Source organism: Clostridium sp. Marseille-Q7071 (assembly GCF_965112025.1).
On sequence record NZ_CBCOPR010000001.1, the window covers coordinates 2,169,931 to 2,285,273 of the forward strand.

The window sequence follows — 115,343 nt, forward strand, 5'->3', positions numbered from 1 at the left end:
AACCGACAGTGATAAAAATATCAATACAACTAATGGTGATATTCAAAGCTATCAATAGCAAATTAAAGAAAATAGGAACTTAATTATCACTAATAGTTATAATAGAACTTGTTCTATATCACTAATGGTTGTAAAATGTAGATATAGAATTTAGAAGACGGAAAAAGAGTAATAAACATATTGTGAACAATATTACAATATTAAAAAAGAAGCTGGATTTAATACAGCTAAAGAAGCAGCTAGAAATTTAAATATAAGTAACAGCATGATGTATCAATTATAAGGAGAATATAAAAATTAAGTTATTCATGAGCTTTTAAAATGTCAAATGAATTTAATTGTAGCATGAAAGATATTTTTTTATTCTATATTACAACTAATAGTGATAAGAATGAGATGTAAAGATAGAAAAATTTATTTTAGTTAAAACTATATATGAAAGATGGAGCTAGATGAAAATTTTATAAGCAGATATTTCAAAGAGTGTATTATAAGTCCCTGTAAAAGTGTACAAGTTATAATGTTTCATCCTAAGTATATTGTAAAACTTTAAGGTGGAGATTTAGAAAAATTTTCATTCTTAGAAAAATGTTTAGAGAGAGAAAATGAAGTGCTTAAAAGAGAAAATAAACGGCTAAAAGAAATTTTAAGCAATATTTTTCAGAAGAAAGTTCTAAATTTATTAGTTTATAAGTTTAGATTGATACTCAATTAATAGAAAAACACCTAATATAGGAAAATAATCTGATGGCATAATCCATTATTAGAATATATTAAATCAATATATCAAGAAGATATCAAGACGTCAAAATAAAGAAAGTGAAGGTGGATATATGATAGAGAGATACAGAAAAGCTCTTGAAGAGGTATTAAGTAATTTAAGATCGATAGAAGCCCCCAATCCTGGAGATAATTATATAGATGATTCTATAAAAATAATATACGGATTATTGGAGGAAATCACTAATGAAAACAATAGTATTAATTAATTTTCAAAGTTATATAAAATAATATGGAGCTAGTAAGGTAGCATACTTAAAAAAAGATCAAAAAAGAAGGTGCTTAAGGATTAATATAAAATCAAAAAGAATAGAAACAAAAATTACAACTTGTAAAGTATGTCTATTATATATAAGTTCATTTAAGTTATACACAATAAAAAGAAATAATGTGAAATATAGCATAACTGCAATAATTCCAGAAATATTAAGGCGCATTGAAGAGGCTGTTATTTCTTAAATACAAATTCTAAAAATAAGCCTATCATTATTATTGCACATAAAAATGTACAACCTATAAATTATTTAAATCATTAATACTACAAAATTAATTATAAATGAATAAGCATGAGCATTAAAAAATTAAGAAGGTGATATTATTGAATAGTGAAGTTAATATAGACGAAATAATAAATAAAGCTGTAAAAGAAGCTATAAGAGAATATGATAAAGAAAAAATGGTTGAAAGAAAAGATAAAAGATTTCATAATACTAGATTATTATTAAAACACTATAATGATTTAAAAAATCATATTAAGAACGCCATAGATGATATTAATCAAATAAGAGATGAGAGTGATTATCTTGATATATTAGATGACGTAGATGAACTATATATACTTAGTATAAAAAGAAGTAAAACAAAAACTTTAATAATGCTATCTCATATTGATATGGCTCTAGAAATGCTTAAGAATAAGCAAGAAAAATTATGCTCCTTAGAAAAGTATTTAGCTTTAGAAAAATATTATAAAGATGAAAAGAGTTATGAAGATGTAGCAGAAGAATTGAATTGTAGTGTAATAACAGCTAAAAGATGGGTAAAGGAGATGACTAATGAATTAAGTATATTTCTATTTGGAATAGAGGGTATCAAATTTGATATGATACAATAGTGATATTTTCTTGATATTTTAAAGATATTAGCAACGTGATAATATGATAGTATAGAAAATTATGTTTAAGAGCACCTACTTATGTAGGTGCTTTTTTAGTAGGTGTAAAAATATAAATGTTACTATATTAGAAATGGTAAAAATAACATCACTAAAAAGCTTATGTATTGTAGATAGAAAATAGTATAAAATTCAATATGATACAATAGTGATATTTTCTTGATATTTTAAAGATATCAATAACATGATAATATGATAGTATAGAAAATTATGTTTAAGAGCATCTACTTATGTAGGTGCTTTCTTAGCACTTATAAAAATATAAGTGTTAATTGAAATAATCCATATAGATATCATATTAGAGGTGGTAGAAATGATATGACTGAAAAGTTTATATATTGTAGCTGGATAATAGTATAGAATCCGATGTGATACAATAGTGATATTTTCTTGATATTTTAAAGATATTAGCAACATGATAATATGATATTATGAAAAAATATATTAAGGCATCTTCAAAAAATAATATGCCAGTATATTAGTTTATTATTTTCCTTTACATGTCTTAAGAGCACCTACTTATGTAGGTGCTTTCTTAGCACTTATAAAAATATAAGTGTTATTTGAAATATCATATTAGAGATGGTAGAAATGATATGACTGAAAAGTTTATATATTGTATATGGAGAATAATATCAAATTTGATATGATACAATAGTGATATTTTCTTGATATTTTAAAGATATTAGTAACATGATAATATGATAGTATGGAAAAATATATTAAGGCATCTTCAAAAAATAATATGCCAGTATATTATTTTATTATTTTCCTTTACATGTCTTAAGAGCATCTACTTATGTAGGTGCCTTTTTAACACTTATAAAAATATAAGTGCTATTTGGAATAATCCATATAAATGTCGTATTGGAGGTGATGAAAATGACATGACAGAAAAGTTTATATATTGTAGATGGAGAATAGTATAGAATTCAACATGATACAATAATGATATTTTCTTGATATTTTAAAGATATTAGCAGCATGATAATATGATAGTATGGAAAATTATATTAAGTATCTACTTATATAAGTGTTACTTGAAGTAATTAATATAAATATCATATTGGAGGTGATAAAAATGACATGACTAAAAAGTATTAAAGAGTTCACATATTACTGAAGTAAATCAAATAAAACTAAAAAGCTTTCAGGTATGCCCTTAGAATGTGATTCTAAGGATTTTTTATTGGAATTTTTACTTGAAAATATAAAGTAAATAATAAAGACCATATAACTAAAGAAAAATTAAGCTTTACTCAAATATATCTACCAAATATGTAAAATATCAGTATATTATACCCATCAAGAATTGATATTAAGTAAAGAGGAGAAATCATAATGGCTAGACTTGCAAACTTGGATTGTAGTCATTTTAAGAAGCTATCTAAGAGATTTCAAAAAGCTCTTGATGAAAGAGTAATTGAAAGATGGATAAAGGAATTTTTACTTGAAATGGCACTTAGAGCTAAAGAAAAGATTAAGGATAGAACTCCAGTAGATGCTTATCCTAACAAGACTAAAGGAGAGTTAAAGGAAAACTGGAAAATAGGAAATGTAGCTAAACATGGCAATAGTTATATAGTAGAGATATTTAATGATTTAGAATATGCTTCTCGTGTGGAGTATGGATATGTAACTGAAGATGGTAAAGCATGGGTAGAAGGAAAGTTTATGGCAACTATTTCTATGGAAGAAATAGAAAAAGAGCTGCCTAAGTTTCTAGAGCAAAAACAAGTTCAATTATTAAAACAAATACTTTATGGTAGATCTTAAGGGAGGTGATAATATATCAACTATAAATGATTTAAGAGTAGGAGTTAACCAAAAGCTGAATAAAGTGTTTCCTAACATAAATATATATGATGAAGAAGTAAAGCAGGGTTTTGAAGGACCTTGTTTTTTTATTAAAGTTTTAAAATCAGGACAAAGTAAAGAACTTAATATTAGGTATAAAAAAAGTATATATTTTGACGTGAGTTATTTTACTGATAAAGAGGAGATTAATTTAGATTGCTTAGAGGTTGCTAATAAACTCTATGAAGTTCTTGAATATGTGCCTATAGATAAAGATTTATATAGAGCTAGTAATATGGAACATGAAATTATAGATGGAGTCTTGCACTTTTTTTTGCAATTTAATTATAAAGTAATGAGGGAAGTAGAAGAAGTGACTAAAATGAAAGTGTTAAATAAGGAGGTCGAATTGAAAAATGACTAAAAAAGAAATTGAACAAATTAAATTTAATAAAGAGCAAATTGTTAATTCTAATAAATTTACACAAATAGAAAGAGATATTTTAAAGGCTTTACTTGATGATAAGGAGTACTCATTAGAGGAAGCTAAAAATATTATAGATGAATTTAAAAAGAGAGAGGTGAAATAGATGGCTGGAGGAACATGGACATCACAAAATAAAATAAGACCAGGAGCATATATAAACTTTAAATCTAAAAAGAATGTAATAACATCAATAGGAGAAAGAGGAATTGCAACATTACCTTTAACTCTGCCTTGGGGACCTGAAAAAGAAATTATTACTATACATGCTGATGATGATTTATCAAAAGTATTGGGAATCAATATATCAGATAATAGTGCTTTATTAATTAGAGAAGTATTTAAGAGAGCTAAGACACTTTTGCTATATAGACTTAATGAGGGTAGTAAAGCTACTGCAACATTAGAAGGATTAACTATAAATGCTAAGTATAGTGGTATAAAGGGAAATAACATTACTGTAATAATTCAAAATGATATAGATGACGCAAGTAAATTCGAGGTTATAACTACTTTTGAAGGTAACAAAGTTGATAAACAATTAGTCAAAACTATAGATGATTTGAAACCAAATGTTTATGTTGAGTTCAAAGGAACTGGAGAGTTAAAAACTACATCAGGACTACCATTAAAAGGCGGTGAGGATGGAACTGTTACTAATGAAAATTATACTGATTATTTATCAGCCATTGAAGCACATGAGTTCCATACTATAGGAATACCAACCAAGGAATCTGATATAAAAGCTGTAGCTACTGATTTTATAAAGAGACTAAAAGAAGATGGCAGACAAGTACAATTAGTTCTAGAAAATTATGCTGAAGCTGATAGCGAAAATGTTATTAGTGTTAAAAATGGAGTTATCTTAGGGGATGGAACCAAAATAACATCTGATAAGGCAGTTGCATTTGTTACTGGAGCTACAGCAGGAGCAAATGTAAATCAATCTAACACATATCTTCAATATGAGGGTGCTATTGATGTAGATATTAAATATACAAATAAGGAAATAGTAGATGCTTTAAATAATGGGGAAATAGTGTTTACTATTAATAATAGAAAAGTAGTCATAGAACAAGATATTAATACTCTTAAAACATTTACTGAAGATAAAGATAAAGACTATAGAAAAAATAGATTGATAAGAACTTTATATGAAATAAATAATGGAATTAAATTATTATGGGAAACTAATTACATTGGTAAAATTGCTAATAGCGTAGATGGTAGAATTCTTTTTAAAAAGGATGTAATTAAATTTTTAGAGCAGCTTCAAGAGATAGATGCCCTTGAAAATGTTGTTCCAGAAGATATTGAAATTGAAAAAGGAAAAGACAAAGACTCTGTGTTAGTAAAGGTTGAAGTACAACCAATAGATAGTATGGAAAAATTATACATGAATGTGGAGGTATGTTAGATGGGATCTTTAAAGCTTAGTGATACTATTAGTGGTGCTGAGGCACGAGCATATATAACTGTAAATGGTAGAAATGAAGAATTATTTTATGCAAAGAAGTTAGAATCAAAAGTTGAAAAACAAAAAACAGAAGGGAAAACCTTAGGGAATAGGGCTACTCAAAATAGGGCGACAGGTTGGAAAGGTACAGGTACACTTACTGTGTATTATGCAACTTCTCTTTTTAGAGAGTTAATGCTTAGCTATATAAAAGAAGGTAGAGATGTTTACTTTGATATTACTGTAACCAATGAGGATCCAACAAGTAGCTTAGGAGGACAAACAGTAGTATTAAAAAACTGTAATCTTGATGAGGTAAGCATGGCTGCTTTTGATGTAGAAAGTGAAGTTTTAGAAGAAGATATGGCATTTACTTTCGAAGATGTAGATATATTAAATAAATTTAATAAACCAACATTAGGATAATTAGGAGGAAATATAATGAATAAATTTGAAGACTTTTTAATGGATTCCTTTGAAGAAGTGGAAGAAATAGAAAGAGAAATAACTATAGGCGGAAAAAAAAGAAAAATGAGGTTCAAACCTATAGCATCAACTATAGGTGATGAAATAAGAAAAAAATGCAGAAAAGTTAGTTTTGTAAAAGGTCAAAAAGTAATAGAAACAGATAATGATAAATATTTAGCTAAACTTATAATAGAAACTACAACCTATCCAGATTTAAAAAATTCAGAACTTCAATCAGCATGGCAAGTTATGGGTGATGAAGAATTGCTTAAAGCTATGAAAAGTAAGATGAGTGATGGAGAATACTCAGAATGGTCAAGTGTAGTAAGTGAAGTAAATGGATACGATAGAAGCATGCAGGAACTAGTTGAAGAAGCAAAAAACTAATAAATGGGGGGGATGCTGAGGCTAATTATGCACATTATGCCCTCCATAAACTTAAAATTCTTCCAAGCACATTTAAAAATATACCTAGGAATGAAAAAGCTTTTATATATGCTAGTATAGATATTTATGTAGAAAGTGAAAAAAGATCTTTAAATAAAGCTAAGAAAAAATAGAGTTAAATAATATTATAGTTCTATAAAAACAAATTTTTTGAGTTAAAAGCACTCTTTAGTAGGGGTGCTTTTATTATCTCTAAAGGGAGGTGATATTATGGCAACAGTATCAACTAGCTTAAAAATGTTTGATGAAATGACAAAACCACTTCAACAAATTACTCAAGCTTTAAATTTAACTATTTCGGCTATGGATAGTTTATCAAGCTCATCTGGCAGAGATATAGGAATTACTAATACTTTAAATGCGGCTAGAGGAAGTGCCAATAGAGCTTCAGCGGCATTGCAGCAATTAGCGATTTCTCAAAATAGAGCGACAAATGAACAGGAGAAGTTAAACGATTCTACTGATAAAAGTCCAAATTTTATAGAAAAATTACAGGATAAAATTAAATCCTTTAAAGAAGAGAATTTTACTATTGAAAAAGCTTTTGATTCGACAATAGGTGGCGCTGCAAGATTAGAACAACAAATTAATACTGTTTCTAGTGCTCTAGGTAACAAAGGTGCAGGAAAACAATTCTTTAAAGGACTAACTGATCATGCTAATCAAAGTGCTTATAGTTTAGAAGAATTTACAGGAATAAGCATGGATTTTATGAAAGTAACTAAAGACACAGATAAACTTATGAATTTAAATAAGAGTGCTGAAAAGTTATCTCTTGTTGATCCAACCCAAGGGTTGGAAGGCTCCGCATCTGCAATTAAAGAAGCACTAGCTGGTGACTATGGAGCTTTAATGGACAATTTTGCCTTTGAGGGTGCAGATCAAGAATTTCTTGAGAGTAGTTCAGGTATAGATGATTTTATAAATAAATTTGATGAAATATTAAATGCAAAGGGAGCTACAGAGCAAGCATTAGAAGAAGTTAATAACTCAGCAATAGCACAATTAGACAATTTAAAATCAAATATACAAACCTCTTTTGCAGAAGCTGGCTATGGTGCTTTGGAGATTTTAAAACCTATTTTAAGTACTCTTAATGAAGGGTTTCAACAAGGCCGATTTCAACCTTTCTTCGATGTCATATCTAACGGATTGCTTATCATATCTACCATAGCCAAAGGAGTAGCAGATGTTTTTGGCTGGATAGGTGAAGTAGTTTCAAATAATTGGGAGTTTATTGGACCTTTAGTATGGGGAATAGTGGCAGCATTAATTGCTTATAATATAGCAATGGGAATTGCTTGGCTTGCAACAATAAAAACTACAATAGCTAAAGGGATACATGCTATTGCATCTGGTATAGAAACATTTGCAATTGTTGCTTTGATAATTGCACAGGACGGATTAAATGCAGCTTTAGCAGCATGTCCTATTACATGGATTATCATAGCAATAATTATGTTAATTGCAGTATTTTACGCGGTAGTAGGAGCAATTAATCATTTTGCTGGTACATCATTAAGTGCAACAGGTATGATTGCAGGAGCTTTTATGACAGTACTTGCTTTTATAGGTAACTTATTTGTAGGGGTTATAAATTTTGTAATTCAAATGGGAGTTGTACTTTGGAATAATATATTAACCTTTGCTGAATTTTTTGCCAATATATTTAACGACCCAATAGGTTCAATTGTAAGGCTATTTGGAGGAATGGCAGATTCAATTTTAGGAATTTTAGAAGGTATAGCATCAGCTATAGATGCTGTTTTTGGATCTAATCTTGCTGAGGCAGTCAATGGTTGGAGAGGTGGACTTAAAGGACTAGTTAAGGATTTAGTAGGTGAGGCCGAAATTAAGTTTGATAGAAAAGATGCTAATGCTCTTAAATTGGACAGATTTGAATACGGGGAAGCATTTGATTTAGGTGATAAGTTTGGAAGAAATATTGAGGATAAATTTGATATAGGAAATTTGTTTGGTAGTATGGAAAAAGTTCCTTATGGTCCACCAGAACCACCAACAAATATTATGGACAACTTGAACAACAATAAAGTTGGTAACCTTGAAGGTGTAGGAGGATTAGGAAGCTCAGGAAATTTAGGAGATTTAGGTAAAGGTATTACAGGAGCTAATGATCATCTTAAAAATATCGACGATAAAATGGATGTAAGTAATGAGCATGTAGAAATGCTTAGAGATTTAGCAGAACAGGAGAGCGTACAAAATTTTGTTACACTAACTCCTACAGTGCAGGTTACAACTGGAGATATTAAAGAAGAGGCAGATATTAATACAATAATCTCTAGAATAGAAACTTACATGGAAAATGAGCTAGTTAATAGTGCAGAGGGGGTATATGCTTAATGTACAAAATGTATCTAGGAATAAATGACGGTGAAGAAGGATTTATTCTTCCAGTACTCCCAGAAAAAATAGAGATAAATGAAGATGGGGACAATGAAACTTTTAATGTTATTAACTTAGGAGAAGTTAATACAATAAATAAACCTAAGTTAAGTGAGATAAGTTTTGAAAGTTATTTTCCATTAAATAGAGGACCCTATGTAAGCTCGGAGGAATTATTTTCTCCGAGCTTTTATATTAGTAAAATTAGAGAGTGGAGAGATAAGAAACAAAAAATAAGATTTATATTTACTGGTGGGAGTCCTTTAGAGCTGAATGACTTATTTATTATAGAAGGTTTTAAACTAAGTGAAAAAGGTGGAGAAGTTGGAGATATATATTACTCTATAGAACTCAAGAGATATAAGCCTTATGCAGCTAAAAAAGTAGTTATAGTAACTAAACAAAATATTAAAAATAAAACTGCAGCTGTAAAAGCTAAACCACCAAGGCCAGTAGAAAAATCAAAGCAAAAAACACATACTGTTGTCAGTGGAGACACATTGTGGCACATTGCTAAAAGGTATCTTGGTGATGGTGCTAGATATCCAGAAATAGCAAAATTAAATAATATTAAAAACCCTAATTTAATATATCCAGGTCAAGTTTTTAAAATTCCATAGGTGGTGGTTAAGTGCAAATTGAATTACTTTTAGATAATAAAAATGGCAATGTATTTGATATATCTGAACTTATTACAGAAGTCACTTGGAAAACTAAAAGAAAAGGTAATCCTTCTAGTTTAGAATTTAAATTTATAAAGGACAAATCTATATCTATAAATAACGGTGATGTAGTAAGTTTTAAGGTAGATAATAACAAAGTTTTCTATGGTTACGTATTTGAGAATGGTGGCAGTAAAGATATTGAAGTAAAAGTAACAGCCTTTGATCAGATAAGATACCTACTATTCAATGATAGTTATTTTTTTACTAATAAAAAAGCCAGCCAAATAATAAGCCAAATAGCAAATGATATTGGATTAAAGGTAGGGACTATAGAAGACACAAAGTATGTAATTCCATCTATTTTAGAGAGTGATAAAAAGCTTCTAGATATAATATATAGTTCTTTAGAAAAGACTTTAGTGAATACAAAGCAAACTTATACCTTTTATGATGATTTTGGAGCTCTTTGTTTAAAAAATATAAATAATATGAGGGAAAGAACTGTTATTTCTGATGATAGCAATTTAGGTGATTATGATTGGAAAAATAGTATAGAATCTGATACCTATAATAGAGTGAAAATAGTTAGAGAAGATAAAGAAGATAAGAAAAAAGATGCGTTTATTGTACAGGATAGTAAGAATATAGCTAAATGGGGAAGACTTCAATATTATAAAAAAGTAGATGAAAAAATGAATAATGCACAAATACAAGAAATGGTTAATAATACATTAAAACTTAAGAATAGAGAGTCTAAAACATTAAAATTAAAAGATATTTTAAGCATTGATATTAAGGACGATTTAAAGTTAAGGGCAGGGGCTGGTGTCTATGTGGATATAAAAGAAAAGGGAATTAAACAATACTATTTAATAGAAGAAGCCACACATAAGTTTGAAAAAGGTAATTTAGTTATGGATTTTGATTTAAAGGTGGTGTAGATAATTGGGAATGATAAATATTATAAAAAAAGCCGGAATAGATGCAGTAGGTGCAAGTAATCCAGTTAATATAATTTTTGGTGAGGTACTAAATATAGAGGATTTTAAAATAAAGATAGACCAAAAACTTATACTACCAAAGGAATTTTTTATTATCCCTGAAAGTTTAACTAAGTATGAAATAGATTTGTCCCATAATCATAATTATACTAATGGTTCAACTTCTAATGCTTTAAATAAAGTTGTTATAAGAGAAGGGCTTAAACAAGGTGATAAAGTCTTATTGTTAAGAGTGCAAGGTGGACAACAATACATTATATTAGATAAGGTGGTGTAACAATTGAGTATATTACCACAAGGAGCAGTTATATCTGATGATCTAGAATTAGAAGAAATAATTGAACCTAGTAAAACATACAGAATAGATTTTGAAAAAGGAAGAACTATAGGTTTTTGTGATGGAGCTGAAGCGTTAAAGCAAGCGATATATTTAATATTAAATACAGAAAGATATGAATACTTGATATATTCTTGGAACTATGGAAGTGAGCTTAATGAACTTATAGGGGAGCAAAAGGATATAGCAGAAAGTGAGTTTAAAAGACGAATAACTGAAGCACTATTACAAGATGATAGGATTAACAATATTGATAATTTTATATTTAAATATGATAAAGACTGTGTTCAAGTTGAGTTCACAGTTTTTTCTATTTACGGAGAATTTACTGAAAGTGTGGTGAGATAGTTGTTTGAAGCATATACAGAGGAAACAATTTTAAATAGGATGTTAGAAAGAGTACAAGGAGATTTAGACAAAAGAGAAGGTTCTATTATATACAATGCTTTAGCTCCAGCAGCAATGGAAGTTGCAAGAATGTATTCTGATATGGATAGATTTTTAGAATATACTTTTGCCAGTCCCAATATGCCAGATGAGTTTTTGGATTTAAGGGTAGCAGAAGAAGGACTTAAAAGAGGGGCTGCAACTTATGCAATTAAAAAAGGATACTTCTATGACCAAGATAATAATTTAATAGATATTCCTATAGGTAGTAGATTTTCTATAGATGATTTTAATTTTATAACTGTAGAGAAGATATCCACAGGAACATATAAAATGAGGTGCGAGTCTATAGGTATAGAAGGCAATTTCATAGCAGGACAATTAATACCTATAGATTATATAGAGGGCTTATCTACTGCTAGTTTAGGAGAAATTATTATCCCAGGACAAGAAATAGAAGACAACGAAAGTCTTTTTAATAGGTACATTGAGCATCTAAATGAAAAACCATTTGGCGGTAACATAGCAGATTACAAAATTAACACTAGAGCTATAGAGGGAGTTGGAGCTGTAAAGATATTTCCTATATGGAATGGTGGAGGGACTGTAAAAATTGTATTTTTAGATAGTAGCTACAACGTTCCTACTAAAGAATTAATTGATTTAGTGCAAACTACTTTAGATCCTATTCCTAACAATGGGAAAGGTTTAGGTATAGCTCCAGTTGGACATGTAGTAACGGTTAAGGGAGCTGAAGATATAGAAATAACTATAGAGACTAAAATTGTGTTAAGACGGGATGTTACCATAGGCCAAGTTCAGGAGGATATAGATAAAGCTATTAAAGATTATCTCTTAAGTCTTAGAAAACAATGGTCTGAGGAAGAAAATACAATAGTTAGAATAAGCCAAATTGAAGCTAGAATTTTAAATGTAGAAGGTGTGGCAGATATACACACAACTAAAGTAAATGGAAAAGAAGAAAATTTAACTCTAGGATTAGATGAAGTTCCTATATTGAAAGAGGTGGTATTAAATGAATAAGTTAATAGAATTTCTACCACCAGAGATTGCAAATATAGAAGAATTTAAAGAAATAATGGAAACAGAAGATAAAGAGTTTGAATTATTAGAAAAAGGACAACAAAGAATTTTAAATGAAAATTTTATAGATACTGCAACAGAGTATGGCATCAAGAAATATGAAACCTTATTTAAAATAAGGGTAGATGACTTGAATGAAGGCTTAGACTTTAGAAAGTTAAGGATTAAAAATAGAAAATTGGACAAAGTTCCATTTAGCTATAGATTCTTAGACAATAAGCTGAAAAATTTATTTGGAGAAGACAACTATAAATTAGAATTATTAAACAATGAATATATTTTAAAAGTAGAAATAAATACTTTTGATTGGAATACGTTTAATGAAATAATAGATAACTTTAGATATATAATTCCATGCAATATGGTATTAAATTCAACATTAGTACAAAAGATTAAATCACCTATTTATTATGCAAGTTGTGTTACTGCAGGAGAAGAAATAACTTTATATCCATATAGCGCTAAAACTTTAGAAACTAAAGCAAAACTTAATATTGCATTATCTAATAATTCAGATGTGGAAGAAATAACAATACATCCAAGAAGGGAGGCAATATAATGGCAGAACAATTTTATAGTATATTAACGTCTATAGGAAAAGCTAAAATAGCTAATGCCAGTGTTTTTGGTACCAAACTGAACTTAACAACTTTAGCATTAGGAGACGGAAATGGCAAGTATTATAATCCTACAGAAAGCCAAGAAGCACTAGTTAATGAAGTTTGGAGAGGAAACGTAGGAGCTATAGCCACAGATAGTGAAAATTCGAATTGGATAGTTATAGAGACAATGATAGCTGGTAATGTAGGAGGATTCTTTATAAGAGAGGTTGGTGTGCTTGATGATGAGGGCAGCTTAATAGCTATAGGAAAATACCCAGAAACCTATAAACCAATTGTAAGTGATGGAGCAACTAAAGATTTAATAATAAGAATGATATTAGAAGTAAGTAATGCTTCAAGTGTAACTTTAAAGATAGACCCAACTAGCGTAATTGCAACTAAAAAAGATATTGAAATACTAGATAATAAAATTAAAAACATCAAAATACCAGTAACTAAAGTAAATAATAAACTAGGTGATGTCACACTTAAGGCAGAAGACATAAAAGCCAACAATGATAAAACAATAGAAGAAAGCTTAGAAGAAGTTACGTCCTTAATGGCTGATATGGCGTATAAAGTGGCAGGTGGAACAGCTACAGCAATAATACTGAATACTCCAACATTAGTAGATGGCTATTCTAAAACCTTTATAGTTTTCTTAAATAACAATGGAACTTCTACAACTATAAATGGCAAACCTTTATATAAACCCAATACCACTACATCCCCTAATTTAATAGCAGGAAAAGCGGCAACAGTTTGGTACAGCTCCACAAACAATTGTTTTTTTATCAAGGCTAGTGCAGAAGGAAATGCTGACGTTGCAAATGTACTAGCAGGAAAAACATTTAGCAACGATAATGATACTGGAATAGTCGGTACTATGCCTAATAGAGGAAGCCTTTCACAAACTTTAACAACTCAAGGTGGACAATATAATTTACCAAACGGATATTATAGTGGTGGGTATGTAAAAGCTCAGTTTCCTAATTTAATATCTTCCAATATTAAAAATGGTATTAATATTGGTGGAGTCGTTGGAAGTTATGGACTGGTTGCAGGAACTGGGAACTGGTTTTCTAGTGTACTGAAAAAAGCAAGCATAAATGATTATGAACTGATAAATGACCAAGCTTACTACAGACATAGAATTAAACTAGGGTTTAGTGGAAGCGTAAGGTTTATATTTGAAATAGAAGGCTACATTACTAATGAGTTTAAATCACTACAAGTTTGGGTGACAATAAAAAGAAACGGTATCTTTTATGACAGGAAAGGCACAACTGTCTATAGAGGACCTTCAGATAGGGCTACGTCAAGCACTGTATACATGGATGTAAATGTAACAGGAAATGATGAAGATACTTATCTTTTAGAAGTGGAGCCCGTAGGTGACAGGTTAGGAACAGTTAATTTTAGCATAGGAGTTAATTTACCAATTATTACAAAAGTATAAGTTTATAGGGAGGAATTATAAAAATGAAAAAATTTTATTATTATGCAAAATTAAATGACAACAATGTATGTATGGAAATTCAATCAAAGGTAGATAGAATACCAAATAATACAGATGGATATATAGAATTACAAGAATATAATGAAACAGTAAGATATAGAAAGTAGCTGGGTAATCAATGGAGTCAAGAAACTTATGAGCCAGCGGCGGATACTGTTTTATAAGACAGAATTAAAGAATTAGAAAAAGGACTACAGTTAAGTTAATAAAGAAAATGGAAGATTAAAAATTAAGGTAATAGAATTAGAAGTTACTATATTAAAATTAACTTCTATTATTTCAGTATTGCAAGGAAGCAATTAAGAAATAACTTTTACAGTTGATAGCTACCTAGTTAAATTTTATGTAAGAAAGATTAATGTAGGAATAATAATAAAGGAAGAAGTGCCAAGTTTATTTAATTTAAAAGAAGGAGTAAATAAATTCTTATCACAATAGATAATATTTGTGGCATAACTTAAATCTTAGAAAATAACAGTATATCTAGAGAGGAGGCAATATAATGGCAGAACAATTTTATAGCATATTAACATCTATAGGAAAAGCGAAAATAGCTAATGCAAATACTCTTGGAAATAAATTAAATTTAACAACCTTAGTACTAGGTGATGGAAATGGAAAGTACTATAATCCCACAGAAAATCAAGAAGCTATAGTTAATGAAGTTTGGAAAGGAAATGTGAGTTCGATAACCACAGATAGTAAGAATCCAAACTGGATAGTTATAGAAACAATAATTGCTGGTAATGTAGGAGGATTTTTTATAAGAGAGGTAGGGATATTTGACGATGAAGGCAGTTTAATTGCTATAGGAAAATACCCAGAAACCTATAAACCAGTTATAAGTGATGGATCAACTAAAGATTTAATAATAAGAATGATATTAGAAGTAAGTAATTCTGCAAATGTAACATTAAAGGTAGATCCAGCTATTATAATGGCAACTAAAAAGGATGTAGAAGTATTAGAAAATAAAATTAAAGATTTAAAAGGAGTCTATGCTGAAGATTTACTTGATGAAACAATTATAATTGAGGGAGAAATGCATCCTTTGATAAAAGATGAATTTGAGAAAGTTGAAACAAAGATAAATGAGAGTAAAGAAAGCTTACAAGAAGTTACGTCACAAATGGCTGAGTTTGCGAAGAAAACTGAGTTAAATGCAACTACAATTGGAAGTAGTGGAGCTAAAAGCATAGGGGTAAGCAGCATAAGTGGACTTACAGGCAATGATGTTCAAACTTGCTTACAAAACCTTTTTCAATTTGCCGATAATGGTAAGAAGAATATATCTACTGTTATCGGCTTCCCATTAAGTAATACAGATAGTTTCGATAGCATGAAGAGTAAAATACAAACCATGAAAAATACTTTTGCAAGTAATTTAACCGCAAAAGGACAAAGTAGTAGTGGAAGTGATACTTTAAATAATTTAATTAATAAGATACCTAGTATTAATACAGGGAAGAAATGGGCTACTGGTACTGCTACTATGGGTGTGAATGTCATTAATGTTACAGGTCTACAATTTCGACCAACAGTAATTGTGACTTTTCTTGATACCTTGTCAAGTAATCGTTATGGGGGTATTTATGTGGCAGAAAATATTTATGGAAATACCACAACAATGAATATAACCTTCAATGTATGGCAGAAAGACTTCACTTCGAACACATTTAATGTTTCTACTAATGGATTCTCTTTTCAAACGATATTTAGTTTTACAGGAGATGCACTAAGATGGATTGCTTTTGAATAGTATGGAGGATTAAAATGCAAATAGGAAAAAGAATTATATATGATAAAAATACAGGTAAGATTTTAAATTATTGCCTAGAAGAGATGGCAGGAGATTTACAAGAAGGACTAAGACCAAAAGAAATTGATTTTATAGATTTACCTTATGACTATAATGATAATAATTTTAAAGAAGCAATAAATTATTATATAGATACGACAAAAGATAAAAATATAGCTGAATTAAAAGACTTAATAATTATTACAGAATATATTCCTAAAAGAGAAGAAACAGAAGAAGAAAGACTTAGAAGAGAAAAAGAGGAATTGGAGAATCAATTGTTGTTAAAAGAGAATGAAACTGTAGGAGGTATTTTATAGTGATAAATAATGTAGTAGTAAGGATTTTAGCTGAAAGAATAATTAATAAGGGTATAAACCCATTAAAGAAGAGAGAGTTTCTATTAGATGATGTTACAAATAAAGATTATAGAAAAGCAGTAGAGGATTATATAATAGTAAACAGTGGAGTAGTTGCAGAATAGATAATTTTTGCGACATAATTAAATACATTTTAAAGGTAAGATATTAGGGCATATAGCCTTTTTATTTTGCCTATTTTTAGAATAAGAGGTGATAAATATGCAAGGAAGAATAAAGGTATTAAAAGATGTAGATAAAAGCAATATATTACCCATGACACATGCAAAAGCGGTGTATGTGGATGAAGAAAACACATTAGATAAAACACTTAATAATATCGAGTCACAAATAATACAACAAAGAAAAACTTATGCTGAATTAAAAGAGTTAATTGAAAATAATAAATTAATTCCAGGAACACAATATGTACTTATAGATTATAGAACTAAGTATCAACAGCCTACAACAAATGTTATTAAAGAAATAGAAGTAGAAGAATTAATCTTAACAGCTAGTAGTGTAAATACATTTGAACCAGTTGTTTATAGTACAAAATATCATAGTGATACAATTTGGTATGACTTCGATAACAATTTGTGTGAAGATAAGACAACAGAAAGAAACGGATTTATTTTAAGACGTTATGACCCTGTAACTGGTAATGATGCACCACAGGATTGGAGAAGTATGTTATGGGCAAGGTATAAACCACACCCTACAAGTTATATAGCAAATGGTTCACAACGCGATTATGTGTATCACTCCGCTAATCAACCCGCAATGATGGGTTATATATATAAAGCAGGCAATAAATTATGGGTGGCTAAGAATACAAATGTTCCAACAAGTGCGACAGATACAGCTGTTTTCTTTGAGATTTATCCAGATTTAAATACTCCTTTGTTAACACGTGATAAAACCAAAATAGCTCCCGGCATAGAGTTGTTGAAGGGTGATTTAGTGGAAGTGCCTACATTTGGAGCAGGTTGCGCTGAAAACATTATTGAAAGCACTAGTTCATTACATGACAATGTATTTATATCTGTTTGTTCTCGAAATTATTTAGGGCAATATTGTATCAGAAACTCCTTTTCGGGTACGAGTAACACTAACACTCTTCAGAAATATGCTTATGATAATATTTTTATTGAAGCCCAAAGTAATTTTTTTGGGAACTGGTTGCAATGAAAATTTTATAGGGTTTCAATGCACTAATAATTATTTTGGTATTAATGCAGATAAAAATACTATGTTGAATAATTGTTCTTATAATGATTTAAGTAGTTTCTGTGACGGAAATCATTTTTCGACATACGCTTCGTACAATAAACTTTCAAATACCTGTAGAAATAACATATTTTCATATAGTTGCACTTACAATAGTTTAGGGGTTGAAAATATCGGGAATACTTTTGAGAACGATTGTAAAAACAATTCATTTGGAAATAACTGCACTAATAACAAGCTAGCCAAAGAATGCGTTGGTAATTCATTTGGTAATGTTTGCACTGAAAACAATTTAGGAAAAGGCTCACTGTATAATTCGTTTGAAAATAAATGTTATAAAAATACTTTTGGTGAAAGTTGTTGGAGTAACACTATAGGTAGTAACTTTTACAATAATACATTTGGGAGAAGTTGTGACTCAAATACAATAGGTACAAGTGTTATGAATAATATTTTTGGTGACGAATGTGACGGTAATGTATTTATAGGTCCTGTAAACTCTACCGCTTTTGGCGATGGTTTTAAGTATAACTTCGTCAAGAGTTTAGTTAGTAAAAATATTTCTACTATGCAGGGAAATTTAAGGTACAATAATGTCACAGTCAATTTTGAACAAGCTAACGGTGGGAAATATATATCGTGGTGGGTTGGTACAAATAACTCATTTACGGTTGTTGAAATACCATAAAAGGAGGTAATTATGTATAAAATAAAATATTACAATAACGAACTTAAAGGCTATCGAGATAAAGAAGTTGAAATTGATAGCGAACTTACAGAAATAAAAACCAAAATAATACAAGAGCCTATTTTTGAGCTTGTTAAACTTGAATATGAATGTAAAGATGAAGAGCTTAACTATTGGTTAGATGTTATTACAAAGAGCTATGGACAATATGGAGAAGTAACCCATAAACATGTAGAAGATAAATCAACAAAAGAAGAATTAACAATTAAAACAATAAATAATCTTACAATAGAAAATAAAAAGAAGGATATTTTAATAGCTAGTTTAACAGAGCAAATAAACACTTTAAACATAAAATTAACCCAATTAGGAGGCAGTGAGAATGTTTAATTTTTATAAATTGTTTTATAGTGAAAAATATTTAAACTTAGATGATTTAAAAGAAGCTACAAAATGGGGTGTTTTAACAGTAGAAGAGTTTAAGAGCATTACAGAAATGGATTATATTACAGAATAAATTAAATTTTAAAGGCAAGATAACAGACCATAGGGCCTTTTTTTCTTGCCTATTTTTATAACAAAAGAGGGATGTAATATGGAAAAAGAAAATTTAATAAAAACAATAGTAGCAAGTATAGGAACAGGATTTACATGGTTCTTTGGAGCTTGGGACTTAGCATTACAGATATTAGTTACTCTAATGGCTTTAGATTATGCAACTGGTTGGATGAGGGCATATTTTAATAAAGAATTATCTAGTAATGCTGGGCTTAAAGGTATTGCTAGAAAAGGTGTTATATTTGTAGTATTAATAGTTGCAGTAAGCTTAGATAGGTTATTAAATATTGATAAATGGATATTTAGAACCCTTATTTGTTATTTTTATATAGCAAATGAGGGGTTATCTATTTTAGAAAATTGTGGATCATTAGGATTGCCTATACCAGAAAAAATAAGAGAAGCATTATTACAACTTAAAGAAGGTAATAAAAAAGAAATTAAGAAGGAGGATTAATTATGAGAATAGGTATAGATTATGGACATACTCTAAGGGGTTATGATACTGGAGCAGTAGGTAATGGACTTAAAGAACAGGATATTACAAGAGAAGTAGGGAAAATAGTTACTTCTAAATTAAGAATTTTAGGTCACACAGTTATAGAATGTGCAATAGATAGTGCTAATAGCGTAGGTGAAAGTTTATCCTATAGAGTAAATAAGGCTAACTCTAATAATGTAGATTTATTTATATCTCTACATGTAAATGCAGGAGGAGGAAAAGGTGTAGAAATATATACTTATAATAAGGAAACTCTTAAAGAAGCACAGGGGATTTTAAAAAATGTATCTGCTTTAGGATTTAATAATAGAGGAATTAAGGATGGTAGTAATTTATATGTAATAAGAAATACGAAGGCCAAAGCAATGTTAATAGAGCTATTCTTTATAGATAGTATAGACGTAGAGTTATACAAAAAAGTAGGTGCAGAAAGATTAGCTAATGCAATTGTAGAAGGAATTACAGGCAAAGCTATGCCTAACAATAGTAATTGGTATTCTTTAGATGGAAAGCTAGGCATTGTTACTGCCAAAGACGGTTTAAATGTAAGACAGAGTAAATCTACTAATAGCAAAATATTAGGTATCTTGAAACATGGAGAAAAAGTAAGATTATACAGAAAAGAAGGGGAGTGGATACACATTTACTATCCTAATCATGGTGGATATGTACATGGTGATTATATAGACATATTTCAGTAAAAAGATAGTTTTTAACTTGAGAGAAGGACTATCGTATTTTTTATATAATGTATTAAATACTATTTACATCTATAGATATTAAGAACTTATATTTACTACCGCAAGTTTAATTATGTACTTAAAATCATTCGTATCACTCTAATTTTTAAATTTTCCTTCGATCTTTTTAATTATATAATCTATCTAGCTCCTTTTTAATACTTTTTTGTACAAAATGGTTAAGGTCTATTCTAATGGAAGCCTCTAGTAAACTTTTTCCTCCCTATATTATGCCTACATTTGAGCTAAGATTAGTTTGCAGATTCTAACGGAAAGTTATTATTTATTTAAAATATTAAAAGTAAAGTTTAACTTCTGCGGCAGAAGTAGAAAAAAACGTCTGTACTATCTAAATCTAGCTCTTCAGCTATTCGTTCAACCAAATCTATAGTTACATTTTTATTATATTTTTCTTTATTTTCAAGCTTACTAAGATAAGATTGTGTTATTCCTAACCTTTTAGCAAGATATTTTTGCGACATTCTTTTTGATTTTCTTGCATTTTTTAACATTATCATACCTCGAATTGTTTTATCAATTGGATTTTTACACAAATTACGACAAAATAAAACTTATAAATTGTGCCTCAAAAGGACTATGTCGAAATATTCCTGTCAGGAATACTTTCACGAGGTATAATTATATTGCATTTAAAGTAGAGTTGGAGGGGAATTTATGAGGGGATTTATATATAAAAACAAAAAATACATAGTAAAATTATGTGATTATAATTTTAAATATTACATTACAAAATATAGGGGATATACAATAATTTATTTCAATAAAACTTTGGGTAGCAAAGAAAAGTCTAGAATACTTCATAAGATAATAAGAAATCCTATGATATACTCTTAGAATATAATGTTAAAAAATGCAAGAATAAATTATAGACTTGATTATATTTTGTATATGTAAAAATCTAAGATATAATATTAAAAGTGGCTTTACTACTAATTCTATTAAAAAATTATACATATATTGTATTGTATTTACAACAATGGCCTGATGGTATAAAATTAAATGAAAGTTGGCAAGTATAAATAAGACATTTTTAGAAAATAACTAGTAATTATGATACTCTATTTTATAATACTGCATTAAGATAATACTTTAATGCAATTATTAGTGAGCCTTTATTCTAGTATTAGTATCAAGTTTTAATTAATTATTTTAGTTCAAATATCTAAAAATGCTCAAATTTGAGTTTAAAATGGAGATGATAATTTTGATAAATGGAAACATTGAAAGTGTAAAAAAATCCATACTTAATAGATTAGATACAATATATGAAATGAAGATACCTAAAGATATGATATTTACAGAAGAGCTTGTAAATCTTTTAAATGAAGTTACTTTAGATTTAGAAAGAGAAATTAGTGTTGCTATAGATAGAAAAGGAAATATAATAGGAGTTGCAATTGGTGATAGTAGTACCGTAGACATCCCAATAATAGATGTTAAAGAAGGGAAATTATCAGGAGTTAGAGTAATTCATACTCATCCTAATGGAAATCCTAAATTATCTGGATTAGACATATCCGCATTAATTAAGTTAAAGCTTGATGCTATGGTTGCAATTGGAGTTAATAATGAAGGTAACTTAAAACATCATATAGGATTTTGTGATGTAAATAATAATATTTTAGTTGAAGAAGAATTAGCGTTTAAAACTACAGAAGATGTAATGCAGTTTAAGTTTTTAGATAAGGTTAGGCATATAGAAAGCCTTATCAAAGAAAATGATGTTATTGAGGATAATACAGAGAGGGCAATATTGGTTGGGACAGAAGATGAAGAAAGTTTAGAAGAACTTGGAGAACTTACAAAAGCCTGTGAAGCTATTCCTGTATATTCAATACTTCAAAAGAGAAGTAAAAATAAAATAGATCCTGCTTATTATATAGGCAGAGGTAAAGTAGAAGAGATAGCTTTAATAAGGCAATCATTAAGAGCTAATGTGGTTATTTTTGATGAAGAGCTATCAGGAGCGCAAGTTAGAAATTTAGAAGGTGCATTAGGAGTAAAGGTTATAGATAGAACTACTCTGATACTAGAGATTTTCGCAAGAAGAGCAAAAACAAAAGAAGGAAAAATTCAAGTTGAACTTTCACAGTTAAAGTATAGGCTTTCAAGATTGGGAGGTCTAGGTACAGTGCTTTCAAGAACTGGGGGAGGTATAGGTACAAGAGGACCAGGAGAAAAGAAGCTTGAGACGGATAAAAGACATATAAGAGAAACAATATATGAGTTGAATAAGGAACTTGAAAAAATAAAACATATTAGGAATACACAAAGAGAAAAGAGAAATAAAGATAGCATATCTAAGATTTCTCTTGTAGGATATACTAACGCAGGTAAGTCAACGCTAAGAAATACTCTTTGCGATATTTATCCATTAAAATCTTCCAATATAAAGGAGAAAGTATTTGAAGCGGATATGTTATTTGCAACCTTAGATACTACTACTAGAGGAATACTACTTCCTGATAATAGAGTAGCCACCATCACAGATACAGTAGGATTTATAAGAAAGCTACCTCATGAGTTAGTTGAAGCATTTAAATCTACTTTAGAAGAGGTAATTTACTCAGATTTACTGCTGCATGTAGTAGATAGTTCTAGCGACAGCGCTGATAAGCAAATTGAAGTTGTTGAAGATGTTTTAAAAGAATTAGATACCTGTGATAAACCAACTATATTAGTTCTTAATAAAATAGACAAAGCTTCAGAAGAAAAATTACAGGGTTTAAGGGAAAAATATAAAAACTATAAAATAATAGAAGTATCTGCAAAAGAGGGAATAAACTTAGAAAGGTTGTTAAATGAAAGTACAGAATTACTTCCTTATAAGTTAAAAGCTTTTAAGGTACTAATTCCATATGCAGATTCTAGCACTGTGGCATATCTTCATAGAAACGGAAAAGTTGATAGTGAAGAGTATGTAGAAGAAGGAACAGTTATGATGGTTCAAGGTGATGAGGAAGTATACAATAAATGTAAAGATTATATAATTGAAGAATAAGTATACACCTTCTAAAATAGAATTATAATGAAGAAAGATAATATTTTATATAGCTTACTTTAAAAATCATACATAAATATGTTAGTTCTAAAAATTAATATATGAAAATAGTTGATGTCTTTTAATATTATAATTAAAACTATTGAATTCACAAGTTATGAATGAAAATATTTAATGGCACATATATATTCAGCTATACTTGAATAAAACTGCTAACTGATTTTAAAGTTAGCAGTTTTAGTTTTATAATAAGGCATCTTGTTCATAACTTTAAATTGTTACTTTATTTTAGATGCCTAAAGATTTATAAATTGGAAAAATGGAAAAGATAATTCCATAAGGAGGGATCATTATGGAATATATTTGTCCACAGTGCAATGAAATAAAGAACTGTAATTATATATGTAGTAGATGCGGAGGAATCATGGAGGATAAAGGAAGAGTGCAAGAGTATTATGGCCCTTATAGTGCAGATGCACCTATTGAGGATAATGGAAATAGTTGTACTCATGTTTTTCTATGTAACAAGTGTAATCTTATGGAGAGAAATAATATAAAAAAAGTTATCATATAATTTTTTCCATGAACTTTCCTAATTTATATATTATAATTAAATGTAAGACATACTAAAAAATAACTAATCAGTATGTAGTTTATTTTTATCATATTGCATCATCACAATTCCAAGAGAGTTAGATTGTCAGGGAAACTGTTTCATTGCTCGATGTAAAATATAAGATTCATATTTGATTAGTTATTTTCTTTTATATGTAAAATATCTTATTTCTCAGTTTAAGGTATTTAAAGATGAGGTGAAAAAATTATTGAATAATGGTCTAGTAAAGTTTGATTGGAATTTTGCTGAAAAGTATAGTAATGAAGAGATATCTTATTTCTTACATTTAGAAGGTAAATCCATAGAAACTATAAGTATTATTAGAAATTTGCAAAAAGCTGAAGTGCAGAAGCATATAATAGCATGTAAAATAAAATATAGGTATGTAGTTAAAAGCCAAAATATAGAAGAGCTTTTTAAGACTTTATCAAAGGTAGGAAAATCAGAAAGAATATATATATTAAATAGTCTAGATGTGGTTAATAAAACAAAACTTATAGATTATATATTAAAAAATCATTTAGAGGTATCGTTAAAAGAAAAAGAATTTGGAATATGGGTACTAGGTGAGCTTAGAGCTTCTCAATCAGTAGATTTTTTAATAAAATCTACAGTCCATAAATTTGTTAATATTAGGAGATTGTCCGTGTCGGCTCTAGGAAAAATAGGAGATTCAAAAGGAGAAATGGCACTTCTAAGAGCCCTTCAAGATGAAAATAATCAAGTAGTAAGCTATGCTATAAAATCTTTACAGAAAATAAAGAGTGAGAAAGCCATAGAAAAAATAAAGGAAATCTATAAAGTTAATGATAGACCCTATATAAAAAAAGCCTGTGAAGAGTTTCTAAACAGTTTTAAAGATACAGAAGATAGTATTGGTTAAATTTATTATATTTTATGAGGAGGGATAAGGGATATGAGTTATTTTACCATTAAAGATGAGGCAAGTTCAGAATTTGAAGAAAGAAAATCTGTCTTTATAGGATATGCTAAAAGAGTTAAGACTGAAGAAGAGGCTAAAGAATTTGTAGCAAAGATAAAAGCTATGCATAAACAAGCTACTCATAATTGTTCAGCTTATATAGTAGGAGAAAATAAGGGAATTCAAAGATATAGTGATGATGGTGAGCCTCAAGGTACAGCAGGCATTCCAATATTAGAAGTTATAAAGAAAAATGATTTAACAGATATAGCAGTAGTAGTTACTAGATATTTTGGAGGTATACTTTTAGGGGCTGGTGGTCTTGTTAGGGCTTATTCCAAAGGTGCATCTGAAGCTATTAAAGTTGGGGGAATAGTTGAAAAAGTCAAGGGACTTGAGATAAAGGTAAAACTAGACTATGACTTATTAGGAAAAATTCAATATATTTGTGGTAAAAATCAATGGCATATAGAAGATACTATGTATACAGATAAAGTTGAGATTATAATGTATTGTGAAAGTAAAAATTATGACACTATACATGGGAGCTTTGTAGAGGCTACTAATGGAAAAGTAATAATTTCTGAAGAAGAAGAGGAATATTATTTTAAAATGGAAAATAGACTTTTTAAAGAGGTGATATAGGGTATTTGAAAGAAGATAGATCACTGTGTTATAATGTTTAAGGAGTATTTTAAAGTTAGGCATTTTCAAAAAAATAATAGACCAGTATATTAGTCTATTTTCCATTATACTGCGTTGTCAGAACCAACCCATAGTGCTACTATGAGCGGAACCTGACGCCTTGTCTAATATGAGGCATATTCAAAAAAATAACTAGCCAGTATGTTCATCTATTTTGTATCATACTGCGTCGTCAGAACTCCATGATAGCTAGACTATCATGAAAACCTGTCAACTTGTCTGATGCAAAATATATTTCACATCTTTAACTAGTTATTTTATTTCATATGCCTAAAATATACTAACATCTTTGGTTTATTATTTTCTTTCACATGCCTTATACAATGCAAAAACATTATTTAGGCATCTTCATAACTAGTATACTGACCAGTAATTTTATTTTAGATGCCTTACATATAAAGTTAGGAGAGTGGAACTAAATGTCAGGACATTCAAAATGGCATAATATACAAGCTAAAAAGGGAAAAGTAGATGCTAAAAGAGGTAAAATATTTACTAAAATAGGTAAAGAGTTAATGGTAGCTGCTAAAAATGGCGGTGCAAATCCAGAAACAAACAATAAGCTAAGAGATGTAATTGCTAAAGCAAAGGCTGCTAATATGCCATCAGATACAATAACTAGAGCAATTAAAAAGGCAGCAGGAGAACTTGAAGGAGTTAGTTACGAAGAAATTACATATGAAGGATACGGAGCAAGCGGAGTTGCGGTTATTGTTGAGGCACTAACAGATAATAAAAATAGAACTGCAGGAAATGTAAGACATGCCTTTTCAAAACATGGTGGAAATATGGGTTCAACAGGTTGTGTGAGCTTTATGTTCCAAAAGAAAGGTGAAATTGTTATAGAAAAAAACGGTGACCTTGATGAAGACGAATTAATGATGATGGCTCTAGAAGTAGGAGCAGAAGATTTTGCTTTTGAAGATGAAGTTTATGTAGTAACTACTACACCAGAAGATTTTGGAGCAGTAAGGGAATCTCTTGAAGGAAATGGAGTGGAGTTCTTAGAAGCAGAAGTCAAATTAGTTGCTGACACTAACTCAGAAGTAGATATGGAAACAGCAGCTAAAATACAAAAAATGTTAGATGTATTAGAAGATGACGATGACGTTCAAAACGTATATCATAATGCAGAATTCCCAGAAGGATTTGAAGAGTAATTTCGGAAGCTTTATAAATCAATAGACTTCATAATTTGTAGAAATTATAAAAATTAATATAAATATTAAAAATAGGTTCGATTACGTTATATAGGCTTTTTGCTTAATTGATTTTTCATTTATAAAAAATTTTTAAACCACCTTCAATATAGATTATTTATTAAGAATCTATATTGAAGGTGGTTTTTTGATTTTATTTAAAGAGATTGCAAAAGAGTTTAAGCTTGATATATAAATAAAAATATTCTATAGAATAGTATTTGTTAAATTATGAAACTATTGAAATCATTGTAAATATATGATAAATTCGATATAGCAATTTAGAATTTAAGAGAGAAATTAAAAGATTATTATTTTTGATTTTAATGCTAACTTTTATTTAATATAGTGGAAAACTAAATCTAAAAATTTAGGGAAGAACTATGGGAGAAGGAGCTAGAATATACTAGATTATTAGAGGAAATAAAAAATATTCAGAAGAGTTGTCCAATTATTATGATAGTTTATTCAATAAGGTAAGAAAAGATGTTACATTAAAGTTAGAAAAAAATTAAACATGGTTAAAGATTAATGGACAAGTTATAGACTATATAAATTTTTATAAAAATATCAATAATAATTGTGATGGAGATTTTAAAAATGGGATGTTATATTAAAGGATTTTTTATCTTACTGGTAATAGGACTTATAGTTAAATACCCTATACCTTTTATTGTTATGGTGGTAGCTTTAATTTATTTTATATTTAAACCAGAGAAGAAAAGTGTTATTGAAGAAAAGGAAGTTAAAGAGACTTATAAAATTCCTGAAGAAACTTTTAAGTTGCATATTATCCATTTTAAATATGGAAATGAAGTAATAGCAAATAGAGACTTTCAAGTGTGGTTAGATGGTAAAGAACTATGCTTTTTTGGCAATGTTAGCCCGGAAAATCTTAAAATAAAACAATATATAAAGATAAAAATACCAACTAAAAATATTAATTTTTTTACTAGGATAGGAGATATGTATACAAAAGGAAAAGATGGAGAAGTTGTTGACAACAGAGAAACTGTCATGGAAGTAATTGATGATAAAAATGAAATTACATATTTAAGATTTGATTCAGATGCATATGAAATTTTTGTAACATTGATTATAAATAAGGAAAAATCATTAGTTAGTCTTAGAAAAACAACAAGTAGTCAATGCAAATAATAATAATGAGAGTAATATTAGTAGTGATGAAAGCATGTATAGAATAGAAAAGATAAATAGCTAGGGGAAAAAGAATAGTTATAGAAGAAAAAGTAATTATTAATGAAAGTATAAAAGGATTAGGTAATCTAATCTTTTTTGTTTTTTTAGAAACAGAAAGATTATTAATAATGAGAATATTAGCTAGTATGTATAAAGTGTTACATAAGCTAATGTGGTATTTAAGTAAATGAGCATTGGATAAATTAAGCAGTTACTGAAGGCGTTTATTATTAAACCCAACAAGTATACACTTTGGTAATAACTTTATTGTAAAATTATGATAATGATATTTATGGGGTGGGGACATGGTTAATAAGAATAAAATTTTAATTATAGAAGATGAAAAATCAATTATTGATATAATGTGCTATTCTTTCAGAAAAGAAGGAATGGAAGTTGTATATGGATTAAATGGAAGGGAAGGTATGGCTTTAGTAGAAAGTTTTAAACCAGATTTAATAATATTGGATCTTATGCTACCAGATATTGATGGTTTTGAAATTTGCAAGATAATAACAGTAAAATATAAGATTCCTATTTTGATGGTTACTGCAAGAGACGATATTATGGACAAGGTTCTAGGACTTGAAATGGGAGCTGATGATTATATAACAAAACCTTTTAATATTAGAGAAGTAGTAGCAAGAGTTAAAGTAGCATTGAGAAGAATAGAAAATTTTAATAATAATTATATAGAGAAATATCAGGAGAAGGATATCATAGTATCAGAAAATATTGTGATTATACCTAAAAGTAGAATAGTAAAAAAGAATGGTGAAGAAATTAAATTAAAGCCAAGAGAATATGATTTATTGCTGCTATTTAGTGAAAATAAAGGGAGAGTTTTTTCAAGAGAAACTCTTTTAGATAGTGTTTGGACTATGGATTATGATGGAGATATTCGTACTGTTGATGTCCATGTTCAAAGGCTTAGAAAAAAGTTGGATGATAAAAACAATCCTTCTATTATAGAAACTATATTTGGAGTTGGATATAAGATGAGGTAAAGCCATGAAGTTAAAATATAAGTTTTTGATAGGATTTTTAGCTGTATTTTCTATAGCTTTTTATATATTAAATTTTTTTATAAGTAAGAATATAGAAAAAAATAATAAAGTAGTTTTAAGTAAAGAGATGAGAACTCTTTATCAAAACTCTCAAAGTTATATAACACAGTATTTTGTTTTAAATTCTATAGAGATAAGTGAAAAAGGTTTTAAAGATAATACAACAGATATAATAGTAGAACTTAGTGATAAAAATAATTGTAATGTTTCATTATATGATAAAGATGGTAATATACTGAATAGTTCCTATGGTGGTGAAGATGTTACTGTTTTTCCTAATTTTAAAGAGGATGTAATTTTAGGAAGTAATGAAGATTTAAATATGGCAAAACAAGACAAGCTTTCTTTTTTAGTGAATAATATAGAAAACAAAACCATTGTAAATCTATCTTATCCATTATATATTAATAAAAATTTCTTAGGGATAGTACGATTTAGTAAGGATTATACCTATTTATATGAGGGAAATAATAATCTTTTAAATATAGTAAGAATAATTGTTGTAATAACCTTTACAATAATTTTTATTTTTTCCTATCTTTTGTCCATAAAAATAACTAATCCAATTATGAAATTAAGTGAGGCTTCTAGAGAAGTTGCTAAAGGTAATTATGATGTAGAGATTTATATAAAGTCTCAGGATGAAATAGGAAAACTTTCTGAAGATTTTATAAACATGAAGGATAAAATAAAAAGCCAAATAGAAACTTTAAAGGAAATTCAAGCATATAGAAAAAAATTTTTTGATAATGTAACTCATGAATTAAAAACTCCTCTTACCACAATATCAGGGTATGCAGAAATTCTTAGTGAAGAAGAATTTAGTGATGAGGAATTTTCAAAAAAGGCCATAAATCATATAAAAGATGAAAGCAGCAGATTAGAAAAAATGGTTATAGAACTTCTAGAAATATCAAAGTTAGATTCTTTTGATCATAAAAAGATAGAAGTTGAAAGATTCAATTTTTCTAAACTATTAGAGGATTTGTGTTATCATATGAGCTTTAAAGCAAATAAATATAATATGGATATAGAGGATCATGTACAGGATAATATATATATTTATGGAGATGAAAGTAAATTAAAACAAGTTATAATTAACCTTTTAGATAATAGTATAAAATATGGCAAGTCTAATAGTACTATAGAAGTAAAGGCAAATATTATTGATAATTACTATGAGATTGATATTAAAAACAAATTTGCATATAATGAAGAAAAAGAAGTTGGAAGTAGGGGATTAGGGCTTTGTATATGTAAAAATATAATAGAATTTCACAAAGGTATTCTTACCATAGAGGATATAAATAATGAATTTAAACTAGTAAAATTTAAAATCCCTTTAAATTAGCAATACTTTGACAATAAGTATATAAACTATGGCAATATATACAAGTTAAGATTTATATAAGAAATGTTAAAATTTTGGGGGGATTTAAAATGAAGTCTAGTAAAAGGCTAATAAAAGACAAAATCATAATATTACTAAGTACAATTATGGTGTTTCTTAGTGGATGTGGTACACAGCTGGAAGATAATACGGTAATTTTAGAAGAAAATTTATCACAAGCTTCTCAAGAAGACTCTCAGTTAGAAATAACTAAAGAATCATTAAAAGGAGAATTTTATGAAGAAACCTATCAGCCAACATATAGTGCTGCACTAGAAGTTTTAGAAAGAAATGGAGATAGCGTGAAATTAAAGCTTTTTGGTAAAGAATTAGATTTGTTGAATATGGAAGGTAAAGATGGACCATATAATCTTCAAACTCAAAGTAATGATAGAAAAAGCATTTATTTTAATGCTGTATCAGATAAGGATGGGATTTATAAGGTAAGAACTGGCAATATGAAAGAAGTTGAATCTGTAATTATACTACCTAAAAAAGAGGATTTTATATGCAATTTTAATGTACTAAAGGATGGTAATATTATTTTTAGAGGAATTTATAATGAAAGCATAGGGGTATTTTATTATAATGCTTCTAAGAATTCAATAAATAAATTAATAGCAGGAGGAAGAAATGAAAAGGGTATGTGGATACCAATATATAGCTTATCTCCTCATGAAAATAAAATAATTTATTACCAACTTAAAGATAGTACTAGTAATGTAAATATTTATGGAGGAACTTTTAGTGAAGGAAAAATTAAAAATGTTACAATAATTGAAGAAAATATAGTTCCTTTAATTTTTGATTATATTAAAGATGGCAAAGAAATTATAAAAGGAAAAAATCTTATAGGTGTGTTTTTTACAAGCTGGGATTATTATGATGAAAAAACAGCCATAATATCAATACCTTCAAAATTATCTTCAGGTTATAACTATGAGAAAAGGACATATGTGGTAACTCTTGAAAATGAGCAAGATAAGATAGATAAGGCAGCTAGAGAATTTATAGATGCATTTTATACTGTAGGAGAAAAAGAATATAATTTAATGAAAAATTTGGGGGATAACAGCAAGAGTAAAAAAGAAGCTACTAAATTAATTGAAGATTCGCTAGCATCTTGTATGACTAGTGATGCAAGACTTACATTAATAAATGATATGAAATATATAAATAGATTAAGTGAATATATCTCTAAGAAAGAAACTTTAAGTGTATATAATATTGTTTTAGAGAAAACAGAAAAAAATGCTGGTTATGTAACCTACACTTATAAAATTACATTCTGGAAAAAAAGTAGTGATAATAAAGATGAAGTAAAAGAAATATCAAAATCTATATGTTTAGAACAAGAAAACAATCAGTGGAAGGTTAATAATTATACTAAGTTTACTTATTAGCATTTGAAATTTATGCAGAGGTTTAAATATAAGAAGCTTTAATTTTTCATTTTAAATTATTAATGCTTAATTTCTAAAAATTTAATATATTAGATAAATCATAAGGAGGAAATAGCATGCCATTAAATTCTTTTAATAAAGCATCAAAGAATAAAGATCAATGTAGAAAGAGTTGATATGATCCTAATAAATTTATCACAGTTGGAAGCTGGAAAATTACTGCAATATCATTAGCAATATTAATAGGGCTTTTTCTTATAGTATTTTTATTTGTTTTATAAATTAATTATTTTAGCTTATAAAATAATAGAAAATAGTACTATTTCTTTCTTTAAACTTTTATTGTTTATATTTAGCTATTATATTACTATGATCTTATTATAGTTTTTCTTTATATAAAGTTGTTTATGACCTTTAATATATAATTTATAAGATATTCTTCTATAATTTGAATAATTATTTTATGTAAATATACATAAATTGAGAATTTAATAAATGATTATAGACAAAAATATATAATATACTTAATATATTATATGAGGTGATTTTACAATGAAATATAAATTTAACTTTGAAAATAGAGAATATGAGCTAAAAGAAGATAATCTTGAATATATTTATGATGAAAACATTGAAGGTTTTGAGTATGAAACCCTTATAGAACTTTTAAATAACAGCGATAAAGTTAATTTTGATTTAGAATATTTTGATGGACGTTGTGATGTATGTGAGGCTGGTAAAGGAGAGGGAAGAAAACATTATGATTTTCTCGAATATCATTTCTTTTTATTTACAAAAGATAATAAATACATTATAAGTACTATTTCAAAGGATTATGAAGAAAGCAAATATACTGATTTATATAAGAGAAAGGTTATAGATAATGATTTTATAGTAAGTATAATTGTATGTAAAGAATGTGGAGCATGGATGGTAGAAATAGAGCAATGTGATATGTAAGAAAATACTACATAAGTGTTATAGGCATCAAGTATAAAAATTAAGAATTAATATTTAAGAATGAAGAATTAAGGAAGAAATTCGCTTTTAGCGAATTTCTTAAAAAACTTCAAAGACACTGGAGCTTTAACCTTAATTCTTTATTTTTAATTCTTAATAATAGGCGGTATTTTGTAGGGGTGAACATTGTTCGGAAGTTTTAACTTACATATATGAAATTACTATTCTTGGCAAGGTAAAGATAATTTTTAATATATAAAATTAAAGACTTCTACTACAAAAGAGAAGTCTTCAAAATTTTTATAAATTTTTAATTATATAAAGTTTATGCAACCTCATTTATAGTATTGATATTTTGAGGAGCTTTAGCTTGCTTTTTAAATACTCTACTTCCAATTTCACCAGCTAGTAATCCACCTAGAACACTAAGACCTACTGCTAAAACTACATTTAGAGGATTGTTAAAACCAAAAGGTGCTAATAACCCAGGAATAGGAGAAGCTGTTCCTGGAGCATTATTTATAATTTTAAAATGTGCAGCTGCTAATCCTGAAAGTCCACCACCAAAAAAGTTAGAAACGTATATTGGTATAGCATTGGCAGTTACGATATGTGCTTGAGTTAAAGGCTCTAGCATTACAGCAACAACATTGCTTTTACTTCCTAATTTTAATTTGTGGAAAATCATTCCGTTTGTAAATGAACCACCTACACAGGCAATAGATGCAATACCCATTGCTAAACCTTTAAGATCAAGCATAGCAGTTAATGCCATTGAACTTAATGGAGAGGTACAAATCATTTTCATAATTCCACCTAGTAGGAATCCCATTAAATAAGGAGATTGTTCTGCTGCTATAGAAATCATTTCTCCTATATTGATTAAAGTTGCATTAACTATAGGATCTACACCTAAAGCAATACCTCTAGCTATTGGAGCTATTAATAATGCTCCAACTATAACATCTAAACCTTCTGGTAACTTTTTCTCTATATATGGAGCAATCAATCCTACTATATATCCTGCAATAAATCCTGGTAATATTCCGTAGCCAGATACAGCCACTCCGGCAACTACAGCATATATAGGATTAATACCCATGCTGATGCCAACTAATATAACTGCTGCAACTCCTCCCATACTTCCTGAAGAGGAACCAACTGTTGATAAGAAACTAATATTTAATAAGTCACCACTAATATATTTATGAATAGCTTCTACTAAGAAAGTTGCTACCGCTGCATTAGCTAACCCAGACATAGCTTTTTGACCTTTAGGCATTTTTAAGCTAAATAGTGAAAATAAAGCTAAAGTGAAAATTAATAACCCTATTCCTTTAATAATTGTAAGCATAAATGGCCTCCTTATAAATTTATTTTAATCTTATAAATTTAAATTCATTAGACATGGACAAATTTAGCTAAAAAGTAAATATTTATTCTTTTTAAAATAATCTGAAAATTTAATCTAAATTAAGTTAAAAAAATATCAAATAAATTCAATGTATAAAACATACAATATAGCAAAATATTTATAACTATTTGAAATTTTTATAGAAAACTTCTTTATTATTTGATTTAAATATAATTATATTTGGTAGCTACAAAAAAACTCAAAATACTACAAAAAATATTTTTAAACAAGGTAAAATTTTTTAAATATTAATACAATTCAAAAAGTATTAATATATAAATTTTGTTAATAAATAAATAATAAAAAGGCTAGGAACTTAAGTTTATAAGCTCATAGCCTTTAGCCGATTGAAAATTGACAGTGGACAATTGACAATTATGGTGGAAATTAGGTTTAATCAACCTAATTTCTTTAATATATTTTAAAGGAAATCAATTCAAAACTTTTCCGTAAGGAAAAGTATCCACAATTGTTCATTGTTCATCGTCAATTTTCAATTGTATAAGTATTATCTTTCACTATAAAAAATTATACCGTTTATGAATTTTTTTATATTAATTTTTCCGTGAATATTGGTTTTACCTCTGATACAATCCATTTCTTTTTTTATCTGTTCAAAATTGTACAGCCCGTTAGAATATTCAATAAATGTTTCATTCATATAGTCCTCTAAGCCTAAGTTTGCTATATTTATCATTCCAACAGTAGCAGCACGTCTAATCCGTTGTTCCATAGATTTAGGATTATCAGTAAACTTACTACAAAGCTCTCTTAAAGTGTAATCTGAGATAGTTTCATTATGTTTCTGTAAATATTCTATAATTAAAATGATATCTTTACTGCCAAGTTCACCCATGATACCAAGCTTTTGAAGTATATTTTTTAATTTGTTTATGTAAGTATTATCTTTTTTAGGAGTTTTGATATTTACAGATGTTTCAGCTACAAATAAATCTTGAATCTTACCTAAAGTTCTATTCATATTTATATTTTCTATTACTTTCTTAATTACATTTTCAACTTCTATAGCATTTACAGGTTTTTGAATATAAAATTCAATTCCGTTTTCATAGGCTTTTGCTATCATATCCTTTGAAGTAACTTGAGATAGCATTATAAAATTAATTTTTAAATTGGATTCTTTACAAGATTTTACTATAGTAATGCCATCTTTATAGGGCATAAGCAAATCTACAATTACTACATCAGGCTTTAATTCCTTTATATCTTCAAAGCCATCAATACCATTAGTTGCATAACCAATAACCTTTCCGAGGTTTCTATCTTCAATAATAAGTTTTAATATATTAATTATACTTATATCATCATCAATTAAAAAAAATCTCATAATTAAATTTCCTCCAATACATTTTTAGGGATTCGTATGATAAAAGTAGTTCCTTCTTCAATTATAGAATTTACTTCAATTTCTCCTTGCAATGCGTTTGTTATGATATCTTTTACTAAACTTAAGCCAAGACCTCTATTAATTTCACCAGTAGTATAGTTTATTTTAGTAGAGAAGCCAGGAGAAAATATTAGGCTAAGATGTTCATCTTTTATACCAGAGCCAGTATCTTTTATTTTAAATATATGGTACATTTCATTTTCAGTATGTTTAAACCATATTGAGTTACTCTTATCTTTATCTTTAATAGCTTCAATAGCGTTCATGATTATATTTCTAAATATAGACATAAGATAATAATGCTTTTTAGTAAAAAAATCTCTTTCAAAATAAAAATAGAGTTTAATGTCTTTATCTAAGAACTCCACTTCTTTCTCCATACTTTCCTTTAATATCTTCATAATATCTTTAAAATAAATACCATTGTCATTTAATTTATCTTCTAATGCCTCTTTAACACCTCTTACCACTAAAGAATATTCTTTTTTTATTTCATGTATATCTTTAGCTATTGTAAGAGCTGAATCTGCCCAAGTTTCGCTATCTTCATTATCGGTTATTTTTTCAAAAAGCTTATAGAAGGTGGTCATGGTGTTTTCAATATGATACATATTTTTCTCCATCCAAAATATCTCTGTTCTAAGTTTAGAAGTAACCCATAAGAGTTTTTTATATCTTTGCTCATGTTCATTTTTTAAAAGAAATATTCCATAGTAATCTAAAGACGTTAATAGGACCCAAATTAGAAAAGAGCGTATTATAGCTACAAAAAAAATACCTTGTTGGATTTTAAAATCAAAAATACCAGGACCTAATCTTATAGTTATTTCAACTAAGTTAGCTAAATAATCAATAATTACAAAACTTATAAAAATTTTCTTAATTTTAAATTTAGAGCTAAATTTCTTATAAAAGCTGAAAAGTATACCATAAGAAAGATAAAAAAATATTTCAGGAAAATATGCATGCAGAATATCTTGATAAACTCCAGTATTAACAAAATGTACAAGTACTCTTAAAAAATACACACCAAATGCAGAAAAAATAGTAGTTATTATTATATCTAAGTCTTCAAAAATATATAAAAAGATAGGGAATAAAATAATGGCTATAGATATCTTAAAGTTAGTTAATAATAAGTTTATATGCATTTGGGCTGCAATAGATACAAAAGTAGAGGCAATAATGCTTTTTTTTAGTTTTTCAGTTTTATTATTTGTAAGATCATTAATATACATGATTTTATCCTTTCCAATTTTACTTTAGAAATACATTTATGCTAATTTTAACATAAAATTTATTATAGTTTTAATAAGCTTTTCAAATAAATTTTTACATTTAAATATATTTTTATAAACTTTCTAATATATAATAAAAGGGATTTAATATATATGCGTAGTAATTAGAGTATAAGATTAAACAGGTTACTCAATATACTAGTTATTTTTTACGATACTAATATATACTTAAAGAAAACTAGAATAATAGACTAATTTAATAAATTTTCTAACCTAAAGTTATATTGAATTGGAGGAGAAAAAATGGAGCATAAATGGAGTTTAAAGGAACTATATGATTCCTTTGAAAGTATTGTATTTAAAGAAGATATGGCTAAACTAGAGGATTATATCCACAGTTTTAAGGATTTTGGAAATCAATTAAGTTGTAGTGGTAATTTGAAAAAAACTTTAGAAGAGTACATTTCTCTCTATAAAAATATGACCACTTTGTTTAATAAATTATTTAGCTATGCTTCACTTACTATTAGTGTAGATACTAAAAATGAAATTGCACTAAAAAATTTAGAGATACTTGAAAATAAATATAGTGAAACAGCTGAACCACTGGCTAAAATAAATAAATTTATAGGTTCTATTGAAAATTTACAGCATATAATTGAAGATTCTCAATTATTAAAAGAACATGAGTATTATTTAAATGAAATATCTAAAAGAAGTAAATACACACTAAGTGATAAAGAAGAAGGTATTATTGCTAAAATGAGTAATAGTGGATCTTCAGCTTGGAATAAAATGATGGAGCTTTTAGTTTCCAATTTAAAAGTTGACATTGAAGAAGAGGGAGAAATAAAAGAACTTCCATTATCAGTAGTTAGAAATTTAGCCTATGATAAAAATAAAGATATAAGGAAAAAAGCCTATGAAGCAGAAATTAAAGGCTATGAGAAAATAGAGGATTCAGTGGCGGCTTCATTAAATGGAATAAAAGGTGAAGTTATAACTGTTTGTAAATTAAGAGGATTTGGATCTCCACTAGAGGAAACACTATTTAATTCAAGGATGGATAAAGAGACTTTAGATGCTATGATTTCAGCAATGAAGGAAAGCCTACCTATTTTTAGAAAATATTTAAAGAGAAAAGCAGAACTTTTAGGATATGAAAATGGATTGCCTTTTTATGAGTTATTTGCTCCTATGGGTAATGTAGATATGAAATTTGAATATGAGAAGGGCAAAGTATTTGTTGAAGATAACTTTAGAACTTTTAGTGATAAGTTAGCAGATTTTGCGAGAAAAGCTTTTGATAATAACTGGATAGATGTTTATCCTAGAGAGGGTAAGGTTGGAGGAGCATTTTGTGCTGGACTTCATATGTTAGGAGAAAGTAGATTAATGCTTAACTATGGAAATACCTTTAGTGATGTAGTTACTCTTGCTCATGAACTAGGACATGGTTATCATGGAGAGTGCTTAAAAGAGGAGAGCATCTTAAACAGTGATTATCCTATGCCTATAGCAGAGACAGCATCAACATTTTGCGAAACAATAATTAAAAAGGCTGCTATTAAAACTGCTAGTAAAGAAGAAGCTTTTTCAATTTTAGAAGCAGAAATCAGTGATAGTACTCAAGTTATTGTGGATATATTAAGTAGATATATATTTGAAACTAATTTATTTAATAGGAGAGAAGAAAGCTCTTTAAGTAGTGCTGAGCTTAAAGAACTTATGATTAATGCCCAACTTGAAGCTTATGGTGATGGTTTAGATAAAGAATATTTACATCCATATATGTGGTTATGTAAGGGACACTATTATAGTGCTGGCTTAAGCTTTTATAATTTCCCATATGCCTTTGGATTATTATTTGCTAAGGGATTATATGCAGATTACCTAAAAAGAGGAGAAGAATTTATAAAAGAATATGATAAATTATTGAGCTTAACAGGAAAAATGGATATAGCTAATCTTACTAAGCTAATGAATATAGATGTACATTCAATAGATTTTTGGAGAAGTTCATTAAAAGTTATTGAAGAAGATATTGAAAAATTCATAGAATTAAGCAAATAAATTTGAAAAAAATTACAAATTATTGTAGTTGACATGTATAAATAAGCTAATTATGGATAAAATCCCTCAATAAGGAGGGATTTATTTTATGTTCAAAAAGTTATTAAAAAACAAAAAAATATTAACATATATTCTTGGTGGTATAATAATCTTTTTATCAAGTTATTTTGTATATACTAATATATTAAAGGGAGAAAATGTTTATTCTTTAGCTAAGGAGGCAAGCTCTACAAGCTCTAAGCCATTAAAATTTAATTCAAAGAATAAAATAGAATTTTTTATTAAATACAGTAACTGTAAAGATTTTATAGAAGATAACCAAATGAATGAAATGGTAGAGAGAGATAAAGACAAACTTAATGGATTAAAGGAATCAGAGCTAGAGGAAATTTATAAAAGCTATGGATATAAGTTAGAGAAGTTTACAAAGGATCAAGTTATTTTTATAAAAGAGATTGAAGGGTATAACTATGAAGTTGATAATTACTTTATAGGTATAGGAGAGAATAATGTAGTTATATATAATAAAAAACAGGACGGAAATATAACTATTGAGGAACCTTTAATTAAAAATGTAAGAAGTGAAGAAAATAAAGCAATAACTTTAGATTATATAAAGGATAAAGGAAATCTTGTGGAATCTTTATATAAAGGTAAAAAAGAATACCAATTTAAAACTAAAGATGAAGCAATAGAATATGCACAAGCATTATGTAGTTCATAAATCATGTTTCTAAAATTAATTTTCAAATATAAACAAAGATTTAAAAAGTCTTAAGAATGAAAGATTCTTAAGACTTTTTAGATTTTAAGTATTTTAATTTAACATTTAGAATAATGTACAGTCCACAATTCACAGTTGTAGTTAAAATTAATTTCTTTAAATAGAGTTTTTAATAAAAGTGGCTGGGCCGCTTCAAAAATAAATAAATTCAAAACTTATCTTATAAAAGAGAAGCATCAACAATTTTCAACTGTATAGCATTGTGAATTCAATAAGGTTTTTTGTTGAATTGTATAAGGTAAGATGGTAAAGTAATATGTAGTTGTAAATTAAAGTAGGAGGGTGATTATTTTGTATGAATATATAAAAGGTAGATTTATTGGTATAAATAAGGATTATGTGATTGTAGATAATAATAATATTGGTTATAAAATATTTACTTCAGGAAATACAATGTCTCAAATGCCACCTACTGATTCAGAAGTCTTGCTTTATGTTCAGCAAATTGTAAGGGAAGATTTTATTGGACTTTATGGCTTTATAACTAAAGATGAATTAGCAATGTTCAATTTGTTATTAACTATTAATGGAGTAGGTGCAAAAGCAACTCTCTCTCTTTTATCTATATGCACTGTTAGAAATTTAAAATACGCCATTTTAACGGGAGATGAGAAGACTTTAACAAAAGCACCAGGCGTGGGAAAGAAAACAGCACAAAGAATTATATTGGAGCTTAAGGATAAAATTCACTTAGAAGATATGATGGAAGATGATGTAGCTCATGAAACCATAATAGAGATGGATTCAATAGTAAATGAAGTGTTTGGGGCGTTAATAGCTTTAGGGTACTCAGAAAAAGAAGCTGAAAAAGCAGTTAAAGCTGTTGGTAAAGATGGAACTGTTGAAGAGATGATTAAGAAATGTTTAAGACATTTAATGTCTTAACTATCTATGGAAAGTTTAAAGGAGTGAACTTCTTTTGGAAGATAGAGTAATTACTTCTCAGCTAAGAGAAGAAGATTTAGATGTTGAATATTCATTAAGACCTCAGCGATTAAAAGAATATATAGGACAGTCAAAGGTTAAAGAAAGATTAGATATATTTCTAAAAGCAGCAAAGATGAGAGAAGAACCATTAGATCATGTATTATTATATGGACCGCCAGGACTTGGAAAAACTACTTTGGCTAATATTATAGCAAAAGAAATGGGAGGAAACCTAAAAGTAACTTCAGGACCAGCTATTGAAAGGGCAGGGGATTTAGCTGCCATACTTACTGGCCTTTCTAATTTTGATGTGTTATTTATAGATGAAATACACAGATTAAATAGAGCAGTAGAGGAAATTTTATACCCTGCTATGGAAGATTACTCTTTAGATATAGTTATAGGAAAAGGAGCTTCTGCTAAATCTATTAGATTGGATTTACCCAAATTTACATTGATAGGTGCAACTACAAGAGTAGGACTTTTAACTTCTCCTCTTAGAGATAGATTTGGAGTACTTTCTCCTATGGAATACTATAATGAAGAGGAGCTTAAAGAAATAGTTGTTCGTTCTTCTAATATTTTAAATGTTTCTATTGAAGAGAATGCAGCTATAGAAATTGCTAAAAGATCAAGAGGCACTCCAAGAATAGCAAATAGACTTCTAAAGAGAGTAAGAGATTATTCTCTAGTAAAGGGTAACGGAGTCATAGATTTTAGTACTGTAAAAGCAGCATCTGAACTTTTGGAAATTGATTGTGAAGGCTTTGATAAAATAGATAATAAAATTTTAGAAGCAATTATAGATAATTTTAATGGGGGGCCAGTAGGAATTGAGACTTTAGCTTATTATATTGGTGAAGAACTGGGGTCTGTTGAAGATGTCTATGAACCTTACTTGATTCAAAAGGGATTTATAATTAGAACCCCTAGGGGAAGAGTAGCTTCAGCTAAAGCCTATAATCATTTAGGAAGAAAAATGCCAGAGAAAAAATAGTATTTGTTATATTATTCATATAATGGTACAATAATTTACCTATGGAATAAATTTATTTTAAATTTAAGAGGTGTAAAATTTGAAGGTTAAAGATTTTTATTTTGATTTACCACAGGAGCTTATAGCTCAAGTACCACTTGAAAAAAGAGATGAATCTAAACTTATGGTGGTAAACAAAATTAATGGAGAAATAGAACATAAAAAATTTAAAGATATTATAGATTATTTTGAAGAAGGAGATACTTTAGTTTTAAATGATACTAGAGTATTACCAGCCAGATTACATGGAATAAAAGAAGAAACAGGAGCTAAAATGGAATTTCTTCTTTTAAGAAGATTAGAAAAAGATATATGGGAAACACTAGTTAAGCCAGGGAAAAGAGCGAAATTAGGTTCAAGATTTATTTTTGGTAATGGTGAACTTAAAGCTGAAATAATTGAAGTATTAGAAAATGGTAATAGAAAAGTTCACTTTGAGTATCAGGGAATTTTTGAGGAAGTTTTAGATATGTTAGGTGAAATGCCACTTCCACCATATATAACAGAAAAACTTGAAGATAGAGAAAGATATCAAACAGTTTATTCAAAAGAGGTTGGCTCCGCTGCAGCACCTACAGCAGGACTTCATTTTACAGAAGAACTTTTAGAGCAAATAAAAAGCAAGGGAATTAAAGTTGTATTTATTACTTTACATGTAGGATTAGGAACATTTAGACCGGTTAAAGCGGAAAATATAGAAGAGCATGAAATGCATTCAGAGTATTATTATCTTTCTAAAGAAACTGCTGATATTATAAATGCCACAAAGGAAGCAGAAAAGAGAGTAATAGCGGTAGGAACTACTTCTAATAGAACACTAGAAAGTGTTAGTGACGAAAATGGAAGAGTAAAAGAAGCATCTGGATATACAAATATATTTATATATCCAGGATATAAATTTAAAATTGTAGATGCACTTATAACAAACTTTCATCTTCCAGAATCAACACTTATAATGTTAATTAGTGCTTTTTCAAATAGAGATATTGTAATGAATGCTTATAAAATAGCAGTAGAGAATAAATATAGATTTTTCAGTTTTGGAGATGCAATGTTTTTACACTGAATAACTCTAGGCATCTTCAAAAAAATAACTAGTCAGTATACTAGTCTATCTTCTATCATACTACGTCAACAGAACTCACTCATAGCTTAAACTATGAGCGAAACCTATTTTCTTGTCTAATACAAAAATAGACGTCGTATCTTTGAACAGTTATTTTATTTCAGATGCCTTAACTAATTAGGAGGAAGATTTTTAGTTATGTATAAATTATTAAAGAAAAGTGGAAATGTGAGAAGAGGGGAATTTACCACAGCTCATGGAGTGATTCAAACTCCTGTGTTTATGAATGTTGGCACACTTGCAGCTATTAAAGGTGCAGTATCATCAATGGATTTAAAAGAAATAGGATGCCAAGTTGAACTTTCAAATACATATCATCTACATTTGCGACCTAGTGATGAAGTGGTAAAAAAAATGGGCGGATTACATAAGTTTATGAATTGGGATAGGCCAATATTAACAGATTCAGGTGGATTTCAAGTTTTCTCATTATCAAGTATGAGAAAAATACAAGAAGAGGGAGTTTATTTTAACTCTCATATAGACGGTAAAAAAATATTTATGGGACCTGAAGAAAGTATGCAGATTCAAAGCAACTTAGCTTCAACTATAGCAATGGCCTTTGATGAATGCATTCCTAATCCATCTTCAAGAGAGTATGTTGAAAAATCCGTGGCAAGAACAACAAGATGGCTTGAAAGATGTAAAAAAGAAATGGATAGATTAAATTCCCTTCCAAATACTATAAATAAGCAACAAATGTTATTTGGAATAAATCAAGGTGGAGTTTATGAAGATATAAGAATAGAACATGCTAAAACTATTTCTAAAATGGATTTAGATGGCTATGCTATCGGAGGTCTTGCAGTAGGAGAAACCCATGAGGAAATGTATAGAATAATTGAGGCAGTTGTTCCACATCTTCCAGAAGATAAGCCGATTTATTTAATGGGAGTAGGACTTCCAAGTAATATTTTAGAAGCGGTTTCAAGGGGAGTAGATTTCTTTGATTGTGTGCTTCCAGCTAGAAATGGAAGACATGGACACGTATTCACTAAATATGGTAAAATAAATCTTATGAATGCAAAGTTTGAACTTGACGATAATCCAATAGATGAAGGGTGTCAATGTCCAGCATGTAAATCTTATACAAGAGCATACATAAGACACTTATTTAAAGCTAAGGAAATGCTTGCAATGAGACTTTGTGTATTACATAATTTATATTTCTATAACAAGCTTATGGAAGATATAAGAGCTGCTATTGATGGAGATTACTTTGAAGATTTTAAAAATGAAAAGTTATCTCAATGGGGTGGAAAAGCATAATATGCCAATGTTAAATTTTATTTAGATATAATATAAGGAACTGAAAGGAGGGAGATTATGCAACAATTAATTGGTTTATTACCTATAGTATTGATGTTGGGATTATTTTACATCATGGTTTTTATGCCAGAGAAGAAAAGAAGAAAAAAATATGAAGAAATGTTAACAAGTTTAAAGATGAATGATGAAATAATGACTAAAGGCGGAATAATGGGAAAAATTGTTAACATACAAGATGATCACATTATTTTAGAGAGTGGTCCTGATAGAGCTAGAATTAAAATAGCAAAACAAGGTATCAGTCATGTTGTAAAAGCATCAGAAGTAGCTTTAACTAAAGAAGATTAATGAATAATTTCTCCCATCTATTCATATGTATTAAATAGATGGGGGGTATTATAAATGTTAAAAAAAATAAAATATTCTTGTATAGGGCATGGAGTGTTACGAGCCTTTATTTTAACCATGTTTTGTTTAGTGATTTATTCACTAATTGCTAGTTTTATTTCTGTCAATACTGTGGTAACATCGGTATTTTTTGTGGTGTTAACAACATTAAGTATCCTTTATGGTACTATATATGCTACTATGAAAGCAGGCCATAATGGATGGTTAATGGGGATTTTAGTTGCTCTTTTTTACATGTTAGCGATTTTTATAGTTGGCATAATATGCGGTAGAGAGTTTGCTTTTGGCATAAAAGAATTTGTAAGATTAGCTTTAGCACTAATTGTTGGTGCCCTTTCTGGAATGATAGCTGTAAATCTATAAAATTTATATAGATATAAATAATTAGGATGGAGGAAATCACAATATGAAACACATCAAAACAGTAAACAAATCAAATATTAAAGAAAGCTTAAAGAAGCCAGGATGCAAAGAGTGTGCTAACTCTTGTCAATCAGCATGTAAAACTTCATGCACAGTAGCTAACTTAGCTTGTGAAAACTAATATTTAGAAAAGGCAGTAACTTAGGGTTACTGCTTTATATTTAGCTAGGAGGAAAAAAATGTCACTAATTCATAAATTTGTACAAGGTAATGATTATTATGTAATAGATGTAAATTCTGGAGCAGTACATGTAGTAGATGAACTAGTTTATGATTTACTCGATGAAAATAAATTGAGAAGTAAAGAAGAGTTAATTGAAGAGTTTAAAGAAAAATATTCTATAGAAGAGATTGAAGAAGTTTACAATGAACTTAAAGAACTTGTTAGCGAAGGTATATTATATTCATTAGATTTATACGAAAATATAGCGAAAAAAAGTGGACAAGGTCCATCTTATATAAAGGCTCTTTGCTTAAATATAATTCATGATTGCAACTTAAGATGTAAGTATTGTTTTGCAGATGAAGGTGAGTATCATGGATGTAGAAAAGCAATGTCACCTGAAGTTGGGAAAAAAGCGATAGATTTTGTTATAGCAAATTCAGGAAGTAGAAAAAATATAGAGATAGATTTATTTGGCGGAGAACCACTAATGGCTTTTGGTACCATTAAAGAAATAGTTGATTATGCTAGAGAACAAGAAAAAATCTATAATAAAAATATAAGATTTACAATGACAACTAATGCTACTTTACTAAATGATGAAAATATGAAATATTTAGATGAAAATATGGGTAACTTAGTTTTAAGTATTGATGGAAGAAAAGAAATCAACGATAAAGTAAGAATAAGAGTAGATGGTAGCGGATGCTATGATAGTATTCTACCTAAAATAAAAAAGATGGTGGATATGAGAGATAAATCTAAATCTTATTATGTAAGAGGAACTTTTACAAGAGAAAATACAGACTTCTTTGAGGATGTTAAACATATGGCTGATTTAGGCTTTGAAGAAATATCTATTGAACCTGTTGTTCTTCCAAACGAACATGAATTATCTCTAAGAAGTGAAGATCTGCCAATAATATTTGAACAATATGATAAATTATACGAGGATATGCTAAGAAGACATAAAGAGGGAAAAGGATTTAGATTTTATCATTTTAATATTGATCTTCAAGGCGGACCATGTGTTTATAAGAGAATTTCTGGCTGTGGTGCAGGTCATGAATATGTAGCTGTTACGCCAGATGGAGACATATATCCTTGTCATCAATTTGTTGGAAATGAAGATTATTTACTAGGAAATATTTATGATGGTATAAAAAATCAAAATTTAGTTCAGACTTTTAAGGATGCTCACATATATAATAAACCAACTTGTAAAAAGTGTTGGGCAAGATTCTATTGTAGTGGAGGATGTCAAGCAAATAACTTTAACTTCAATGGAGATATGCATAAACCTTATGAAGTAGGATGTGAAATGCAAAAGAAAAGAGTAGAGTGTGCCATTGCTTTAAAAACAAAACTTATGGAAGAGTAATGTAATCTTTGAAAACATTGACTATTATTTTTATAGGAGATATAATTTACCTTAGGCATCCTCAAAAAAATAATTGGTCAGTATGCTAGTCTATTTTGTGACATACTGCGTCGGTGCAACCTGCTCATAGCACTACTCTCAGCAGGTTATGTGTATTTGTATGACGCAAAATGTTCGTTGCATCTTTTCCTAGTTATTTTATTTTAGACGCCTTATAAAGGTAAAGATTAACTTAGATGGGAAAGGGGATAAACATGAAGAAAGGTAAAGGTAAAAGTAGTGCTTTATTTATTATTGCTATAGGTATAATAGCTTTTTTAGCTTATGCAGGTTACTTTGGACTGGAAGTCTTTGATTATAGAATTAAATCCTTTGGGTCAGCAATAAATAAAGGACTTGATTTACAAGGTGGTTCGTCTCTACTTATGGAAATAAAAGCAGATGAAGTTGATTCTAGTACAGTAGATAGAACTATAGAGTTAATTTCTAAGAGGGTTAATAAGCTAGGTGTTAGTGAAATAGCAGTAACCCGCGAAGGTGAAAAAAGAATAAGAATTGAAATACCAGGTCAATTCGATACTAAGGAAGTATTAAATACTGTTGGAAAAACTGGAGAGCTAAAGTTTGTAGGACCAGATAAGGAAGTAGTGCTTACAGGTAAAGATGTTAAAGATGCTGTAGCGCATTATGATCAAGAAGGTAAATCTGTAGTGGGACTTGAGCTTAATGATGAAGGAACTAAAAAATTTGCTGAAGCAACGGAAAAATTTATAGGTAAACAAATTGCTATTACTATGGATGAAGAGGTATTAACTAATCCTGTAGTTAATCAAGTTATAAGAGAAGGTAAGGCAGTTATCTCAGGAATGGCATCATTAGAAGAGGCTAAATCAATAGCAAATATAATAAAATCAGGAGCGTTACCAGTACCAGTAGAAGCAGTATCTGTTAAAACCGTAGGCCCAACTATTGGAATGGAAGCTTTAGGACTAAGCAAAAAAGCAGCAGTAGTTGGAATATTATTTGTAATGTTATTTATGATGCTTTATTATAGAGCACCAGGAGTAGTATGCTGTTTTGCAATAGTTTTATATGTAGTTTTACTTCTTATGGCTTTTGCTGTATTTAATGTTACTTTAACTTTATCAGGTATAGCAGGATTCCTACTTACGGTAGGTATGGCAGTTGATGCTAACGTACTTATATTTGAAAGAATTAAAGAAGAATTAAAAACAGGGAAGTCTATTAAAACCTCAGTAGAGTCAGGATTTGATAAAGCATTTTCATCTATATTAGACTCAAATATTACAACTATAATTGCTGCCGCATCATTGTACTTTGTAGGAACAGGAGCAGTTAAAGGTTTTGGTTTAACATTAATGATAGGTATAGTTATAAGTATATTTACAGCTCTTACTGTTACCAAGTTTTTATTAAGAAAAACTATTGAAATGGGACTTATTAGCAAACCTTCCCATTTTGGTGTGAAGAGGGGGTAGGAGTATGGTTAAGATAATAGAAAGAACAAAAGTATGGTTTACCATATCGCTTTTAGTTATTTTAATTGGAATGGGTTTTACTTTATTTAAAGGGTTAAACTTTGGTATAGATTTTAAAGGTGGTACCCTAATAAACATAAATATGAACAAACAGTTTGAAAAAGAAAAAGTAAATTCAATTTTAGATAAATATGCTAAGGATAAATATGCAACGAAAATTGCAAATGAGGGAAAAGAAATTGAAATAATAGTTCAAGCAGATGTTCTTAATGAAGAAAAGACCAATGAGTTAGTAAATGAAATTAAAAAGGAATTTTCATTAGATGATAGTGCCATTCTAGATAAAGAAACTATAGGAGGAACAATAGGTAAAGAGTTAAAAACAAAAACTTTGTTAGCATTAATTGTAGCTAACTTAGCAATGCTTGTTTATATAGGCATGAGATTTGAATTTAATTTTGCAGCTGCTGCAATAATAGCTGTAGTTCATGATGTTCTTGTTACTATAGGAGTATATGCAATTTTAGGTATTCCTGTAAACACACCTTTTATTGCTGCAATACTTACAATTGTAGGTTATTCTATAAATGATACTATAGTTATATTTGATAGAATAAGAGAAAATTCTAAGAAGATGAGAAAAGTTAGCGTGGATGAAATTGCTAATATAAGTATTAATCAGACTTTATCAAGGTCAATAAATACATCATTAACTACATTATTCACTATAACATCAGTTTATATATTTGTTCCAACTATAAGAGAGTTCTCATTTCCATTAATAGTTGGTATAGCAACAGGAGCTTATTCTTCAATTTTCATAGCAAGTCCTATTTGGGTTATGCTAAAAAAAAGAAAGATGTCTCCTGCTACTAAATAGTTTTTAAGAAAGAAAATAAAGTCAGAAAGAGAATTAAGAACATTCCATTTCTGACTTTTTTAATCTATGATAATGACAAATATGAATGTTATATAGATACATTACATTAAAAATAAGAGTATTTTAATTTATTGTATGAAAGAGGCTAAGGCATTTTAACTAATTGAAAATTGACAGTTGATAATTAATGATTAAATTAATTTTAGACAAATTAATTTCTGTAAAGATTTAGTTAAAAAGCATAACTTTTTAGTGCTTTATAAGAAAAAATATTTTTATTATATAAAAGAAAACAATAAAATTCATAAAATAAATCAGTTAAAAAATTCTTATGCTCTGCTGAGAATTTACCATAATTGTCAATTGTTCATAGTCAATTATCAATTTTATATTGATGTGAGTTTTAAATAATGCAATTATATAAATGCATGTATTAAATTTAGTGGCAGTATATCTATAGTTATAAATATATAAGTTTAATATTTTATAGTTGAAGTTATATATTTGTAACTATAAATCTTTATAAAAATGATGAATTTTTAATTACTTTTAGTTGTAATTTATAAAAGTTTAATTTAAGTTATTTTGAAAAAATAATTAGGAACTATGTTAGCTTATTTTATATCATAATTTATAGCAATTTTCACTAATTATTTTATTTCAAGCGGTTAAAACTTTGTTTTTCATGTTTTTTTGTAAAAAGGTTTGTAATATCAAGGATTTTAAATTATAATATATTTGTTTTCTATTATTTTGGAGGAGCATATTATGGACGAACACTACATTAGAAATACCTATAATCCACTATTACTTAAAGGTATGAAGAATGCTCTAAGAAGAATAATACAAGCTATAAATGAGAGAGAAAAGATAGTTGTTTATGGTTATTATGATTTTGATAGCATTACAGCTATATCTCTTTTAATTTTAGTTTTGAGATATCTTAATGCAGATGTGGAGTATTTTCAGCCTAACGAAGCTAGAGCAAATAGAAACTTAAATGATAATGACATACAAAATTACATAAAGTACTTAGGTGCAGACCTTATAATAACTGTAGGTTCAACTATAAACTCAGAAAAGGAAATAGCGCTTTGCAAGGAGTTAAATATAGATATTATTGTCACTGATTATCATAAAACTACAAATGATATGGAAGATATAATTGTAGTTAATCCTAATCAAAAGGGATGTAACTATCCTTTTAAAAATCTCTCTGCAGTAGGGGTTGCCTATAAGTTAGCACAAACTATATCCTCTTATTATAAAATGAGTTGTATAAATAAATATATAGATTTAGTAATGCTAGGAACTATATCTAAGGGTAGTCCTGTAGTGGGAGAAAATAGCTACATAATTGAGGAAGGTTTAAAACAATTATCTTACACTAATAATTATGGTATAAGAGCATTGTTAGATGATAATAATGTTAATAATATTGAAGAATTTATTAATAGCAATTTAACTATTGATATATTTCCTAAGTCAAACTCTATGGGGCGTATAGATAATGCAAAAATAGCTATAGAACTTTTTACTACTAATGATAGCTATAGAGCAAAACAAATTTCAAAGTATTTATATAATGAGATAAAAAGGACTAATAAAATAATTAATAAAAAAGAAATACAGATGAATTTGCAAATTGTATAATAAAAAATTAAATTAGGCTTAGGCAACTTAAAAGATAACTAGTCATCATAATAGTTAATTTATTTAAGAGGCCTTATTGCATAAATTATAGTTTTAAATATATAATAAACTGTATGATTAAATTACTTACTATAACGATGTTCGTGCAGAATATTATAGAGGGGGAATAACGATGGATTTAAAAGATAAAATAAGAGTTATTGATGGATTCCCAAAGGAAGGTATAAGCTTTAAGGATATTACAACTTTATTACAAGATGGAGAAGCTTTAAAATTAACTATAGATAAAATTGTAGAACACTTAAAGGATAAGAATATTGACTTAATTGTTGGTCCAGAAGCAAGAGGTTTTTTATTTGGAGTACCTGTAGCTTATGCCATGGGTATAGGATTTGTACCTATTAGGAAGCCGGGAAAATTACCATATGACACAATGAAGGTTGAATATGATTTAGAATATGGTACTGATTCATTAGAAATTCATAAGGATTCTATAAAGCCAGGACAAAGAGTTGCTATAGTTGATGACTTACTAGCAACAGGAGGAACGGTTTCAGCAGTAGCTAAGCTTGTTGAGGAAGTTGGAGGAGAAGTTGTATCACTAGACTTTGTTATTGAGCTTACTGATTTGAACGGAAGAGAAAAGATTGATAACTACGATATTATGTCTGTAGTACAATATAACCTATAATAAAATACATTGTTACTGCTAAATTACACAAAGCAAATTGCATAAATATAATGGTTATTATATAATATTATTATTAGTAAAAAATAGTGGCTGGTTGTGTAACCAGCCTTTAGTTTTAGGGGTGTAATCTCAATGCTAGAGAAATTATTAGATAAGATTGAAAATAATTGTCATAATGTAGATATAGAATTGGTTACAAAGGCTTTTAATCTTTCTGTAGAGGCTCATAAAAACCAAAAAAGGGAATCTGGTGAACCCTATATAATCCATCCAGTAGAAGTTTCATGTATATTAGCAGAGCTAGGATTAGATACATCTACTATAGTTGCTGGTCTTCTTCACGACGTAATTGAAGATACTGAATATACTTATGAGGATATATGCAATATTTTTAGTGTGGAGGTTGCAGACTTAGTTCAAGGAGTATCGAAACTTGGAAAAATTAAATATAAGACTAAAGAAGAACAGCAAGCGGATAATGTTAGAAAAATGTTACTTGCTATGGCTAAAGATATTAGAGTTATATTAATTAAGCTTGCAGATAGATTACATAATATGAGAACTTTAAAATATATGCCTGAAGCTAAGCAAAGAGAAAAGGCGAAAGAAACATTAGATATTTATGCACCACTAGCACATAGACTAGGTATATCTAAAATTAAGTGGGATCTAGAAGATTTAGCACTTAGATATTTAAATCCAACTGAATATTATGATTTAGTTAAATTAATTTCAGAAAAAAGAGCAGAAAGAGAAGAACAGATTGAACATATTATATCTAAATTAAAATCTAATTTAGATATGGTTGGAATTAAATCAGAAATAGAGGGAAGACCTAAACATTTTTATAGCATTTATAGAAAAATGATTACTAAAAATAAAACTATAGATCAGATATTTGATTTAACAGCAGTTAGAATATTAGTTGATGATATAGGTAACTGCTATGCTTCATTGGGGATTGTCCATACTATGTATAAGCCTATTCCTGGTAGATTTAAAGACTATATAGCTATGCCTAAGCCTAATATGTACCAATCCATACATACTACAGTAATTGGACCTTTTGGTAAACCTGTAGAAATTCAAATTAGAACATATGATATGCATAGAACTGCTGAGTATGGTATTGCTGCTCACTGGAAGTATAAAGAAGGAGTAGAGGGCAATAACGATTCCTTAGAATCCAGACTTTCTTGGCTTAGGGAGATGTTGGAATGGCAAGGAGAAACTGCAGATGCTGAAGAGTTTATGGAAGGGTTTAAAATAGATTTATTTTCTGATGAGGTTTTTGTGTTTACACCTAAAGGAGATGTTATAAGTCTTCCACATGACTCAACACCAATAGATTTTGCTTATAGTATACATACAGATATAGGTCATAAATGTACTGGAGCTAAAGTTAATGGTAAGATAGTTCAGCTTACATATAGCTTAAAGACTGGGGAAATAGTTGAAATTATAACTTCACCTAATTCTAAAGGTCCAAGTATTGACTGGATTAATATTGCAAAGAGTAACAGGGCTAAAAGTAAAATAAAGGTTTGGTTTAAAAAGTCAAGAAGAGATGAGAGTATTGAAAAAGGTAAGGAATACCTTGAAAGAGAAGCTAAAAAACAAGGTTTTATGGTAAATGAGCTAATAAAATCATCGGCATTAGAAAAAACTCTTAAAAGATATAATTTGAAAAATTTAGAAGATTTATATGCAACTTTAGGAGTGAATGAGATTCTTCCTAATAATATTGTGAATAAGCTTAAAGAGCCGCTTATTGAATCTAAAAAAGCTTTAACTCAAGAAGAAGAGAATAAGAGCATTGAAGAAAAAATAAATAAATATAATAATAAAAATTCAAACAAAAAACACAGTTCATCTCAAGTTCAAGTTAAAGGTGAAAGTAATCTTTTGATAAGATATGCTAAATGCTGTAATCCTGTACCGGGAGATGAGATTATAGGTTATATAACAAAAGGTAAGGGTGTTTCTGTTCATAGAAAAGATTGCAAAAATCTTATTGCACTTCAAAAAAGTGAGGATAATAAGATTGTAGAAGTAAGCTGGGGCAGTGAAAAAATTTCGGGTAGATATGTAACAGAGCTTCAAATTAAGGCTGAAGATAGATTTGGCATATTGACAGAGGCTATTAACTTGCTAAATGAAGTTAAAACTTCAATAAATTCAGTAAATGCTAAGGCTACTAGAACTGGAGAAGTAATAATAAATATTAAAATTTCTATTACAAGTGCAGAACAATTAGTAGAAATTCAAAAAAAGATAAGACGTCTTAATGGAGTTTACGATGTCTATAGAATTAAAAATTAATTGAGGAGATGGATAGGTTATGAGAGCGGTTGTTCAAAGGGTGAAGGCGTCAAGGGTTGAAGTTGAAAATAAAGTGATTGGACAAATTGATCGAGGATTGAATGTACTAATAGGTGTTAGTAAAGAAGATACAAAGGAAGATATAGAGTATATAGTTCGTAAAGTCTTAGGAATGAGAATATTTGAAGATGAAAACGATAAGATGAATTTTTCAGTAGAAGATATAGGCGGCAGTATTTTATTAATATCTCAATTTACTTTATATGGAGATTGTAGAAAAGGAAAAAGACCAGACTTTATGAAATCGCAAGGTGGAGAAATTGCAGAACAAATGTACAATGAGCTTGTTTCTGAATTTAAAAAGCAACTAGGTGAAGATAAAGTCCAAACAGGAGAATTTGGAGCAGATATGCAGGTTTATATTCAAAATGATGGGCCCGTAACATTATTACTGGAAAGTAAAAAAGATTTCTAGAGGTGAAAAATATGGTTATAAGAAGAGTTGTGGCAGGGATTTATGGCGCTAATTGCTATATAATCATGGATGAGGATACTAAGGAAGCAGTAGTCCTAGATCCTGGTGGAGATGTTGATGATATAGAAAAAGCTATAATTAGTTTAGGTGCAGAAGTTAAATATATACTTTTAACTCATGGACATCTAGATCATACTGGTGGTGTTGATGAACTTCATAACATTTTTAATAGTAAAGTGGGCATAAGTGAAAAAGATCATATTTTAATGGAAAGAGGTACTTATGTTTATGGAGCAGAAATTGCTGCTGGAATAAGTTTGTTTTTAAAGGAAAAAGACCAAATTAAATGTGGAAACTTTATAGTAGAGTGTATTGAAACCCCAGGTCATACTCCAGGTGGACTTTGCTTTAAAATAGATAATAATCTTTTCACTGGTGATACGTTATTTACTGGTTCAATAGGTAGAACAGATTTAGTTGGTGGAGATTATGAAACATTAATGGAGTCTATAAAGAGAAAAATAATGATTTTACCTGAGAGTATCGTAGTTTATCCTGGACATGGACCAAGTTCCACATTAGCAAAGGAAAAGCTTATGAATCCTTTTATTAAAGGATAGAGGTTTTATAAAGGATTTGATAAAATTGTATAAAGTAGACAAAGTAATTAAAGTAAAGTTAAATAATTTAGACTTTAGATATGATGTTTTTCAAATGATAAATTTATTTTATCCCTTTAGTGATATAGAATTTGTTAATGAGAATCCTTATATTGAAATTAAAGTTGATGACGAATCAATAGATATAAAGTGTAATGATAAGATAAAAGTATTGAAAGTAAATAAAGAATATAAATTAAAAGAAGAGTTAAGAAAGGCAGTATTTAGAGTTTTAAGTGAAGAAACAGGTAAAGTACTGCCTTGGGGAACTTTAGTTGGAATAAGGCCTTCTAAAAAAGCCTTAGAGCTTTTAGGAAAAGGATATAGTGAGGAAGAAATAACAAGAGACTTTCAAAATAGACATTTAACCTCAGAAGAGAAAGCTAAGTTATGTATAGATGTAGCTAAATGGGAGAGAGATATAGTAAATAAGGATGAGAAGGTAATAAGTATTTATATAGGTATGCCATTTTGTCCAACAAGATGTGCATACTGTTCTTTTACATCGAATCCAATAGGAATATGTAAAGATATAGTAAAGCCATATTTAAAATCTCTTTATTTGGAGATAGAAGCATTAAGCAATTATATTAAAGAAAAAAAATTAAAAATAGAATGTGTTTATTTTGGAGGAGGTACACCTACTTCAGTAAATGATGAAGACTTTGAAGAAACTATGAAGCATATTTATAGTGGTTTTGTTGATGGTAGAAACATTAAGGAGTTTACTGTAGAATGCGGAAGACCAGATAGTATAACTGAAAATAAGCTTTTATCTATGAAAAAGTATGGAGTTCAAAGAATTAGTATTAACCCTCAAAGTATGAATGATAATACCTTAAAGTTAATAGGAAGAAATCATGATGTGTCTTCAGTAATTGAAAAATTTAATTTAGCAGTAGATTTAGGTTTTGATAATATTAATATGGACATGATTGTAGGGCTTCCAGGGGAAAATATACTTAATATAGAGAAAACCTGTGATGAGATATTTAAGCTAAAACCTCATAGTATTACCATACATGGAATGTCTATCAAAAGGGCGTCTAAACTTTATGAAAATATGATTATTAATAAAAGTTTTGAAATTCCAGAGCAAGATGAATTGAATGCTATGTATAAAAGGACAGTTAAGCTTTCCAAAGAACTTAATATGAAACCCTATTATATGTATAGACAAAAAAATATGGTTGGAAACATGGAAAATGTAGGATATGCACTAGAGGGTAAAGAAGGTATTTATAACATACAGATGATAGAAGAAAAACAAACTATAATAGCACTAGGTGCAGATGCAGTTTCTAAAATAGTTTTCTTAGATGAAAACAGAATTGAAAGATTTGGAAATGTTAAAGATGTAAGGGAATATATAAAAAGAATTGATGAGATGATAGAAAAAAAGATAGAGCTTTTAAACTCTATATATAAATAATAAAGGAGGGTGAATATGGATTTAAAAGCGCCAAAGGGTACTAAGGATTTATTACCAAATGAAGTTTATAAGTGGCATTATATAGAAAATTTAATGAGGAATATAGCTTCAAATTATGGTTGTAGAGAAATAAGAACTCCTATGTTTGAAAACACTGAACTTTTTAAAAGAGGTGTTGGTGAAACTACTGACATAGTTCAAAAGGAGATGTATACTTTTGAAGATAAAGGTGGTAGAAGTATTACTTTAAAACCAGAAGGTACAGCACCAACAGTTAGAGCTTTTGTAGAAAATTCATTATACAGTGATACACAACCTACAAAGATGTTTTATTTTACTCCAGCTTTTAGATATGAAAAAATGCAAAAGGGAAGACTTAGAGAACATCATCAATTTGGAGTAGAAGTTTTTGGAGCAAAAGAAGCTTCTGTAGATGCTGAAATAATAAGTATAATAATGGATGTTTATAAGCATTTTGGAATAACTGGGTTAGAACTTAACATAAATAGTTTAGGATGCCCGGAATGTAGGAAAAAGTATAATGAAGCTTTAAAGATGTTCCTAGAAGAAAAGAAAGAAGAGCTTTGTACAACTTGTAATACAAGGCTAGAAAAAAATCCACTTAGAATATTAGATTGCAAAGTTGATAAATGTAAAGAAGTAGTATCAGATGCACCTATTATATTAGACTTTATCTGTGAAGAGTGTAGTGAGCATTTTAAAAGATTAAAAAATTATTTAACTGCTATGGGTATAGAATATAAAGTTAATCCTCAAGTAGTTAGAGGCTTAGATTACTATAGTAAGACAATATTTGAAGTTATGGACAATGGATTTACCCTTTGTGGTGGAGGAAGATACGACTATTTAATAAGTGAAGTTGGTGGGCCTGAGATGCCTGCAGTAGGATTTGGTATGGGAATTGAAAGATTACTTTTAACTCTTGAAGAAAAGGGAATTGAAATTCCAAAACCAAATTATATGGATGTTTACATAGGTTCTATGGGTGATGAAGGAAAATTAGAAGCAGTGAGATTAATTCATAAGTTAAGACAACAGGGATTAAAGTGTGACTGTGATCATCTTGAAAGAAGTGTTAAAGCACAAATGAAATATGCCAATAAAATAACTGCTAATTTTACAGCAATATTAGGTGAAGATGAAATCAAAAATAGAAGCTTCAGATTAAAAAACATGAGTGATGGTGCACAATTTGAAGTTAGTTTAGATAAAATAGAAGAGATAATTAATATCGTAAATAATAATTAAAATTTATGGGAGGAATGGACATGGGAGAATCACTAAACGGACTTAAAAGAACCATTATGTGCGGTGAGCTTAGAGAAGAACATATATCTAATGAAGTGACTGTAATGGGTTGGGTTCAAAGAAAAAGAAATTTAGGTGGTCTAGTTTTTATAGATTTAAGAGATAGAACTGGGCTTTTACAAGTAGTATTTGGAGAAGAAATAAATAAAGAAGCTTTTGAGAAGGCAGACCTTGCGAAATCTGAGTATTGTATTGCTGTAAGTGGAAAAATAGTAAAAAGAGAATCGCCAAACTCAAATTTGCCAACAGGAATGATAGAGCTTAAGGGAGAAAGTATTAAAATATTATCTGAGTCAGAAACACCACCAATATATATAAAAGAAGATTTAGATGCTTCAGAAAATATAAGATTAAAATATAGATATTTAGATCTTAGAAGACCTGATATGCAAAAAATATTTATGATAAGACATAAAACAACTAAGATTGTTAGAGACTATTTAGATGAAAAGGGATTTCTAGAAATGGAAACTCCAATGTTAACTAAGAGTACACCAGAAGGGGCTAGAGATTATTTAGTTCCAAGTAGAAATTATCCAGGAATGTTCTATGCATTGCCACAATCACCTCAAATATTTAAGCAATTACTAATGGTATCAGGCTATGATAAGTACTTCCAAATAGTAAAATGCTTTAGAGATGAAGATTTAAGAGCAAATAGACAACCAGAATTTACACAAATAGACCTTGAAATGTCTTTTGTTGAAATGAATGATGTCATTGCACTTAATGAAGGATTAATTAAAAGAGTATTTAAAGAAATTAAAAACGTAGATGTTTCACTTCCAATAAAGAGAATGCCATATAGTGAAGCTATGGAAAAGTATGGTTCTGATAAGCCAGATTTAAGATTTGGTATGGAAATAAAGAATATTACAGAAACTGTTAAAAATACTGAATTTGCTGTGTTTAAAAATGCTATAGAAAATGGCGGATCGGTAAGAGCTATAACTGTTAAAAATTCAGCAGATATGGGAAGAAAAAAAATTGATAAACTAGGTGAATTTGTTAAAACTTATAAAGCTAAAGGACTTGCATGGATAGCTTATAAAGAAGAAGAAATAAAATCTCCAATAGCTAAATTCTTTAGTGAAGAAGAAATGAAAGCTATATTGGATAAAGCAGAAGCTACAGTAGGAGATTTAGTACTGATAGTAGCAGATGTAGATAGTGTAGTACTACAATCTTTAGGAGCACTAAGACTTGAGCTTGCAAAAGAACTTGAATTACTAAAGGATAATAAGGAATTTAACTTTGTATGGATAACGGAGTTCCCTCTTGTTGAATACGATGAGGAAGAAGGAAGATATGTAGCTCTTCATCATCCATTTACATCACCTATGGATGAAGATATAGAACTTTTAGAAACTAATCCATCAAAGGTAAGAGCAAAAGCTTACGATATAGTTCTAAATGGAGAAGAATTAGGTGGAGGAAGCATAAGAATACATGATTCTAGTCTACAAGAAAAAATGTTTAGTCTTTTAGGATTTTCTAAGGAAAGTGCTTGGGAGAGATTTGGATTTTTATTAGAGGCATTTAAATATGGACCACCTCCACATGGTGGACTCGCTTATGGCCTTGATAGAATGGTTATGTTCTTAGCAGAAACTGATAATATTAAAGACGTAATTACTTTCCCTAAAAATCAAAATGCTTATTGCCCAATGAGCGAAGCACCAAATGTAGTTGATAAAAAACAATTAGATGAGTTGTCCTTAGCTACAAATGCAAGAAAAGAAGAGTAATTATTAACTATTTCCATGATAGTTAAGCTTAGAGGTAAAATAACAATATAAAATATTATTAAATTTAACTTAGAACTATTTGAAAAATTTAAAAATATGTTTTATAATATAGATACAAAGTAAAAAATATTTAATTTTTCTCCTGCTGTGTGCGTTGAATAGGTCTATGTTGAGCCAACATTGATACAATAGGAACTTAACTCTTCATGTGGAGTGTTGACTAGAGCACGACTCGGGTACCAGAAGCAATGAAGGAGATTTCCGCCCGTGGGAGAACGGGTTCAAATATACCTTGGAAACGGCATGGTGGGGATTAATTAATAAGAATTTAAAAGGTTGCAATTATTGCAACCTTTTTTAATAAAAGTTTTTATAGATTCTTATTATTGGAGGTGTAAAAATGAGTGATGTAATTGATTTTAATGAATTAAAGAATAGAGCAAGTGATAAGGATTTAGATAAGTTCGAACAATATATTTATGGATTATATTACTCTATGGCTCAAGGTGATTTAAACATAATGGAATTTACTAAGAGTCTTAGAGAATATATGGAAAAGAATAATGTATCTGAAGAAAAGCTTATGAATATACAAAAAAAACTTATGGAAAGATATGGTTTAGATGTATCAGATTTAGAAAATCAAATGAAATCCTTTGGTGTTGATATGAATGGTTTAGGCTTAGGAAACTTAAATAAGGATTATGAAGATATAAGAAAAACTGTAAGCTTTCATGAAAAATATAAAGACAAGATAGCTCTTAGCCAAGTAACTATATATAAAATTCATAATGACTTAAACACATTAGATATCATTCTTCAGGAAGAAAAAGTAATATTAAAAAGTCCCAAGAATATAAACTTAAAAGATAATGAGTTAAATGAATTTTTATGTTCTTACAAAAAAGTCATTAAAGAAAAAAGTTTAAAAATATCACTTTGCCAAAATGTTTCAGAATATGATTATTAAAGCTTATGACATATATAGATATACCAGTTCTAAAATATAATATATATGAAAATAATTAACGCTTTTTAATATTGTAATTAGAACTTTGAATTCACAACTTTTTCAATTCACAATTCACAATGCAAAATTCACAATTTTGGATATTTCTCAGCAGAAGCTGAGAAATTTAGAATTGATTTATTTTTGAAGTTACTGCATAACCTCTTATAAAAAAACTAGCAAGTGTATTGCTAGTCAAAAATCTATTAAAGAAATTAGTTTAATCAAAACTAATTTCAACCTTAATTGTGAATTACGAATTTTGAATTGTGTATTATTTTAAGTTGTAAATTGGGATACTCAAGGGTGTAGCTATATTAGCTATACATTAACTTTCTAGGTAGTTTATCTAGAATTTATTAAGTATTAAGCTACTATATTGTAAATTGACTAAAAAATTTAAATTAAAAAACTATGGCACTAAGTCATAGTTTTTTTAAGATTTTTTTCTTTTTTTCTTCTTTGCAGACAATGCAATTATAACTCTACTTATAGTTGATACAAACATTACTGCTACTGCTATAGATCCTGCATTAAATAGAGTTTGAATTCCTTTTGTTAAAGAAGCATTATAGTCTCCTTTAACTGCTTCAAATATGGTATAATACATACCACTACCAGGTACAAGAGGTATTAAAGCACATATTAAATATAAGGTAACGGGGTTTTTAAATACACGAGCACAAATTTCAGAATGTATGCTAAGTGATATTGTGCCGATAAATAATGCTATGACTTCAGAACTAGTAAGTGAGAGAATTTGAGTATAAAAAAACCACCCAATTCCACCGCCAAGAGATGCAAAAAATAGATCTTTACCTCTAACATTAAATAGTATTCCAAAACCTAAAGAACTCATAAAGGCATAGAAATATGCTAACATTATAATGCACCTCCTAAAATATAGAGCCATATTTTAAAGCCTATTGTTGTACCTATTGCAATACCAGCAGCTATCATTAATGCTTCTACAGAACGAGAAATACCAGATAATAAATCTCCAGCTAAGGTATCTCTTATTGCATTAGTAATTACAAGTCCTGGTACCAAAAGCATTATAGAGCCTATAATTATGGTATCTACATTAAAACTAGGATAAAAGTGTGATATTACTATAGCTACAGAAGCAGCTAATAGTCCTCCACAAACATTGGAAAAAAAGCTATTAACTTGGTATTTATTAAATAATCTAATAATTAAACTAATTACTATTCCTATAAATACAGATACTACGAAATCTCTAAGTGCTCCACCAAATAATAGTGTAAAAAAACCTGCACTGAGTCCTGACATAAATGTGGTCATTTCATCACTATATCTAGGAATTGTATCTATATACTTAAGTTCACTTCTAATATCATCCATGGAAAGTGCTTTAGTATAAACACTTCTAGATAGATCATTTACTAGGGAGACCTTTTTTAAATTAACTGTTCTATATTTTATTCTTCTAACTACTGTGATCGTTTCTGAATTTTCATTAAGTATAGATATTACTATAATTGTTGGAGTAACAAAATTTTCTACAGTTTTGATATTATAGGCTTCACAAATTTTAGAGATTGTTTCTTCTACTCTATAAGTCTCTCCACCATTCTCAAGTATTATTTTCCCTGCATCTGCAGCAATATGAACTATATTATCAGTATACATAGCTACTCCTTTCTAACCAAAAATTTCTCAGCCTTTCATATTATATATCAAATTAAATAAAATTCAATACAAAGCAGAATTGTTTGAAAATTTTAATTATAACTAATATAACCTAAATTCTTATAAAGGAGAACCTTAGGCTAAATAAGGATTAAACAGTTATTATAAATTTAAAATAATTAAAATTTAATAATGCTGTTGAAATTGGTTTTAATTAAGGAAATTTCTTTAATTAATTGTTTACTATTAATGTATTGCTAGTACTTTATAAGAAGTGACTGCATCTTTCAAATAATAAATCAATTGAGAACTTCTCTTATAAAAGATAAGTATAAACGGATTGCCCCCCCAAAAGTGGACTCTAAATGCTAATTACTAGATTATCCTTAAAATTACTATTTGTTAGATTATAGAATTCATTTGGAGTCCTATAACCAATTGAAGAATGTATTCTTTTAAAATTATAATTATTCACATATTTTTCGATAGTATCACTTGCATCCTCTAAGTCTTTAAACAGCCTGCCGGCAAGGCATTCTTGTTGTAAATATCTATGATATGACTCTATGTGAGCATTATAATTAGGACTATGAACAGGTATTCTTTCATGTGTAATATTCTCTTGAACACATAGCTTTTCAAATTTACTAGCTATAAATTGTGATCCATTGTCCGTACGAACTATTAATTCCGAAGTTTTTCCTTTGATACCTCTATTATAAAGTGCTTTTATTACTACAATTTTAGCCTGTTCTGCATTTGGAGAAAGTGACAAATCATATGCTAATATACTTCTATCAAATACATCTATAATAGATGTTAAATAGGCTATTTGCCTTGTTTCAGCTATATAAACATATTTCATATCCATTTCCCAAAACTGATTTGAGTCTGTAATTACGTGATTTTTGCACACTTTAGAGTATCTCTTAATGCCTGTTTTTTTCTTGTTTAATAGACTCATACTCTTCATTAGTCTATAAACTTTCTTCTTATTAATTTTTAGTTTATATTTACTTTTTAAAACTACTCTTACCTTTCTATATCCATAAAACTGTCCTACTTCATCCTTTTTTATTTCCATTATATATTTTTGAATTTCTAAATCAGAAATTTTTTCACCATGTACATTTAAACTATATCCTGGAATGTTTCCTTCGGATTTGTTTAAAGGTTTATTTCCACTTTTAATTAATAATTGGTGTTTATAATAAGTAGATTTCTTTAAACCTAATATTCGTAATATAGTTTTAGTAGGTGCACCTGTAGAAATCCATTCGGATGCATAAGAATGCAACTCAAATTCTTCATTTATCTCTTTTTTTTTAATAAATCTCGAAGAACAGCAACTTCTAATTCAAGCTCTTTGCATTTTTCCTGCGTTTTCTTATACTCTTTTCTATAATCTATAATTATTTGGTCATCTTTAGGTTGCTTAGCATTTTTAGCCTTTAAAGTTTGCTTATATCTTCTATAATTACATTTCCAGTTAGATATCAATCCACTGTGTATATTGTACTTTGCTGCCACTAAAGAGTTACTTCCACATGCTAAAACTTCTTCTACAATTTTTACTCGTTCCTCTTCAGTATATTTTCTAATAAAATTTTCACTCATAATGCACCCCCCCATCTATTAACTCTAGTATAATTCCATTCGAATTATGAGTCTACTATTCTAAAGGGGCCTATGAGTAAATAATTCTCCATTGTCAATTCTCAATTGTATAGGTGTCATACTACATCTATAGGTATTATTTCTTAATTTTATATATTTAATAGATGTTAATTTAAAAGTTATATAATATCAAATATTTTTAATATTTGATATTATAACAAACCTTGTTAAATAAATACTATTATTGATTATTATTCAATAAAAAACTATAATTAAGTTGTAGTAGTTATTATTACAAGTTAATTATAAATAAAAGGGGCGTGGAAGGAATGAATTTAACTCATTTAGAAAAAATGGATAGAGAATTACTTGAAATGATAAACCAGGAACAACAAAGACAAGAAGAACATATTGAACTTATTGCTTCAGAAAATTTTGTATCTAGATCAGTAATGGAAGCTGCTGGTTCAGTATTGACAAACAAATATGCAGAAGGATATCCCAATAAGAGATATTATGGTGGATGCTTTGTAGTGGACAAGGTTGAAGACTTAGCAAGAGACAGAATGAAAAAACTATTTGGTGCTGATCATGCTAACGTTCAACCACATTCAGGTTCACAAGCTAATATGGCAGTTTATTTAACTGTATTAAAACCAGGGGATACAGTTCTAGGAATGAATTTAAGCCATGGAGGACATTTGACTCATGGAAGTCCAGTAAACTTTTCAGGCTTATTATATAACTTTATTTCTTATGGAGTTAATAGTGAAACTGAAACTATTGATTATGAAGAGTTAAGAAAATTAGCATTAGAATCTAAACCTAAGCTAATAGTAGCTGGTGCTAGTGCTTATTCTAGAATAATAGATTTTAAGAAAATTAGAGAAATTGCTGATGAAGTAGGAGCTTACTTTATGGTAGATATGGCACATATTGCTGGTCTTGTAGCAACAGGTTTACATCCATCACCAGTACCATATGCAGACTTTGTAACTACTACTACTCATAAAACATTAAGAGGTCCTAGAGGTGGAGCGGTTTTATGTAAAGAAGAATTTGCTAAAGCATTAGATAAATCTGTATTCCCAGGAATGCAAGGGGGACCACTAATGCACATAATAGCAGCTAAAGCAGCATGTTTCAAAGAAGCAATGGAAGAAGATTTTAAAGATTATATGGAGCAGGTAGTTAAGAATGCTAAAGTGCTTAGTGATGAATTAACTAAGTATGGATTTAGAATAGTTTCTGGTGGCACTGATAACCATGTTATGCTTGTAGATTTAACTAACAAAGAATTAACTGGTAAGGATGCTGAGAAACTTCTTGATTCCATTGGAATTACAGTAAATAAAAACACTATTCCATTTGAAACTAAAAGTCCATTTATAACTAGTGGAATAAGAATAGGTACTCCAGCAGTTACAACTAGAGGTTTCAAAGAAGAAGAAATGAGAGAAATTGCAAGACTTATAAATGAGGCTATAGACAATAGAGAAGGAGATTTAAGTTCAGTAAAAGCAAAAGTACATGAACTTTGTAAAAAATGCCCATTATATTAGTAAAGTAAGGTTATATTAATATGAATAAAAGTGAGTATATTTTAGAGTGTTTAATAGAAAATCTCAACGAAGGAATTCATATTGTAGATAACAAAGGAAAAACTATATATTATAACAATCCTATGGCGAAGATTGAGGGTTTTAAAAAAGAAGATGTCCTTGGGAAAAAAGTTTATGAATATCTAAAAGGTATGGAAGATATTTCAACTCTTATGAATGCCTTAAAAGAAAAAAAGCAATATAGAGATATTATACAACATTATTCTAGCAAAGAAGGAAAAAATATTACTTCTATAAATACTACTATTCCTGTGATTCAAAATGATAATGTTATAGGAGCAATAGAAATTGCTAGAGATATGACTCAAATTAGAAAACTAAATGAAAAGGTATGTAAGCTTGAAAATAATAGTAATAAATATGAAGAACATCATGTATTTAAAAATATTATTGGAGATAGTGTAAAGATAAGAAATGAAGTGAATAAAGCAGTTAGAGCTAGTCTTTCTAATTCTTCAGTACTTATATATGGTGAAACAGGAACGGGAAAAGAGGTTTTTGCTCAAAGCATACATTATGGTGGAATAAGAAAGGACAAACCTTTTATTCCAATAAATTGTGCAGCAATACCAAGTGCACTGTTGGAAGGAATGTTATTTGGTACAGTAAAAGGAAGTTTTACTGGTGCAGAAAATAAAAAAGGACTGTTTGAAGAGGCACATCAAGGTACAGTGCTTTTAGATGAGATCAACTCTATGGAGCCATATTTACAATCTAAACTTTTAAGAGTACTTCAAGATGGCTATATTAGACCTTTAGGAAGTAATAAAATTATTGACATTGATGTTAGGATAATAGCTACTTTAAATGAAGAACCTGAAAAGTTAATAAGTGAAGGAAAGCTAAGAAAAGATTTTTATTATAGACTTAGTGTACTAAGAATCGATATACCTCCACTAAGAGAAAGAAAAGAGGATGTTGAGTCATTAGCCTATTACTTTTTAAGTTACTATAATAAAATTCTATCTAAGAATGTAAAATCTATAGATAAGGAAGTTATAGAGAAATTTTTAGAGTACAATTGGCCTGGAAACATTCGAGAGTTAAAAAATGTTATTGAGTCTGCTATAAATATGATAGATGACAGCGAAATACTTACCAAAGAGTTTTTTGAAAACAAGATAGTTCAATATGGTGATGCTTATGATAATACATCTTACGATGGAGATATACCTCTTTCAGATTATTTAGATTCTATAGAAAGGGAAATTATTGAAAAATGTCTTAAAAAGCATTCCTATAATGTAACTAAAACTTCTAAAGAATTAAAAGTTTCTCGTCAAAGCTTGCAATATAAATTAAAAAAGTATAATTTATTAGATAAATAGTAAAGCTGAGTGCAAATATATTTGCACTCAGCTTGTTTTTTTATTAACGATACCATTAAGGCAATGTTTGCAAGAAATAACTTGTAAAAATATTTTGCATTTAATGCAAAATATTTTCAGAAAATTGAAATTATTATTGAAAAATAGATCAATTTTTAGTGTTTTACTAGTAAAATACGTTTTTTTTACTAAATAAGTTGGCACAGTAATTGCTATAGTTTAAATATAAGGATCTAGCATGAAAATTTAAAATATACTGTTAAAAATAAATTTTCTAAAAATAGTTTAACTCTTTGAAAATTAAGGATTAATAATTAACAATACAAATTTAGGATGAAATTCACCTCTAGTGAATTTCTAAAAACAAAATTTATTTTAAAAAACTCCAACGACTTTGATGGTGGAGCTTTAACCATAATTTTTCATCTTTTATTCTTAATTTTTAATTTAAGGTAAAAAATTTTGTTATGGAAATTAAAATCATGCATGAGTTAAATTTTCATTAAGGAACCTTATAACGTAAGGCATCTTCAAAAAATAACTAGTCAATATGCTAGTTTATTTTGCATCATACTATGTAATTAAAGCTTGCTCATAACTGAATTATGAGAAGAACTTGCCTCCTTATTTGATACAGAATATCACTATATCTTTGACTGGTTATTTTATTTTAGATCCTAATATTTAAATTTTAGTTATATAATTAAAAATTTTATTAATTATAGGAGGGGATTTATATATGGAAAATGTTAAGGTAATATTTTGGGGATTAGGTGCTATGGGAAGTGGAATGGCTAAGATGGCATTAGGAAAGAAAGGAATAGAAGTAGTAGGTGCAATAGATAAAGACCCAAATAAAATTGGGAAGGATTTAGGAGAATATTTAGGATTAGAGAAAAAATCTGTATCTATATCTGAAAATGAATTGGAAGTTATAAATAATGTTAAAGCAGACATAGTTATATTAGCTATAGATTCTTTTGTGAAATCCGTATTTCCAGCAATAAAAACTATTGTAAATAGTGGAAAAAATTGCATAACAATTGCAGAAGAAATGGCATATCCATACGTAATTGAGCCTGAGCTATCTTCAGAAATGGATAATTTAGCTAAAGAAAATAATGTAACAATTTTGGGAACAGGAGTAAATCCAGGTTTTGTTTTAGATTCATTAATAATAATGCTATCTGCTGGATGTAGAAGTGTAAAATCAATAAAAGCTGCAAGAATTAATGATTTATCTCCATTTGGTGCTACAGTTATGAGAACTCAAGGTGTAGGTACAACTTTAGAACAGTTTGAAACTGGACTTGAAAATGGCTCTATAGTTGGTCACATAGGCTTTGCTCAATCCATTCCAATGGTGGCTAAGGCATTAGGACTTGAGTATGATGAAATTGTTGAGACCAGAGAGCCCATTATATCTAATACACATAGGGAAACATCATGCGTAGTGGTTGAACCAGGTATGGTTGCAGGATGTAACCATATAGCTACAGCTTATAAAGATGGAAAAGCTGTTATTACATTGGAACATCCTCAACAAATTCATCCTGAATGTGAAGCTATTGATACAGGGGATTATATTGATGTATATGGAGATGCTGATTTACATCTTTCAATTAAACCAGAAACTCCAGGTGGAATAGGAACAATGGCAATGGCCATAAATATGATTCCACAGGTTATAGCAGCTTCTTCAGGACTTAAAACGATGATAGATTTACCACTTCCACATGCTATAGAAAATAGCTTTAGTGATCAAGTTAATTATTATAGACAATAGATTTAAATAATTGAATGCTGAAAATATATAAATGAAATTAATTGAATTTTCTAATTATTTATTATTGTAAATAATTATTCATAAGTAAAATTTTTTTAAAGGTAGTGATTTTATGATTAAGAAAGGTACCTACGTTGAGATTATTAGTGAAGTTTTATCTATAGAAGATAGATCTAAATCCATACCAGAGGATACTAAAAGTACTCCTCTTAAGATGTGGGTAAGGGGACATGTTTTAGAAGATTGTGAGCTAGGTGAGGAAGTTAAAATAGAAACTGTTATAGGGAGAATCGTTAGTGGAGTAGTAGTAGAAGTAGAACCTTATTATAATCATGATTTTGGAAGACATGTAGAAGAAATTTCTTATATAGGAAAACAAGCAAAGAAAATATTATTTGAGCAGTAGAGTGTAAATAATGTATAGAAAAGTTTTTTATTAAAGTAGGTGATAATTGTGAATAAATATGAAGCTTTAATGGCTAGAAAAAATGAAATAATGATTGAATCTGTAGGAATAGATTTCTTAAAGTATGAGACTGGAGTTATTTCTTTTGATTATGAAGGAATGATGAGAGATATTGGATATTCTCTAAGTGATATTATGAAAATCCAAAGAGAAGTAGGGGTTGGTAATACTCCTTTACTAGAACTAAAAAATATCACTAATCTAGCAAGGAAAGTTTCTAAAAGTGGGAAAGCAGCAAGAATTTTTGTGAAAGATGAGAGTTGTAATCCATCTGGCAGTTTTAAAGACAGAAGAGCAAGTGTATCTGTCTATGATGCGAAAAAAAGAGGATATAAGGGGGTAGCATCAGCTACTTCAGGAAATTATGGTGCTGCAGTAGCTTCTCAAGCTGCAATTCATGGATTAAAGGCAATTATAGTACAGGAGTGCTACGATTCAAAAAAAATAGGACAGCCTGAAATAATAGAAAAAGGAAGAAAATGTGACTGTTTAGGAGCTGAAGTTATGCAGCTTACTGTTGGTCCTGAACTATTTTACACTTTCCTAAGCATGCTTGAAGAAACAGGATACTATAATGCTTCTTTATATTCTTCTTATGGTATTGCAGGCATTGAAACTTTAGGATATGAAATAGCAACAGAGTGTAGAGAAAGGTTTGGAAAAGATCCTGACATGGTAGTAGCAACTCATGCTGGAGGAGGAAATGTTACAGGTACAGCTAGAGGACTTATAAAAGCTGGAGCATTATATACAAAAATAATAGGTGCATCAGCAGATCTGGAAGGTCTTCATATGGCAAGTGATAATGATTTTAATAAAAAATCTTTCACTACAGGTCATACAGGCTTTGGAATACCTTTTATGGTGTGGCCTGATAGAAGTGATGTGCCAAGAAGTGCTGCAAGACCACTTAGATATTTAGATAGATATGTAACTATATCACAGGGACAAATTTTCTATATGACGGAACTTTTAGCACAGCTTGAGGGATTAGAGAGAGGACCAGCAGGGAATACATCTTTAGCAGCAGCCTTTGTATTAGCTCAAGATATGGAGGATGATGCAATAATTGTAGTACAGGAAACAGAATATACAGGTGCAGGGAAACATATATTGCCTCAACTTACTTTTGCTAAGGATAATGGTATAGAAATTTTAATAGGAGATCCAAGTGAAGAAATTGCAGGGAAAAATCTGATTTTACCACAGCATCCTAAGGATTTAAAAATAAAAGAAAAAGATTTAAATAATTATAGAAAATCTTTGATAAAGAATACTTTGAAAAAATTAGAAAAAAATATGCTAGATATAGTGGATGTAGAATTTTTATGTAGTGAAACTAAATTATCCAAAATTCAAATGTTAGACATTTTATCTCACGAGGGAATATATATAAAATAAAAGTCTAGGGGGGAACTTTTGTGAAAAGAGAAGATGATTTTCAATTAAGAAGGCAACACTTAAAGAATCTAAGTGATGAAGAATTATATGAAAGATTTTGGTCATTAACAGAAGAGATAGTTAATCCATTAGTAGATCTTGCTCATAACCATACTTCTCCATCAATAGAGCGTTCTGTATTACTTAGAATGGGATTTTCAAGTATAGAAGCTTCTAAAATAGTTATAGAAGGTACTAAGGTAAATCTACTTTCTAAAGGTATGGGAAATGTAGTTCTAAAATATAGTGAACTTAAAGGTATTGATTATTTAAATGCAGGACGCATACTGGGGGAAGGAAAAGGATGGAATGAAGTAGTTGAACTTTTTAGGGGGGATAAGTAGTGCTACAAGAGAATAAAAAAATAAATGTTGAAGAAATTCTTAAAGATTTAGATAAATATAAGCCTAAAAGAAGAGGATGGCATTGGAGAGAAAAATATGATAGAAATGTTGGGGAATTTAAATATAAAGAAATCTCTGCTCCCCTTAAAAAAAGTAGAGCTTTACCATCAGCAAGAAGCTTTGAAAATATAGACCCTCAACCAATACCAGTTATAACTTCAGAAATTGCCTCTGGTAGATTTGAAGACGATATAAGAAGAATGAGAATGGCTGCTTGGCACGGTGCTGATCATATAATGGTTATAAGAACAGCTGGACAAAGTCATTACGATGGATTAATTGAAGGATCACCAGAAGGTATAGGCGGAGTTCCAATTACAAGAAAAGAAGTTAGAGCTACAAGAAAAGCGTTAGATTTAATTGAGGAAGAAGTAGGAAGAGAAATAAACTTTCACTCTTATGTATCTGGTGTAGCAGGGCCAGATATTGCGGTTATGTTTGCAGAGGAAGGAGTAAATGGAGCACACCAAGACCCTCAATATAATGTGTTATATAGAAATATAAATATGGTTCGTTCCTTTGTAGATGCAGCAGTAGCTAAAAAGCTTATGGCATGGGGAGATATTGTTCAAATAGATGGAGCACATAATGCTAATGCAACTGCTATGAAGGGATATAATGTAATGCCAGAGCTTATGGTTCAGCATGCTATTAACTCTAAGTATTCTGAAAGGGTAGGAATGAAGAGTGAAAATATTGCACTTTCAACAGTTCCTCCTACAGCACCGCCAGCACCTTGTTTAACATATGACCTTCCATATGCTGTAGCCCTTAGAGATTTATTTAGAAACTATAAAATGAGAGCTCAAATGAATACTAAATACATGGATTCATGTACAAGAGAAGCTACTGTTACTCATAGTTTAAATCTACTAATTTCTAAGCTTACATCAGTAGATATTCAAAGTACAATAACTCCTGATGAAGGAAGAAATGTACCTTGGCATTATAATAATATTCATGCTGTCAATACTGCAAAACAAGCACTAATTGGTATGGATGGTTTAATGGATATGGTCGAGCTTAAAAAAGATGGGTACTTGCCAGCGAAGGTTAGAAAACTTAAAGAAAGAGCAATACTATTCTTAGAGGAAATAATTGAGAATGGTGGCTATTTTGAAGCTGTTCAGAAAGGATTCTTCGTTGATTCAGGAGAGTATCCAGCTAGAAATAGCGATGGTATAGCAAGAAAGATTGATGGAGGTATTGGTGTAGACACAGTAGTTAAAAGAGATGAAGATTACTTTGCACCGGTTTGTGCTCATTTTGGATATAATAATGTTCCAGAAAAATATAATAAACCTTGTGATGTTATAAAAGAATGTACTCTTTGTAATCATGATAAAATTCAATATATAGATGAATTAGATGAAGAAGACAATGTTTTTAAGAGAATGGAAAAAGTTAAAGAAGATGGAACTATAACCCCTGAAGTTGAGTGGAGTAAAGATGGATATGTATCAGTAACCTTATTCTTACCTGAAAGTGAGAGAATAGCTGAAGCTGCTGCACTGGAAATAGGGAAAAATATGAATTTAACTGATGTTGAGGTTATTCATAAACAAGTAATGCAAGAAGCAGAAGGTACATTAGTTGAAATAAAAGGAAGAGTATCCTTTAAAATTGATAAGAGTAAGCTCAAAGTTCCAGAGAAAAAGCAACTTTTAAGTGATGGAGTGATGAAGGAATACGTTCAAAATAATCCAGTTAAAATAGTAGCTGCTACTGTTGGAGAAGATGAACACTCTGTAGGGCTAAGAGAAATTATAGATATTAAACATGGAGGTATGGAAAGATACGGTATAGAATGTATTTACCTTGGAACCTCTTGTCCAGTAGAAAAATTGATAGATGCGGCTATAGAAACTAAAGCTCAAGCTATAGTTGCAAGCACAATAATAACTCATAATGATGTACACATTAAAAACATGAGAAAAATAAATGACCTTTGTATAGAAAAAGGTGTAAGAGATAAGTTTATATTAGTATCTGGAGGAACTCAGGTTAGTGATGAAATTGCAAAAGCAAATGGTATGGATGCAGGCTTTGGTAGAGGAACCCATGGTAATGATGTAGCTTCATTTATAATTGAAACTCTAATGAAAAAAGAAGAATAATATTAAAAAGGCATACATAAAACCATGTATGCCTTTAATTAAATAAAATCTTATAATTTTAATTTAAAAGTACATAAATTATTTCAGTAGATAACTGACGAACACTGTTCGCCGCTACAAAATCTATTGAAAGAAATTAATTTCAACTATAATTATGAATTTTGCATTGTAAATTGTGAATTGAAATATTAGGAGGGATTATTATGAAAGTTGATTATTTAGTAGCAGAAATAGGAAGTACTACAACATTAGTTACTGCTTTTAATTTTAAGAATGGGGTAGAAATAATAGGACAAGGTAAATACTTTACTACAGTATTAGATGGAGATGTAACAATAGGCTTAAAAAAAGCATTAGAAGAAATAGAAGGAAAAGTTGGGGAAAATGTCGAATATAAAAAGATGCTGGCAACTAGCAGTGCTGCAGGAGGGCTCAAGATTACTGTTCATGGACTTGTAGAGGATATGACAGTAAAGGCAGCAAGAGAGGCAGCTTTAGGTGCTGGTGGAATTATAAAAATGGTAACAGCAGGAAAGCTTAGAAAAAGCGATATTAAAAAAATTAAAGAAATTAAACCCAATCTTATTATGATTGCAGGAGGAACCGACTATGGAGAAAGAGAGACGGCACTTTATAATTCGGAATTACTGAGTAATGAACAGCTAAATATACCTATTGTTTACTGCGGAAATATAGCAAATGTTGAGGAGATTAAGGATATATTTGAAAATCAAGAACTCTATATAATTGATAACGTTTATCCTAGAGTGGATGAACTTAATGTAGAACCAGCTAGAGCTATGATTCAAAAGGCCTTTGAAAAAAATATTGTTAAAGCACCAGGAATGGAAAAAATAAAAGAAATGGTAGATGGCCCTATAATGCCAACACCAGGTGCTGTAATGGAGGCTACAAAGCTAATTTATGATATTATGGGAGATGTAGTAGTTTTTGATGTAGGTGGAGCAACTACAGATGTGCATTCTGTAACAGAAGGTTCAGCTGAGATTTTAGATATACTGGTAACTCCAGAACCTAAAGCTAAGAGAACTGTAGAAGGAGACTTGGGTGTATATATAAACAGTGACAATGTTATTGAACTTTTAGATGAAAGGGAAAGAAATGGTTTATCTTTAGAGGAAATAAAATCCCATATAAAACCTATACCAACAGAAGATGAAGATAAAAAATGGAGTGGAATTTTAACTAAAAAAGCAGTAGATACCGCCATTAAAAGACATGTTGGCCATATCAAAAGAGTATATGGCGCAGGAAAAAACTTTTTAGCCTATGGTAAGGACTTGTCTATGATTAAATATATTGTAGGAACAGGTGGAGCACTTACAAGACTTCCAAATGGAGAAGATTTTTTAAGTGAAGTTAGAGCTTTAAATGAAGATTTAACTATGTACCCTAAGGTTGGAGCTAAGATACTTTTAGATAATATGTATATAATGGCTTGTGCAGGCGTTTTATCTATAGAAGATAAAGAGGCAGCTAGTTTATTATTAAAGGAGAGTTTAGGCATATGAAAAAAAATTATCCATGTATAGAAGTAAATTTACCAAAAATAAAGCACAATGTTCAGACTATTATGAATATCTGTGGCGAACATAATATTGAAGTTGTTGGCATTACAAAAGGATATTGTGCAAAAGAACCAATAACAAGAGCTCTTGTAGAAGCAGGACTTAAGAATGTTGGTGATGCGAGACTTTTAAATCTAAAAAATTCGGAACATTTAGAATGTATCAAATATACTGTGAGAATTCCTATGGGAAGTGAAGCTTTAGATGTTGTCAAGTATTCTGATATAAGTTTAAACTCTGAGCTTGAAGTTATTAAAAAGCTTTCAGAAGCAGCTGAAAGTGTAAATAAAAATCATAAAATAATACTTATGATAGATTTAGGTGACTTAAGAGAAGGGATATTTGAAGAAGATCTTTTAGATACAGTAAAGGAAATAATAAAATTACCTAATATAGAGTTAGTTGGATTAGGTACTAATTTAACTTGCTATGGTGGAGTATTAGCTGATGAAAATAATTTAGGAAACCTTATTAAAATGAAAGAAATGTTAGAAGAGACATTAAATATAAATCTTCCAATAGTTTCAGGCGGAAACTCTAGCAGTCTTTATATGATTATGGATGGTACAATTCCAAAAGGAGTTACTCAGCTTAGAATTGGAGAAGGTATACTTTTAGGTACAGAATCTTCTTTTGCAAAAAGAATACCTAATACTTACAGTGATGTTTTTACATTAAAAGCAGAAATTGTTGAGGTGAAAAGCAAACCTTCTATACCTATAGGTACGATAGGATTAAATGCTTTTGGGGAAGTGCCAGAGTTTGAAGATCTTGGAATTAGGAAAAGAGCTATAGTTGCAGTAGGTAGACAAGACATTAAAATGGATGCTATGGGGCCTAGAGATGAAAAAATGAAAATTTTAGGGGCGAGTAGTGATCATTTAATTTTAGATATAACAGAGTGTGAATATGACTATAGAGTTGGAGATATTGTAGAGTTTGATGTAAAATATGGATGTTTATTGCAAGCAATGACTTCAGCTTATGTAAGTAAATACTATATTGAATAAAAGTTAATATGAAATAAATGGTGGGAATTATGTGAGTAATATTGAAATAATAAATCAAGTTTTAACCTTATTTTTTATGATGCTTATGGGATATTATGGAGCTAAAAAAGGATTTATAAATAAAACGGTAGAGAAAGGGATGTCCGAATTATTACTTAACATTACCTTACCCTTTCTTATAGTTACTTCTTTTAATATTGATTATAGTGAAGAACTTCTAGGGAATGCATTAAAAATTTTAATTTATTCTATTGTAATACATGGAAGTCTTTTATTAGTTACAAAACTTTTATATATAAAAAATAAAAGTGAAAAACAAGGTATTTTGAAATTTGTAACTACTTTTTCTAATGTAGGATTTATGGGATATCCAATTTTAAATAGTGTTTTAGGTCCAATTGCAGTGTTTTATGCTGCTATGTTTAATATGGGGTTTAACTTATTTCTATGGACTATAGGAGTAAGACTTTTAGATAATAATGAAAAGGGAAGTTTCAAGAAAGCTATAACTAATCCATCAATGATAGCAGTTTTAATTGGGGTTATTCTTTTTATTACACCATTGGATTTACCATTACCAATTAAGGATGGAGTTAAACATTTAGGTAATACGACTACCCCTATTTCTATGATTATAATAGGTTCTATGTTATCTAAAGTTGAGATAAAAGATTTATTTTCTGATTTATCTTTATATTATGGAAGTTTTAATATTTTAATATTAGTTCCATTTATAGTTTTATTTGTAATGAAAACCTTTAGAATAGATAATAGTTTAATGGAAATTTGTGTTATAATAGAGGCAATGCCTGGTGCAACTTTAGCACCAATCATTATTAATGGATACGGAAAAGATGCTAGTTATGCTTCTAAAGCAGTTTTTATAAGCACACTAATTTCTATGATAACTATACCAGTAATCATTATAGCAGTAATATAAAGGAGTGATAGTATGAAAGCAAATTTTACTAACCATTTAGAAGAAGCTATGGAAAATCTATATACTAAAGGAGCATTCTTGACAGTAAAGTCCAAGGCTAAAACAAATACTATGACAATAAGTTGGGGAGATATAGGATATCAGTGGAAAAGACCTATATTTACTGTACTTGTTAGAAAGTCAAGATATACTTATGAATTTATAGAAAACAGTGATAATTTTACGGTAAGTGTCCCTCTTGATGATTCTAAAAAGAGTGAATTAGCCTTTTGTGGAAGTAAATCTGGAAGAGATTACGATAAATTTAAAGAGTGTGGTTTAACCATAGAAAAATCAAATATAGTAGAAACTCCAATAATAGGTGGAGAAAATATTATGCACTATGAATGTAAGATAGTTTATAAACAAGAATTAGATATAAATCTTTTAGATGAAGAAATAAAAAATACCATATATGGTGATAATGATATTCATGTATTATATTATGGAGAAATAGTAGATTGCTACAAAAAATAACTAAAAGCAGTGATTCAATGTCACTGCTTTTTAATTAGTGTGCCCAGCATGGGAGCTTACTTGTCGGTGAAAGTCCGATACGGCGGGTGATAGTGCCAATCGTTAGCTTAAGACAAGGGTGTCCATCGTGAGGTGGAATCTGAAGGAAGTCGGCGGCAAAACTCTGGTTTGACGAACAGAAACTACATATAAGGCATATGCTTGTGGGTGAGTTTGCAAATCAAAACAAAGCCCTAAACTATCCAAAACAGGCGGTGTAAATGTAGCAGATATATGGAGGAAAAGTAAGTGTTCTTACCTGGGGAGGTCTGATAGATAAGTTATGGATATGAATTTAGAAATAACAACCCATACAGTGATGTATGTTTGAACTATCAGAAGTCAGCAGAGGCCATAGTACCACGTTGAACGCGTTAGCGTGGGAAGGACTGAACAATAGGAGGTTTCGGAATTTTGAAAGATACGAGGAAATATGATAAAAGCAGACAACTTCATAAAGAAGACTATCTATATGAAAATAGAGTGGAACTCAAAGCTAATATAGAAGTGCCTAGTATTTCTTCCATGTCTAAAGAATGAAGGAACGATGTCAATGAATACGGTAGTGATTTACTAGAACGAATATTATCTAAGGATAATATGAACAATGCTTATAAAAGAGTAAAAGCCAACAAAGAAAGTCATGATATTGATGGTATGACAGTAGATGAACTTCTACAATACCTAAAAGAACATGGACAGAAATTAAGGTAATCATTACTGGAAGGTAGATATAAACCTCAACCCGTCAAGAGAGTAGAAATACCTAAGCCTGACGGCGGAAAGAGACTATTAGGAATACCTACTGTAATAGATAGAGTTGTTTAACAAGCTATTGCTCAAATTCTAATGCCTATATACGAAGGCAAATTTTTAAATAACAGTTATGGCTTTAGATCATTAAGAAGTGCGAAGCAAGCTGTTGAAAGATGCAGACAATATATTAATGCAGGATATACTTGGGCAGTAGATATAGACCTTGCAAAATATTTTGACACAATAAACCACGATAAGCTAATAAGACTGTTATCTAACGATATAAAAGATGGCAGAGTAATTTCTCTAATACGAAAATATCTGCAAAGTGGTGTAATGATAAATGGTGTGATTATGGGAACAGAAGAAGGAGCATATAGAATATGCAGGAGGAAAACTAACTGTAAATAGACTTGTAGTTAATCAGCCTTCATCAACTACTGCAGGAGGAAGTCTATATAATGGCTTTGCACCAACTACAACTTTAGGATGTGGATCTTGGGGAAATAACAGTATATCAGAAAACTTGGATTATAAACATTTAATAAATGTATCAAGAATAGGTTGCTATAATGTAGATGCTAAGATACCTACAGATGAAGAAATATGGGCACAATAATATATTAAGAGGGTGATTTTATGATGTTATTAGAAATTAAGCCAAAGATTATTAGATTTGATAGTTGTAAAAACTTTATTGAAGATTTTTTTATTGGAGATAAGGATTTAATATTTACAAACAAATTTTTATACAAAACTTTCCTTAAAGGGTTAGCTTTAAAATGTTCTTATATTTTTCAAGAGGATTATAATTTAAAAGAGCCTTCTGATGATATAATAGATGAAATAATGGCAGAAATTGATCCTAAAAATTTTAAAAGAGTTATAGCTATAGGAGGAGGCTCCATTATAGATATATCAAAATTATTAGCTATTAAAGAAGTTGAAAAAGTTAGTGAACTATTTGAAAAGAAGATACCAGCAATTAAGAACAAGGAGCTTATAATTATACCTACCACTTGTGGCACAGGTAGTGAGGTTACCAATATATCCATTGCTGAAATAAAAGCTAAGAAAACTAAAATGGGATTAGCAGTGCCAGAGCTATATGCGGATTATGCAGTTCTTATACCAGAGTTAGTTAAAGGATTACCTTATGAATTCTTTGTCTATAGCTCCATAGATGCCCTTATCCATGCTATGGAATCTTTAGTTTCACCAAAGGCTAATCCATATACAGAGATGTATAGCACAGAAGCAATAAAAATGATAATAAAAGGCTACAAAGAAATAATCGAAAAAGGAAAAGAATATAGGACAGAGATTATAGAAGAGTTTTTAATAGCTAGTAACTATGCAGGAATTTCCTTTGGTAATGCAGGTGTAGGAGCTGTTCATGCACTTTCATATCCTCTTGGAGCAAAGTATCATGTTCCTCATGGAGAAGCAAACTATGAGTTCTTTATTGAAGTGTTTAAATATTATAATAAAAGAAATCCAGAGGAAAAATAAAAAATGTAAATACTCTACTTGCAAATTTATTAAAAGTTAAAGAGGGAGAAGATGTATACAATTCACTAGAAATGCTTTTAAATAATTTGATTAGTAGGAAAGATTTAAGAGATTACGGTATGGAAGAAAATGAAATAGAAGAGTTTACTGAAAATGTAATCAATACTCAGCAAAGACTTCTAGCAAATAATTATGTAGAGCTTAGTAAGGAAGAAATTTATGAGCTATACAGAGCACTATATTAATTAAAGTTCATTCCCATTAAATAATATGTAAAACTATGCTTTAAAATAGAGTTTATCATTTTAATTGATAAATATAAAAAATTTGATAAAGCTTAATATTAAGGTATGAAATAAAGAAATATTTCTTTATTTCATACCTTTTTAAAATATATTATTTGATAGGAAACTAAAGTAATATTATATACGAATGTAAGCTTTGCATATAATTTACACATTCAAAAGGTAAGGATTATTTGTAAGGTATTTATTTCAATCATTCAATAGAAAGCTATTCTTATTTATGAATAGCTTTAATTACTTTGAAAACTCATATGTTTTATTTTACAATCAGTACTTAAAAGATTAAAAAAATTATAGTTCATATTTTAATATATATGGTAAAAATTGTAACTAAGATTATATATTTTCATATTATATAAGATAAGCAAGTTTATAAAGAGGAATAGTAATTATGATGCATTCTAATTTTTATGATACTGAGTCATATTATAATCAAGATAGAGATAGTCAAGGGAACATAAGGGTAGTTGGCATTGGAAGTATACAAGCAGAACCAGATATTGCCATTGTTAATTTAGGGGTTATAACAGAAGATAAAAACTTAGAAACAGCTCAAAGAGAAAATATAATGATAAGTAATAGGGTTATAAATCAACTTGAGGAAATGGGAATTTCAAGAAGAGATATAAAAACTTCAATTTATAATATTGAGCCTCAATATGATTATATTGAAGGTAAACAAGTGTTTAGAAATTATAAGGTAACTAATATTTTTACTGTGACTATAAGGGATATAAGAAGAGTAGGGGAAATAATTGATGCTTCAGTTAGCATTGGAGCAAACAATGTGGGAAACATAAGCTTTACAATTTCTGATCCTAGATATTATTATAATAGAGCTTTACAATTAGCTGTTATAGATGCAGTAGAAAAAGCTATAACCATTGGAGATACCTTAAAAGTGTCAGTAAATACAATTCCTAATAGTATAAAAGAACAGGCTCCTATACAAGAGTTTGAAAGTAGAGCTATGATGAAAACTTATACAGCTAGTACTCCAGTAATGCCTGGTGAAATTGAGATAACTGCGAGAGTGGAAGGAAGTTTTCAGTATTGATAGAAGTTCTATTAAAAAAATATATATCTGCAAAATCAAGCTTTATTTAACAATTAATATGACTATTTGCATAGCAAATAGTCATATTAATTTACATTTTTATAAAGAAACTTTTCTAAAATTAACTTATATAGGGTTTTTGTTTTTCATTCTTAACTGTTGATTTATATAAGTTGTCCTTTATCAATGGTCAGTTAGTTAAAAATTTTTATGCTGTTATTTTACAGGTTTTGAACTTCATAAATTTATAATTCTTTAGTATTTTTATAGTTTTTTAGTACTATATATAAATATTACAAATATATATTGCAACAAATAGTAATTATTTTACAGTTTCAAAGAATTTATTATAATCTTAGAATCATTGTTCAAGATTAAGATATTCTTTATATGTGTTTAAAATAATTTTATAAGTTTATTTTATATTATAGAGAAAACTCTATTAAATATAATATGTTACTTATTAGATAAATTTTAAGATTAATTATTTAAGAAGAAGTTGCTAAGGCTGAAAGGTTCGAAGTAATAATTGAAATCTTCTCTGTAATGCTACCTCCACCAGATAATATACTGCTATTAAATTTAACTATATCTACAGTATAAACGAAGCAAGCAGAGCAAGTATTACATTCGCAATAAGTGAAATTAAAGGAATTAGTAATATCTGTTGCTGCTGATAGAAATCCAATAGAGTAAGTCCAGCTTCCTAGGGCAACTTTTGTTCCATCATTGCAAAATTTATTTAGCTCAAAGATTAATGTGAATGGAGTAATTGCTGTACCACCAGATATAAGTGTTTGATAATTAATAGTGCTATTAAAATCAATTTTTATAACTGGTTTACGTAAGCAAGTTGTGTCAATAGTAATGCTAGCTATGGTTATAGGAGTAGAAGTATTAGGGAAAATAGATAGTCCATTTCCAGTGCTGCAAGATAAAAGTATTGGGCTAGGTAGTGGATGTATTAAATCTATATTTTTATCAGTAGCACATTTACAGGGATTAGATTTACAATACTCACATTTAAGAGATTTAGATTTTGAATTCATAAATATTCCTCCCTATTTTATAAGTTTTATATTTGTGAAAAAAATACAAATAGCTACTACATTATATGCACAATCTAGCGATTTTGTTACTAAATAAAAGAAAATAGAATAAAAAAATAGGAGCCCTATTAATAGAGGACTCCCATAAATTTAGAATATTACATCTTATCTGTAAGTTAGACATAAAAATTAATTAGCACGAAGAAGTTGCTAATGCAGAAAGTTTTGAGGTCACAATTGAAGCAGTTTCTGTGGTAAGAGTAACATCAAGCAATGAACTTGTATTAGCTTGAATTATATCTACAGTATAAACACAACATGCTGGGCAAGCATGACATTCACAGAAAGTGAAAGCAAAAGTTTCAGTAATATTTACTGCAACTGATAATAGAGCTATTGTGAAAGTCCAACTTCCCAGTGGTATTTTAGTTCCGTTATTACAGGTTTTACTCAATTGGAAAGTTACTGTGTAAGGACTAGTTAATATAGGTCCTTCTCCTAAAGTAAGAACTGCTTGATAGTTAATTATGCTAGTAAAATCAATTTTTACAGTTGGACTGCATAAGCAAGTAGTATCAATTGTAACATTGGCTACTGGTATAGTATTAAATGGAGTACCAGGAGTAACTGCTGGAATAGCTAAGCCAGTTCCAGTACCACAGGATAAGATTGCTAAATTAGGTATAGGATGGCCTGGAATGCAATGACAAGTGTTACAGCAGTCCTGCTGTTTACAACAATTAAATTTTGAACTCATAAATATTCCTCCTCAATATTTTTACTGAATTTTTACTTTTGTAAATTATTTTAAAATATGTATTATATTATATGAATTATTAGACTACTGTGTTACTTTACACGTGAATTAGTGAATTTTAACTTATGATTAAGTTATATAGATTTAGTATTTAAAAAATTATATATAGATGAATATGAATATTTTTTAAAAAGTTTTAATGTACAACTGAAAATAATGTATAATTCATAATAGAAAATTAAGAGAGAAATTAGCTTTAATTAAACTAATTTCTTAAACTGATTTTTTAACTAGCAACTTTATTGGCAGTTCTTTATAACAAGTGGCTGTGTTATTTTAAAAATAAATTAATTATAAATTACAGAAACAAATTAGGAGCCTCATTGACAGAGGGCTCCTATAAATTGAAAATATGACATTTTTTCTATAAGTTAAGCATAAGAATTAATTAGCAAGAAGAAGCTGCTGTTGCTGTAAGGCTTGAAGTAACGATTGAAGCAGTTTCACTTGTAACAGTAACGCCAAGTAGTGCACTTCTAGTAGCTTGAACTATATCTACAGTATAAACACAACATGCTGGGCATGCATGACATTCACAATGAGTGAAAGCAAAGGTTTCAGTAATGTTTACTGCAACTGCTAATATTGCTATTGTAAAAGTCCAGCTTCCTAGTGCTATTTTACTACCATTATCACAGGTCTTACTCAATTGGAAAGTTACTGTAAATGGAGTAGTTATTACAGGAGCTGCTAAAACAAGAAGTGCTTGATAATTAATTATACTAGTAAAATCAATTTTTACAGCTGGGCTGCATAGACAAGTAGTATCAATTGTAACACTAGCTACTGGTACAGGATTAAATTGAGTACCAGGAGTAACTGCTGGAATAGTTAATCCAGTTCCTGTACCGCAAGATAAAATTGTTGGTCCAGGTAACGGATGTCCAGGAGTACAAGCACAAGTGTTGCAACAATTTTGCTTATTACAACAAGTAAATTTTGAATTCATAAATATGCCTCCTTAATATTTTTAATAAATTTTACTTTTGTAAATTATTTTAAAATGTGTAGTATATTATATGGATTATTAGATAACTGTGTTACTTTACTATATAAATTAAGGAAAATTAATTTTTCTATCTTTTAAGAGTAGTTTAATCAATGAAGAACTTAAAGTAATGTACAATTGATAGTTCTTTATAAGAAGTGACTATGTGGCTTCAAAAATAAATCAATTCTAAATTCCTCAGTTTTATTGAGAAATTTAGAACTGTGCATTATGAATTGAATGAAGGGGAAGTAGCAATAATTCTCCATTGTCAATTTTCAATTATCCATTGTAGAAGGTTTTCTTTGAGGTGAAGTATAGTTTCGATCAACACCAATTTAATTAACTAGAATAATAGAAATAGATAATACAATTAAAGTATTAGTAAATGTATTAATTTTAGAATATATTATAAAAAACAAATTAGGAGCCTCATTGATAGAGGACTCCTATAAATTAAAAATATGACATTTTATTTACAGTTCAGTTTTAAATTAATTAGCAAGAAGAAGCTGCTATTGCTGTAAGACTAGAAGTAACGATTGAAGCAGTTTCACTTGTAACAGTAATAGTACCAGCTAGTGTACTTCTAAGAGCTTGAACTATATCTACAGTATAAACACAGCAGCCTGGGCAAGCATGGCATTCACAGAAAGTGAAAGCAAAGGTTTCAGTAATATTTACTGCAGCTGCTAATAGTGCTATTGTAAAGGTCCAGCTTCCTAGTGGTATTTTAGATCCGTCATTACAAGTCTTACTTAATTGGAAAGTTACTGTAAATGGAGTAGTTAGTAATGGACCTGCTCCTAAAGTAAGAAGTGCTTGATAATTAATTATGCTAGTAAAATCAATTTTTACAGCTGGTCTGCATAAGCAGGTAGTATCAATTGTAACACTAGCTACTGGGATAGGATTAAATGGAGTACCAGCAGTAACTGCTGGAATAGCTAAGCCACTTCCTGTACCACAAGATAAAATTGATGGACCAGGTAATGGGTGTCCTGGAGTACAGTGGCAAGTATTGCAGCAATTTATATCACAGTTCCATTTATGCTCATGGCAGCAGCATTTGTCATGGTCACATTTATCATGGCATCTGTCATCGCATTTAAAAGATTTAGATTTTGAATTCATAAATATGCCTCCTTAATATTTTAATAAATTTAAAATTTTTCACCTCTAGAGAACAGTTTAATCAATGAAGTACTCAAGATAATGCCAATTTAAAATTAAAAATTGTGGTTGAAATTAGTTTTAATCAAACTAATTTCTTTAGCTGATTTTTTTACTAGCAATACAATTACTAGTTCTTTATAAGCAGTAACTGTGTCGCTTAAAAAATAAATCAATTCTAAATTTCTTAGCTTTATCTAAGAAATATCCTCAATTGTGAATTGAATAAGGGAGGTAAGCAATACAGTTATACTAGTAAATATATTAAATATCTTTTATGCTATCATATTGCATATCAAGGAACTAGATAACAAGTAACTATATGCTAATTTTTATAGCAACTTTAATTTTAAAAGTTTGTAATTTTTATATAAATTATAGTGATAAATGCAAATCTGTAGCTATAAATTGTATAGCTCTAATTATAATATTTTAGAATGCCAATTATTTTAATGTGTATATTAATTTTGAAATATAAATAAATGGAAATCAGGAGCCTCGTTGATAGAGGACTCCTATAAATTTAAAATATGACATTTTATTTACAGTTAAGTTTAAAATTATTAGCAAGAAGAAGCTGCTATTGCTGTAAGACTAGAAGTAACGATTGAAGCAGTTTCACTTGTAACAGTAACGCCAAGTAATGCACTTCTAGTAGCTTGAACTATATCTACAGTATAAACACAACATCCTGGGCATGCATGACATTCACAATGAGTGAAAGCAAAGGTTTGAGTAATGTTTACTGCAACTGCTAATATTGCTATTGTAAAGGTCCAGCTTCCTAGTGCTATTTTACTACCATTATCACAGGTCTTACTCAATTGGAAAGTTACTGTAAATGGAGTAGTTATTACAGGAGCTGCTAAAACAAGAAGTGCTTGATAGTTGATTATACTAGAAAAATCAATTTTTACAGCTGGGCTGCATAGACAAGTAGTATCAATTGTAACACTGGCTACTGGTACAGGGTTAAATGGAGTACCAGGAGCAACTGCTGGAATAGCTAAGCCAGTTCCAGTACCACAAGATAAGATTGATGGACCAGGTAATGGATGTCCTGGAGTACAGTGGCAAGTATTGCAGCAATTTATATCACAGTTCCATTTATGCTCATGGCAGCAGCATTTGTCATGGTCGCATCTATCATGGCATTTATCATGGCATCTGTCGTCGCATCTATCGTCGCATTTACAAGGATTGCATCTGCAATGTTCGCATTTAAAAGATTTAGATTTTGAATTCATAAATAAGCCTCCCTTATACTTTTACATAATTTTATTTTTTTATAAGTTATTTGAAAATATTTTATCTAAAACTCTTCATTATATTATATGAGTCATTGGACAAGTGTGTTACTTTGCTATAGAAAACTTATTTTTAATTAATCGCAACAATCATCATAGTCGTCAGAGAATAGTGGTCTTAATTTTTGATCCGGATAGAATTTTGGTGGTGGTAATTTACAGAATATTTCACACGGATCTTCTGTTGGTTCTTCTTTGCATTGTTTAGGTACTGGACAGTAACCATAAGCAGGAATCAACAATTGAACAATAAGTTCACATTTAACTATTAAGTGGAAACCTAAAGTTATATCCAATACATCACAGCAATCACAATCTCTAGTAAATACTCCATCAAGACAGTCTGCTACTAATTCAAGTTTTATAATTTCAGGATCGAAATCTTCATCTTCATCAAGGCACATAGTGCTAGAAGTGGTTTTAGCTATTGAGTCAGGACAATAAAGTTTAGAAATAACTTCAGTTCTATTTATTTCAAATAATTCACATTGAGTAGTACCACATGTATCTAAAAAATCTGCGAAAAATGAAATCATAAAAGAAATAATAACTTTTTTATATCCTGGCTTACCGTTAATAGGAATTTTATCTACAGATAAAAGTTTAATACTAAAATCTCTACATCCTAAAAATCTTTTTGGGTCTGTTAGTGGATTACTTCTTAGTTCTTCGTCAGTACAATTTGTATCAGGACCTTCTTTAAATTTAAGACATTTTTTAATTAAACATTGGTCAAATACTTTAGGTACTTCGATACATACCAATTCAACTGGGTCAGGAAGGTATCCTTGTTTATTTACTAGCCCAGGGCGTGGTGAGAAATTATCACTAGTAATTGCCATATATTTTCCTCCTTTTTACATAGGATATTCTTACTTACATTACATTGTATGTAAATGAAATAATTGTGTGATAGTTTAAATGTGGTCATATATATATAAATAAAAAAATATAATTTTATAAAGAGGTGAAATATATGGAGAATACTAATACTTGGATTTTTTACGATAAAGAAAATAATTTATGGAAGTTTATTTTAAAAGAAAATGGGGAGCTAATTTACAATATTATGTATTCAGAAGATAGATGGACCAACGAAAGCAAAATTGATACAGGAGTATTAGAATTTAATATTGCTATAGATGAAGAGCAAAATATTCACATTATATATAGTAAAAAAGAAAAACTAAAATATTGTATTTGGAATAAAGACCAGTGGTTAGGAAAAATACTATATGGCTTTGAAACTAGTGAGAATGAAATAAGAGAACTTACTTTAGTTATGGTAGAAAATCATATAAATGCATTTTTTATACTTAAAAATAGAAATAATCCTTCGCGAGGGACCCTTATGCATTATATATGGGGAGAGGATAATGCCATAATTAACACTATTCACAATATTATGCTTATACCAAATGTAGATAATCATTATCATGCAGAGGTAGTGAGAGGAAATAATATTTCTATATTTTTTATCAATAATAAAGAGCCAGAAATAGAAGTAAAAAATTTTGTATATAAAAAACCCAATTGGAGTTTACCTAAGAAATTATATGATATAAAAGGTAGCAAAATAAATTTTTGCACTATACTTTCAAAAAATAAGACTCATATTTTAAATTTATCTAAGGAAAAGGAGATGTATTCATTAGAAGCTGTATATATAGATTTTAATGGAGAAATGAAATATGATAAACTTTTTGAAGGAAAAACAGAAATTACAGATCCTATATTAATTGAAAAAAACAATATTTTATGGGCAATATGGAGAGAAAAAAAGGATATAATTTGTTCTTCATTCGAAAATGAATGGAATGCACCATTTAGATTAGATATTGAAGAAGAAAAAGAAATTTTGTTGTACAATTGTATATTTGGATATGATGATGAAAAAATAAAGGGTAGTAAAATTCTAGGTACAAATTCTTATCCAATAAAATTTTTCTTACCTGTAGATCTTATAAATAATGATTATAAGGAAGATAATTCAAAAGATGGCGACAAATTATTAGATATGGATGAAGGAAAAAAAATTATAAGAGAAGATGTAGCCAACTTAAGTGATTTAAATAGTGAATTAGAAAGTATAATAGTTAACTTAAAAATAGAACTAAAGCAAAAAGAAAGAATTATTGGAGAATTGGAAGAAAGATTAAGTAATATAGTCTATAAAAATAAAAAGATTCAAGAGAAATGCAATATTTTTAAGCAAGTACATGAAGAGTCTCAAGATGGATTAAAAGAAAGAAAGAAGCAGTTGGATGATTTGCAAAAAAAATTAGAAGAAACAATTAATGAAAATGAAAATTTAAATCTTGAGATAGAGAAATTAAAGAAAGAAAAAGAAAAATTACAAGAAATTTCAAATAAAATGAATCTTGAGAATGAACATATAAATAAAGAACTAAAAGTAATAAATAATAAAAGAAAAGAATTAGAGAAAAATCTAGAACAGATAACTATTGAAAATAAAAGTATAAGAAAAGAGTTCCAAAGTACAATTAAAGAGAAAGAAGAACTACAAAGCGCACTAGAAACAGTAGATAAACAATTAAGTATTGTAACTAAAGAAAAAGAAGAAGTTACAATAATGTTAAGACAAGTTAATAAAGAAAAAAATAAATTGCAAATGGATCTAGAAAATGAAATGAATAAATCTATTATAAGTAAAATTTGGGGGAGGAGGGATGATACCTAGAGGTTATGTCAACAGTAGAAAGGATAAAAGAAACAATTTATTATGTGTCAAACTTAGGAAATAAGACTATAACAGCTATTGATGGAGAGAAGAATACTATAATAAAAACCATCAATCTTCCTTACAAACCTTTTAGGATATCATCACATAAAAATGGTGATATTTATGTCGGTAGTGATAAAAATCCTATTGCAATTATATGTAATTCCAATGATGAAATAAAAACATTAGATATCCCTAATAATGGCAACTTAGAAATAGATATAGTAAATGGAAGAATATATATATCAAACACTTCAGAAATATTGGTGTACGATATATTTACAGAAAGGAAAATAGCAAGAATCGTAGGATTTATGGCTATAGAGAGTTTAAAATTAGATCCACATGGAAAATGTTTAGTAATTTTAGATTCATTACGCAAAGATTTAAAGGTTTATGATACATCTAATTTTAAATTGTTAACAAGAATTAAAAATGTTGGTGTAAAGCCTAGTTATATTTTAATAAACGATGATAATAAATTCATATATGTAGCAAGTCAAGGTGGAAAGGCTAAAAATTCTGCTAGCATCTCTACAATAGATATTGAGAAAAAAGAAGTTTTTCAAATAGAATTACCAACAAATTCTTCTATAACGAGCCTAGCACTTAAAGATAATATTTTATATGCTGCTAATAGAGGACTTAACAGGGTGGAGATAATAAATATTACAACTAATACATTAAAAGGATTTATTACAACTACATTACCGGAACCACAAAGTATATTATTAACTCCAAATAAAGATAAGCTTCTTGTAACTGATAGAAATTGTGGTGGTCAGGGAGCATTAGATATAATTGATACAGGCAATAATTCCATAGTTAATACTATTCTTGTAGAAGGAATTAACAGTCAACCTTATGATATTACAATGGTTTTAAATGAATCACTTATTGAAAATGAAAATGCCATTGATTCAACTAATATAGAAGAAAAAAAAGATGAAATTGAATTGTCTCCTATAATAGTTAAAAAAATATTTTCAAGTTATAAAGAAAATATATCTTTGCCCAAAGTTATAGTGGATATTCCTAAAACTTATAAAGAACCTTTTACTTTCCAGAAAATTATAATTCATAATGGATTTATAGTAAATAAAACAGAGATAAGAGAGAAAATAGAAGATAGGCCAAATTTTTCAAAAGTTAAATTTACACTGAGAATTCCATACAATATTGAATTTAGAGATGGTAAACGTAAGAAAAAAACTATAAAAAGATTTGTGGAAAAAAATAAAGAAGTCACATTATGTATACCTAATTCTACTGAAACAAGTGAATTAGACCTGGTTGTGAAAACTCACTCTAAAACAAGAAAAGCTCCTATATTGATTAAAGATGTATTTTGTTTTTCGCTAGATGTATTCATGGAAATAAAAGTTGTAGGAGAGGTTGAAGCATTAGTTCACTTAAATAAATTATAAATTATATAATTTAGTGCGTAATGATAAATAAATTAAAATTGCAAAAAATTTATTGACTTTAGATGGTGATAAAATTTGAAAATGAAATTAAAAATACAAATTTATTTTAAATTAAAGCACTAGAACCATCATATCTAGTGCTTTATTTTAGACTATTCCTTGTATTATTAAGGTGTACAATGGTGGTACTATTAAAAGTTTATTGTAATAGTTTTATTGCTTTTTACGAATATCTTTAAATCTCATATATCCAATTTAAAAACATATTAAATTTTTCTGTATAATTTAGTGCAGGTTTTAATAAAGCATCTTAAAAAATAACTAATAAATTGTGTTAACATATTTTGTATCATATTTGTCTATGTATTTCAGTTCAGAAGCCTAGAACATATTTTTATTTAATTTATAGATTACTTATAGCCTAATATAATTTTAGTTTTAAAGTAAAAATATAATATCATAAAAAACATTTAAAATTTATTGTTTATGATATTATTATGTTTAATTTTTATGAAGTTACTTCAATGAATAATTGTATCAATTGTAAAAAAATAACATATATTAAATAGTAGTAATAACTATGGGGGAGATGAAGTGTCTAAGTTTTTTTGCAAAAAAACTAGAAAGAGAATTGGGGCAATAGTAGTAGCTGTAGGTCTGGGAATACTATTAGCAATGCTAATTCCATTTTGGGGATGGATTGTGGCAATGGGATGTGTAATTATAGGTTTAGGGTGGAAGATTATGGAGGACCGTAATTAATTTGTAGGGGGGAAATAATGAAAATATTTGCAATAAAGCTTCCGAAATTTTTATCTAAAATAATTGGTATATTTATTAGAAAAAAATAAACATAAAAAAATGCAACTCTTTGTTGAGTTGCATTTTTTAAGCTTATATAGCACGTTGAACCTTACCTGAACGTAAGCATCTAGTACATACATGAATAGTTTTAGGAGATCCTTTAACTATAGCTTTAACTCTTTTTAAATTTGGAGCCCATTTTCTTTTAGATTGGCGGTGTGAGTGGCTGAACTGAGAACCTGATACAACACCTTTATCACATATATCGCATCTTCTTGACATTATAAACACCTCCTTAAAATAACCAACACTGTTTAAATCAAACATACAATATTTTAACATAGTCATTATAAACTATGCAAGCAAAATGTAAAATAATTAACGGAAATTCTATTAATTACAAATTAAAATTGTTGAATTAATTTACTTTATAATATAGAATAATCTATATAGTGTTATTAAGGAGGAGTTATTATGAAAGCTAGCATAACAAATCAAATAGGTAACGTATATTACTCAGAAGAAGTTTTAGCAAACATTGCAGGTGTGTCAACAATGGAATGCTATGGTGTTGTTGGTATGGCTTCTAAAAATGCTACAGATGGATTATGGGAGCTTTTAAAGGGTGAAAACCTAAGCAAAGGTGTCAAAATAAATACGAAAAATGAATCCTTAACAGTAGAATTATATATAATAGTAGAATATGGAACTAAAATTTCAGTAATAGCTAATAATATAATTCAGAAGGTTAGATACAATATGGAAAACTTTACAGGACTTAAGGTTTCACAGGTTACAGTAAACGTTCAAGGTGTGAGGGTCTAGGAGGTATCGACATTGAAATACTTAAAAATAAATGGGCATGATTTTTGCAACATGATTAGAAACGCTTCTAATAAGTTAGAGGAGCAAAAGGAATATGTAAACTCACTAAATGTATTCCCTGTGCCAGATGGAGATACAGGGACAAATATGTCTATGACATTTAAAACAGCAGTAGGTGAAGTTGAAAATTTAGATAAAGAAACAGTAGATGAAATATCTCGAAAGTTAGCAAGAGGAGCACTTATGGGTGCTAGAGGTAATTCAGGTGTTATTCTTTCTCAAATATTTAGAGGCATAGCAAAAGGACTTGAAGGCAAAAGTGAGGCATCAGTAGAAGACATTAAAGAGAGTATGGTGCAAGGTGCTAATTTTGCTTATAAGGCAGTTATGAGACCGACAGAAGGAACAATACTTACAATAATAAGAGCTGCAGCTGAAGGAATAAAAACAAGTAATGCTAAAGATGTAACTAGTTTATTTGAAGAAATTTGCAAGAATTGCGAAGAGATGTTAAACAAAACACCTGAGATGTTACCACAGTTAAAACAAGCCAAAGTTGTGGATGCTGGCGGAATGGGATTATTAATCCTTTTCAAGGGTATGCATGAAGCTTTAAAAGATGACCTTAAAGTTGACCTTAACACTAAAATTTTAGAAAATAAAGTGGTAGAAATGGCAAGTCCAGAAGTTCATATTGATTCTGCAGATATTAAATTTGGATATTGTACAGAATTTATAATACTATCTGAAAGAGTTAATATTCCAGAGTTTAAAGAAGAACTTGAAAGACAGGGAGATTCTATAGTATTAGTAGGACTTGAAGATATAGTTAAAGTTCATATTCATACTAATGATCCGGGGTTTGTGCTTTCAAAAGCTGTTAAGTTTGGAGAATTGTCAAAAATCAAAATTGATAATATGAGAGAACAGCATAGAACTTTAATGGATTACGAAGAAGGTGACGCTACTCAGGCAGTTACTTCTGTAGAACCACCAAAGAAATATGGATTTGTAACTGTTGCTAGAGGAGAAGGTATTAAAAATATTTTTGAAGATTTAGGCGTTAACGTAGTAATAGAGGGCGGTCAAACTATGAATCCGAGCACACAGGACATAGTTGAAAGTATAAATAAAGTGAATGCAGAAAATGTTTTTGTACTTCCGAATAATAAAAATATAATAATGGCAGCAAATCAAGCTATAGAATTAGTAGATAAAAATGTAATAGTTATACCAACAACTACAATACCACAGGGGATTACTGCTATAACAATGTTTAATAGCGAAGTCTCACCAGAAGAAAATAGTGAAAATATGACAGAATGTAGTAAGAATGTTATATCAGGTTCAGTAACTTATGCAATTAAAGATACTGAAGATAATGGAAGAGTTATAAAAGAAGGTAATATTCTTGGACTTGTAGAAGGAAAAATTAGTAAAATAGGAACTGATATATATGATATTTGTGAAGAATTAATTTCTAGCATGATAAATGATGATAGTGAACTTATTACTATATTCTATGGAGAAGATTGTAGTGTTGAAGAGGTAAATAAACTTCTAGAAAAGCTAGAAGAAAAATATCCAGATATGGATGTTCAGTGCTTTGATGGAAAGCAACCATTATATTATTTTATTACATCTGTAGAGTAAAAAGCCTTAGGGCTTTTTTTCTATATATGGTATATTTGTAATGGGCGAAGAAGCTTTAAATTCTATATATGGAGTGAATGTTGTGAATTTATATAATGATATTAGTTATGTTAAGGGTGTAGGGCCTAAAATGGCAGAAAAACTTAATAAATGTGGAATTTATAGTGTTTTAGACTTACTTTTGTATTTTCCTAGAGATTATGAATTAATAACTGTAGGAAGTGACATTAATGGATTTAATGAAAAAGATAAGGTAATATTGGAGTGTAAAGTAGTAAGTATATTAAGAGATATAAGAACTAAGAATAATAAAGTTCTTTCTACTATAATATTTAAAGCTAATAATAAAACTTTTAAAGGTCAATGGTTTAACCAGCCTTATGCTAAAAATAGTTTTAGAGTCAATGAAAAATACATATTAAGTGGCAAAATTGAAAAATTTAATAATGAAGTTAGGATGAACAATCCTAAGATACTTAGAAATGTAACTTTAGATGATAATAAGATATTAGCTAAATATTCTCTTAAAGATAATTTAAGTAATAATTTTTTAAATAAAGCTATTACTGAGGTTTTATCTCATACAAAAATTATTGAAAATTTACCTGAAAAAATTATAGAGAATTATAATTTTATTTCCTTAGATGAGGCAATAAGACATATTCATAGTCCAAAGGATAATAATAGCTTAAAAGAAGCTAAAAGAAGGTTAAAGTTTCAAGAATTATTCACATATTCTATGAAGGTCTTATTACTTAAAGAGCTTAATAAAAACTGCAGCGGAGTACCATTTAAAATATGTGATGAGCTTACAACTCTTAAGGCAAAACTACCTTTTGAATTGACAGAAGCTCAAAGTAGGGTAGTAAGAGAAATTTTAATAGATCAAAAGAAAAATATTGTTATGAATAGATTAGTTCAAGGTGATGTAGGAAGTGGAAAAACTATAGTTGCATTGATATCATTATTCAATGTTATCAAAAATGGATATCAAGCGGCAATGATGGCTCCCACAGAGATTTTAGCAAAGCAACATTATTATGAAGCTATAAGACTTTTTGAAGGGTTTGATATAAAAATAGAACTTTTAACAGGAAGTACTACTGCTAAAAATAAAGAATTAATTAAAGAAGCTCTATCTAATGGAGAAATAGACCTTTTAATAGGAACTCACGCGCTTATTGAAGATAATGTAGTATTTAAGAAACTAGGTATGATTGTTACTGATGAGCAACATCGTTTTGGAGTGAATCAAAGAAATAAATTAGGAAGTAAGGGAGAAAATGCAGATATACTTGTAATGAGTGCTACTCCTATACCAAGGACATTAACCCTTTATCTTTATGGAGATTTAGATGTGTCTACCATAGATGTTCTTCCACCAGGAAGAAAAAAAGTAGATACCTATTATGTAGATAAAAAAGAAAGAGATAGAGTATATAACTTTGCACTAAAGGAAATTGCGGAAGGACGACAGGTTTATATAGTATGTCCATTAGTTGAGGAAAATGAAGATTTAAACCTAAGTTCTGTGGAAAGTTTATATTTAGAAATAAAGGAAAAATACTTTAAAAATATTGAAATTGAAATACTTCATGGTAAAATGCCTAATAAAGAGAAAAATTTAATAATGGAAAGTTTTAAAGAGGAAAATATTAAAGTTTTAATTTCTACTACAGTTATTGAAGTAGGAGTTAATGTACCTAATGCTACTTTGATGATAATTGAAAATGCTGAAAGATTTGGATTATCTCAACTTCATCAGCTAAGAGGACGAGTAGGAAGAGGAAGTTACAAGTCCTATTGTATATTAATAGCAGATATAAAAAGTGATACTACGAGAAGAAGAATGGAGACTATGAAAAATAGTAATGACGGATTCTTTATAGCAGAGGAAGATTTAAGGATTAGAGGAGGCGGAGAGGTCTTTGGATTTAAACAATCTGGTGAAAGTGGACTTTTACTTGCAGATTTAGCAGAAGATTTTCAGCTCTTTAAGATAGCTAATAAAGAAGCTAAAAATATAATATTTAGTAGTAAAGATGAAGATTTGAAAATTAAAGAAGAAATAAGAAAAATGCTTGAGAGAAGTTCTAAATATATTTGTTTTAATTAAATTAGTCCTGCCAAGTAAAACATAAGTTAAAAATAGAGATTTATTTTATATCAGAAAAAGTTATGGAATCTGTTCGTAGGGTGATATGAATTAGATTTAATAGCTTAGAATGAAAAAATAGATAATATTTAAAATAGTGTTAAATCTTATATAAAGACTTTACATAATGTATAATTTATACTTATAGTAAGATTATTAAAGCAAAATCTTTAATTAAAATCTAAGGAGGAAATGAATGAGAGTTATTGCTGGAAAAGCTAAAGGAAAAAAGTTATTACCACCAGAGGGGATGGGAACCAGACCAACTTTAGATAGAATAAAAGAATCAATATTTAATATAATACAAAATAGGGTTAGAGATGCAGTGTCTATTGATATATTTTCAGGCACAGGAAGCTTAGGAATAGAGGCTGCCAGTAGAGGAGCTAAACATAGCTATTTGATAGAAAAAGGAGATAGTAGTTATAATCTTTTAAAGAAGAATGTAGAAAATTTAAAATTTCAAGATATATGTACTACTTTAAAAGGGGATTGTTATCATTATCTTGAAGAGTTTGGAAAAGAGAAAAAAGTTTTTGATCTCATATTTATAGATCCACCTTATGCTAAGGAGATGATACCACCAGCAATAGAGTTGATCTCAAAATATAACCTTCTTCAAAGAGAGGGTCTTATTGTTACAAAGATAGATACAAGTGAAGTTATATACGAGGGAAATGACAAAATAATATTAATTGACAAAAGAAAGTACGGAAATACGACAGTATGTTTCTATGAGTATAAGGAGATTTAAAAATGAGAAAAGCAGTTTATCCTGGAAGCTTTGACCCTATAACTAATGGTCATTTAGATATAATAAAGAGATCATCTTACGTCTTTGATGAAGTGATAGTTGCAGTATTAATAAATCCCGATAAAAAAGGTTGGTTTGAAGTCAATGAAAGAGTGGCTCATATACAGAAGGTTATAGCGCCTTATAAAAATGTTAAAGTTAAAAGTTTTAGTGGATTATTAGTAGATTTCATGAATGCAGAAGAAGCTGATGTGATAGTTAAAGGACTTAGATCTATGTCTGACTTTGATTATGAGTTTCAAATGGCACTTATGAATAAGAAATTAGATAAAACAAAGGAAACTGTATTTATGATGACAAATTCTAAGTATTCTTATTTAAGTTCTTCTGCCACAAAGCAGGTTGCTTTATTTGGAGGATGTCTTGAAGATTTAGTTCCTGATGAAATTAAGGAAGATTTAAAGGAAAGAGCTAAAATTAAGAGGGGGGATAATAGTGGACAAAAAAGTTAACAACATCTTAGAGCTTATAGATTATCTTGAACAGACAGTAAAAACTTCTAGCAATTTACTTGGAAAGGTAAATTTAAGTAAGAAAGAAATGCTTAATATTATAAGTGAATTAAAAGCAGACTTACCAGAACAATTTTTAGAAGCAAAGGAAATTGTTGAAGCTAGAGGACAAATATTAGATAATGCTAGAAGAGAGGCAGAGGCTATAAGAGAAGATGCAAAAAGAAGAATTCAAAGAGAACTTGAAAATTCTGATGTAATAAGAGCAGCGGAACATAAGGCAAATGAAATTCTTCAAGAAGCTAATGCTGAAGCGAGAGAGATGAAGTTAGAAGCTACTAAATATGCTAAGGAATTAAAAGCTAATGTGCTAAATTATGCGGATGAAACCTTAAGCAACCTTCAGAAGGAAATAGATATTAATGGAGAAGCTATAATTATAAAAATTAACAAGGAAGTAGATACTATGCTTAGAAATATGCATAAAGAGATTACAAGTACTACTTCTATTGTTAGAGAAAATATTAAAGATTTAGGAAATATGAAATAATGCTTATAAATTACAGCTATAATTTATAAGCATTACTGAAACTTTTAATATTAAAAATGTAGTAGTTTTTATTATTCACCTTTTAAAATAATTAGGACTCTATTTTGGTTATAATTAAAGGGAATAATATAACTAATATGACTATCAAATATATTTGAGAGCTGTTTATATTATAATAGCTATTTTGTAAAAAGGTTTCTTGAGAAAAATTAAAAAATGGCAATTTACATAATAATAAGGTTATTAAGGTGCTAATAGCACCTTGGATTGTTTTATAAAATAAATATTTTTTCATAGAAACTTTAAATTTATATACTAAAGAGTAAACTTGGGAAGTTATTGAAAGTCCGCTAAAGGTAATTAAAAAGCTTAATAAAAGCAGTTTAGTATTTAAATCAATAGAAGACTTAGTTATAATGTTACAGCCATTTGTTATTTCAATCATTCCTAAAATTAGACCTTGAATGACTTCAAAGGGAATGGTTGTAAAAGTAGATATTTTTTCTAAGGTAATGTTAAATAAAACATTGCCTTTTATTATGTTTATAATTACTGAAAAGATAACTATAAATCCACCTATAGATAATGCAGTTTTAATGGCATCTTCTATGGAGTTTTTAAAAGCTACACCTATGTTTAAATTATTGCCATACACAAATACATTTTTACTACTTGTAGAATTATTATTTTTATATCTATTAGGAAGTATTAAACCCATTGCTATACAAGAAAGAAAATTTGATAACAACAATAAATATCCCATGTAAACATTCCCCAGCATTGCTGTCCCTACTGCGCCTATTATAAAAAGTGGACTTCCGTTAGAAGCAATATTTAAAAGCCTCTCGTAAGTTTTATAATCTATTAAATTTCTTTCGTATATATCACTAGAATATCTAGCACCTAAAGGGTATCCACAAAAAGCACTAACAAGTATTGCTAAGCTGCAGTTTTTTGAAAGTCCTAATGGATAAGAGATTATTTTCCCAAGTATTTTAGAGTAAATTTGAATTCCACCAAAAGAAATAATCATATTTATTAATACTAAAAATGGAAATAATGACGGGAATACAGAATTAAAAAAAAGTTTAACACCATCTACAGTAAATCCCATGCATTCTTTTGGATTAGCTATTATATAAATAATGATTAATGATGCTAAAATGGTGAGTATAGCATTGAATCCATAGTTTTTTATAAGTTTATAAAGTATAAATAATGAAATAATTAAAATAAAAACATACATAAGTTTCAATATTATGCAACTCCCTAAAGTATAATATACATATATAAAATATATTTACAAAGGGGACAACTTATGTGTTAATTTTAATAAATTATAAATTTACTATTTTATTTAAATTTTATTTAAGACAACTTAAAACAATTTAAAATTGACGATGGACAATTTTAAATTGTGGTTGAAATTAATTTTAAACAAATTAATTTCTTAAATAGATTTTTTGTTAGCAATATAATTGCTAGTTTTTTATAAGAAGTTATTATGTAACTTCAAGGGAAATTAATTCCAAATTTCTCGGCCATTACTGAGAAATATCCAAAATTGTGAATTGAATAAAATTGTAACTAGCCCATTAAAAAAATCCTGAGGTCAGTCAGGATTTTTTTAATGGGCTAGTTAAATAATCTTCATTATATCTATAATTTTTATTTAATAAGCTATACGCTCTAGAAGCTTGGAGTTCCAATTTTAGTACATCATTTAGGTTTTTAGGAAGTTTTGTGTATAAAGGGATATTGCTATTACTTTTTATAGATTTGAGTATGGATTTCCCTTTTTCATTAAAACCTAAAATTCTAGCATAGCTACAAGGTTCATTTCTAAGGAGGTTGGAGTCAAAATTATCAAAGCCTATAAAGTACTGACAAAGTATTCTACTAATACGAGTACGAGTATACCTTTTAGATTTAATTCTTTCTATTATGTTATTATAGTTATTTCCTTCATAGAGAGAATTATATATTCTATTATGTAATCCCTCAGAAACATCTGGAATTTTTTCTAAAGAATTTTTATCTAAAAAACTCTTATACCTAATATAAGGCAACATTGACTCATCAAAAGTAAAACTGTATTCCTCACTTTGAAGTTTTTGAAGATGATTAAAAACAGAAGTTGGTACATGAGCCTTTAACTTCTCTATGGGCTCTTCACTTTTTATGTATTCTCTAATAGATGTAGCACTAGAAAATACATTGTTAAGAGCCATGCTATTGTAAGAAGCACCTTCTCGTTTGATTGTGTAAGGCTTAATGGTACTGTTTAATTTTAATAAGCTTTTTATATATTCAATTCCAAGTATATTATTAGAAGAATTCAGTATTTCTTCTAAATTATCTATATTGTAATTTTCTCTCTGTAAATAAGAAAGTAAAGCTTGTGAACGAGCTGTAGGGTATAAAGCACCTTTTTTTAGATTCTCTTTTAAAATAATTTTAAAATCTTCACATTCACTTTCAAGTATTTTTGAAATTTCTATAAGAGTAGATATGTCTCCATGTTCACTTCCAAAACAAATACCATCAACTATAGATAAGCTGTTTAAAAGGCTTATAGCACCAAAAGAAAAGAATTCTGCGGAGGCAACACTATAAATAGTAGGAAGCTCAAAAACTAAGTCTGTTCCATTATCTAGTGCCATCTTTGTCTTATTATATTTGTCTACTATAGAAGGAATGCCCCTTTGATTAAAATTTCCACTCATTACTGCTATAAGTATATCACAACCTGTAAGTTCTTTAGCTTTATTTATATGATAAACATGACCGTTATGCAATGGATTGTACTCAACTATAATTCCACATACTTTCATTATGATTTTCACCTCATATTTTATAGATTAATCAAGAATAAAATTCTATGAATTAAAAATTAAGAATTATGGTTAAAACTCCACTGGTAAAGCCTTTGGAGTTTTTTAAAAATAAATTTTATTTTAAGAAATTTACCTTTAGTAAATTTTTTCCTCAATTCTTCATTCTTAATTGTTAATCCTTAATTTCTAAGGATTTAAGCTATTTTTATAGAAAATTTATTTTCCATAATATATTTTAAGCTTTTACATTGTATACCTATAGGTATACATAATAATTAAGCTTTTATTTAAAATTTTCATTATGAATTTAAAGCTTTATTAATTTAAAACTAAGTAATAAGTAATTAAAATAGAGTAAGGAAAAAATTATTGATTACTTATAAGATCAAATTTTATAAATTATTTTTATTAGCAATTAAATTATTATGCAACTTTTTATGCAATTTTTAGAAAAATTGAAATTCACAATTTAAAATAATGCACAATTAACGAGGAAATTAATTTTATAAATTAATTTCTTTAAATAATTTCTTTATTAGTAATACAATTGCTAGTTCTTATAAGAAGTTAAGTCGTAACTAAAAAAACAAATTAATTCTAAATTTCTCAGCCTATGCTGAGAAATGTCCACAATTGTGAATTGAAAAAGTTGTGAATTCATTAGTTCTAATTTTAGAACTTGTATATTTATATAATCTCATTTTTAATTTGTATTATAAAACATCTTGAAAAAAATAACTAGTCATTATGTTATTCTATTTTATATTATACTTCATTTACATAATTCTCTAATATAATGACTATCATCAAAGGCGGACTCCTTATCTGATAGAGAATATTTGCTTCATCATTGACTAATTATTTTATTTCAAACTTGTTATATTAATGCAGAAAAATTTATAAGTGGCAATTTTCAGAATTATATTATGTTAATAAAATTTTTGTTTTAGGTTGAAAATTATAGTAAAAAAGGGTTATATTAATAAGGGATGTTAGTGGTTTAAAACTGAAAGGAGATTTTGTGATGAGTTTTGTAGACAAGATTTGGAATTTAGCTCAAGCAGATATGAAAAAAATAGTTTTGCCAGAAGGCGATGAGGAAAGAAACTTAAAAGCTGCTGAGTTAATTAAAAAAAATGCTATAGCAGAAGTAGTTTTAGTTGGTGGTGAAGAGAAGGTTAAAGCCAATGCTAAAAAATTTGGAGTAAATATAGAAGGAATAGAAATCATAGATCCAGAGACTTCAGATAAAACATCAAAATATGCTGAAGCTTTTTATGAACTTAGAAAAAATAAGGGAGTAACACTAGAGAAAGCTATTGAAGTGGTAAAAGACCCAGTATATTTTGGAACAATGATGGTTAAAATGGACGATGTAGATGGATTAGTTTCAGGAGCAGTACATAGTACAGGTGATTTATTACGTCCTGGTCTTCAAATAATAAAAACAGCTCCAGGAATAAAGGTTGTATCAAGTTTCTTTGTAATGGAAGTTCCAAACTGTGAGTATGGTAAAGATGGTACTTTATTATTTGCTGATTGTGCAGTTAATCCGAACCCTAATGCGGAAGAATTAGCTTCAATAGCAATAAGTACAGCAGATAATGCTAAAGCACTATGTGGAATAGAACCTAAAATTGCAATGCTTTCATTCTCAAGTATGGGAAGTGCTAAACATGAAAATGTTGACAAAGTAAGAATAGCTACAGAGTCAGCTAGGGAGCAAAGACCAGATTTACAAATTGATGGAGAACTACAATTAGATGCTGCTATTGTGGATAAGGTTGCTAAACAAAAGGCACCAAATAGTTCTGTAGCAGGAAATGCTAATATTCTAGTATTCCCAGATTTACAAGCAGGAAACATAGGATATAAATTAGTTCAAAGATTTGCAAATGCTAAAGCTATAGGACCAGTTTGTCAAGGATTTGCAAAACCTATTAACGATTTATCAAGAGGTTGTAGCGCTGAAGATATAGTTAATGTTGTAGCTATAACTGCTATACAAGCTCAACAGTCTTGCAATAAGTAAAAGTTATATTATATACTAAAGACTGTAAGCTTTTAATAACAATTTTATTAAAAGTAATTTTGGAAGAATTACTAAATAACAAATAACAAAGGTGTCATTAAGGAGGAGTTATCAATGAAAGTACTTGTAATCAATTGCGGAAGTTCTTCATTAAAGTATCAATTAATTAACATGGAAAATGAAGATGCTATAGCACAAGGATTAGTAGAAAGAATAGGAATAGAGGGTTCAATATTAACTCAAAAGGTTCCAGGAAGAGATAAATACATAATCGAAGTTCCAATGGAAAGCCATAAAGAGGCTATAAAACACGTTATAGATAGCTTAACTGATAAAGTACATGGAGTTATATCTAACATGTCAGAAATCAATGCTGTAGGACATAGAGTTGTTCATGGTGGAGAAAAGTATGCTGAATCAGTTATCATCAATGATGAGGTTATGGCTAAATTAGAAGAGTGTGTAAAACTTGCACCACTTCATAACCCAGCAAACATAATAGGAATTAATGCATGTAAAGAATTAATGCCAAGCACATCAATGGTTGCAGTATTTGATACAGCATTCCATCAAACAATGCCAAAAGAAGCATTTATATATCCATTACCATATGAATTATATGAAAAGTATGGAATAAGAAAATATGGATTCCATGGAACATCTCATAAATTTGTATCTGCTCAAGTTGCTGAAATGATGGGTAAAGATATAAAAGATATTAAAATTATCACTTGTCACTTAGGAAATGGTGCTAGTTTATCAGCAGTTAAAAATGGTAAATCAGTAGATACAAGCATGGGCTTTACTCCACTTGAAGGAATAGCTATGGGAACTAGATGTGGAAACATTGACCCTGCTATAGTTACTTTCTTAATGAAGGAAGAAAATATGAGTGTTGATGAAGTGAATAACTTATTAAACAAAAAATCAGGAGTTCTAGGAATTTCAGGAGTAAGTAGTGACTTTAGAGATATAGAAGGAGCTGCTGATGAAGGAAATGAAAGAGCTAAACTTGCATTAGATGTTTATAACTATAGAGTAAGACAAATGATAGGTTCTTATGCTGCAGCTATGGGCGGAGTTGATGCTGTTGTATTTACAGCAGGATTAGGAGAAAATTCTCCAGTTACAAGAGAAGATATATGCAAAGGCTTAGAATTCATGGGAATTAAAATTGATTCTGAGAAAAACAATGTAAGAGGAAAAGCTGTAGACGTAAGTGCTGCTGATGCTAAAGTTAAGGTTTTCGTTGTACCAACTAACGAAGAATTAGTAATAGCAAGGGATACTCAAGATTTAACTTCTAAATAGTTTTTAAATAATAATTAGCTACTGCCTTTCCTTAATATGTTTTTAAACATACAAATAATTCTTGACTTTTAAAGTTATAATTTATATAATAGTTTATGTTTGAAAATAGTAGAAATCTTGAATAAACATAAGGAGGGGCGTAGTAGCTTTGCTCAAGCTATGTGATTAAATTCGCATTATGTATGATGAGCTATTCATATGAGAAGAATATTTTGTAATATTTTTTCGGAGCGTTAAAAATTATGAATATTGACCTTTCAGAATTAAAGAATAAGAAGCATGGAAAAAGAGAGCTTGACTTAGAGATATCTAAAGAAAGTTTTAATGACAGTGGTGAAATTATAAAGTTCACTAAGCCTATAAAATTCAGAGGAATAGTCAGATTAATTGATAATATTTATGAATTAACTGGAAATGTTGAAACTGAGGTTTTATTACCTTGTTCAAGATGTAGTGAGAGCTTTTCTTATGATGTAAATATGGACATAAACGAAAAGTTATCTGATACTATTGAAGATGAAGACGGAGAAATTATCTCAATTAAGAATGATAAAATAGATATTTACCAAATAATAGAAAACAATCTTTATATAGAGCTTCCTGTAAAAAAACTTTGCAAGGAAGGCTGTAAAGGCCTGTGCCAACACTGTGGAACGAATCTAAATCATAATTCATGTGACTGTGAAAAAGATGATCTTGATCCAAGGTTGGCAAAGTTAAAAGAATTGTTTTCAAACCCGTAAGGAGGTGTTACTATGGGAAATCCTGCGAGAAAATTTTCTAAAGCTAGAAGAGATTCAAGAAGAGCGCAAACATTCAAACTTGGTTTACCAGGAATAGTTGAATGCCCTCAGTGCCATGAAATGAAACTTGCTCACAGAGTTTGTAAGAACTGTGGACACTACAAAAATAGAGAAGTTGTTTCAACTGAGAAATAAAAAAGAAAGTCACTTGACTTTCTTTTATTTTTTATATAATATTTTTTATAAATATAAGAATAAAGTAGAATTTTTTACAAAGTTTAATATATAATATTTATAATGAGAACTTATATATAATTTTTTTTATTTAGTAACTTATAGAAAAAGTTGATAAAAGTAAGTGAGGGTTAAAAATGAAATTTGCAGTAGATGGAATGGGTGGAGATTTTTCACCTTCAGCGATAGTAGAAGGGGCGGTATTGGCAGTAAAAGAGTATAGTGATATAGAACTCATTATAACCGGTCCAGAAGAAGAGATAGCTAAAGAATTAAGCAAATACGACTATGATAAAGAAAAGATTACTATAGTGAATGCTACAGAGATTATAAGCCCTAATGAAGAGCCTGTAAAAGCTATTAGAAGAAAAAAGGATTCTAGTATTTCTAAGGCATTACAATTAGTTAAAGAAAAAAAGGTAGATGGAATTATATCTGCTGGAAGTACAGGGGCTTTTTTAGCAGGTTGTACTCTTATAGTTGGTAGATTAAAAGGTATTGATAGACCAGCATTAGCACCAGTTTTACCAGGAATTAATGGTCCATTTATGATTATAGATGTAGGTGCAAATGCAGATTGTAAGCCTCATTATTTAGTTCAATTTGCTCTAATGGGAAAAATTTATTTTGAAAATGTATTAAATACTAAAAATCCTAATATAGGACTTATAAATATTGGTACAGAAGAAGAGAAAGGTAATGAGCTTACTAAAAATGCTCATAAGCTTTTAAAGAATACGGAGTATAATTTTGTTGGAAATGTTGAGCCAAGAGATATTACTCAAGGCGATGTTAAGGTATTGGTATGTGATGGCTTTGTAGGAAACACGGTACTTAAAATGTACGAAGGGGTAGCTGCTAGCATATTTTCAATATTAAAAGAGAATATAATGAGTTCCTTTACAACAAAATTAGGTGGTATGCTCTTAAAACCTGTTTTTAAGAAGATTAAAAGTGATTTTGACTATACAGAATATGGTGGAGCTGCCTTTTTAGGTGTTAATGGGATTTGTGTTAAGGCTCATGGAAGTTCAAATGCAAAGGCTTTTAAAAATGCGATAAGACAAGCAAAAGTAGCATATGATAATAAAATTGTTGAAAAAATACAAGTAGAACTTGAAAATTTAGGAACAGAAAAAGAGTAAAAGAATAAAATATCATGAATAATATTATTAAATTGAAGTATATTATTAAAATATATTAAAAAAATTAAAAATCTATTGATTACTTTCAATATAACTATTAATATTTAATTGAAATGTTTTTAATTTATTAGGAGGCTGAATAATTATGTTTGAAAAAATAAGAGAGAGAATAGCTGAGCAATTAAGCATAGAGGAAGATGAGATTAAAATGGAATCATCTTTCATAGATGATTTAGGTGCTGATTCGCTAGATATAGTTGAGTTAATAATGGCATTAGAAGAAGAATTCGATATAGAAATACCTGATGAAGAAGCAGAGAAAATATCTACAGTGGGCGATGTAGTCGAATACATAAAAGCACGTGTAGAAGAATAAAATTTAAGTTCCGCTAATTGCGGGACTTTATTTTCATATAAAAGGAATAAAAGCAAGGAGTTCTTTCTTGAATTTATTAATGAGGTAATAAATTGAGGAATAAACTCCTAAGAAGGAGTAAAAAAATGAAGATTAGACCTAGCACACTAGAATTGGAGAATAAATTACAGTTAAACTTTGATAATTTAGAATTACTACAAACAGCAATTACTCATAGTTCCTATGCTAATCAAAAAAAAGATGTAGATTACAATGAGAGATTGGAGTTTTTAGGAGACTCAGTACTTCAACTTGTAATTTCTCAACATTTATTTTCAAACAATATAAATGAAAGTGAAGGATACTTAACAAGGGTTAGATCACTAATTGTTTGTGAGAATTCTCTTTATGAAGTAGCTAAAGGATGGAATCTAGGTTCTTATATAACTATGAGTAAGGGTGAAGAAATGACTGGTGGAAGAACTAGAGTATCTATTTTAGCAGATGCTGTAGAAGCTATAATTGCTGCTATTTATTTAGATAAGGGGCTAGAGTATGTAAGAGAGTTCATATTAACCAATTTTAAGAATATAATCTATAAGGCTTTAAAAAATCAAATAATAATTGATTATAAAACAAAGCTTCAAGAAATTCTTCAAAAAAATGGAGAGGTATCTATAATTTATAACCTAATTAAATATGAAGGTCCTCCTCATAGAAGGTTATTTTATGTTGAGGTTTTGATAAATGGCATATCTAAAGGTAGCGGTGTAGGCTATAGCAAGAAAGAGGCGGAACAAAATGCTGCCAGGGAAGTGCTTTTAACTAAGGAGGAAATATATGAATAAACTTCATTACATAATCCCAATATTTGTACCCCATGAAGGATGTCCTCATACCTGTGTATTTTGTAATCAAGATAGTATTACAGGAAGCTGTTTTAAAATTAATGGAGAATTTGTAGAAAATACTATAAAAGAATATTTAGAAACTATAGATAGAGAAAGTTCAGTTGTAGAAGTATCCTTTTTTGGAGGCACTTTTACAGCCATAGATATAAATAAACAAAATGAGCTTCTTTCCGTAGCAAAGAATTATAAGGATTGTAACAAGATAGATTATATAAGGTTATCAACAAGGCCAGATTACATAGATGATAAAATATTAGCTAACCTTAAAGAACATTCTGCTGACATAATAGAGTTAGGGGTGCAATCACTTGATGATGAAGTTTTAATAAAATCTGGAAGAGGACATAGCGCTGATGATGTAGAAAAAGCATCAAAGTTAATTAAAGAGTATGGATTTACTTTAGGGCATCAAATCATGCTAGGATTGCCTGGAGATAATAGGGAAAAGGATATATTAACTGTTGAAAAAAGCATAGCAATGAAACCTGATATATGTAGAATATATCCCTCTCTTGTGATAAAAAATACACCTATGGAAACTTTATTAGAAAGAGGAGAATATAAGCCTTATGATTTAGAAGAGGCAGTTGAAATTAGCAAAATAATATATGGTATGTATGTAGAAAGTGGTATTAAGGTTATAAGAATAGGACTTCAACCTACAGAAGAGATAAATTACGGTAAGGAAATAGTTGAAGGTCCCTTCCATCCTGCTTTTAGAGAATTAGTAGAAAGTTCTATATACCAAGAATTAATAGTGGAGTATTTTAAAAGCCATAGTGATATTGAAAGTATTTCTATAAACCCTAAGGATGTATCAAAGCTTTATGCTAATAAGAAAAAATATTTTAATGAGGCTTTAAAAATATTAGGATTGAAAAAACTAAAAATCAATCAAGATATATCAGTAAAAAGGGGAGAACTAAGGTTTAATTTAAAGGAAAATACTGAGGAAATAACCTTAGAAAATTATTTGAGAAGAAAATTTACTATATAGAATCAAATATTAAATTTTATTATTATCATTCTTAAATTTAAATATCATTTAAAAATGGAATTTAAAACTCTTGATATTGCTAGATTTCAAAAATGAAGTTTTGTAAATCAAGAGTTTTTTAAATATTTTATGTTATAAATATTAAGATTTTTAAAATAAAAAATAGCTGGCATTAACTATAATATCTTTATTTAGAACTATCACAAAAATAACTAATCAGTATTTTAACTCATTTTATATCATACTGGCTAGTTATTTTATTTTAAACATTTTATCAACAGATATTTGTAAAAATTTATCTAATATAAAATCAAAATAATTTTAACTAATTGACAATTAACAGTGAATAAATGACAATTAATAATGAATTTAATTTTATAAAATTAATTCTATTAAATTTACACTTGTATCTCTAAGAGCTATTAATGTTTTTGTTTGATATTTTAAAGTAAATAATATAAACTAAATTATAGTAAAAGAAGGTGAAAATTGTGAAAAAGAAAAAGAGAGAAAAATTAGCCAAAATATTAGCAGCTGTAATTTCTATGTTCATGTTATTAGGAATTATATTGCCATTAATTATAACAAATTAGGAGAGTGAATAGATGTTCTTAAAATCTATTGAGATTAGAGGTTTTAAGTCCTTTGCAGATAAAACGGAACTTACATTTAAAAAGGGAGTAACTGCTGTAGTAGGGCCTAATGGAAGCGGAAAAAGTAATATATCAGATGCAGTAAGATGGGTTTTAGGAGAGCAGAGTGTTAGGAACTTAAGAGGAGATAAAATGGAGGATGTAATTTTTGCAGGTACTCAATTTAGAAAACCTGTGGGACTTGCACAAGTTTCTCTTATTTTGGATAACTCTGATTCAGAGCTAGACATTGAATATTCTGATGTAGTTATTTCAAGAAGACTTTATCGCTCAGGAGAAAGCGAATATTTAATAAATAATACTATATGTAGATTAAAAGATGTACAAGCTTTGTTTATGGATACAGGTATAGGTAAAGAAGGATATTCCATAATAGGTCAAGGTAAAATAGATGCTATACTTAGTGGAAAGCCAGAAGAAAGAAGAAAACTTTTAGAAGAAGCCGCTGGAATTGTTAAATATAAAACTAGAAAAGAAGAAGCAGAAAGAAAGTTAGATAATACAGAACAAAATCTAGTAAGAATACATGATATATTAGACACTTATGAGGAAAGATTAGAACCTCTTAGAATTGAAAGTGATAAAGCTAAAAGATTCTTAGAACTATCAAATCAATTAAAAAATGATGAAATTAATATTATTATTGATTTTATAGAAAAAACTGAAATTAAAATTTCTAGTTATAAAGGACAATGCGAAGCTATAAATAAAGAATTGCAAGAAAAGTTAAATGAAAGAAGAAAAATAAAAGAGCAAATAGATATTCAAAGCATTAGTTTAGAACAATTTGAAAATAAAATATCTGAAGATAAACAAAAGTTTTATGATAATAAATCAAAGCATCAACAAATATTATCAGAGATTAAAATCTTAGAAGAAAGAATAGAGTTAGTTAATAAATCTATAGGAAAAAATATTGAAGAAATAGAAAAATTAAATTTAAAGTCTAAATCTTTAAAAGATGAGATAGATAAATTAGAAGTAAGTTTAAGTGATTCTAAAGAAAATCAAAAAAACATAGAAGATAAAATCAAGACTAAGGAAGAGGAAATAAAAAAATTAAATGATGATACCTTTAATGAAAATGAAAGATTACTAACTCTTCAATCAAAAAAACAGAGTCTTTTAGATAATAGAAATCTTCAAAATAATAGCATAATGCTATTAGATAGCCAGTTAAAAATTTTAAATGAAAAACTTCAAGGACTTAAAGTAGACATGGAGGGGTTTGTTAATTCATTAAAAATTAATAATTCTACTAAGGCTGTCCTTGAAATAGAATCTAGTAAACTTTTAGAAAAAATAAATAGCTACGAGGATAAAGTTAAAGCTAACAAAAATGAAATTGGAAGATTAAGACATAGTCAGACCTTAGAAGAAAAAAAGCTTAAGGAGTTAGTTGCTAATTCCAATAAGATAGATGCTAATTTAAATATGCTTATCAATTTAGATAAGCAATATGAAGGATATAATAGGTCTGTTAAACTTTTAATGCAACATATAGATTCAAAAAAAGTACTTAATTTTAAAGGTAGTTGTTATATTTTAGGAGAAATTATAAAAGTTGATAAAAAATATGAAACAGCCATGGAAATCGCACTAGGAGGAAGCTTATCTAATATAATCACAGAAGATGAAAATGGTGCAAAGATTCTAATTGAATATTTGAAAAAAAATAGCTTAGGTAGAGCTACATTTTTACCATTAAGCACAGTTAAAGGTAAAAGCTTAGAACTTAGCAGTAATATTAAAGATACCTTTGGATATATTGGAATTGCTAGTGAACTTATAAATTTTGATAATAAGTTTAAAGGTATAATTGATTATACCTTAGGAAAAACCATAATATGTGATAATATGGATAATGCACTTAAAATAGCTAAGTTGCTAAATTATAAACAAAAAATTGTAACTTTATCTGGAGAAGTCGTAAATCCTGGTGGTGCCCTAACGGGAGGAAGCATTTACTCTAAGTCTACTAATGTAATAGGAAGAAAAAGAGAGATTGAAGAACTTAGAGTTAAATTTAACCATATAAATGATGAAATTGAAAATGAAAATATTTTAGTAAAAAAATTAAATGAAAATATTAAAACTTTAGACGAAGAAAATTTAAACTTAAGAGATGAAATTCACTTTGAAAATATAGAGAAAACTAAAGTACAAAGTAAGATAAATTCCATTTCTGAGGAAGAAGCTAAGCTTCAAATAGATTTGGAAAGGGCTAGAGTAAATTTAAAAAATACAGAAAATGAAATTTCTTTAAACAGTGAAAAGTTAAAGGAATCTAGAGAAAATATAAATTCTATAGAGGATAAAATAAAAGTTATAGATAATGAAGAAGAAATTTTAAAAAGCAAGTTAAAAGAAAGTGATGAAAATGTTGGAAAGTATAGAGAGGTTTTAACTGACCTTAGAGTTGAAAAAGCGAAGATTGATGAAATTACCATTAACAAAGGCAATGAGCTTTCAAGAATAAATGAGGAAATTAAAGACTATACTTGTAAGATAGAAATACTTAATAAAGAAGCTGAAGGTTTAAAGGAAAATAGAGATAACTATCAAGAGATTTTAAGAAATAATAAAATTACTGTTAAAGACACTTTAGAGATGTTATCTAATATGGAAAAACTTATATCAGATAATGAAATTGAAAAGATAAAATTAAAAGAAAACATAACCCAAATTAAATCTAAAGAAGAAGATTTAATTTTAGAACTAGAAGCTTCAGAGAAAGAATTGCACAAGTATCAAGTAACTTTAGCTAGAATAGAAACAGAAAAGGAAAGCCTTCTTAATAAATTAAATGAGGAATATGAATTGACCTATGCGGAGGCGCTAAATTTTAAAGAGCCTATAGACAATGTAACTAAACTTAAGGAAAATGTTGTGCAAATTAAACAAGAAATTAATAGTTTAGGCTCGGTAAATGTAGGTGCTATTGAGGAGTATAAAGAGGTTAAGGAAAAGTATAGCTTTATGACTTCTCAAAGAGAAGATTTAGTTCAAGCAAAGGATGAACTTTTAAAAGTTATTGAAGAGATGACTAGTAAAATGAGAATAGTATTTAAAGAAAATTTTTCAATACTGAGAAAAAATTTCAATGAAACCTTTAAAGAATTATTTAAAGGCGGAAGTGCAGATTTAATATTAACAGATGGAGATGAATTGACTTCGAAAATAGACATTAATGTAGAGCCGCCAGGAAAGAAACTTCAGAATATAAATCTTTTATCTGGAGGAGAAAAGGTGTTATCTGCTATAGCACTTTTATTTGGTATATTAAAGATGAAACCAACTCCATTTTGTATACTAGATGAGATTGAAGCTGCTCTTGATGATGCTAATGTAGTTAGATATGCGGAGTTTTTAAAGAAATTCTCAAATAATATTCAATTTATAGTTATTACCCATAGAAAAGGTACAATGGAAGCTAGTGACGTACTTTATGGAGTAACCATGGAAGAAAAAGGAGTATCAAAGGTAGTTTCTGTTGATTTTATGCATCTTTAATCAATGGAGAATTGAAAATTGCGGTTGAAATTAATTCTTATAAATTAATTTCTTTAAAAATTTAGTTAAAAAGCATAGCTTTTTAACTGCTTGCTAATAAAAGCTTATAATTTTTATTAGCGTATAAAAATAAATTCAATTAGTTTTGCGAATTAATCAGTTTAAAAATTCTCACGCTTTGCTGAGAATTCACCATAATTGTCCATTATCAATAGTCAATTCTCAATTATATAAGGTGGAAATTTTAATAATTTAGTAACACAATTATATAAATCTATAAATTAAATTTAGAAGTAGTACATCTATAATTATAGTATGTTCTATATCTGACATTATAAATAAAGCAAGGAGGAAAATTTATGTTTGGAAATTTTTTTGAAAAACTTAAAACTGGTCTAACAAAAACAAGAGATAGTATTAGTAATGCAGTATCAGAGGTTTTAAATCTTGCTGTTACTATAGATGAAGACCTTTATGAAGAATTGGAAGAGGCTCTAATTGTTAGTGATATAGGAGTTGAAACATCTGTAGAAATTATTGAAAGACTAAAAGCAAAAATTAAAAGCGACAAAATTAAGGATGTAGAAATGGTTAAGCCTTGTATGAAGGAAGTTATAATCGAGATGATGGGGGAAGAAGAAAACACTTTAATTCCTAAAAATCTTCCAGAAATTAAGCTGATAATTGGTGTTAATGGAGTAGGTAAAACTACATCTATAGGTAAAATTGCTGCAAGGATTAAGGCAGAAAACTATAAGGTGCTATTAGCAGCAGCAGATACATTTAGAGCAGCAGCTATTGACCAATTAGAAGTATGGAGTAAAAGAGCAAACGTGGATATAGTAAAACATCAAGAGGGATCTGATCCAGCAGCAGTAGTCTATGATGCAGTGCAAGCTGCCAAAGCTAGAAAAGTTGATGTATTAATCTGTGATACAGCAGGAAGACTACATAATAAAAAAAATTTAATGGATGAGCTTGGAAAGATTAATAGAATAATTGACAGAGAGTATGGTGAAGCTCATAGAGAAACACTGTTAGTTTTAGATGCAACTACAGGACAAAATGCAGTTATTCAGGCTAAACAATTCATGGAGGTTTGTCCCATTGATGGTATAATACTTACAAAACTTGATGGTACTGCTAAAGGTGGAGTAGTTATTTCCATTAAAAATCAATTAAACATTCCTGTTAGATTTATAGGGGTTGGAGAGGGAATTGATGATCTGCAAGAATTTAGTTCAAGAGAATTTGTAGAGGCACTATTTTAAAAAAATTTAAATGTAAAATCTACTATGGTAAAAAGTTAAAAACTTATAGATGATTCTATGTTTAAATGATAAAATAAAAAGTAATTATAAGCTCAAATAAAAATATTTGGAGTGTTAAGTAAAAATACTTGACAGCTATATTTATTTTTGCTAATATATGCTTTGTGAGTAAGGTGATTATATGGAAAAAAGATTAGAGTTATCATTACTTTTAGATTTTTATGGTCCGTTGCTTACAGAAAAACAAAGAGACATAATGGACTTGTATTTTAATGATGATTTATCTCTAAAGGAAATATCAGAGATTACAAATACTAGTAGGCAAGCAATACATGATTTAATAAAAAGATGTAACAGTCTCTTATTAGAGTACGAAAAAAAACTTCATCTTTTAGAAAAAAGTTTAGAAATTCAAAATTCTAAGCAAAGAATAATAAAAAAAATAAGTAATTTAAATATAGAGGACCATGAAAAGTCCGAAGTAATCAATGATATAATCAAAAATATTATTGAAATTTAGGAGGTTTACTATGGCTTTCGAAGGATTAACTTCTAAGTTGCAAGAAACCATAAAAAAATTAAAAGGTAAAGGCAAACTTTCAGAAAAAGATATAAAAGATGCTATGAGGGAAGTTAAGCTAGCACTGTTAGAAGCAGACGTTAACTATAAAGTTGTTAAAAGCTTTGTTAAAGACGTTAGTGAAAAATGCCTTGGAAATGAAGTTTTAGAAAGTTTAACTCCAGGACAACAGGTAATTAAAATAGTTAATGATGAATTAACTGGACTTATGGGAAATGTGGAAAGTAAGCTTCAATTAAATCCAAATGGAATTTCTGTGATTATGCTAGTGGGGCTTCAAGGTGCTGGTAAAACAACGATGGCTGGTAAGCTTGCACTTAACCTTAGAAAAAACAATAAGAAACCTCTTTTAGTAGCATGTGATATATATAGACCTGCCGCAATTAAACAGCTTCAAGTGGTAGGAAAATCAATAGATGTACCAGTGTTTACTATGGGAGATAAAACAAGTCCAGTGGATATTGCTAAAGCATCTATAGAAAATGCTAAAAATAATGGATGCAATGTAGTAATTGTTGATACTGCTGGAAGACTTCATATAGATGAAGAATTGATGAATGAACTTAAAGATGTAAAAGAAAATATAGATCCTAATGAAATACTATTAGTAGTTGACTCAATGACAGGTCAAGATGCAGTAAATGTAGCTGAAAGCTTTAATTCTCAACTAGACATATCAGGTGTAATATTAACAAAACTTGATGGAGATACAAGAGGAGGAGCTGCGCTTTCAATAAAGGCTATGACTAGTAAGCCGATAAAATATGTTGGTATGGGAGAAAAAATGTCTGATCTTGAAGTATTCCATCCAGAAAGAATGGCTTCTAGAATATTGGGTATGGGAGACGTACTTTCTCTTATCGAAAAAGCACAATCTGCCATTGATGAGCAAAAAGCTCAGGAATTAGGAAATAGGATGTTAAATCAAGAATTTAACTTTGAAGATTTTCTAGATATGCTTAATCAAATGAAAAAATTAGGACCTTTAGGTAAAATTATGGAAATGATGCCTGGAATGAATTCTAAAGAATTAAAAGGATTAGATCTTTCACAAGGAGAGAAGGAAATGGATAAGATAGAGGCAATAATAAGTTCCATGACCTTTGAGGAAAGAAGAAAGCCTAATCTAATATCATCTTCACCATCAAGAAAGAAAAGAATCGCTAATGGTTCAGGTACTTCAATTCAAGAAGTAAATAAAATTTTAAAGCATTTTGATATGATGAAGAAAACTATGAAGAATATGAAGGGTATGCAAAAGTCAATGAAAAAGGGTATGTTTGGAAAGTTACCTTTTTAATTATATGATATTAATCCTTTAAAGGAGGTGAAAAAACATGGCAGTAAAAATTAGATTAAAAAGAATGGGTGCTAAAAGAGCTCCTTTCTACAGAATTATAGTAGCTGATTCAAGATCTCCAAGAGATGGAAGATTTATTGATGAAATAGGATATTACAATCCAACAACAGAGCCAGTTACAGTTAAAATAGACGAAGAGAAAGCAAACAAGTGG

At 28.8% G+C, this 115,343-nt stretch carries 111 protein-coding genes, 1 other RNA gene and 2 pseudogenes (1 of these 114 running past the window's edge); 97 read left to right on the forward strand and 17 right to left on the reverse strand.

Features of this window, described 5'->3' with window-relative positions; all coding sequences use genetic code 11:
• The first annotated feature begins 833 nt into the window (after nucleotides 1-833).
• The 26 genes from ACWPW7_RS10120 (at nucleotide 834) to ACWPW7_RS10245 (ending at nucleotide 20,463) form a co-directional block, all read left to right on the forward strand.
• Entirely contained in the window at nucleotides 834-989 is a 156-nt protein-coding gene (locus ACWPW7_RS10120; protein WP_454053412.1) for a hypothetical protein, read from the forward strand.
• Between the two features lie 389 nt (nucleotides 990-1,378).
• Nucleotides 1,379-1,894: a helix-turn-helix domain-containing protein gene (locus ACWPW7_RS10125; protein ID WP_454053413.1), complete on the forward strand. Its 516-nt coding sequence runs from the start codon at nucleotides 1,379-1,381 to the stop codon at nucleotides 1,892-1,894.
• Nucleotides 1,895-3,295: 1,401 nt separating this feature from the next.
• Nucleotides 3,296-3,730 carry an HK97 gp10 family phage protein gene (locus ACWPW7_RS10130; RefSeq protein WP_454053414.1) on the forward strand — a complete coding sequence of 145 codons (435 nt, stop codon included), beginning with the start codon at nucleotides 3,296-3,298 and terminating at the stop codon, nucleotides 3,728-3,730.
• Nucleotides 3,717-4,175, forward strand: a complete 459-nt coding sequence (locus ACWPW7_RS10135) for a phage tail terminator family protein (protein ID WP_454053415.1) — start codon at nucleotides 3,717-3,719, stop codon at nucleotides 4,173-4,175. The genes ACWPW7_RS10130 and ACWPW7_RS10135 overlap by 14 nt, the downstream gene beginning before the upstream one ends.
• Nucleotides 4,168-4,341, forward strand: a complete 174-nt coding sequence (locus ACWPW7_RS10140) for a hypothetical protein (protein WP_291568752.1) — start codon at nucleotides 4,168-4,170, stop codon at nucleotides 4,339-4,341. Before ACWPW7_RS10135 ends, ACWPW7_RS10140 begins: the two co-directional genes overlap by 8 nt.
• Nucleotides 4,342-5,652, forward strand: a complete 1,311-nt coding sequence (locus ACWPW7_RS10145; protein WP_454053416.1) for a phage tail sheath family protein — start codon at nucleotides 4,342-4,344, stop codon at nucleotides 5,650-5,652. It begins immediately after the preceding gene.
• Entirely contained in the window at nucleotides 5,653-6,117 is a 465-nt protein-coding gene (locus ACWPW7_RS10150) for a phage tail tube protein (protein WP_039631259.1), read from the forward strand.
• Between the two features lie 15 nt (nucleotides 6,118-6,132).
• Complete coding sequence (locus tag ACWPW7_RS10155; RefSeq protein ID WP_454053417.1) at nucleotides 6,133-6,546, forward strand: phage tail assembly chaperone; 414 nt, start codon at nucleotides 6,133-6,135, stop codon at nucleotides 6,544-6,546.
• A gap of 270 nt (nucleotides 6,547-6,816) precedes the next feature.
• Nucleotides 6,817-8,970, forward strand: a complete 2,154-nt coding sequence (locus ACWPW7_RS10160) for a hypothetical protein (protein WP_454053418.1) — start codon at nucleotides 6,817-6,819, stop codon at nucleotides 8,968-8,970.
• Nucleotides 8,970-9,632: a LysM peptidoglycan-binding domain-containing protein gene (locus ACWPW7_RS10165; protein WP_454053419.1), complete on the forward strand. Its 663-nt coding sequence runs from the start codon at nucleotides 8,970-8,972 to the stop codon at nucleotides 9,630-9,632. The genes ACWPW7_RS10160 and ACWPW7_RS10165 overlap by 1 nt, the downstream gene beginning before the upstream one ends.
• 11 nt (nucleotides 9,633-9,643) lie before the next feature.
• A complete protein-coding gene (locus tag ACWPW7_RS10170; protein ID WP_454053420.1) occupies nucleotides 9,644-10,618 on the forward strand; it encodes an XkdQ/YqbQ family protein in 975 nt (324 codons plus the stop codon).
• A 4-nt stretch (nucleotides 10,619-10,622) separates the two neighbouring features.
• Nucleotides 10,623-10,955, forward strand: a complete 333-nt coding sequence (locus ACWPW7_RS10175; protein ID WP_454053421.1) for a DUF2577 domain-containing protein — start codon at nucleotides 10,623-10,625, stop codon at nucleotides 10,953-10,955.
• Between the two features lie 3 nt (nucleotides 10,956-10,958).
• Nucleotides 10,959-11,363: a DUF2634 domain-containing protein gene (locus ACWPW7_RS10180; RefSeq protein ID WP_454053422.1), complete on the forward strand. Its 405-nt coding sequence runs from the start codon at nucleotides 10,959-10,961 to the stop codon at nucleotides 11,361-11,363.
• Nucleotides 11,364-12,446: a baseplate J/gp47 family protein gene (locus ACWPW7_RS10185; RefSeq protein ID WP_454053423.1), complete on the forward strand. Its 1,083-nt coding sequence runs from the start codon at nucleotides 11,364-11,366 to the stop codon at nucleotides 12,444-12,446.
• Complete coding sequence (locus ACWPW7_RS10190) at nucleotides 12,439-13,065, forward strand: putative phage tail protein (protein WP_454053424.1); 627 nt, start codon at nucleotides 12,439-12,441, stop codon at nucleotides 13,063-13,065. Before ACWPW7_RS10185 ends, ACWPW7_RS10190 begins: the two co-directional genes overlap by 8 nt.
• A complete protein-coding gene (locus tag ACWPW7_RS10195) occupies nucleotides 13,065-14,567 on the forward strand; it encodes a phage tail protein (RefSeq protein WP_454053425.1) in 1,503 nt (500 codons plus the stop codon). Before ACWPW7_RS10190 ends, ACWPW7_RS10195 begins: the two co-directional genes overlap by 1 nt.
• A 23-nt stretch (nucleotides 14,568-14,590) precedes the next feature.
• The gene (locus ACWPW7_RS10200) at nucleotides 14,591-14,734 is read left to right on the forward strand and encodes a hypothetical protein (RefSeq protein ID WP_454053426.1); all 144 of its coding nucleotides are present in this window, start codon (nucleotides 14,591-14,593) and stop codon (nucleotides 14,732-14,734) included.
• Between the two features lie 395 nt (nucleotides 14,735-15,129).
• Nucleotides 15,130-16,386, forward strand: coding sequence for a phage tail protein (locus ACWPW7_RS10205; protein ID WP_454053427.1), 1,257 nt, complete (start codon nucleotides 15,130-15,132; stop codon nucleotides 16,384-16,386).
• Between the two features lie 14 nt (nucleotides 16,387-16,400).
• Entirely contained in the window at nucleotides 16,401-16,745 is a 345-nt protein-coding gene (locus ACWPW7_RS10210) for a hypothetical protein (RefSeq protein ID WP_454053428.1), read from the forward strand.
• A complete protein-coding gene (locus ACWPW7_RS10215) occupies nucleotides 16,745-16,909 on the forward strand; it encodes a hypothetical protein (RefSeq protein WP_454053429.1) in 165 nt (54 codons plus the stop codon). The genes ACWPW7_RS10210 and ACWPW7_RS10215 overlap by 1 nt, the downstream gene beginning before the upstream one ends.
• Before the next feature lie 97 nt (nucleotides 16,910-17,006).
• The gene (locus ACWPW7_RS10220; RefSeq protein ID WP_454053430.1) at nucleotides 17,007-17,975 is read left to right on the forward strand and encodes a hypothetical protein; all 969 of its coding nucleotides are present in this window, start codon (nucleotides 17,007-17,009) and stop codon (nucleotides 17,973-17,975) included.
• Entirely contained in the window at nucleotides 17,956-18,702 is a 747-nt protein-coding gene (locus ACWPW7_RS10225) for a hypothetical protein (RefSeq protein WP_454053431.1), read from the forward strand. The genes ACWPW7_RS10220 and ACWPW7_RS10225 overlap by 20 nt, the downstream gene beginning before the upstream one ends.
• A 12-nt stretch (nucleotides 18,703-18,714) precedes the next feature.
• Entirely contained in the window at nucleotides 18,715-19,092 is a 378-nt protein-coding gene (locus tag ACWPW7_RS10230) for a hypothetical protein (RefSeq protein ID WP_454053432.1), read from the forward strand.
• Nucleotides 19,085-19,219 carry an XkdX family protein gene (locus ACWPW7_RS10235; RefSeq protein ID WP_454053433.1) on the forward strand — a complete coding sequence of 45 codons (135 nt, stop codon included), beginning with the start codon at nucleotides 19,085-19,087 and terminating at the stop codon, nucleotides 19,217-19,219. The genes ACWPW7_RS10230 and ACWPW7_RS10235 overlap by 8 nt, the downstream gene beginning before the upstream one ends.
• Before the next feature lie 78 nt (nucleotides 19,220-19,297).
• The gene (locus ACWPW7_RS10240) at nucleotides 19,298-19,717 is read left to right on the forward strand and encodes a phage holin family protein (protein ID WP_454053434.1); all 420 of its coding nucleotides are present in this window, start codon (nucleotides 19,298-19,300) and stop codon (nucleotides 19,715-19,717) included.
• 2 nt (nucleotides 19,718-19,719) lie between these two features.
• The gene (locus ACWPW7_RS10245; protein WP_454053435.1) at nucleotides 19,720-20,463 is read left to right on the forward strand and encodes an N-acetylmuramoyl-L-alanine amidase; all 744 of its coding nucleotides are present in this window, start codon (nucleotides 19,720-19,722) and stop codon (nucleotides 20,461-20,463) included.
• Nucleotides 20,464-20,810: 347 nt separating this feature from the next.
• On the opposite strand, the gene ACWPW7_RS10250 is transcribed toward ACWPW7_RS10245, so the two are convergent.
• Complete coding sequence (locus tag ACWPW7_RS10250; protein ID WP_291568064.1) at nucleotides 20,811-21,014, reverse strand: helix-turn-helix domain-containing protein; 204 nt, start codon at nucleotides 21,012-21,014, stop codon at nucleotides 20,811-20,813.
• A gap of 163 nt (nucleotides 21,015-21,177) precedes the next feature.
• On the opposite strand from ACWPW7_RS10250, the gene ACWPW7_RS10255 reads away from it, so the two are divergent.
• The 11 genes from ACWPW7_RS10255 to ACWPW7_RS10305 all read left to right on the forward strand — a co-directional run bounded on the left by ACWPW7_RS10255 (nucleotide 21,178) and on the right by ACWPW7_RS10305 (nucleotide 32,986).
• Nucleotides 21,178-21,357 carry a hypothetical protein gene (locus ACWPW7_RS10255; RefSeq protein ID WP_454053436.1) on the forward strand — a complete coding sequence of 60 codons (180 nt, stop codon included), beginning with the start codon at nucleotides 21,178-21,180 and terminating at the stop codon, nucleotides 21,355-21,357.
• 370 nt (nucleotides 21,358-21,727) lie between these two features.
• Nucleotides 21,728-23,524 carry a GTPase HflX gene (gene hflX / locus ACWPW7_RS10260; RefSeq protein WP_454053437.1) on the forward strand — a complete coding sequence of 599 codons (1,797 nt, stop codon included), beginning with the start codon at nucleotides 21,728-21,730 and terminating at the stop codon, nucleotides 23,522-23,524.
• Between the two features lie 352 nt (nucleotides 23,525-23,876).
• On the forward strand, nucleotides 23,877-24,098 hold the full coding sequence (locus tag ACWPW7_RS10265) for a hypothetical protein (RefSeq protein ID WP_454053438.1): 222 nt from the start codon (nucleotides 23,877-23,879) through the stop codon (nucleotides 24,096-24,098).
• Nucleotides 24,099-24,348: 250 nt separating this feature from the next.
• Nucleotides 24,349-25,023: a HEAT repeat domain-containing protein gene (locus ACWPW7_RS10270; RefSeq protein WP_454053439.1), complete on the forward strand. Its 675-nt coding sequence runs from the start codon at nucleotides 24,349-24,351 to the stop codon at nucleotides 25,021-25,023.
• Nucleotides 25,024-25,056: 33 nt separating this feature from the next.
• Nucleotides 25,057-25,707, forward strand: a complete 651-nt coding sequence (locus ACWPW7_RS10275) for a YigZ family protein (protein ID WP_454053440.1) — start codon at nucleotides 25,057-25,059, stop codon at nucleotides 25,705-25,707.
• Between the two features lie 479 nt (nucleotides 25,708-26,186).
• Nucleotides 26,187-26,927, forward strand: coding sequence for a YebC/PmpR family DNA-binding transcriptional regulator (locus ACWPW7_RS10280; protein WP_454053441.1), 741 nt, complete (start codon nucleotides 26,187-26,189; stop codon nucleotides 26,925-26,927).
• Between the two features lie 639 nt (nucleotides 26,928-27,566).
• Complete coding sequence (locus ACWPW7_RS10285) at nucleotides 27,567-28,124, forward strand: hypothetical protein (protein WP_454053442.1); 558 nt, start codon at nucleotides 27,567-27,569, stop codon at nucleotides 28,122-28,124.
• Between the two features lie 347 nt (nucleotides 28,125-28,471).
• Nucleotides 28,472-29,173 (forward strand): response regulator transcription factor, encoded by a 702-nt coding sequence (locus ACWPW7_RS10290; protein WP_454053443.1) that lies wholly within the window; start codon nucleotides 28,472-28,474, stop codon nucleotides 29,171-29,173.
• Nucleotides 29,174-29,177: 4 nt separating this feature from the next.
• A complete protein-coding gene (locus ACWPW7_RS10295; RefSeq protein WP_454053444.1) occupies nucleotides 29,178-30,584 on the forward strand; it encodes a histidine kinase dimerization/phospho-acceptor domain-containing protein in 1,407 nt (468 codons plus the stop codon).
• A gap of 89 nt (nucleotides 30,585-30,673) precedes the next feature.
• Nucleotides 30,674-32,026, forward strand: coding sequence for a hypothetical protein (locus ACWPW7_RS10300; RefSeq protein WP_454053445.1), 1,353 nt, complete (start codon nucleotides 30,674-30,676; stop codon nucleotides 32,024-32,026).
• A gap of 552 nt (nucleotides 32,027-32,578) precedes the next feature.
• On the forward strand, nucleotides 32,579-32,986 hold the full coding sequence (locus tag ACWPW7_RS10305; RefSeq protein ID WP_454053446.1) for a DUF3785 family protein: 408 nt from the start codon (nucleotides 32,579-32,581) through the stop codon (nucleotides 32,984-32,986).
• A gap of 325 nt (nucleotides 32,987-33,311) precedes the next feature.
• Here the strand turns inward: ACWPW7_RS10305 and ACWPW7_RS10310 are convergent, their stop codons facing one another.
• From ACWPW7_RS10310 to ACWPW7_RS10320, 3 genes are all read right to left on the reverse strand, one after another.
• On the reverse strand, nucleotides 33,312-34,340 hold the full coding sequence (locus ACWPW7_RS10310) for a PTS sugar transporter subunit IIC (RefSeq protein ID WP_454053447.1): 1,029 nt from the start codon (nucleotides 34,338-34,340) through the stop codon (nucleotides 33,312-33,314).
• A 568-nt stretch (nucleotides 34,341-34,908) separates the two neighbouring features.
• Nucleotides 34,909-35,748, reverse strand: a complete 840-nt coding sequence (locus tag ACWPW7_RS10315) for a response regulator (RefSeq protein ID WP_291568089.1) — start codon at nucleotides 35,746-35,748, stop codon at nucleotides 34,909-34,911.
• Nucleotides 35,749-35,750: 2 nt separating this feature from the next.
• Nucleotides 35,751-37,046, reverse strand: coding sequence for an ATP-binding protein (locus tag ACWPW7_RS10320; protein ID WP_454053448.1), 1,296 nt, complete (start codon nucleotides 37,044-37,046; stop codon nucleotides 35,751-35,753).
• A 303-nt stretch (nucleotides 37,047-37,349) separates the two neighbouring features.
• On the opposite strand from ACWPW7_RS10320, the gene ACWPW7_RS10325 reads away from it, so the two are divergent.
• From ACWPW7_RS10325 to ACWPW7_RS10430, 22 genes are all read left to right on the forward strand, one after another.
• Nucleotides 37,350-39,119 carry a M3 family oligoendopeptidase gene (locus ACWPW7_RS10325; protein ID WP_454053449.1) on the forward strand — a complete coding sequence of 590 codons (1,770 nt, stop codon included), beginning with the start codon at nucleotides 37,350-37,352 and terminating at the stop codon, nucleotides 39,117-39,119.
• A gap of 88 nt (nucleotides 39,120-39,207) precedes the next feature.
• Nucleotides 39,208-39,843 carry a hypothetical protein gene (locus ACWPW7_RS10330; RefSeq protein ID WP_454053450.1) on the forward strand — a complete coding sequence of 212 codons (636 nt, stop codon included), beginning with the start codon at nucleotides 39,208-39,210 and terminating at the stop codon, nucleotides 39,841-39,843.
• A gap of 351 nt (nucleotides 39,844-40,194) precedes the next feature.
• Nucleotides 40,195-40,788, forward strand: a complete 594-nt coding sequence (gene ruvA, locus ACWPW7_RS10335; RefSeq protein WP_454053451.1) for a Holliday junction branch migration protein RuvA — start codon at nucleotides 40,195-40,197, stop codon at nucleotides 40,786-40,788.
• Between the two features lie 34 nt (nucleotides 40,789-40,822).
• Nucleotides 40,823-41,827 (forward strand): Holliday junction branch migration DNA helicase RuvB, encoded by a 1,005-nt coding sequence (gene ruvB / locus ACWPW7_RS10340; RefSeq protein ID WP_454053452.1) that lies wholly within the window; start codon nucleotides 40,823-40,825, stop codon nucleotides 41,825-41,827.
• Between the two features lie 79 nt (nucleotides 41,828-41,906).
• On the forward strand, nucleotides 41,907-42,932 hold the full coding sequence (gene queA, locus ACWPW7_RS10345) for a tRNA preQ1(34) S-adenosylmethionine ribosyltransferase-isomerase QueA (protein WP_454053453.1): 1,026 nt from the start codon (nucleotides 41,907-41,909) through the stop codon (nucleotides 42,930-42,932).
• Nucleotides 42,933-43,130: 198 nt separating this feature from the next.
• Nucleotides 43,131-44,261, forward strand: a complete 1,131-nt coding sequence (tgt, locus tag ACWPW7_RS10350) for a tRNA guanosine(34) transglycosylase Tgt (RefSeq protein ID WP_454053454.1) — start codon at nucleotides 43,131-43,133, stop codon at nucleotides 44,259-44,261.
• A gap of 57 nt (nucleotides 44,262-44,318) precedes the next feature.
• Nucleotides 44,319-44,609 carry a preprotein translocase subunit YajC gene (gene yajC, locus ACWPW7_RS10355; RefSeq protein WP_454053455.1) on the forward strand — a complete coding sequence of 97 codons (291 nt, stop codon included), beginning with the start codon at nucleotides 44,319-44,321 and terminating at the stop codon, nucleotides 44,607-44,609.
• A 54-nt stretch (nucleotides 44,610-44,663) separates the two neighbouring features.
• A complete protein-coding gene (locus ACWPW7_RS10360) occupies nucleotides 44,664-45,032 on the forward strand; it encodes a TIGR04086 family membrane protein (protein ID WP_454053456.1) in 369 nt (122 codons plus the stop codon).
• 43 nt (nucleotides 45,033-45,075) lie between these two features.
• A complete protein-coding gene (gene scfA / locus ACWPW7_RS10365) occupies nucleotides 45,076-45,213 on the forward strand; it encodes a six-cysteine ranthipeptide SCIFF (RefSeq protein ID WP_010292964.1) in 138 nt (45 codons plus the stop codon).
• 58 nt (nucleotides 45,214-45,271) lie between these two features.
• Nucleotides 45,272-46,636 carry a thioether cross-link-forming SCIFF peptide maturase gene (gene scfB / locus ACWPW7_RS10370; RefSeq protein ID WP_454053457.1) on the forward strand — a complete coding sequence of 455 codons (1,365 nt, stop codon included), beginning with the start codon at nucleotides 45,272-45,274 and terminating at the stop codon, nucleotides 46,634-46,636.
• A gap of 236 nt (nucleotides 46,637-46,872) precedes the next feature.
• The gene (secD, locus tag ACWPW7_RS10375) at nucleotides 46,873-48,135 is read left to right on the forward strand and encodes a protein translocase subunit SecD (protein ID WP_454053458.1); all 1,263 of its coding nucleotides are present in this window, start codon (nucleotides 46,873-46,875) and stop codon (nucleotides 48,133-48,135) included.
• 4 nt (nucleotides 48,136-48,139) lie between these two features.
• The gene (gene secF / locus ACWPW7_RS10380) at nucleotides 48,140-49,015 is read left to right on the forward strand and encodes a protein translocase subunit SecF (RefSeq protein ID WP_454053459.1); all 876 of its coding nucleotides are present in this window, start codon (nucleotides 48,140-48,142) and stop codon (nucleotides 49,013-49,015) included.
• Nucleotides 49,016-49,783: 768 nt separating this feature from the next.
• A complete protein-coding gene (locus ACWPW7_RS10385) occupies nucleotides 49,784-50,668 on the forward strand; it encodes a DHH family phosphoesterase (protein ID WP_454053460.1) in 885 nt (294 codons plus the stop codon).
• Between the two features lie 172 nt (nucleotides 50,669-50,840).
• Entirely contained in the window at nucleotides 50,841-51,359 is a 519-nt protein-coding gene (locus ACWPW7_RS10390; RefSeq protein ID WP_454053461.1) for an adenine phosphoribosyltransferase, read from the forward strand.
• A 132-nt stretch (nucleotides 51,360-51,491) separates the two neighbouring features.
• Entirely contained in the window at nucleotides 51,492-53,681 is a 2,190-nt protein-coding gene (locus ACWPW7_RS10395) for a RelA/SpoT family protein (protein ID WP_454053462.1), read from the forward strand.
• A 19-nt stretch (nucleotides 53,682-53,700) separates the two neighbouring features.
• Nucleotides 53,701-54,156, forward strand: coding sequence for a D-aminoacyl-tRNA deacylase (gene dtd / locus ACWPW7_RS10400; RefSeq protein WP_454053463.1), 456 nt, complete (start codon nucleotides 53,701-53,703; stop codon nucleotides 54,154-54,156).
• An 11-nt stretch (nucleotides 54,157-54,167) separates the two neighbouring features.
• Nucleotides 54,168-54,776 carry an MBL fold metallo-hydrolase gene (locus ACWPW7_RS10405; protein WP_454053464.1) on the forward strand — a complete coding sequence of 203 codons (609 nt, stop codon included), beginning with the start codon at nucleotides 54,168-54,170 and terminating at the stop codon, nucleotides 54,774-54,776.
• A gap of 94 nt (nucleotides 54,777-54,870) precedes the next feature.
• A complete protein-coding gene (locus tag ACWPW7_RS10410) occupies nucleotides 54,871-56,247 on the forward strand; it encodes a coproporphyrinogen III oxidase (protein ID WP_454055493.1) in 1,377 nt (458 codons plus the stop codon).
• Nucleotides 56,248-56,262: 15 nt separating this feature from the next.
• Nucleotides 56,263-57,516, forward strand: a complete 1,254-nt coding sequence (gene hisS / locus ACWPW7_RS10415; protein WP_454053465.1) for a histidine--tRNA ligase — start codon at nucleotides 56,263-56,265, stop codon at nucleotides 57,514-57,516.
• Nucleotides 57,517-57,536: 20 nt separating this feature from the next.
• Complete coding sequence (gene aspS, locus ACWPW7_RS10420) at nucleotides 57,537-59,324, forward strand: aspartate--tRNA ligase (protein WP_454053466.1); 1,788 nt, start codon at nucleotides 57,537-57,539, stop codon at nucleotides 59,322-59,324.
• A gap of 136 nt (nucleotides 59,325-59,460) precedes the next feature.
• A non-coding RNA gene (ssrS, locus tag ACWPW7_RS10425) (6S RNA) lies at nucleotides 59,461-59,641 on the forward strand.
• A gap of 83 nt (nucleotides 59,642-59,724) precedes the next feature.
• Nucleotides 59,725-60,294: a DUF3867 domain-containing protein gene (locus ACWPW7_RS10430; protein ID WP_454053467.1), complete on the forward strand. Its 570-nt coding sequence runs from the start codon at nucleotides 59,725-59,727 to the stop codon at nucleotides 60,292-60,294.
• Nucleotides 60,295-60,769: 475 nt separating this feature from the next.
• Here ACWPW7_RS10430 and ACWPW7_RS10435 read toward each other — a convergent pair whose 3' ends face one another.
• The 4 genes from ACWPW7_RS10435 to ACWPW7_RS10450 all read right to left on the reverse strand — a co-directional run bounded on the left by ACWPW7_RS10435 (nucleotide 60,770) and on the right by ACWPW7_RS10450 (nucleotide 63,603).
• A complete protein-coding gene (locus ACWPW7_RS10435; RefSeq protein WP_291568131.1) occupies nucleotides 60,770-61,216 on the reverse strand; it encodes a threonine/serine exporter family protein in 447 nt (148 codons plus the stop codon).
• Nucleotides 61,216-61,986 carry a threonine/serine exporter family protein gene (locus ACWPW7_RS10440; RefSeq protein ID WP_291568132.1) on the reverse strand — a complete coding sequence of 257 codons (771 nt, stop codon included), beginning with the start codon at nucleotides 61,984-61,986 and terminating at the stop codon, nucleotides 61,216-61,218. Before ACWPW7_RS10440 ends, ACWPW7_RS10435 begins: the two co-directional genes overlap by 1 nt.
• A 361-nt stretch (nucleotides 61,987-62,347) precedes the next feature.
• On the reverse strand, nucleotides 62,348-63,283 hold the full coding sequence (locus tag ACWPW7_RS10445) for an IS3 family transposase (protein ID WP_454052549.1): 936 nt from the start codon (nucleotides 63,281-63,283) through the stop codon (nucleotides 62,348-62,350).
• A gap of 14 nt (nucleotides 63,284-63,297) precedes the next feature.
• Nucleotides 63,298-63,603 (reverse strand): transposase, encoded by a 306-nt coding sequence (locus ACWPW7_RS10450; protein ID WP_454053468.1) that lies wholly within the window; start codon nucleotides 63,601-63,603, stop codon nucleotides 63,298-63,300.
• Nucleotides 63,604-63,932: 329 nt separating this feature from the next.
• Between ACWPW7_RS10450 and glyA the strand changes: the two genes are divergently transcribed.
• The 16 genes and pseudogenes from glyA to ACWPW7_RS10530 all read left to right on the forward strand — a co-directional run bounded on the left by glyA (nucleotide 63,933) and on the right by ACWPW7_RS10530 (nucleotide 80,490).
• Entirely contained in the window at nucleotides 63,933-65,165 is a 1,233-nt protein-coding gene (glyA, locus tag ACWPW7_RS10455) for a serine hydroxymethyltransferase (RefSeq protein WP_454053469.1), read from the forward strand.
• 20 nt (nucleotides 65,166-65,185) lie between these two features.
• A complete protein-coding gene (locus ACWPW7_RS10460) occupies nucleotides 65,186-66,553 on the forward strand; it encodes a sigma-54 interaction domain-containing protein (RefSeq protein ID WP_291568136.1) in 1,368 nt (455 codons plus the stop codon).
• Between the two features lie 739 nt (nucleotides 66,554-67,292).
• Nucleotides 67,293-68,339, forward strand: a complete 1,047-nt coding sequence (ord, locus tag ACWPW7_RS10465) for a 2,4-diaminopentanoate dehydrogenase (protein ID WP_454053470.1) — start codon at nucleotides 67,293-67,295, stop codon at nucleotides 68,337-68,339.
• Nucleotides 68,340-68,451: 112 nt separating this feature from the next.
• On the forward strand, nucleotides 68,452-68,745 hold the full coding sequence (gene ortA / locus ACWPW7_RS10470; RefSeq protein WP_454053471.1) for a 2-amino-4-oxopentanoate thiolase subunit OrtA: 294 nt from the start codon (nucleotides 68,452-68,454) through the stop codon (nucleotides 68,743-68,745).
• A gap of 48 nt (nucleotides 68,746-68,793) precedes the next feature.
• A complete protein-coding gene (gene ortB / locus ACWPW7_RS10475) occupies nucleotides 68,794-70,206 on the forward strand; it encodes a 2-amino-4-oxopentanoate thiolase subunit OrtB (protein ID WP_291568142.1) in 1,413 nt (470 codons plus the stop codon).
• Nucleotides 70,207-70,226: 20 nt separating this feature from the next.
• A complete protein-coding gene (locus ACWPW7_RS10480; RefSeq protein WP_291568145.1) occupies nucleotides 70,227-70,589 on the forward strand; it encodes an ornithine aminomutase subunit alpha in 363 nt (120 codons plus the stop codon).
• Entirely contained in the window at nucleotides 70,589-72,766 is a 2,178-nt protein-coding gene (gene oraE, locus ACWPW7_RS10485) for a D-ornithine 4,5-aminomutase subunit OraE (RefSeq protein ID WP_454053472.1), read from the forward strand. Before ACWPW7_RS10480 ends, oraE begins: the two co-directional genes overlap by 1 nt.
• Before the next feature lie 203 nt (nucleotides 72,767-72,969).
• Nucleotides 72,970-74,298: a GlmL-related ornithine degradation protein gene (locus ACWPW7_RS10490; RefSeq protein WP_454053473.1), complete on the forward strand. Its 1,329-nt coding sequence runs from the start codon at nucleotides 72,970-72,972 to the stop codon at nucleotides 74,296-74,298.
• The gene (gene orr, locus ACWPW7_RS10495; RefSeq protein WP_454053474.1) at nucleotides 74,295-75,365 is read left to right on the forward strand and encodes an ornithine racemase Orr; all 1,071 of its coding nucleotides are present in this window, start codon (nucleotides 74,295-74,297) and stop codon (nucleotides 75,363-75,365) included. Before ACWPW7_RS10490 ends, orr begins: the two co-directional genes overlap by 4 nt.
• 31 nt (nucleotides 75,366-75,396) lie before the next feature.
• Nucleotides 75,397-76,305, forward strand: a complete 909-nt coding sequence (locus tag ACWPW7_RS10500) for an AEC family transporter (protein ID WP_454053475.1) — start codon at nucleotides 75,397-75,399, stop codon at nucleotides 76,303-76,305.
• Between the two features lie 12 nt (nucleotides 76,306-76,317).
• Nucleotides 76,318-76,821, forward strand: coding sequence for a flavin reductase family protein (locus ACWPW7_RS10505; RefSeq protein WP_454053476.1), 504 nt, complete (start codon nucleotides 76,318-76,320; stop codon nucleotides 76,819-76,821).
• 453 nt (nucleotides 76,822-77,274) lie between these two features.
• A complete protein-coding gene (locus ACWPW7_RS10510) occupies nucleotides 77,275-77,400 on the forward strand; it encodes a hypothetical protein (RefSeq protein WP_454053477.1) in 126 nt (41 codons plus the stop codon).
• 303 nt (nucleotides 77,401-77,703) lie between these two features.
• Nucleotides 77,704-78,027: a reverse transcriptase domain-containing protein gene (locus ACWPW7_RS10515; RefSeq protein ID WP_454055494.1), complete on the forward strand. Its 324-nt coding sequence runs from the start codon at nucleotides 77,704-77,706 to the stop codon at nucleotides 78,025-78,027.
• Nucleotides 77,987-78,235, forward strand: a pseudogene (locus tag ACWPW7_RS10520) (aldehyde dehydrogenase family protein); the annotation flags it as partial. The gene ACWPW7_RS10515 and the pseudogene ACWPW7_RS10520, both read left to right, overlap by 41 nt.
• A gap of 20 nt (nucleotides 78,236-78,255) precedes the next feature.
• Nucleotides 78,256-79,373, forward strand: a pseudogene (locus ACWPW7_RS10525) (4-hydroxybutyrate dehydrogenase).
• 451 nt (nucleotides 79,374-79,824) lie between these two features.
• A complete protein-coding gene (locus tag ACWPW7_RS10530) occupies nucleotides 79,825-80,490 on the forward strand; it encodes an SIMPL domain-containing protein (RefSeq protein WP_454053478.1) in 666 nt (221 codons plus the stop codon).
• A gap of 488 nt (nucleotides 80,491-80,978) precedes the next feature.
• Here ACWPW7_RS10530 and ACWPW7_RS10535 read toward each other — a convergent pair whose 3' ends face one another.
• The 6 genes from ACWPW7_RS10535 to ACWPW7_RS10560 all read right to left on the reverse strand — a co-directional run bounded on the left by ACWPW7_RS10535 (nucleotide 80,979) and on the right by ACWPW7_RS10560 (nucleotide 86,666).
• Nucleotides 80,979-81,539 (reverse strand): DUF4489 domain-containing protein, encoded by a 561-nt coding sequence (locus tag ACWPW7_RS10535; RefSeq protein WP_454053479.1) that lies wholly within the window; start codon nucleotides 81,537-81,539, stop codon nucleotides 80,979-80,981.
• 193 nt (nucleotides 81,540-81,732) lie between these two features.
• Nucleotides 81,733-82,296, reverse strand: coding sequence for a DUF4489 domain-containing protein (locus ACWPW7_RS10540; RefSeq protein ID WP_454053480.1), 564 nt, complete (start codon nucleotides 82,294-82,296; stop codon nucleotides 81,733-81,735).
• 448 nt (nucleotides 82,297-82,744) lie between these two features.
• On the reverse strand, nucleotides 82,745-83,305 hold the full coding sequence (locus tag ACWPW7_RS10545; protein WP_454053481.1) for a DUF4489 domain-containing protein: 561 nt from the start codon (nucleotides 83,303-83,305) through the stop codon (nucleotides 82,745-82,747).
• 537 nt (nucleotides 83,306-83,842) lie between these two features.
• Nucleotides 83,843-84,478, reverse strand: coding sequence for a DUF4489 domain-containing protein (locus ACWPW7_RS10550; RefSeq protein WP_454053482.1), 636 nt, complete (start codon nucleotides 84,476-84,478; stop codon nucleotides 83,843-83,845).
• Nucleotides 84,479-85,080: 602 nt separating this feature from the next.
• A complete protein-coding gene (locus tag ACWPW7_RS10555) occupies nucleotides 85,081-85,764 on the reverse strand; it encodes a DUF4489 domain-containing protein (RefSeq protein ID WP_454053483.1) in 684 nt (227 codons plus the stop codon).
• A gap of 137 nt (nucleotides 85,765-85,901) precedes the next feature.
• A complete protein-coding gene (locus ACWPW7_RS10560; protein WP_454053484.1) occupies nucleotides 85,902-86,666 on the reverse strand; it encodes a hypothetical protein in 765 nt (254 codons plus the stop codon).
• Nucleotides 86,667-86,800: 134 nt separating this feature from the next.
• On the opposite strand from ACWPW7_RS10560, the gene ACWPW7_RS10565 reads away from it, so the two are divergent.
• From ACWPW7_RS10565 to ACWPW7_RS10575, 3 genes are all read left to right on the forward strand, one after another.
• Complete coding sequence (locus tag ACWPW7_RS10565; protein ID WP_454053485.1) at nucleotides 86,801-88,525, forward strand: hypothetical protein; 1,725 nt, start codon at nucleotides 86,801-86,803, stop codon at nucleotides 88,523-88,525.
• A gap of 5 nt (nucleotides 88,526-88,530) precedes the next feature.
• On the forward strand, nucleotides 88,531-89,994 hold the full coding sequence (locus tag ACWPW7_RS10570) for a YncE family protein (protein WP_454053486.1): 1,464 nt from the start codon (nucleotides 88,531-88,533) through the stop codon (nucleotides 89,992-89,994).
• Nucleotides 89,995-90,588: 594 nt separating this feature from the next.
• Nucleotides 90,589-90,756 (forward strand): hypothetical protein, encoded by a 168-nt coding sequence (locus ACWPW7_RS10575; protein ID WP_454053487.1) that lies wholly within the window; start codon nucleotides 90,589-90,591, stop codon nucleotides 90,754-90,756.
• A 132-nt stretch (nucleotides 90,757-90,888) separates the two neighbouring features.
• On the opposite strand, the gene rpmB is transcribed toward ACWPW7_RS10575, so the two are convergent.
• On the reverse strand, nucleotides 90,889-91,080 hold the full coding sequence (gene rpmB / locus ACWPW7_RS10580; protein WP_039631798.1) for a 50S ribosomal protein L28: 192 nt from the start codon (nucleotides 91,078-91,080) through the stop codon (nucleotides 90,889-90,891).
• A 192-nt stretch (nucleotides 91,081-91,272) separates the two neighbouring features.
• On the opposite strand from rpmB, the gene ACWPW7_RS10585 reads away from it, so the two are divergent.
• The 6 genes from ACWPW7_RS10585 (at nucleotide 91,273) to ACWPW7_RS10610 (ending at nucleotide 97,247) form a co-directional block, all read left to right on the forward strand.
• Nucleotides 91,273-91,623 carry an Asp23/Gls24 family envelope stress response protein gene (locus ACWPW7_RS10585; protein ID WP_039631800.1) on the forward strand — a complete coding sequence of 117 codons (351 nt, stop codon included), beginning with the start codon at nucleotides 91,273-91,275 and terminating at the stop codon, nucleotides 91,621-91,623.
• A 12-nt stretch (nucleotides 91,624-91,635) separates the two neighbouring features.
• Nucleotides 91,636-93,276 carry a DAK2 domain-containing protein gene (locus ACWPW7_RS10590; RefSeq protein ID WP_454053488.1) on the forward strand — a complete coding sequence of 547 codons (1,641 nt, stop codon included), beginning with the start codon at nucleotides 91,636-91,638 and terminating at the stop codon, nucleotides 93,274-93,276.
• A gap of 82 nt (nucleotides 93,277-93,358) precedes the next feature.
• Entirely contained in the window at nucleotides 93,359-95,392 is a 2,034-nt protein-coding gene (gene recG / locus ACWPW7_RS10595) for an ATP-dependent DNA helicase RecG (RefSeq protein ID WP_454053489.1), read from the forward strand.
• Between the two features lie 235 nt (nucleotides 95,393-95,627).
• On the forward strand, nucleotides 95,628-96,185 hold the full coding sequence (gene rsmD / locus ACWPW7_RS10600; RefSeq protein WP_454053490.1) for a 16S rRNA (guanine(966)-N(2))-methyltransferase RsmD: 558 nt from the start codon (nucleotides 95,628-95,630) through the stop codon (nucleotides 96,183-96,185).
• Between the two features lie 2 nt (nucleotides 96,186-96,187).
• Nucleotides 96,188-96,697: a pantetheine-phosphate adenylyltransferase gene (gene coaD / locus ACWPW7_RS10605; RefSeq protein ID WP_291565117.1), complete on the forward strand. Its 510-nt coding sequence runs from the start codon at nucleotides 96,188-96,190 to the stop codon at nucleotides 96,695-96,697.
• Complete coding sequence (locus ACWPW7_RS10610; protein WP_291565115.1) at nucleotides 96,681-97,247, forward strand: hypothetical protein; 567 nt, start codon at nucleotides 96,681-96,683, stop codon at nucleotides 97,245-97,247. The genes coaD and ACWPW7_RS10610 overlap by 17 nt, the downstream gene beginning before the upstream one ends.
• 91 nt (nucleotides 97,248-97,338) lie before the next feature.
• Here the strand turns inward: ACWPW7_RS10610 and ylbJ are convergent, their stop codons facing one another.
• Both ylbJ and ACWPW7_RS10620 read right to left on the reverse strand, forming a co-directional pair.
• Nucleotides 97,339-98,493: a sporulation integral membrane protein YlbJ gene (ylbJ, locus tag ACWPW7_RS10615; protein ID WP_454053491.1), complete on the reverse strand. Its 1,155-nt coding sequence runs from the start codon at nucleotides 98,491-98,493 to the stop codon at nucleotides 97,339-97,341.
• Nucleotides 98,494-98,863: 370 nt separating this feature from the next.
• A complete protein-coding gene (locus ACWPW7_RS10620) occupies nucleotides 98,864-100,081 on the reverse strand; it encodes a nucleotidyltransferase (protein WP_454053492.1) in 1,218 nt (405 codons plus the stop codon).
• Between the two features lie 1,027 nt (nucleotides 100,082-101,108).
• On the opposite strand from ACWPW7_RS10620, the gene pta reads away from it, so the two are divergent.
• The 13 genes from pta to rpsP form a co-directional block, all read left to right on the forward strand.
• The gene (gene pta, locus ACWPW7_RS10625; RefSeq protein ID WP_454053493.1) at nucleotides 101,109-102,116 is read left to right on the forward strand and encodes a phosphate acetyltransferase; all 1,008 of its coding nucleotides are present in this window, start codon (nucleotides 101,109-101,111) and stop codon (nucleotides 102,114-102,116) included.
• Between the two features lie 114 nt (nucleotides 102,117-102,230).
• Nucleotides 102,231-103,427, forward strand: coding sequence for an acetate kinase (locus ACWPW7_RS10630; protein ID WP_454053494.1), 1,197 nt, complete (start codon nucleotides 102,231-102,233; stop codon nucleotides 103,425-103,427).
• A gap of 242 nt (nucleotides 103,428-103,669) precedes the next feature.
• Complete coding sequence (locus ACWPW7_RS10635) at nucleotides 103,670-104,170, forward strand: YceD family protein (RefSeq protein ID WP_291569112.1); 501 nt, start codon at nucleotides 103,670-103,672, stop codon at nucleotides 104,168-104,170.
• A 12-nt stretch (nucleotides 104,171-104,182) separates the two neighbouring features.
• Nucleotides 104,183-104,365 carry a 50S ribosomal protein L32 gene (gene rpmF / locus ACWPW7_RS10640; RefSeq protein ID WP_039631819.1) on the forward strand — a complete coding sequence of 61 codons (183 nt, stop codon included), beginning with the start codon at nucleotides 104,183-104,185 and terminating at the stop codon, nucleotides 104,363-104,365.
• A 176-nt stretch (nucleotides 104,366-104,541) separates the two neighbouring features.
• Nucleotides 104,542-105,549, forward strand: a complete 1,008-nt coding sequence (plsX, locus tag ACWPW7_RS10645) for a phosphate acyltransferase PlsX (protein WP_454053495.1) — start codon at nucleotides 104,542-104,544, stop codon at nucleotides 105,547-105,549.
• Between the two features lie 142 nt (nucleotides 105,550-105,691).
• A complete protein-coding gene (acpP, locus tag ACWPW7_RS10650; RefSeq protein WP_291569115.1) occupies nucleotides 105,692-105,925 on the forward strand; it encodes an acyl carrier protein in 234 nt (77 codons plus the stop codon).
• Nucleotides 105,926-106,050: 125 nt separating this feature from the next.
• Nucleotides 106,051-106,752: a ribonuclease III gene (rnc, locus tag ACWPW7_RS10655; RefSeq protein ID WP_454053496.1), complete on the forward strand. Its 702-nt coding sequence runs from the start codon at nucleotides 106,051-106,053 to the stop codon at nucleotides 106,750-106,752.
• Complete coding sequence (locus ACWPW7_RS10660) at nucleotides 106,745-107,812, forward strand: elongator complex protein 3 (protein WP_454053497.1); 1,068 nt, start codon at nucleotides 106,745-106,747, stop codon at nucleotides 107,810-107,812. The genes rnc and ACWPW7_RS10660 overlap by 8 nt, the downstream gene beginning before the upstream one ends.
• 605 nt (nucleotides 107,813-108,417) lie before the next feature.
• On the forward strand, nucleotides 108,418-111,978 hold the full coding sequence (gene smc / locus ACWPW7_RS10665; RefSeq protein ID WP_454053498.1) for a chromosome segregation protein SMC: 3,561 nt from the start codon (nucleotides 108,418-108,420) through the stop codon (nucleotides 111,976-111,978).
• 359 nt (nucleotides 111,979-112,337) lie between these two features.
• A complete protein-coding gene (gene ftsY / locus ACWPW7_RS10670) occupies nucleotides 112,338-113,249 on the forward strand; it encodes a signal recognition particle-docking protein FtsY (RefSeq protein ID WP_291569107.1) in 912 nt (303 codons plus the stop codon).
• Nucleotides 113,250-113,430: 181 nt separating this feature from the next.
• The gene (locus ACWPW7_RS10675) at nucleotides 113,431-113,769 is read left to right on the forward strand and encodes a putative DNA-binding protein (protein WP_454053499.1); all 339 of its coding nucleotides are present in this window, start codon (nucleotides 113,431-113,433) and stop codon (nucleotides 113,767-113,769) included.
• A gap of 10 nt (nucleotides 113,770-113,779) precedes the next feature.
• Nucleotides 113,780-115,129, forward strand: coding sequence for a signal recognition particle protein (ffh, locus tag ACWPW7_RS10680; protein ID WP_291569106.1), 1,350 nt, complete (start codon nucleotides 113,780-113,782; stop codon nucleotides 115,127-115,129).
• 37 nt (nucleotides 115,130-115,166) lie between these two features.
• Nucleotides 115,167-115,343, forward strand: partial view of a 30S ribosomal protein S16 gene (gene rpsP / locus ACWPW7_RS10685; protein WP_039631837.1) — the 5' portion only. 66 nt of this gene lie beyond the right edge of the window; only the first 177 of its 243 coding nucleotides appear in the window; its start codon is at nucleotides 115,167-115,169; its stop codon lies beyond the right edge, outside the window.

Coding starts and splice junctions, on each gene's coding strand:
- ACWPW7_RS10385 (WP_454053460.1), top strand. CDS start 49,784: ATGGACGAACACTACATTAGAAATACCTATAATCCACTATTACTTAAA.
- ACWPW7_RS10195 (WP_454053425.1), top strand. CDS start 13,065: ATGGCAGAACAATTTTATAGTATATTAACGTCTATAGGAAAAGCTAAA.
- ACWPW7_RS10440 (WP_291568132.1), bottom strand. CDS start 61,986: ATGTATACTGATAATATAGTTCATATTGCTGCAGATGCAGGGAAAATA.
- ACWPW7_RS10620 (WP_454053492.1), bottom strand. CDS start 100,081: ATGAAAGTATGTGGAATTATAGTTGAGTACAATCCATTGCATAACGGT.
- ACWPW7_RS10165 (WP_454053419.1), top strand. CDS start 8,970: ATGTACAAAATGTATCTAGGAATAAATGACGGTGAAGAAGGATTTATT.
- ACWPW7_RS10245 (WP_454053435.1), top strand. CDS start 19,720: ATGAGAATAGGTATAGATTATGGACATACTCTAAGGGGTTATGATACT.
- plsX (WP_454053495.1), top strand. CDS start 104,542: ATGAAATTTGCAGTAGATGGAATGGGTGGAGATTTTTCACCTTCAGCG.
- ACWPW7_RS10325 (WP_454053449.1), top strand. CDS start 37,350: ATGGAGCATAAATGGAGTTTAAAGGAACTATATGATTCCTTTGAAAGT.
- ACWPW7_RS10570 (WP_454053486.1), top strand. CDS start 88,531: ATGTCAACAGTAGAAAGGATAAAAGAAACAATTTATTATGTGTCAAAC.
- yajC (WP_454053455.1), top strand. CDS start 44,319: ATGCAACAATTAATTGGTTTATTACCTATAGTATTGATGTTGGGATTA.
- ACWPW7_RS10255 (WP_454053436.1), top strand. CDS start 21,178: ATGAGGGGATTTATATATAAAAACAAAAAATACATAGTAAAATTATGT.
- ACWPW7_RS10310 (WP_454053447.1), bottom strand. CDS start 34,340: ATGCTTACAATTATTAAAGGAATAGGGTTATTAATTTTCACTTTAGCT.
- ACWPW7_RS10395 (WP_454053462.1), top strand. CDS start 51,492: ATGCTAGAGAAATTATTAGATAAGATTGAAAATAATTGTCATAATGTA.
- ACWPW7_RS10265 (WP_454053438.1), top strand. CDS start 23,877: ATGGAATATATTTGTCCACAGTGCAATGAAATAAAGAACTGTAATTAT.
- ACWPW7_RS10305 (WP_454053446.1), top strand. CDS start 32,579: ATGAAATATAAATTTAACTTTGAAAATAGAGAATATGAGCTAAAAGAA.
- ACWPW7_RS10330 (WP_454053450.1), top strand. CDS start 39,208: ATGTTCAAAAAGTTATTAAAAAACAAAAAAATATTAACATATATTCTT.
- ACWPW7_RS10390 (WP_454053461.1), top strand. CDS start 50,841: ATGGATTTAAAAGATAAAATAAGAGTTATTGATGGATTCCCAAAGGAA.
- scfB (WP_454053457.1), top strand. CDS start 45,272: ATGTCACTAATTCATAAATTTGTACAAGGTAATGATTATTATGTAATA.
- ACWPW7_RS10530 (WP_454053478.1), top strand. CDS start 79,825: ATGATGCATTCTAATTTTTATGATACTGAGTCATATTATAATCAAGAT.
- secF (WP_454053459.1), top strand. CDS start 48,140: ATGGTTAAGATAATAGAAAGAACAAAAGTATGGTTTACCATATCGCTT.
- pta (WP_454053493.1), top strand. CDS start 101,109: ATGAGTTTTGTAGACAAGATTTGGAATTTAGCTCAAGCAGATATGAAA.
- tgt (WP_454053454.1), top strand. CDS start 43,131: ATGTATAAATTATTAAAGAAAAGTGGAAATGTGAGAAGAGGGGAATTT.
- ACWPW7_RS10275 (WP_454053440.1), top strand. CDS start 25,057: ATGAGTTATTTTACCATTAAAGATGAGGCAAGTTCAGAATTTGAAGAA.
- ACWPW7_RS10585 (WP_039631800.1), top strand. CDS start 91,273: ATGAAAGCTAGCATAACAAATCAAATAGGTAACGTATATTACTCAGAA.
- ACWPW7_RS10250 (WP_291568064.1), bottom strand. CDS start 21,014: ATGTTAAAAAATGCAAGAAAATCAAAAAGAATGTCGCAAAAATATCTT.
- ACWPW7_RS10460 (WP_291568136.1), top strand. CDS start 65,186: ATGAATAAAAGTGAGTATATTTTAGAGTGTTTAATAGAAAATCTCAAC.
- ACWPW7_RS10675 (WP_454053499.1), top strand. CDS start 113,431: ATGGAAAAAAGATTAGAGTTATCATTACTTTTAGATTTTTATGGTCCG.
- ACWPW7_RS10315 (WP_291568089.1), bottom strand. CDS start 35,748: ATGAGATTTTTTTTAATTGATGATGATATAAGTATAATTAATATATTA.
- ACWPW7_RS10320 (WP_454053448.1), bottom strand. CDS start 37,046: ATGTATATTAATGATCTTACAAATAATAAAACTGAAAAACTAAAAAAA.
- glyA (WP_454053469.1), top strand. CDS start 63,933: ATGAATTTAACTCATTTAGAAAAAATGGATAGAGAATTACTTGAAATG.
- aspS (WP_454053466.1), top strand. CDS start 57,537: ATGGGAGAATCACTAAACGGACTTAAAAGAACCATTATGTGCGGTGAG.
- ylbJ (WP_454053491.1), bottom strand. CDS start 98,493: ATGTATGTTTTTATTTTAATTATTTCATTATTTATACTTTATAAACTT.
- ACWPW7_RS10300 (WP_454053445.1), top strand. CDS start 30,674: ATGAAGTCTAGTAAAAGGCTAATAAAAGACAAAATCATAATATTACTA.
- ACWPW7_RS10555 (WP_454053483.1), bottom strand. CDS start 85,764: ATGAATTCAAAATCTAAATCTTTTAAATGCGAACATTGCAGATGCAAT.
- rpmB (WP_039631798.1), bottom strand. CDS start 91,080: ATGTCAAGAAGATGCGATATATGTGATAAAGGTGTTGTATCAGGTTCT.
- ACWPW7_RS10505 (WP_454053476.1), top strand. CDS start 76,318: ATGAAAGCAAATTTTACTAACCATTTAGAAGAAGCTATGGAAAATCTA.
- ACWPW7_RS10560 (WP_454053484.1), bottom strand. CDS start 86,666: ATGGCAATTACTAGTGATAATTTCTCACCACGCCCTGGGCTAGTAAAT.
- hisS (WP_454053465.1), top strand. CDS start 56,263: ATGGATTTAAAAGCGCCAAAGGGTACTAAGGATTTATTACCAAATGAA.
- ACWPW7_RS10205 (WP_454053427.1), top strand. CDS start 15,130: ATGGCAGAACAATTTTATAGCATATTAACATCTATAGGAAAAGCGAAA.
- ACWPW7_RS10660 (WP_454053497.1), top strand. CDS start 106,745: ATGAATAAACTTCATTACATAATCCCAATATTTGTACCCCATGAAGGA.
- ACWPW7_RS10430 (WP_454053467.1), top strand. CDS start 59,725: ATGAGTGATGTAATTGATTTTAATGAATTAAAGAATAGAGCAAGTGAT.
- ACWPW7_RS10145 (WP_454053416.1), top strand. CDS start 4,342: ATGGCTGGAGGAACATGGACATCACAAAATAAAATAAGACCAGGAGCA.
- orr (WP_454053474.1), top strand. CDS start 74,295: ATGAAAAAAAATTATCCATGTATAGAAGTAAATTTACCAAAAATAAAG.
- ACWPW7_RS10635 (WP_291569112.1), top strand. CDS start 103,670: ATGAATATTGACCTTTCAGAATTAAAGAATAAGAAGCATGGAAAAAGA.
- ACWPW7_RS10450 (WP_454053468.1), bottom strand. CDS start 63,603: ATGAGTGAAAATTTTATTAGAAAATATACTGAAGAGGAACGAGTAAAA.
- ACWPW7_RS10220 (WP_454053430.1), top strand. CDS start 17,007: ATGCAAGGAAGAATAAAGGTATTAAAAGATGTAGATAAAAGCAATATA.
- ACWPW7_RS10290 (WP_454053443.1), top strand. CDS start 28,472: ATGGTTAATAAGAATAAAATTTTAATTATAGAAGATGAAAAATCAATT.
- ACWPW7_RS10295 (WP_454053444.1), top strand. CDS start 29,178: ATGAAGTTAAAATATAAGTTTTTGATAGGATTTTTAGCTGTATTTTCT.
- ACWPW7_RS10540 (WP_454053480.1), bottom strand. CDS start 82,296: ATGAGTTCAAAATTTAATTGTTGTAAACAGCAGGACTGCTGTAACACT.
- dtd (WP_454053463.1), top strand. CDS start 53,701: ATGAGAGCGGTTGTTCAAAGGGTGAAGGCGTCAAGGGTTGAAGTTGAA.
- ACWPW7_RS10410 (WP_454055493.1), top strand. CDS start 54,871: ATGATAAATTTATTTTATCCCTTTAGTGATATAGAATTTGTTAATGAG.
- ACWPW7_RS10280 (WP_454053441.1), top strand. CDS start 26,187: ATGTCAGGACATTCAAAATGGCATAATATACAAGCTAAAAAGGGAAAA.
- ACWPW7_RS10150 (WP_039631259.1), top strand. CDS start 5,653: ATGGGATCTTTAAAGCTTAGTGATACTATTAGTGGTGCTGAGGCACGA.
- ord (WP_454053470.1), top strand. CDS start 67,293: ATGGAAAATGTTAAGGTAATATTTTGGGGATTAGGTGCTATGGGAAGT.
- secD (WP_454053458.1), top strand. CDS start 46,873: ATGGGAAAGGGGATAAACATGAAGAAAGGTAAAGGTAAAAGTAGTGCT.
- ACWPW7_RS10140 (WP_291568752.1), top strand. CDS start 4,168: ATGACTAAAAAAGAAATTGAACAAATTAAATTTAATAAAGAGCAAATT.
- ortA (WP_454053471.1), top strand. CDS start 68,452: ATGATTAAGAAAGGTACCTACGTTGAGATTATTAGTGAAGTTTTATCT.
- ACWPW7_RS10155 (WP_454053417.1), top strand. CDS start 6,133: ATGAATAAATTTGAAGACTTTTTAATGGATTCCTTTGAAGAAGTGGAA.
- smc (WP_454053498.1), top strand. CDS start 108,418: ATGTTCTTAAAATCTATTGAGATTAGAGGTTTTAAGTCCTTTGCAGAT.
- ACWPW7_RS10135 (WP_454053415.1), top strand. CDS start 3,717: ATGGTAGATCTTAAGGGAGGTGATAATATATCAACTATAAATGATTTA.
- ACWPW7_RS10240 (WP_454053434.1), top strand. CDS start 19,298: ATGGAAAAAGAAAATTTAATAAAAACAATAGTAGCAAGTATAGGAACA.
- ACWPW7_RS10550 (WP_454053482.1), bottom strand. CDS start 84,478: ATGAATTCAAAATCTAAATCTTTTAAATGCGATGACAGATGCCATGAT.
- scfA (WP_010292964.1), top strand. CDS start 45,076: ATGAAACACATCAAAACAGTAAACAAATCAAATATTAAAGAAAGCTTA.
- ACWPW7_RS10435 (WP_291568131.1), bottom strand. CDS start 61,216: ATGTTAGCATATTTCTATGCCTTTATGAGTTCTTTAGGTTTTGGAATA.
- ffh (WP_291569106.1), top strand. CDS start 113,780: ATGGCTTTCGAAGGATTAACTTCTAAGTTGCAAGAAACCATAAAAAAA.
- rnc (WP_454053496.1), top strand. CDS start 106,051: ATGAAGATTAGACCTAGCACACTAGAATTGGAGAATAAATTACAGTTA.
- ACWPW7_RS10235 (WP_454053433.1), top strand. CDS start 19,085: ATGTTTAATTTTTATAAATTGTTTTATAGTGAAAAATATTTAAACTTA.
- ACWPW7_RS10160 (WP_454053418.1), top strand. CDS start 6,817: ATGGCAACAGTATCAACTAGCTTAAAAATGTTTGATGAAATGACAAAA.
- ACWPW7_RS10405 (WP_454053464.1), top strand. CDS start 54,168: ATGGTTATAAGAAGAGTTGTGGCAGGGATTTATGGCGCTAATTGCTAT.
- ftsY (WP_291569107.1), top strand. CDS start 112,338: ATGTTTGGAAATTTTTTTGAAAAACTTAAAACTGGTCTAACAAAAACA.
- ACWPW7_RS10545 (WP_454053481.1), bottom strand. CDS start 83,305: ATGAATTCAAAATTTACTTGTTGTAATAAGCAAAATTGTTGCAACACT.
- ACWPW7_RS10200 (WP_454053426.1), top strand. CDS start 14,591: ATGAAAAAATTTTATTATTATGCAAAATTAAATGACAACAATGTATGT.
- ACWPW7_RS10565 (WP_454053485.1), top strand. CDS start 86,801: ATGGAGAATACTAATACTTGGATTTTTTACGATAAAGAAAATAATTTA.
- ACWPW7_RS10120 (WP_454053412.1), top strand. CDS start 834: ATGATAGAGAGATACAGAAAAGCTCTTGAAGAGGTATTAAGTAATTTA.
- ACWPW7_RS10630 (WP_454053494.1), top strand. CDS start 102,231: ATGAAAGTACTTGTAATCAATTGCGGAAGTTCTTCATTAAAGTATCAA.
- ACWPW7_RS10130 (WP_454053414.1), top strand. CDS start 3,296: ATGGCTAGACTTGCAAACTTGGATTGTAGTCATTTTAAGAAGCTATCT.
- ACWPW7_RS10230 (WP_454053432.1), top strand. CDS start 18,715: ATGTATAAAATAAAATATTACAATAACGAACTTAAAGGCTATCGAGAT.
- rpmF (WP_039631819.1), top strand. CDS start 104,183: ATGGGAAATCCTGCGAGAAAATTTTCTAAAGCTAGAAGAGATTCAAGA.
- ACWPW7_RS10210 (WP_454053428.1), top strand. CDS start 16,401: ATGCAAATAGGAAAAAGAATTATATATGATAAAAATACAGGTAAGATT.
- ACWPW7_RS10190 (WP_454053424.1), top strand. CDS start 12,439: ATGAATAAGTTAATAGAATTTCTACCACCAGAGATTGCAAATATAGAA.
- ACWPW7_RS10360 (WP_454053456.1), top strand. CDS start 44,664: ATGTTAAAAAAAATAAAATATTCTTGTATAGGGCATGGAGTGTTACGA.
- rsmD (WP_454053490.1), top strand. CDS start 95,628: ATGAGAGTTATTGCTGGAAAAGCTAAAGGAAAAAAGTTATTACCACCA.
- ACWPW7_RS10285 (WP_454053442.1), top strand. CDS start 27,567: ATGGGATGTTATATTAAAGGATTTTTTATCTTACTGGTAATAGGACTT.
- ACWPW7_RS10490 (WP_454053473.1), top strand. CDS start 72,970: ATGAAAGTTGATTATTTAGTAGCAGAAATAGGAAGTACTACAACATTA.
- coaD (WP_291565117.1), top strand. CDS start 96,188: ATGAGAAAAGCAGTTTATCCTGGAAGCTTTGACCCTATAACTAATGGT.
- ACWPW7_RS10535 (WP_454053479.1), bottom strand. CDS start 81,539: ATGAATTCAAAATCTAAATCTCTTAAATGTGAGTATTGTAAATCTAAT.